The sequence below is a fragment of the Acetobacteraceae bacterium genome (genome assembly GCA_004843165.1).
Taxonomy (GTDB): domain Bacteria; phylum Pseudomonadota; class Alphaproteobacteria; order Acetobacterales; family Acetobacteraceae.
In genome coordinates this window covers 1-115343 of sequence record CP039459.1, presented here as the reverse complement: position 1 = coordinate 115343, position 115343 = coordinate 1, and the positions used below count along the sequence as shown (strand labels likewise).

Genomic DNA, 115343 nt, shown 5'->3' with positions numbered 1-115343 from the left:
ATCTCGTTTCCCAAAAGAACTTGAAGAAAAACGCCCTTCAGAAGAGGGGGATATTGTTCGTGTCGATTTCTTAGGCAAAAAGGATGGTACCCCTTTTGAGGGCGGAGCAGGTAAAGGCGTTGATGTTGAACTCGGCGGTGCAGGTTTTATCCCAGGGTTTGCTGAACAAATGGTCGGTATGTCTGCCGGAGAGAAGAAAGTTATTAATGTTACTTTCCCCAAAGATTATCAGGCAGAAGAGCTTGCAGGGAAAGAAGTTACTTTTGATATTGATCTTCTCGCAATCATGGTGCCAACGACTTATCCTGTCGGTGAGGAGCTTGCTAAGGCTGCCGGTTTTGAAAATCTAGATAAGCTCAAAGAAGATATTCGTACACGTCTAGAGGCAGAAGCTAAGGAGCTTTCTAATCTTTCTCTTAAGCGTGACATGCTTGATGCGCTTATTGGTAAAGTGGATTTCGAAATTTCAGATGAAATGGTTGAATCTGAATTCAATCAAATTTGGAGCCATTTGCAGCAAGAGAGATCTGCTGGACGCATTGATCCTTCTGAGGCACTAAAAGATGAAGATACTCTCAAGACAGAATATCGTGCCATTGCAAAGCGACGTGTCAGCTTAGGTCTATTGCTTTCTGAAATTGCTCAAAAAGAAAAGATGGAAGTCTCCCAAGAGGAATTGATGGGTGCACTTCAAGCAGAGATCGCACGTTTTCCGGGGCAAGAACAAAAAGTTCTACAGTATTTCTTAGGCAATGAAGGTTCTATGAATGCTTTGAAAGGCCCAATCCTTGAAGGAAAAGTCATGGACTTCCTTTTGGAGAAAGTGGAAATTTCTGAAGATGAAATTGAGATGGAAGCGCTTGCAAAGCTGGTTAGCGAAGGTGAAACCCAGCAATTTGGCATTAGAGCGGAGTAATTTTAAACGTTAATTAAGTCCAACTTTTGTCCGCTTGTTGGATTAAGAACTGTTTTCTTAACTTTTGGGAGAGAGATTTCCCAAAAGTTAAGTTTTTAAGTAAAGCGGGGGAGGTGTAGGGTGTTTTCTTCACAATTTGGAAAAGATATATCGGCAAGTTCTTTAATACCGATGGTTGTTGAGCAAACGCCACGTGGAGAGCGTGCGTTTGATATTTATTCACGTCTATTACAAGAGCGTATTATTTTTCTGACAGGGCCTGTTTACGATCAGGTTGCCTCTGTCTTGTGTGCGCAGCTTTTGTACCTAGAAAGTGTAAATCCTAAAAAAGAGATTTCTTTTTATATTAATAGCCCAGGTGGTGTTGTAAGCGCCGGCTTGGCAATTTATGATACAATGCAGTATATTCGTGCGCCTGTTAGTACCGTTTGCATAGGGCAGGCTGCCTCTATGGGGTCCTTGCTACTTGCCGCAGGTGAAGCGGGACGTCGTTTCTGCCTCCCTAATTCTCGTGTTATGGTGCATCAACCTTCTGGCGGCGCTCAGGGGCAGGCTTCTGATATTGAGATTCAGGCGCAAGAAATTTTAGAAATTAGACGCCGTCTCAATGATATTTATCACTTCCATACAGGGCGTTCTGTTGCTGAAATTGAAGAGGCGTTGGAGCGGGATCGTTATCTTTCTGCAGAAGAAGCGAAGTCCTTTGGTCTTGTAGATGAAGTGGTTAAGCGCCACATACAGGATGGGGAAGAGAAATAATTTGTAAATTTTTATAAAATTTACTGTTACAATTTTCTTCAAAGATTATTTGAAGAGATTGATAAGTTGGCGAAAGAATTTGAATGAACGAGAAATCATCTTCATCTGATAAGGTTTTGTATTGCTCTTTCTGTGGAAAGTCTCAGACAGCGGTTAAGAAACTTATTGCAGGACCTACGGTATTTATCTGTAATGAATGTGTGGAATTGTGTGGGGATATTATCCGTCAAGAACGCAAAGACGGGAAAATTGCGACCGACACAGATGAAATTCCAGTTCCACAGGAAATATTTAAAATCTTAAATGATTATGTGATTGACCAAAATCATGCAAAGAAGGCGCTTTCTGTTGCGGTTTATAATCATTATAAACGTTTAGAATCTCTTCAGATAGACGATGATGTTGAAATTTCGAAATCTAATATTCTTCTGGTGGGCCCAACAGGATCAGGTAAGACACTTTTAGCGCAAACACTCGCTAGAATTCTAAACGTTCCTTTTGCAATGGCGGATGCAACCACATTGACTGAGGCTGGTTATGTTGGCGAGGATGTCGAAACTATTGTCTTGAAGTTGTTGCAAGCGGCAGATTATGATGTCGAAAAAGCGCAACGTGGAATTATCTATATTGATGAGATTGATAAGATTACACGCAAATCTGATAATCCTTCGATCACCCGTGATGTTTCTGGAGAAGGCGTTCAGCAAGCGCTTCTAAAATTGATGGAGGGGACGGTTGCCTCTGTTCCTAAAAATGGCGGCAGAAAACATCCTCAACAAGAATTTGTACAAGTTGATACGACGAATGTTTTATTCATTTGCGGAGGGGCGTTCGCGGGGTTGAGTAAAATTATTGAAGCGCGAGGTCGTGGTACGGTTATGGGCTTTGGTGCAGATGTGCGATCTGCGGATGAGCAAAAGTTAGGGGATCTTCTGAGAGATCTTGAGCCTGAAGACTTGATGAAATATGGCTTAATTCCTGAATTTATTGGCCGCTTACCTGTCATTGCAACGTTAGATGATCTCGATAAAAAAGCGCTTGTACGTATCTTGGCAGAGCCTAAAAATGCTTTGGTGAAGCAATATGCACGTCTTTTTGAGATGGAGAATACAAAGCTTACTTTTAATTCTGAGGCTTTAGACGAAATTGCAGAACGTGCCATTAAAAGAAAAACAGGGGCAAGGGGTTTACGCTCTATTCTAGAGGAAGTTTTGCTTGATACGATGTTTGACTTGCCAAGTCGAAGAGACATCGCTGAAGTTAAAATTACAAAAGACGTTATTCAAGGATCTGCTTCTCCACAATATATTCAGGCAGAAAAGATTTCTTCAAATGAAGCTGCCTAGTTCCTTTTAGGAAAAAGCAGTGTGCAATAAAATATTGATTTGTTCTGTATGATAAATTTTAAAAATGATGCTGTGTCCGGTGGCTTTGCTGCCGGACATGATTTTTCTGATGAGCCTCAGGATTCCTTGAAAAGAAAACCTGAAAAATCAGTTCTGCCGGTTTTGCCGCTGAGAAATATTGTTGTATTTCCCCGTGTGGTTGTTCCGCTCTTTGTTGCACGAGAAAAATCTTTAAGATCTTTGAGGGCTCTTGAAAGTCATGAGCATCATATTCTTTTGGTTGCACAAAAAGATAAGGATCAAGATGATCCAAAAGTGAAAGATCTGTATAAGGTTGGCGTTCTTGCTAAGATTCTACAGATTTTGACTTTGCCAGATGGCACCGTAAAAATTTTAGTGGAAGGGCAGTCACGTGCGCGTCTTACAGCTCTTTCAGATAAAGAGGGATATTTTTCAGCGCGTCCGACAATTTTATCAGAAAAAAAATCGGATCAGGACTTCTCCTCCTTAGGAAAAACACTTTCCTTAAAGTTTGAGTTATTCTCTCAGCTCAATAAAAAGATTGCGCCAGAGGTTTTGAATAGTGTTTCTGAGCTTAAAAATTTCTCTCAGATGGCAGATACGATCGCAGGCTATATAAGTCTGAAAATTTCTGACAAGCAAGCTCTTTTAGAGCAGTTGGATCTTGCTGTGCGCATAAAGAAGGTTTCAGCTCATCTAGAGGCAGAGCTGGAAGTTTTAAAGATGGATGATCGACTCCAAGAGCGTGTAAAAAAGCAAATGGAGAAGTCGCAGAAAGAGTATTTTTTAAGCGAACAGATGAAGGCCATCCAAAAAGAATTGGAAGATGTTGAGAGCGATGAAGATGAGCTCGGTGAATTAGAGCGTAAAATCAAGCGTATGAAAATGCCTGAGGAGGCTAAAACAAAGTCACTTCAGGACTTAAAAAAACTTAGAAATATGAATCCGATGTCTCCGGAGAATACTATTCTTAGGAATTATTTGGATTGTGTTGTTTCTCTGCCTTGGAATAAATTTTCCACTTTGTCGACTTCCTTAGCAAAGGCAGAAAAAGTTTTAGACAAACGTCATTATGCTTTGGAGAAGGTTAAAGATCGCATTCTTGAATATTTGGCCGTGCAAAGCCGTTCTAAGAAATTAAAAGGGCCTATCCTATGCTTGGTAGGGCCGCCAGGCGTTGGAAAGACATCTTTGGCACGTTCAATTGCTGAGGCAACGGGGCGGCGCTTGTCACGGATTTCTTTAGGGGGCGTAAAAGATGAATCTGAAATAAGAGGGCATCGCCGCACTTATATTGGCGCAATGCCCGGAAGAATTATTCAAGGACTAAAAAAAGCAGAAAGCTCAAATCCGTTGATGCTTTTAGATGAAATTGATAAAATGGGCAACGACTGGCGGGGAGACCCTTCTTCAGCTCTTTTAGAGGTTTTAGATCCTGAGCAAAATAATGCGTTTTCAGATCATTATCTAGAAGTCGGATATGATCTTTCCAAGGTTATGTTTATTGCAACGGCAAATTCATTGGAAATGCCGGCGCCGCTCTTGGATCGGATGGAAATTATTCATCTTTCTGGTTATTCTGAAAAAGAGAAGTTAGAGATTGCGCGTCAGCATCTTGTTGAGAAGCAGACCAAAGAAAATAATCTTCAGAAAAAAGAATGGTTGCTTTCAGAAGCAACGATTTTAGAGATTATTCGACATTATACACGTGAATCGGGTGTTCGTTCTCTGGAGCGAGAGCTTGGAAAAATCGCACGTAAGATTGTAAAGGCGCATGTTCTTTCCGGTAAAAAAGAAACAGTTGAGGTGACGCCTGAAAACCTTTCTGATTATCTTGGCGTTCCCCATTATCATCATTCTGTGGCTTTTGAAGAAAATCGCATTGGCGTCGTCAATGGCCTTGCATGGACGCAAGTTGGCGGTGAGTTGCTAACAATTGAAGCGCTTCTTATGGCAGGAAAAGGAAAAATTCAAAGCACAGGGAAGCTAGGTGATGTGATGCAGGAAAGTCTTGCAACGGCTTTTTCTTGGGTAAAGTCACATGCACCGGAAATGGGTATCCAGAAGTTTCTTTTAGAGGAAAGAGATGTTCATGTACATTTACCAGAGGGAGCCGTGCCAAAAGATGGTCCCTCAGCAGGGATTGCTTTAGTACTTGCTTTAACCAGTATTTTTACAGGCTTGCAGGTTCGTCAGGATATTGCCATGACAGGTGAGGTTACGCTTCAGGGACGTGTTTTGGCGATTGGCGGTTTAAAGGAAAAACTTCTTGCAGCTTTAAGGGCCGGTATCAAAAAGGTTCTAATTCCCAAAGAAAATGAAAAAGATCTCAAGGATATGGCACAAGAAGTGCTTCAGACTCTTGAAATTATTCCGATTACAGATGTAAAGGAAGTGCTTCGTGAGGCGCTTGTCGGAGATCAAACTTCTTTAACTTTGTTGGAGTCTTCTTTTTCGACAGAGAAAGTGCAGAAAAGTGTGCTTTCTCAGTCTCTATCTCAGTAAGTCTTGTGGAGAAATAAAAGAATGGTTGACTTTAGTTGATGGCTCTTTCTATTTTTCCAGAAGGCACATAATGTCCGGACACTTTTTTGGTCACTTCCGGATTACAGCATTGAAAGGCCTAATAAAATGAAAAAACCGCTTAATAAGCAGGAATTAATTGCAGCTGTCGCTGATGCCGTGGATCTTCCAAAGGCAAAAGCTGGAGAAGCTGTTGATGCTCTGTTTAAGACAATCGCCGAAACATTGGCGGCGCAGGGGGAGGTTCGTCTAGTTGGTTTTGGAAGTTTTGTGAGAGTTCACAGAAAGGCTACCAAAGGACGCAATCCTCAAACAAAAGAAGAGATTGATATTCCAGCCTCTAACTCTGTGCGCTTTAAACCAGGAAAATCGTTAAAAGAAGCGGTTAACTGATTTAATCAGAAAAAAACGGCAAGGTATGGAAAATTTTTTAAATTTTCCCCTTGCCAAAACATTAAAAATTTTGCATTGTCATCAGCGGGCGATTAGCTTAGAGGTAGAGCATCTCGTTTACACCGAGAGGGTCGGCGGTTCGATCCCGTCATCGCCCACCATATAAAAAAATGACTTATGAAGAATGGATCTTTGAGATCCATAATACAATTCCATCCACTTCGGATAGATGTTTCGATTATATTTCTAGCGGAGCGGAAGGTGTTCTTGCCGTTGTTGCGTATTCGCAGACTGCGGGACGGGGAACACATCAACGTAAATGGCATACACCATCGGGCAATTTAGCCTTTTCATTTACGCTTAAGTCTAACTTTCCTTCTGAAAATTTAAATTTTTCTTTCTCAGAGTTTCAGTCTTTTATTCAAGCTGCGCCCTATCTGATAGGGATTTCTGTTTATGAAGTCCTAAAAAGAATTTTATTACCGGAAGCGGCATCGTTTCTTTCTTTAAAATGGCCGAATGATCTCTTGTGGAAAGGACGTAAAATATCAGGTATTCTGATAGAAAGCGTTTTTGAGGGGGAGGTTGCAAATATTATTGTTGGGATTGGTTTGAATATTGCGCAATCGCCGAATATACCAGGAAGGCTTTTAACGTCGATAAAAGAAACAGGATCGCCTGTGATACGCCCAGAAGAACTTGCAAAAGAGATTTTAATAGAATCTAAAAAATGGTTTTCCTGCTGGAAAATAGGGCGTTTTCCAGCTATTCGTAGAGAATGGCTTTTGAGAACATGTCCTAAAGGAACGATTCTTGAGGTAGGGGCAGGAGAAACAGCTATAAAAGGGCGTTTTGTTGGCATTACGGATTTAGGTCATTTAATGATTGAAGACCAGAATGGAAAAATGAAGTGTTTAGTGACAACGGAAATGCGTTAATGAAAAAAGAAATTTGATGCGCTCTTCAAAAATTCTTGCCATTGATATGGGAAATACAAACACTGTTTTTGCGCTTTATGATGGCGAAAAATGGTCGAAGAGATGGCGCTTAAGCACCGATAGTCATAGAATGGCTGATGAGTATGAAATATATCTTTCCATTTGGTTTTTAAATGAGGGAGTATCTTTCTCAGAAATAGAGAATATTGCTGTTTCTTCTGTTGTTCCTGATGCGCTTAGAGAATTATTACGCTTTATCAAAAAACGTTTTCCAGGGGAGCCTCTTGTTGCGAACCCTTCTTTGGTCTGGGGAAATAAAGTTTTACTACCGAATCCAGAAACATTAGGTGCGGATCGCCGCTTAAATGCAATTGCTGCTGTTCAATTTTTCACAGAGAGCAAAAAGAAGAAGCCTATTATTGTTGTTGATTTTGGAACGGCAACAACCTTTGATGTTATAGATGTAGATGGGAATTATATAGGTGGTGTGATTGCACCGGGCGTTAATCTTGCAAGTCGTGCACTCGAAGATGCAGCGGCTCTGTTGCCACGTGTTGAAATAAAAAAACCAGAAAAGGTTCTGGGCGTGGATACTATTGGGGCGATGCAATCAGGACTTTTTTACGGTTATGCTTCTTTGGTTCAGGGGATTTTAACTCGCTTAAGCGATGAATTAGAAATAGTGCCTTTTGTCATTTCAACAGGTGGACTTGGCAGGACATTTGGCTCTGAGGTTATTTTTGATGCACATGCTCCTGATTTGACACTCGATGGCTTAAGAATATTGGCGAGTAGAAATATCACATCATTTTATTTGTAAAAGACTTTTTGCCGAAAAAAAAGGCAATGCGCAGGGATTAAGGACACGCTTCTTCCAAGAGAAGAGGGCATAAGAATTATTTGTAGAAAAATTGTAGGAATGGAAAGGTTTGTTGATGACGGAAAAACAAGTAAAGCAAGGGCAGGACAGTACAGAGGGACTGGTATTCCTTCCTTTAGGTGGAACCGGGGAAATTGGAATGAATTTTAACCTTTACGGGTTAAAAACAGGGGGGAAGGAAAGTTGGCTCGCTGTCGATTGTGGTATCGGTTTCTCAGGAAATGATACGCCAGAAGCTGAGTTATTGGTAGCAGATCCGACTTTCATTTCAGATAGGTCTGAACTTTTAGAAGCAATTGTCTTAACACATGCTCACGAAGATCATTTAGGGGCGATTGTTCATCTTTGGCCATCTTTGAAATGTCCTATTTATGCCACACCGTTTGCAGCAACTGTTTTGCGCCGTAAGCTCGGTGAGGCTAATTTACAGTCTCAGGTTGAAATTAATGTCGTTGCACCTGCGAGCAAATTTAAAGTGGGTCCTTTTGATCTTCAATTTATTCCTGTAACCCATTCCATTCCTGAAGCTCAGGCCTTGGTACTAAGAACACCGCAAGGAATTGTTTTACATACAGGAGATTGGAAACTAGATCCCAATCCGTTAGTTGGGCCGGTGACGGATTTAGAAGCTTTTAAAAAGCTAGGGGATGAGGGTGTGCTTGCCATGATTGGCGATAGCACAAACGCTTTGAAAGAAGGGGGCTCAATCTCTGAATCTAAAGTTAGAGAAGGGCTGATAGAAGCCATTAAGAATCTGGAAGGCCGTGTTGCTGTTACGTGTTTTGCGAGTAACGTTGCACGTGTTGAAAGTATTGCAAAGGCGGCAGAGGCAGCTGGACGTGATGTTATGATTGTTGGCCGTTCATTAAAAAACTTGGACAATGCAGCGAGAGAGTGCGGCTACCTTCAGGATATTCCAGCATTTTTAACAGAAGATGATGCCGATAAAACAGACCTGAATAAAGTCGTTATGATGATTACAGGCTCTCAAGGTGAGGCAAGAGCTGCGCTTTCTCGTGTTGCAGCGGAAACGCATAATTCTGTCAGTCTTCATGAAAATGATACCGTAATTTATAGCTCTCGTATTATCCCGGGCAACGAGCGTGCAGTTGCTGCTGTTCAGGATCAATTCCGCCGAAGAGGTATTAATGTCATTACGGATCGTGACGCTGTTGTTCATACTTCAGGACATGCAACAAGTGAGGATATAAGGCATCTTTATTCTCTTGTGCGTCCGAAATATAGTGTGCCAACACATGGTGAGTGGCGTCATATGAATGCACATGCCGCTATTGCACATGCGCAGGGATCGGAAGTTCTCCTTTTGGAAGATGGAGATGTTTTAGGCTTAGGTCCTGGAAAAATTGAGGTTGTGGATACAGTTCCAACAGGCCGGATGGCACTTGATGCTGGGCGCTTGCTTCCGATGACTGGGAAGGTTCTCGCAGAACGCCGTCGTATGCTTTATAATGGCACGGTTCTTGCAAGTTTTGCGGTGGATGACGAAGGATATGTTATTGGCGATCCTAGAATTACAGCTCCAGGATTGTTAGAGGAGGAAGCTCCAGAAACTTCGCAAATACAGCAACAGTTTGCAGCAGCTTTGGATCAAATCCCTGATGAGTTAAGAAAAGATGATCAAACATTTCAAAATGCAGCACGGACAGCTTTAAGGCGTGCATTAGGACGTAAATTACGGAAACGTCCACATGTTGATGTGCATCTTTTAAGAGTTTGATTTTTAAAAAAGAATTTAAGGAATAAATTATATGCGGCTTAGTCAGGCATTCCAGCCGACTCTACGTGAGACACCTGTAGAGGCAAAAATTGTTTCTCACCAATTAATGTTGCGTGCTGGCTTGATCCGTCAGATTGCGTCTGGAATTTATGTTTGGTTGCCTGCAGGATTGCGGGTTTTGCGAAAAATTTCTACGATCATACAAGAAGAGCAAGACCGTATTGGTGGGCAAGAGCTTTTGATGCCGACCTTACAACCTGCAGAATTGTGGAAAAAATCAGGTCGTCATGATTCTTATGGGCCTGAGATGTTGCGTTTTAAGGATCGTCACGATCGTGAGTTGCTCTACGGGCCAACAAATGAAGAGATGATTACGGAAATTTTTGGGGCAACAGAAACCTCTTATAAAACGCTTCCTAAATATCTTTACCAAATCCAGTGGAAATTTCGTGATGAAATTCGACCACGTTTTGGGGTCATGCGTGGCCGTGAATTTCTTATGAAAGATGGTTATTCCTTTGATCTTTCTGCAGAAAATGCTGAGGAAATTTATTTCCAAATTATGCATTCTTATTTGCGCACATTTGAGCGTCTAGGTGTGACAGCTATTCCGATGGCAGCAGATACAGGGCCTATTGGTGGCGCATTGAGCCATGAATTTCTCGTGCTTGCCCCAACAGGTGAGAGTGAGGTATTTTATGATAAGCGCCGTGAAATCGGACAGGCAGAAAATGTTGACAATGCAGATCCCAAAAACTTCTTAAAAGCGCTTATGCAGGATACCTATGCTGCGACTTCGGAAAAGCATGATATTGAGGCATGGGATAAAATTCCTGAAGCGTTTCAAGTTAGTGGACGTGCAATCGAAGTGGGGCATATTTTCTCCTTCGGTACGAAATATACAGAGACAATGGGCATCTCTGTCGCAGGACCAAATGGCGATAAAATTTATCCACATATGGGCTCTTATGGTATTGGCGTTTCACGTCTTGTTGGCGCAATTATTGAGGCTTCACATGATGAAAAAGGCATTATTTGGCCGAAAGCAATTGCACCTTATCAAATTTCTTTAATTAATTTGCGTCCCGGTGATGAAAATTGCGATCGACTTTGTGAAGAAATTTATAAGATTCTTCCTGACGAAATTCTCTATGATGATCGTAAAGAACGTGCAGGTGTTAAGTTTAATGATGCCGATTTGATGGGGGCACCTTGGAAAATTGTTGTGGGGCCAAAAGGCGCTGCTAGAGGCGAAATTGAACTTTCATCTCGTGCAGGCACAGAGACATTTACCGTTAATACTGAAACACCAACAGAGAGGGATCATCAGCATATGAAATCCTGTGGGTTAGAGGCTCTTTTTGCATAATGTTTGGTAAATTCGAACGTATGGTGGCATGGCGCTATTTACGCGCACGGCGGGGGGATCGTTTTGTTTCTCTAATTGCCATTTTTTCCTTTCTCGGCATCATGCTTGGTGTTGCAACTTTGATTGTTGTGATGGGCGTGATGAATGGCTTTAAAGCTGACCTGATGGGACGAGTTCTTGGTCTTCATGGCGATCTTAATATTTATGCGGCAGGAGCAGCGCCGATTAAAGATTATGAAAATGTCGTTTCAAAGACAGAGATCGTGCCGAGCGTTGCTAGAACGACACCTTTAGTAGAGGGAACTGTTTTGTTTCAAAGTGGCTCTTACACAACGGGAGCTGCTTTGGAAGGTATTTCAACAAAGGATCTTAAAAACTGGAAAGCTCTTAGTGGTGGTCTTGTTGAAGGTTCATGGCAGGATTTAGAAAAACCGAATAGTGCTGCGATTGGCATTGGCATGGCAAGGCGTGCTGGTTTGGGGATCGGATCTGAGATTAACCTCCTCTCACCAACAGGACGTTCTACTCCTTTTGGAACGATGCCGCGTGCTATTAAGTTACAAGTCACAGCTATTTTTGATGCGGATTGGAATGATTATAATAGCGGTGTCGTGATGATGTCTCTCTCTCAGGCGCAAAATTTCCTTTTGTTGGAATCTAATGAGGTTTCCTTGATTCAGGTTGGGATAGATGACCCAATGCATGCACGACAAGTCGGTGCTAAAATTAAATCCTCTTTAGAGAATCCAACTTTGCATGTTTCGGATTGGACACAAAGTGCAAATGGCTTTTTAAATGCTGTGACAGTTGAGAGAAATGTCATGTTTCTCATTTTAAGCCTCATCATTTTGGTTGCTGCTTTCAATATTATTTCGTCTCTCATCATGATGGTAAAAGATAAGGGCAGTGATATTGCCATTATGAGAAGTTTTGGCGTTAGCCAAGGGGGTATTTTACGTATTTTTATTATGTGTGGTGCCGCGATAGGGACAATGGGAACAGCCGCAGGCGCATTGTTAGGGATTGGCTTCGCTTTAAATATTGAGCATATTCGTCATGTTTTAGAAATGGTTACCGGAACAAATTTATTTAATCCTGAGGTATATTTTCTTGCGCAGCTTCCCGTAAAAATTGATTGGGGACAAGTGACGGAAGTGGTTTTGCTGGCATTGAGCTTAGCGCTCTTAGCGACCTTGTATCCTTCTTGGCGTGCTGCACATACTGATCCTGTGGAGATGCTACGTCGTGAAGGGTAATCCTGTTTTAAGTTTAAAAAAAATAAATCGCTTTTTTTATTCTGGTGATGAAAAATTGGAAGTTTTGAAAGAAGCCGATTTAGAAATCCACCCTGGAAAATTGATTGGGCTTGTCGGTCCTAGCGGTATTGGGAAATCGACATTGCTTCATATTGCGGGGCTTTTGGAATATCCAAATAGTGGTGAAATCAGCATTGCCGGGAAAAAGGCAGATAAATCTGATTATGAACGCACGATCCTTAGGAGAGATTCGATCGGGTTCGTCTTCCAGTTTCATCATTTGCTACCTGAATTTACGGCGATTGAAAATGTTATGTTGCCGGCTTTAACAGCGGGAGCGAAATATAAAGAGGTAAAAGAACGGGCCGCCTATTTATTAGACATGCTTCATGTTTCTCACCGGATGGAAAGTTTTCCTGGAAAAATGTCTGGTGGAGAACGTCAGCGAGTGGCCATTGCACGAGCCTTGGTGAATAAGCCATCTCTCTTATTGGCAGATGAGCCAACAGGAAATTTGGATGTTCATACCGCAACGCAAGTTCTTGATTCGATTTCTGATATTGTGCGGAAAGAAAATGCAGGCGCATTAATCGTGACGCATAATTTAGAAATTGCACAGCGTATGGATAAGAATTTTTCTTTATGTCACGGAAAATTAGTTCTCGTTTAATCCAGAAAAAGGATCAGGGATAATTTTATCTAACGATTTTGAGATGATAAGATCATTATGAGCTATTCCGACTTTGTTCATTTACGGACACATTCTGCCTACTCTCTTAGTGAAGGGGCGATGAGTGTAAATGATTTGGCGGAAATGGCGCAGCGTTATCGGACACCCGCAGTTGCCTTGACAGATAGTGGGAATATGTTTGGAACGCTGGAATTTTCTTCGGCCTGTCGCCAAAGAGGCATTCAGCCGATTATCGGATGTCAGCTCGGATTGTCTGTCAGCGAAGAAGAATCTTTTCCTGTTGTGGCGTTGGCAAGAAATGAAAAGGGGCTTTTAAATTTAAGGAAGCTCTCAACAGAGGGATATTTGGTTGGAAGCCCTTCTAGGCCTTTTAGCTCTCTTGATTTTTTATGTGATCATGCAGAGGGGATTTTCCTTTTAACCGGTGGTGTACAAGGGCCTTTAGGGCATTTTTTACTCCATCAGGATGAATCCGGCGCAAAAAATCTTTTAGGACGTCTCTCAGAAAGTTTTCGAGATAATCTCGCTGTAGAGCTTACAAGAGTTGGTGTATTCGGTGAGAAAATCGTAGAGAGCGATCTTGTTGATTTGGCAGATCAATTTTCTCTCCCTCTTGTTGCAACAAATGATTGTTTCTTTTCCAGTCCACGCATGCGGATGGCACAAGATGTCCTTTTATGTATTGGAGAAGGACAAGTCGCCGCAGAAGAGGATAGAAAAAAAGCTTTCGAGGGTGGCTGGTTTAAATCACCTCAGGAAATGCGAGAGCTTTTTAAAGATATACCGGAAGCCTGTGACAATAGCTTAATGATTGCACGGCGCTGTCATGTGGAGGTTTCTTCTCGGAAACCTTTGCTGCCAATTTCTAAAAAAGTTGGTAATCATCAAGATTCTGGTGCTTTTCTCAGTAAAATGGCTAGGGACGGTTTAAAAAAGCGTCTTGAGGTTATGAAAATCGCAGAGGATCTGCGTAAGGTTTACGAAGAACGTTTAGAGCATGAAATTAATATTATTATTGGGATGGGATTCCCAGGATATTTTTTAATTGTTGCTGATTTTATTCAATGGGCAAAAGCGCATGATATTCCTGTTGGGCCTGGGCGTGGTTCAGGGGCAGGTTCTCTTGTGGCGTATGCCTTAACCATTACAGATATTGATCCTATTCGTTTCAGTCTTCTTTTTGAGCGTTTTTTGAATCCTGAACGTGTTTCAATGCCTGACTTTGATATTGATTTTTGCCAACATCGTCGAGATGAAGTTATTCGTTATGTTCGTGATGAATATGGCGCAAATCGTGTGGCGCAGATTATTACGTTTGGAAAGCTTCAAGCGAAAGCTGCGGTTCGAGATGTTGGACGTGTTCTGGGCCTTTCTTATGGCGCTGTGAATCGTATTGCGGAACTTATTCCCAACAATCCAGCAAAACCTATTCCTTTAAGACAGGCAATTGCGGAGGAGCCTGAGCTTCAAAAAATTGGTGAAAAGCAAGATGAGGACGAGGCGGTTTTACTTGAAACGGCTTTACAATTGGAAGGGCTATTTCGTCACGCATCCACCCATGCGGCGGGTGTGGTGATTGGTGACCGTGATTTGGTTGAACTTGTCCCACTTTATCGTGACCCACGGGATGAAAGTGGCATGCTTGTTACGCAGTTTTCAATGAAAAATGTTGAAAAAGCGGGACTTGTTAAATTTGACTTTCTGGGATTGGCCACACTTACACTCCTTAAACGAGGAATGGATTTCTTAAAAGAATTAGGCATTGATGTGGATTTGTCTCAAATTCCTTTAGATGATCCTAAAACTTTTGAGATGATGGCAAAAGGCGATACAGTTGGGATCTTTCAATTTGAAAGTCCTGGCATGCGTGACATGCTAAAACAAATGCAGTCAAATAGATTTGAGGATTTGATTGCAGGGGTGGCGTTGTATCGTCCGGGCCCGATGGAAAATATCCCTTCTTATTGTCGTCGCAAGCACGGTGAGGAATGGATTGCACCGCATGAATCTATTCGCCCAATCCTAGAAGAAACATATGGGATTATGGTGTACCAAGAGCAGGTCATGCAGATTGCCCAGGAAATGGCAGGATACAGCTTAGGAGAAGCTGATATTTTGCGCCGTGCGATGGGGAAAAAAATTGCGGCAGAAATGGAGCAACAGCGTCAGATTTTTATTAAAGGCGCAGTTGCAAAAGGAATTTCAGAATCAGATGCAAATTCTGTCTTTGATTTGATGGCTAAATTTGCAGATTATGGGTTTAATAAATCCCATGCTGCTGCTTATGCGCTTGTTTCTTATCAAACAGCTTGGATGAAAGCACATCATCCAGTTGCCTTTTTAGCGGCATGCATGTCTCTTTCCCGTGAAAAAACAGAAAAGCTTTCAATTTTTTGCCAAGAAGCGGAGCGGATGAATATTAAGGTCATGCCGCCGGATATTAATCATTCAAAAGCCGATTTTTCTGTCGAAAAGACAGAAGAGGGTGAATATATCATTCGATATGCGCTTGCCGCAGTTAAAAGAGTTGGTCTCACCGCAATGGAAGCCTTATGCGCGGCAAGAGGAAAAACGAAATTTTCAACCCTCACAGATTTTTCACAAAGATGCAGTGGAGGGTTTCTCAATAAAATACAATTGGAAAACTTAGCTAAAGCAGGAGCCTTTGATTGTTTTTCAATTGAACGAGAAGTCGTTTGCGAAAATATTGATCTTGTTCTTGCTCGTGCACAGGCACAGGCTGCAGATAAGGCCTCTGGTCAAACTGGACTTTTTGGCAGTTTTGAAGAGACGATAGAATTTAGTGAACTATCTCTAAAAACACCGCCTGTTATGTGGAAGAACTCCCAACGCTTACAAGAGGAGGCTCTTGCAATTGGATTTTATCTCACGGAACATCCTCTGGAGAGCTATGAAAATTTTCTAAAGAAAATGCATGTCACACCTATTTCAGAGATAGAAAATTTGGACATAGGTTCTGAAGAGCGCATTCTGTCGATTGCTGGGATTGTTGTTCAAAAAAAAGAGCGCCCCACAAGAAGTGGCAAAAAAATGGCTTGGTTAACTTTAAGCGATAGTCAAGGAATCTGCGAATTTGTGATGTTTTCGGAGACTTTGGAAGAGGCGAGGCCCTTTATCAAAGAAGGCGAAGAAGTTTTTGCAAGCATTTCTGTTCGAAAAGAGGAGGAAGCATTACGGCTGACAGCACGGCGTGTAACCTCACTGGAAATGGAGATGCAAAAGGGAAAAACAAAAATGCTTGTTTTTGTTTCAGGTGAGGCAGGGATTCAGGGCTTAAAAGAGAAGCTAGATATGTTTCAAGGTGGTGCAGGTCGAATCGCTCTTCTTTTTAAAAAGCAAAACGATCAATTTATTTTAGAGTTGCCGGGTTTTTATCGAACGACACCGAAACTTCTTGAGCAAATAAAAATTCTTCCTGAGATTGACGCTAAAATCAAAGAAGATTGATGTTTAGTGAACAAAATAGGGAATATTAATGCCGTTTACTTTACTAGCACCATTATCCAGTTCGATATCCCAGCTTATTTTTTCGTCATTCTCTCGATGAGACATGAGGCGAGCCACTAAAAGGGCTGCTGTCGCACGTGGGCCTAGGCTCGAAGAGGCTTGCTCGATAAGGCTTCCTATTTTCCCAATGGAAAGATGCGCTTTACTTTTTGAGTGGGCAATATCTTCTCCCGCCAAAACATATCCTTGCCCAGAGACTTGGCTTTCGCCAACAAGTCCTTCCATTTTACGTACAATAATTTTGTAGGGCGGACTGACATTCGGTGTAAAGGTGAAGTCCCCAGACGCCTTTTTGGGGGTTAGAGGGGCATTATCTCCAGTGATACCCTTTGCCTCAAAAATACCCCGAATACCCTCTTTAGGATCTTGTAGAGCATGGATATCCAAATGTTTAATGAAGATCTTTTGATGAAGTCCGTTTTTCGTCATGAGATCTATTGGACGATCCATTTTAATATTTTCCCATTCGGCAGCAGGAGACGTTCCTGAGATTGTCATAAGCTCCTTATAGGGAAGGCCTGGGCAGTTTGGACTAATACCGTGGTAATAGCCACTCAGCGCTAAATAAGCGGAAAGTGCATTTATTTGAGAAAGATCGTTTGTTGTCATCTTTTTTTCAGAATCGGAAAGATGAAGCTTCTCAACGGTTAAAGAGAGACCTGTTCCCACAAGAGTGGCGGAAAATTGAGATTCCTCTAAATGATAGTCTTCAGGTATCTGTTTCGATTTTGATTCAAAAATAAAACATTTACGGCCAAGAGAAGGAATAATTTCAGAAGCAGCATGTGCCGAAAATGAAGCCGTAAAAAGAAATAAAAAAGAAGTACCCAAAAGGCAGTAGGAAGAAAATTTCATTTTAGAGCCAGTATTTTCGATACAAAGAGAAGAGGAGGGTTTAGTATAGGGATAAGAGGGAAATATTTTAATTTTTTTCTAAAAAATTTTTTATTTTCTGATAAGCTTCATTGATTTCTTTAAAATATTTTTCTGCGATCTTATCGTTTGGATTAACGTCTGGATGATATTTTTTAGCCAAAAGACGATATTGTTTTTGCAATTCAGATTTGGTGAGTGGCCAATGGAGGTTTAGTTTTTTAAGGTCATTGGAAATAATTTGGGGTGGAGCTTCTTTTGGTGCCGTAAAGTCTGTTTTAAAGTTTAAAATATCCTCTTTAAAATGTGGATTAGAAAAAACTTTGGCATTAAGAGACGGTTTCCAAGTTGGTCGATTCCAATAAAAAGAAGCATGCTCTTCTTTTTGGATCTCTTCGGGGTCCATTCCCTTAAAGAAATTCCATTTTGAATTATATTGGCGGATGTGTTTTAGGCAGAACCAATAATAGCCTTCTTGAGAAGTTTGGCTTTTTGGTGCTTTATAGCCAGCAGGTTCCGTGCAATTGGACGCATCACACAAAGCATCGGGAGCCTGCGGATCTGGAGAGGACATTTTCCAATGTCTAGGGTGGTGTTTGGAGTGAGAAATGTCTAACCGTTCCGTGATAAAAAAGTAAATTTAGGAGCAAAAATGCCGGAAAGTGAACAATTAGTAGATTCTAAACCTAGATTTAAGAGGGTTTCAAGAATTTTAACAGAATTTTTTCCTGGAGATTCTATTAAGATCGTGGATGAAAGCCACCGACATGCAAAGCATGTTGGACGAATTGAAAAAAAAGGTACTGCGGAAGGGGCAGAGGAAACACATTTCGCGATTGAAATTGCGAGTGAAAAATTTAAGGATCTTTCTCGTATCGATCGTCAGCGAATGATACATGATCTTTTAAAAGAAGAGTTTGAAACTGGCCTTCATTCTTTAAAACTCTCTTTAAAAGAAATTTAAATTCTTCCTTTCATCTGTATGTGGAAAAATATCCTTGTTTAAATTCAAAATAAGAAAATTTTTTATTTCGCTCAGTCTTCCTATTTTGTTGTCAGGATGTTTTTCACATCAAAGAAATCTTTCAGAGCATCAATGGGATTTGGTGCATGAAGCAGAATCCTATTTTAATGAAAAGCCTTCAGAAAAAGGAAATTTTGTCCAAACTGGAAATTTCCGTCGTGGTTCTGGGAACTTTATTTTAGAGCCGGGGCATTTGTGCCTTTATTATCACTCCCCCAAAAGTGGTTCACTGTTTATTGATTCAAAACATCTGATTGAGGTGGATGACAATAGCGGCGCTAGGACTTCTTTTAAAATTGAAGACACGCCTTTTGTGAGATTTTTACAACCACCTATACATTTTACTTCTCAATCAACGCGTATCGAAGATGTTGTCGAAACATCTCAGGGATATGAGATTACGCTTTCAAAAACATATCGAATGAAGAAATGTGTTGTAACCCTTTTCTTCTCAAGAAACGAAGGACAAGCTAATTTTTCAGGGCTTAAAGCTTCGATTGCAGGATATTATTTGCAAGCGCTTTTTCAAAATATTCAGAAACAGAAAATTGGTTCGAATCCCTTATGTTTTCCGCCTTCGTAAATTCCCCAAAAAATTTATGACATTGTTCGAAGAGTCTTTGCCTCAATTCGGACATATGTAAATGAAAGCCTTGGGCCTCTAAACTTGTGACATCATCCTCTTTGATCCCACAAGGAACGATTGCATCATAATGAGAGAGAAGTGGATTTAGGTTGAGGCTAACGCCGTGCCAAGAAATCCATTTGGTTGCTCTGAGTCCTATGGCTGCAATTTTTGCAAAATTTCCTTCTCGTGTTCGAATCCAAACACCTGTTAGGCCTTCACGCCGAAAGGATTCTAAGCCAAGCTCTAGGAGAGTGGAAATAATCCAGGATTCAAGTAAAAAAACAAATTCCCTCAAATCATAAGGTTTTAAGCACCCCTGGTTCTCTCTTAAATCTAACATCGTATAAATGATTTGCTGTCCAGGCCCATGATAGGTCCACTGACCGCCTCTGTTTGTTTTGAAAATTGGTAGAGAATCAGGAGAAACAAGATCTTCTTCTTTTGCACGAACCCCTGCTGTAAGAAGGGCAGGATGCTCCAGCAACCAGAAAAGAGATCCTGTTTTTCCCTCCAAAATTTTCTGGACATAATCCTGCATCAGATTCATTGCGAGGGGGTAGGGAATGAGATTTTTTGTTTCAAACCAAATTTTTTTTTGAAAAATAGACATAAAGCTCTTGCCATAGACATAAGAAGAGGTTTACATAGCGTGACTTCTGACAAGTTCCAAGTAAATAACTTGTTTGAATGATAAGATTATGGTGTTAAGCGGCCGTGGCGGAATGGTAGACGCGCAACCTTGAGGTGGTTGTGGGGGCAACCCCGTGGAAGTTCAAGTCTTCTCGGCCGCACCATTATTTTTTACTTCTAAGCCTAGATTAAAGGCCTATTAGCTGATAATAGAGAGAAGTAATTTTTATATTTCTATAAAGACTCTGGAATACGATATGACAAAGCCGCTACGCAAAGCTGTTCTTCCTGTGGCTGGACTTGGGACGCGTTTTCTTCCTGCAACAAAAGCAACGCCGAAAGAGATGTTGCCTGTCGTAGATAAGCCTTTAATACAATATGCTATTGATGAAGCTCGGGAAGCCGGAATCGAAGAGTTTTGTCTGATAACAGCACGTGGTAAAGATAATCTTATTGATTATTTTGATGTTGCTTATGAGCTGGAAAGCATGCTTAAGAAACGTCATAAAAAGGTTGCTTTGAAAGTCTTGGAAGAAAGTTCTGTAGCTGCTGGATCTCTTGTCGCTGTTCGTCAGCAAAATCCTCTTGGATTAGGACATGCCATTTGGTGTGCAAGAAGTTTTGTTGGATCAGATCCTTTTGCAGTTCTTTTGCCAGATGATATTGTTTTGGGAAAACCGGGCTGTTTGAAGCAGTTGGTTGATACGTATCATAAAACAGGTGGAAATATTGTTGCGGTTGAAGAAGTAGATCCTTCATTAACCAATAGATATGGTGTGCTTGATATTGAGAGTACCGAAGGAAAATTGGTGAAGGTAAAGGGTTTTGTTGAAAAACCAGCGCCAGAAAACGCACCCTCAAACCTTGCTATTATTGGCCGTTATATTTTTGAAGCAAATATTATGGATGAGCTGGCGGGTGCTTCCCCAGGAGAAGGGGGAGAAATACAGTTGACAGATGCAATGGATCGGCTTTTAAAGTCTCAACCATTTTATGGCCTAAAATATGAAGGACAGCGTTTTGACTGCGGCAATAAGCTTGGTTTCTTAGAAGCGCAACTCGCATGTTCTTTAATGAGAGAAGATCTTGCGTCAGGTGTTAGAGAGTTTCTTAAAAAATATATTTAAGATGCTCCTTCTGTTTTCCCGATTTTTATAAAAGGATAGGCAATGTCCGGCAATACTATTTTCTCACATCATTTTAATCCTAATATTTTACGCGCCTATGATATTCGTGGAGTTATTGGCGAGGAATTGAATCCTGTTGATGCTTATGCAGTTGGCTGTGCCTTTGCTGAAAAAGTACATCTTTCAGGTGGGAAAAAGATTGTTGTCGGCTATGATGGGCGCCTCTCAAGCACAGAATTAGAAAAAAATCTTGTTTCCGGTATTGTTGATGCCGGATTGGATGTGTTGCGTATTGGGCTAGGACCTACGCCAATGGTCTATTTCGCAGCTGCGGAAAGTGATGTTGATGCTTCTATCATGATTACGGGCAGTCATAATCCTGGTACATATAATGGTTTTAAGTTTACGTTGAATGGAAAGCCATTTTATGGGGATTCTATTCAGGATCTTGCAAAACTTGTAAAAGATGGCATTGACCTAACGGCAAAAAAGTCCGGTAATATTGAAAATAAAAGTTTCAATGCGCTTTATGTCAAAAGAATTGCAAAAGATTATCAAGGGAAGAAGCCTTTAAAAGTTGTTTGGGATAGCGGGAATTCTGTTGCGGGCCCCGTATTACAGGCATTGACCGAGATTTTGCCAGGAGAGCATACAATTTTGTTTCCTGAGGTAGATGGTCATTTTCCAAATCATCATCCTGATCCAACAGTTGAAAAAAATCTCGCTTTTTTAAAAGAGGCAGTCATTTCATCCGGTGCGGATATTGGGGTTGCTTTTGATGGAGATGCCGATCGTGTCGGTGTTATTGACAATCTTGGTAATGTCATGTGGGGCGACCAAATTTTAGCTTTTTTAGCGGCCGATATTCTTAAAACTTCCCCAGGTGCAACAATTATTGGTGAAGTGAAGTGTAGTCAAAACACTTATGATGCGATTGCAGCGGCTGGTGGTACGCCTTTAATGTGGAAATGCGGGCATTCCTTTATCAAAGCCAAAATGGCAGAAGTAAATGCTCTTTTAGCAGGGGAAATGTCAGGACATTTATTCTTTGCGGATAAATGGTATGGTTTTGATGACGGTATTTATAGTGCTGTTCGCATTATTGACCTGCTTTCCCGCCATGAAAAACCTTTGTCTGAGCTACGCTCAGAAATGCCGGAGACATTTTCGACGCCTGAAATTCGTCTGCATATTTCAGATGAAAGAAAATTCACGGTTATTAAAGAATTATCTCAAATTTTAGAGAAAGAGGGGCAAAAATTTTGTGATATTGATGGTATTAGGGCCTCTTTTCCAGAAGGATGGTGGCTACTGAGATGTTCCAATACGGAGCCTGCCATTATTGCAAGGGTTGAATCCTTTTCTCTAGAGGGAAAAGAGAAATTGAAAAAAGATATGGAAAATCAATTAAAAAAAGTACATTTTCCTGAAGAATCTTTAAAGATTCTTGAAACGGTCTAATCTTCTTATAAAATGGGGGGCGGCAGGATTAGATTTCCTATTTCCCCCTTTATGTGTTTCTTGTCGTCGACCAGTCGTGCAAAAAGACACGCTTTGTGTCGAATGTTTTAAAAAATTAGAACCTATAGCGCATCCGTTTTGTTCTCAATGCGGAGCGCCCTTTATTTCAAAAATTGAATCTTCAGTTTTATGTCTTTCGTGTATTTCTTTTCAGCCAAATTGGGAAGAGGGGCGTGCAGGATTGGTTTATAATCCATTTTCAAGAGATTTGGTTTTAGGGCTGAAATATTCGGGTAAAGAAAATATTGCGCCTCTCTTTGTAAAATTTATGCTTTTAAATACATTGGGAGATTTGAAAGAAACCGATTTTGTGGTGCCCGTTCCTTTGCATGTTAAAAAATTGAGAAAAAGAGGATATAACCAAGCCGTATTACTCGGTAGATTATTTGCAAAGCAGGCTGGTCTGGATTTTTTTCCAGATCTTTTAGAGCGGCATGTTCAAACTGAATTTTTAGGAAAATCCTCTCCTATGGAGCGGCGTCATATTTTGGAAGACGCTATTCGTTTAAGGAAGAAATATTCTAAAAAATCTTTTTTCGGCAGGCGTGCTATTCTCATTGATGATGTGATGACCAGCGGTGCAACTGCTGAGGCCTGTGTAAAAGCTTTGGCGCCACTAGAATGTTCATCTGTTATGACTGTGGTAGCTTTGAGGGGACGTTTTAAGAAAGATTCTTTGCTCTAAACCTTATAAATGATAAATATAGATAAATTTATAAGAGAGGATAGAAAATGTCTAAAGTGGAAATTTATACGCAACCAGGGTGTCCTTATTGCCAAAAAGCACTTATTTTGTTGCAGCGTAAAGATATTGCATTTGAACATATTAATGCACCTCGCGGTAGCGCTGAACGTGAAGAAGTTATTCAGCGTTCAGGGGGACAAACAACTGTTCCTGTAATTTTTATTAATGATAAGCTTATTGGCGGATGTTCTGAGCTTCTTGCGCTTGAAAAAGAAGGAAAATTGGATAGCATTTTAGAGGTAAAATAAAGTTTTTAGGAAAATAATCTTTATTTTTTTATTGGCTTTCCCAACGGTCGCCATCTGTGACGTCTCCTTTCCTGAGGAGGGGCTTTGGCGACCTCAAAAAGATAGAGATGCTATTTTTCGGATAGCTCCATGTGAAGGAGGCGCTCCTCAAGCAAAAGCTTTGTGCGGGTGGCTTGTTGGTCTTGATTATAATACGTCGGACGGACCTCCGAAGGATTTTTCTGGACGTTCTGAATGTGGATTAGAGATTCTTCGAAATTTTATAATGGATAAGAACTTAAATGCGCCTTTACAGGGAATGGTTTTAGACCCGAGAAGCGGTGCTTATTACCATGCATCTTTATGGATGGATCGTTTGGATACGCTTAAGCTTCGTGGATATTTAGGCATTCCACTCTTAGGAAGAACTGTTACGTGGTCTCGTTATAAGGGGCCACCTATAGGTCCTCATTGTCAGATGGCAAAAGGTATTTAAAAAATACGTTTATTTTCATCTGTGTTTTAAAGTTTTATTTTGGTGGCTTGATAAGCATGACTAAGCAAAAAGAAAATCATTTATCTTCTCTTCTTTCACGACGAAATTTTTCTCGTATTCTAGGTGGTGGTGTTGCCATTAGTGCCGTAGCACCTGTTTTTGCTAACGCAGAAAACACAGGAAATGCAGATAGCATTGTCAACTCCAAAATCAACACGGCTTTGCCTGCAAAAGCAGAGGAAAAAATCTTTTGTTATGTTGGCTGCTACACCAAGGAATGTCCAAAGGGGGTAGAGGGAAATGGTGCGGGTATTTATCTTTTCGAGATGAACCCTATTACAGGGAGTTTAAGCTTAAAAACAGTCTTCATGGGGATTGCAAGTCCTTCATTTTTGATCCTTTCACCTAAAAATGACTATTTATTTGCCATTAGCGAAATTGACAATTATGGCGTAGGTAAAACAGGATGTGTGACCAGCTATTCCGTTGATCAGAAAACAGGATTGCTTACAAAAATTAATACAGTCTCCTCTGGTGGTGCTGTGCCATGTCATTTAAGTATGCATCCTTCTGGTAAATATCTTTTGATTGCGAACTATGTCGGGGGATGCGTCTCCGTTGTTCCTGTTAATAATGGTTTTCTAAGTAAACCAACCCATGTTGTTCATCCAACAGGCCCAAGACGTCCTGAAAGAGCGATGGATAATCCTCCAGGTAATTATGCAATTTCTGACCATTCGGGTTCGCACCCACATATGATTTCAACCTCGCCATCAGGAAAATGGGTTGTTGTGGATGATGCCGGATTAGATCGAATTTACTTTTGGCGTCTTGATGAAAAAAGAGGAAAATTACTTCCTGCACCAGTACCTTTTTTAGACTTAGAGCCGGGGGCTGCGCCACGCCATTTTGTTTTTAATAACGAAGGGACGATGCTCTACAATCTTTGTGAGCAGGATTCAAAAGTAACGGTTTTCCAATTTGATGATAAAGAAGGTAGAGCCGTTGCAATACAGACAGTGAGTACCTTATCATCAGAGTTTCACGGTTCAACATTAGCCGCTGAAATTGTGATGGCACCTAGTGGCGGTTTTATTTATGTATCTAACCGTCTTGGTAATTCTATTGCCGTATTCTCTGTTGGGGCAGATGGGACACTCACATTGCAAGATGAGATTTGGTCTCATGCAGACTACGGTAGAGCAATGATGTTAGATCCGACGGCGACTTTCCTATTTAGTGCCAATCAGAGATCAGATTCGATTACGTCTTTTAGAACCAATCAAAAAAGTGGTGATATTGTTTTTACGCATAATTTCACACCTGTTGGCAGCCCAACGGTTCTCGCTTTCATGAAAGGGAAGTCCTAATGGACTTCCTCATACATAAATAATTTTATTTTTTAAGCTGGTTTTTGAAAAAGTAAAATGTAGTTTGATCCAGGATTTTTCTTTGTTGTCCAGTATGGGTAACTAAACTGCAGACCAGAGATATTTTCTGGATTTAATCCAGCCAAGCGCCCCATTCGTGCAAGATCGGAAGGGCGTAGAAATTTTTTCCAATCGTGCGTGCCAATAGGCAGGAGGTGGAGGAAATATTCTGCAAATAATTTTGATTCTAGAAAAGAACGATAGGTTTTATTAAGCGTAGAGACCGCAACAATACCTCCTGGGGATGTTAGATCCGATAAAGTTTTTAAAAAATCTTGAGGATCTCTGACATGTTCAATGATTTCAAAAGCACAAACAACGTCAAATAAATATTGTTTATTAACGAGCTCTTCACCGCTTGCATTTATGTAAGTAATATTCTTGCTTAGCGTATTGTTTGCTTGTAAGCGTGCGTTCGCCACTTTCAAGACTTCGGCACTGGCATCTGCGCCGATTACTGAAAATCCTAATTTTCCGAATGCCTCTGTTGCAATACCGGCTCCACACCCTAGATCCAGCAGCTTAATATTTGTATGAGGGATGCGGAAACGCGTATCTATCTGTTGTGTAACCCATTCTACTCTTGCGGGGTTCATTGCATGTAAAGGCGCCATAGGGCCTTTGGTATCCCACCATTTATCGGCAAGTGCGCTAAACTGGGAAATCTCATGAGGAAGGGTGGATGAAGAGGTCATATGCTTTTCTAAAGGCTATTAAAAAAATATTTCAATTCATTTAATACGAAATAAGAGTAGACGTTGTAAAATAAAATGGGAATATTAGGAACGAAATTGGTTCTTAGGTCTTTTGGGTAATTTTATGTCCGCTCGTTATCAGGCATCGCATTTGGAAAATTCTTCTGTTGAGAAGAGTTCCAAAACAATCGTTATGAAATTCGGAGGAACATCCGTTGGGAATATTGATAGATTACGTGCTTCTGCCGCACTGATAAAGCGAGAAGTTGCTTTGGGCAATAAAGTTGCGGTTGTTGTTTCTGCAATGGCAGGAAAGACAAATGAGCTTATTCGACATTGTTTAGAGCTTTCGGAAGAACCAGATACGCAAGAATATGATGCGGTTATTTCTGCTGGAGAGCAGATTTCAAGCGGTTTATTGGCTTTGGCGCTTCAAAATCAAGGCCTTAAAGCCCGCTCGTTTCAAGGTTGGCAGATACCTATTACCGTTCAGCATGCGCAAGATAATACGCATGGGATATCTTTTACGGTTGATCCCGTACCTTTAAAAAAAATCATGGCATCAGGTTATATTCCTGTGATTGCTGGCTTCCAAGGGGTTGATTCTAAAGGACGAATTACAACATTAGGGCGAGGGGGGTCTGATGCAACGGCTGTGGCAGTAGCCTCAGCCTTAGGGGCAGACCAATGTGATATTTATACGGATGTTGAGGGGGTTTATTCTGGAGATCCCAGACTTATTGAAAAAGCAAAATTACTCCCTCAAATTACTTTTGAAGAAATGCTTGAATTTTCGCTTAATGGTGCCAAAGTGCTTCAGCCTTTAAGTGTCAGTATGGCGATGCAGGAAAATGTTCCAGTACGTGTTCTTTCTGCCTTTGTTCCACCATCTCTTGAGGCTGGTACAAAAATCATTCAGAAAAAAGAGGTCTTAGCTAGAGTTGTGGGCGTTTCTTCTGCTATAGATAAGGCTGTGATTACTTTAAGTGGCTGTTCGCCTTCTCGCGAGGAAGAAAAGGCTGTTTTAATGGGGTTGAAGGCGCAGGGGATCGAAGTAGAAGCCTCTCTTGTAGAAGTTGTTGAAAAAGAAGACGAAAATGCGTGGAATCTTTTTGTAAAAAAAGAAGATGCTTTTACGGCTGGAGAGGTGATCTGCCACGCTTCAGAAGCATTATCTTATAGAACAATGGAAATATCGACGGGTCTTTCAAAAGTAGCGGTTATCGGCCATGGAATTTTGGAAGATAAAAATTTTTTAGATCCTTTTGTGGAAGCTTTGAAAGACAATCAGATTACTTCTTTTACGTTGTTGCGTGACGATTTAAAGATTTTTGCGTTTACGCCACAAGAAATCACGCGTGAGCTACTATGTTGCTTACATTATGCATATGGGCTGGATAAACAGGAATAGTTCGGCTGTTAGAACAGTAACATTCACTCGAAAGAGTATATAAAAAGGATAAAAAATGGTAGATAAGGTGACGTCAGAAGAGCGCTTACAGGCACTCTGCCAAAAAGGCTGTAATTTTTTAGGTACCCGTTACAGCATCTTAGGTGGTGCTATGTCGTGGGTGAGTGAACGTCAGTTGGTTTCTGCCATTTCTAATGCGGGGGGGTTCGGTGTTTTGGCATGTGGCGCCATGGAACCGGAACGGCTAGATGAAGAAATTAAGGCAACACGGGAATTAACAAAATTTCCTTTTGGTGTAAATCTCATTACGATGCACCCTAAGTTGGATGAGTTAATTGATATTTGTCTTGACAATAAGGTCTCTCATATTGTTCTTGCAGGTGGACTTCCAAGAGAAAAAGTCATTAAACGGATTAAAGATTCTAATGTAAAAGTGATGGTTTTTGCGCCAACGCTCGCTTTAGCAAAACGTCTTGTCCGTTCAGGGGCGCAGGCTGTCGTCATCGAAGGCTCTGAAGCCGGCGGTCATGTCGGTCCCGTTTCTTTAAATGTTTTGGTACAGGAAATTTTACCGCATTTGAAAGATGTGCCTGTTTTTGTTGCCGGCGGCATAGGCCGGGGCGAAGCGATGCTTTCTTATTTGGAACAGGGTGCGGCCGGTGTGCAGCTGGGAACACTTTTTGCGGCAAGTAAGGAAAGCATTGCCCATGAGAATTTTAAAAAGTCCTTTTTACATGCCAATGCAAGAGATGCGGCTGTTACAACGCAGTTAGATGAGCGTTTCCCAGTTATTCCGGTGAGAGCCATTGAGAATGATGCCTCTAAGAAGTTTATGAAGCATCAAGCTAAGGTCATCGAATCTTATCAGGCAGGCAATGTCTCTCTTAAAGAAGCTCAACTTGAAATTGAACATTTCTGGGCAGGTGCTTTGAAAAAAGCCGTTATTGATGGGGATGTTGAAAATGGCTCTTTGATGGCAGGGCAATCTGTTGGACTTGTTAAAGAAATTTTTCCTGTTCAAGACATTATTAACACATTATGGGGACAGGCTTTGGAAGCCATCCAAAAGAAGAAATATTAAGTAATTCTACCTTGCGTTTTAGGGTAAGGTGATCTGAATAGATGTGGGGTGTGGAGTAGTATGGTCAAAACAGAGACTAGCGACGATATAGATTTAGAAGTGATGACAAGTGTTGGTCATGCGCTTTCTAAACGTCGTCAGGATCTTGGGTATGATATTAGTTTTGTTGCTTCAAAGTTAAAGTTGAGAGTATCGCAACTTGAAGCATTGGAGACGGATAATCGTAATTTTTTTCCCGGAAGGCCTTACTATTTAGGATTTTTAAAATCTTATGCCGAGTTTTTGGGAATGGATTTTAAGACTTTACCTCTTCTTGAGCCTGTTGAAAAAAAAGAATCTGTTCTGCGCTCTGCCTCTCCTGGAGAGAGCAGGGCACATTTGCCAGAACTTCGCCCGCTTCCAGGAAATTCGAAAAGATCTATCCCTTTTGGCATTTTTCTTATGGTCGGTGTTGGGTTGACTGTTATGGCTTATCTTGGCTGGTATCAAGTGACACGCCCTCCGCATCAGATTCCGATTTCTGATCAGGCAACGGAAGAAAGTTTGGAGACCACCATTCCGCCGATTGCCGTTGAAAAAAAAGATGAGAGAGAAAAAGAGTCTTTATCTACAGATCTTGCTCCTCCTGTTCTTCCTCCTGATAAGGGGATGAAAATTTTATCGGAAAAAAAGACTTCGGAGTCTCAAAACATATCAGAGGCTACCTTACAAAATGAACGGCAAATAACACTTATTGCCTTGAAGGAAGAAACGCCCGTTGAAATTATAGATAAGCAGGGAAAGTCCGTTTTTTCAGATAGTTTAGAAAAAAATAGGGAATGGGTTTCTCCCCATAAAGATGGAAAATACTTTATTTCTGTTAATGATGCCTCTGCTATTGGTATAAAAACCAAGAGTGGTAAATATCATGCCTTAGGGAAAAGGGGAGAAATGTTGAGGAATTTTGATCTTTCACGATTGAATGGAAATTAAAAAGATATTTGATTTCCTTGTTTGGTTTTTTAGAGAATAAGTGGGTTAATCGTATGCATTTGAGTGGCACCTTTCCAAGACGAAAATCAAGAATGATTCGTGTGGGGAACGTTGAGGTTGGTGGAAATGCCCCAATTTCAGTTCAGACAATGACAAATAGTCTGACTTCAGACCGGCAAGCAACGATTGCCCAGATTCATGAGGCCGAAAAGGCCGGCGTTGATATTGTTCGTGTTTCTTGTCCAGATAAGGAAAGTACAGAAGCATTAAAAGATATTGTCAAAGCAGCAAATGTTCCTCTTGTTGCTGATATTCACTTCCATTATCAGCGGGCAATTGAGGCAGCAAAAGCAGGTGCTGCATGTTTACGCCTTAATCCGGGGAATATCGGAAATGTTTCCCGTGTAAAAGAAGTTGTTCAAGCGGCTAAAGATTACGGCTGTTCGATGCGTATTGGGGTTAATGCAGGTTCATTGGAACGTCATTTATTGGAAAAATATGGCGAGCCAAATGCTGAGGCATTGGTTGAGAGCGCTTTGGAACATGCAAAAATTTTCGAAGATTTAGATTTTCGTGACTTTAAAATTAGCGTGAAGGCTTCCGATATTTTTATGGCTGTTGAAGCCTACAAAGATCTCGCAAATAAATGTGATTATCCCTTGCATATTGGGATTACAGAGGCAGGTTCACGTAGAGCAGGGACTGTAAAATCTTCTATCGGTTTAGGGCATTTATTGTGGGCCGGTATTGGTGATACAATGAGGGTTTCTCTTTCAGCACCGCCATCAGAAGAAGTACGTGTCGGATGGGATATTTTGAAATCTATGGGATTGCGCCATAGAGGTGTAAAAATTATTTCATGCCCTTCATGCGCAAGGCAGGGATTTAATGTTGTTGAAACGGTTCAAACCTTAGAGCAGAGACTTGAACATATCATAACGCCAATGACTTTATCCATTATTGGATGTGTCGTGAATGGCCCTGGAGAAGCGCTAATGACAGACCTCGGCGTGACAGGGGGAGGCTCAGGAAAACATATGCTTTACCGTGCGGGTAAGCAGGATCATACCCTTGAGGGTAAGAATATGATAGATGAGATTGTCTCGTTGGTGGAAGAGCGTGCAGCCCTTTTAGAAAAAGAGAAATCTTCTAAAAAATCTTAAATTTTTATAATTGGCTTAAAATATTTTATGAGTAAGAAACTTATCAGAACCCCTAGAGGAACCCATGATCTTGCAGGCATGGATCAGCTCTTGCATCAAGAGGTGCTAAATAAGGGGAGAAAAACGCTTCAAAATTATGGGTTTGAAGAATGGCAAACACCTATTTTCGAAGATAGTGCTCTTTTTTTAAGAACCCTCGGAGATAGTTCTGATATTGTTTCTAAGGAAATGTATCTTTTCGAAGATAAGGGTGGTGATACATTAACACTACGGCCAGAAGGGACGGCACCTATTTGCCGCTCTTTTTTGGAGCAGGGGCTAACGCAGGCTTTGCCGCAACGTGTTTTCTATCATGGTTCAATGTTTCGCTATGAACGTCCACAAAAAGGACGTTTTCGTGAATTTCGGCAGTTTGGGGCTGAGTTTATTGGGGTTGAAGGGCCTTGGCGTGATGCTGAGATCATTAAAATGGCCTCTGATTTCTTAAAATCTCTCGGTTTACTTGATATTGTTTCTTTAGAAATTAATACTTTGGGTGATCTGGAAAGTCGTCAAAACTGGCGAAAGGCACTTGTAGAATATTTTACGGAATTTAAGGATGCGCTTTCTGAGGATAGTCAAAATAGACTTTTGGTTAATCCTTTAAGAATTTTAGATAGTAAATCTGAGAAAGATAAACTGCTTTTGGCAGATGCGCCTTCAGCACACGAATATTTAAATGAAGATTCAAAAAAGTTCTGGTCTGAACTTTGTGAGGCTTTAGATTATTTTGGGGTTGAATATCGTGTAAATCCTTCAATTGTAAGAGGTCTAGACTATTATTCTCATACAGCATTTGAGTTTGTAACGGACGCATTAGGGGCACAGAATACTGTTTTGGGCGGTGGACGCTATGAAGGGCTTATTGAAGAATTAGGCGGCCCTTCTATTCCGGCCATTGGTTGGGCTGCAGGTGTTGAGCGTTTGGTTGAAATTTTAAAAGAGCGTCAGGCTGTCAAACCCAAACCTTATATTGCCGTTTTACCAACAACGGAAAAAGAATTGCCAGAGAGTGCAAGGGTTGCTTCTCTTTTAAGAGATTCTGGTTGGGCTGTAAAAATTGACGCAAAAGGTCGCATTAAAAAGCGGCTTTCTCGGGTTCTTAGTGATCATTGTCGCTTTGTTATTTTCTTAGGTGAGGAAGAAATTTCAGAACAAAAAATTAGATTGCGAGATCTAAAAACAAGAGAAGAAATTTTACTTTCACAAGAGATGCTGCCAGAGCATTTAGAAAAGTTATCCTCGAAAGATTGAGAGAGCCTCGATAATGAAAATGGATGAAAAGCTAGAGAAAATTCTAGCAAGATTTGATGAGGTTCAGCATCTTCTTTTATCTGTGCAAGGCGATGAATATGTGGAGCTTGCACGTGAATATGCAACTCTAGAAGAGCCTGTTGTTGCGATTAAGGCTTGGAAAAATCTATTAAAACGGAAAGAAGAGGCATTGGAGCTTCTTTCTGATCCTGATTTTAAGGAGCTTGCACAGAACGATTTAGATGAGGTTGAGGCACAGCTTCCAAACTTGGAGAAAGAAGCAAAATTAGCTTTGCTTCCCAAGGATGAAATGGATGAACGAAGTGCCATTTTAGAAATACGTCCCGCAGCAGGTGGAGATGAAGCAGCCCTTTTTGCTGGCGAAATGTTTGATCTTTATAAAAGATTTTCTGAAAAGAAAGGTTGGAAATTTGAAATTGTTTCCATCAGTCAGACAGAGCTTTCCGGATTTAGGGAGGGGGTTGCAGAGATAACAGGAAAATCTGTCTTTTCCTTTTTAAAGTATGAATCAGGTGTTCATCGTGTGCAACGTGTTCCTGCTACGGAAAGTCAGGGACGTATTCACACTTCAACGATTACAGTGGCTGTCCTTCCAAAAGCGGAAGAAGTAGATGTTAATATCAAGGATGAAGATCTACGTATTGATGTCTTTAGAGCTTCTGGTGCCGGCGGTCAGCACGTCAATAAAACGGAAAGTGCTGTACGAATTACCCATTTACCGACCAATATTGTTGTTTCTATTCAAGAGGAAAAGAGTCAGCATCGGAATCGTTTAAGGGCAATGCAAATTTTACGTGCACGTCTTTATGAACAGCAGCGTTTAGAGCTTCATAACGCTCGCGCTGCAGATAGAAAATCTCAGCTAGGAACAGGTGACCGTTCAGAGCGTATTCGGACATATAATTTTCCGCAAGGACGTGTGACAGATCACAGAATTAATTTAACTCTTTATAAACTTCCTCAAATTATGTCGGGTGAGCTGGATGAAATCGTTGATGGCTTAGCCCAACAGGCACAGGTAGAAGCGCTTGGAAGTTTAGGGTAATTGTGATGCTGGATTTTGGCCATACCAAGCTAGAGGATCTTTTAAAGGAAGCTGAAAAATTATTTTCAAAAATTGGAATGGAATCCCCTAAAGTAGAGGCATGGTGGCTATTTAGGGAAATTTTGACAGATTGGAATGGGATTTCAGGGAACGATAAAATTCTTTCGTTGAAGGATCAGGAAAAACTTCAATCCGCTTTAGGCAGACGTTTAAAAAGAGAGCCTTTGGCCTATATTTTAGGAGAAAAAGGCTTTTGGTTAGATGATTTTAAAGTAAATGCTTCTACATTAATTCCAAGAGCAGATAGCGAAGCGCTTATTGAATTATTTTTAGATCTTGTGCCGGAAAAAAAGATGTCCGCACGCCTCCTTGATTTAGGAACCGGTACAGGGTGCTTGCTTTTAACACTTCTGAGAGAATATCCGAATTTTTTTGGTGTGGGTACGGATATCGTGCCGGAAGCGGTATTTCTTGCAAAAGAAAATGCAACAGATTTAAAGCTTTTAGATAGAAGTCATTTTGTTGTTTCAAGCTGGGGAGAGGGAATAGAAGAAACATTTGATTTTATTATTTCTAATCCGCCTTACATCAAATCAGATGAGATTGGTGATTTAATGCCAGAAGTTTCTATATTCGAACCCCGTTCAGCATTAGATGGTGGCCAAGACGGTTTGGACTGTTATAAAGTCATCTTGAATAAAGCAAAAGAAAAGCTTTCTTTAGGTGGAAAAATTTTCTTTGAAATTGGAGAAGGGCAAGGGCAGGACGTTCGCAGGATTGCGGAGACACTTGGTTTTTTGTTCTTAGGTTACAAATGTGACCTTGCAGGAAAAGAAAGAGCAGTTGCCTTTTCACGATAAGAGGACTTTAAGATGTCTCTTCTTATCGAAACTGTCGTTTATTTAGGTGTATGATATTAAATCAGCCTAAAGTTTTTAATAAATCATCATAGGATTTTTGGACCATTTTATGAAATCACAAACACGTCATCGCCGTCCTCGTGGCGGAAATATACGCACTTCCAATGGACAAGTTCCCCTACATCGGAATTATGTTTTTGATAGTAATGGCCCTAATGGTCGCCTGAGAGGGACAGCGCAGCAGTTAAGTGAGAAATATCAGCAATTAGCACGGGATTCAAAAGCGAATGGTGATCGTGTTCATGCGCAGGCTTTATATCAATATGCCGAACATTATTCACGTACACTCTCTTTAATCAATCAGAATATGCAAGCGGTGCAACAAGAACGTGCAGAGCAACGTCAACAACGTACTGGCAGCTATGAGCAACGTTCTTCAAATACTGGCGAGAGACGTCCTCGGAGAGAAAGAGGAGAGCGCACGCCTCATCATGGCAATGTGAATTCTTCTAATGAGAATACAGATGAGAATCCTCAAGAGGAGAACCGTCAATGGCGTCCAAGTGAAGATCATAGCAATAATGAAGAGGGGAAGGGTGAGGAATAATATTCCTCACTTCTAAATATTGGTAGCGGCGGACGGATTTGAACCGCCGACCAAGGGATTATGATTCCCCTGCTCTACCACTGAGCTACGCCGCCAACTTTCCGAAAGATACGGAATACAGAGACTTTTATGGTTTTTCGCTCTGGCTGTCAACAGAAAATTCTTTAAAATTTCTTACAAAAAATATTTTATTGAAAATAAAACCATAAAGCGCTTCCAGAACCAAAAGTAAGGCAGTAAATACCGAATAATTTTAGAAGAATAGCATTATTTTTCTTGAAAAGTTTAAGAAGAAGCATTGCAGCAATATAGGCAGTGACACCGGCAACAAGCGCCCCTGCGCCTACTTGTAAAAGAAGATTTGTTTTGTGGGGAACATGCCTCATTTCCAGTAATTCTTTACAGGTAGCTGCCAAAATAATAGGTTCTGCTAAAAGCAGAGAAATGCGTGCTGCTGTATAATAAGAAAGTTTTCGTGTGAGTCCCCCGATCATTGCAGCGCCAGATCTTGAGAATCCAGGTAGAAGGGCAAGACATTGCCAGAGACCAATAATAAGAACATTTTTATAATTTAGATGTGTGAGATCTTCTTCTAAGATATTTTTTTTCTCTAATCCCGTAATAGGATCAGAGGCGTTTTTACAAAATTTATATGCGCTCAAGAGTAACAAGCCGTTTAAGAGAAGAAAAATAGAAACGGGCAGCGGAGAGGCAAAAATTGCACGGATTTTATGCTCAAAAATGCCACCAATGATGACAGCAGGTAGCGTGGCCAGAGCAAGAAGGAAAAGAATACGCCAAGCTTTTGCACGGGTTTCGATATTTTTAGAATTGAAAATTCCAAAAAAGATGGCTTTCCAATCTCTCCAAAAGACACTGCTGAAAGCAAATAATGTTCCTAAGTGAAGAAAAGTGATAAAAGGAAGAAATTCAGGAGCTTTGAGATTTACATCCCATCCTATCAGAGCAGGAACAATGACAGCATGGCCTAGGCTACTCATTGGAAAAGGTTCTGTTAGTCCCTGAAGGAATGCAAGAAAAATACTTTGGGCCCAAGTCATCGTGATTTTCCGCCTAAATGTTTTTGTTTTGGAAGATGCTTTTGAGAAAGACTTAAAAGCAGTAATGAGGGGGGTAGCATAAAATATTCGCCATGATTAGTAAAAATAATGGGCAAATTGTTTTAAGCATCGGTATTTTGTTGGCGACCATATTCTTTTTTGTATGGTGTTTTAAAGTAAATCATTCCGTCTCATCCGTGAATTTTACTGCTTATCGTGCTGTCCTGACCTCTGTAGATGGCCTTAAGGGAGGTTCGCCAATTTTTTCCAAAGGGGTCGAAATTGGCAAGGTAGAGAGTGTAAATCTTAATATAGATCAAGATAATGCAGAAATTACCTTTGATTTAAAATCACAGCTAATGCTGCCAGATGATAGTTCTCTTACCCTCGTAAAATCAATGACGGGGGAAAGTCATTTAGAGATTGAACCAGGGAGGAGTACGTATTTTCTTCGACCAGGATCTGTGATGAAAAATACATTTTCTCAACCTTCTTTAGAACAGAAAATTAGTAATTACGCATTTGGCGGGAGTGTTCAAAATTAATCATTTTTAGGGTATAAAGCTGTCAGTTTTTTATGCTTTTGCCAAGATTTTAAAAAATGTATGATAGAGCAGTGCGTCCAAGATTGATTTTTAAGATAATTCCCAATTTTAAAAGCCATACCATAATGGTAAAATTGATCTCGATAAGCATCAATGAGTTTTGTTTTTCGATCCCATATGTGCGTTGCTTCGGAACCAACGCCATTTATTTCAATAATTTTAAAATGTTGTCCTCTTAAAAGATCATTTTTAGATTTTACTTTGAGATCAATGCGCCCAAAGAAAAAATGTGGAATATCAAGAAGAATTTTGTTGATGGCTTTTTCAAGTTCTGATGTTAAATCCGCAGTGCCATTCCAAAAAATAGAGCCACGTCGATGATTCCCTGCAAAAACAAGAGGATATTTTTCATTTTTGGCTAAAATCTTACCGGCATTTTTGCGTAAATAAGGCAGGTAAAGCGGAAAAAGTTTCCGTATTCTTTTATTCTGCAGGGCCAGGCTTAAGAGAGATGAGTGGCCATCCCCAATAAGAACCGGAACCTCTTTATACGTAATGGAGGTTATTTTTCCGTGTTTTTCATTTGGATGACGAATAAAAAAAATGCCTGCCTCTAGCGGAAAATCAATAAGTTCCTGTGCAATAAGCATGTTTCCGTAAGGAAAAAGAGAAAGCGTTTTTTTTAAGTCAGATTCAGAGTTAATTTTTCGAACCCCTGTACCGTTAGAGCCGATATCAGGTTTTATAACGAGAGGAAATGAAAAATTTTGTTCTGACAAGCGCCTCTTGAGATGTGTTAGCGCATGAGGGCTATTTCGGAAAGTGATATAGGGCGCAATTGCCGTTTTTGCCGTATCTCCTGCCATGTTTAAGATGGCACTCTTGCTCTCTCCGCAAAGGCCGCCAGTTTCGATACGGGGGTTGGCGAGAAGGGAGGTTGCAATCCCTCGATGCTCAAAGGCTTTTAAAAACCAGAAGAAAAAAACCGGGATATAAAAAATTGAATTTGGCCAAAATTCAAAGAGAGAGAGAGGGCTGTCTTTCGTTAGGGGAAATTTCATGAGGGGGCGCTGAAGCATTGATAAAAAGTTTCCAAACAAGAAAGAGAAAGAATGTTAAAGTACTCTCAGGCGATTCATAAGTTTCTTTAGAAGATAGAGGCCTAAGAAAAAACCACAAATACCGATCCAACGCCATTTTTCTGCATGTTCAAGGATCCAGCCACCAGCCTTAAAAGAAATAAAAAATAAAAAAATTGTCCAAATAAAAGTGGAAAGGGCAACAATTTGAATGAAAGGTTTAAAAGGTGTCCGGAAAAAACCGCAGGCGGTATAAAAGGGAAGGCGTAGCCCAGGAACAAAGCGGGAGATAATGACAATTTTTATAATATTTTGAGAAAACCATTTTTGACCTCTATTTACTTCAGAAAGTTTTAAAAAACGGTGTAGTTTTTCTCGTTTTGTTCCTGCCATTCCAAGTGTATAGAGAAGTATGTCTCCAATCATTATCCCAATCCAAAGAGATATAATGGCTAAAAGGATTGAAATTTTATTTTGTTGTGCGGCTAAGGCCGTTAAAACAGTCGTTAAATCTTCAAGAACAAAGGTGCCAACAATCACCGCCAAGGCTTTCATGATGGATGAAGATTCTAATAAATGAATAAAATATAATTTTTGAGATAAAAGAAATTGGAAAATGGGCAAAATAACCGTTATTGATTGAGTATAGAAAATGGTGGGGGATGGTTTGTGTTAAGCATAATTTTTAAAAAGAGAAAATTTCCTTTTTGTGCTTTATTCTTGCTTTTTGAGGTTGTTTATTTTCCTATTGCCTCTGCAGATGAGGTAAAATCCTCTCTATCTCCCATAGAAATATCTGAGAAAGAGGCAGTTCATAAAAGTTATGCACATTTCTTAGAAGAGATTCGCAAGGAGGCTCTGGCTAAGCATCTCGCTTCATCATCGACAGTAGATTATGCTTTGAGTTTTTCAAAAAAACAGCCTTATCCTAATAAAACCATTATCAGTCACGACCGAAATCAGCCAGAATTTCATTGGAGCTGGAAAACATATAGAGACAATGTTATTTCGCCAATGCGTTTAAAGCAAGGTTGTGAGGAATGGTCTAAAAATAAAAAAACGCTACAGAAAATTTCAGAGCTATATGGTGGTGTTGATCCTCATATTATTTTAGGCATTTGGGGGATTGAATCTCATTTTGGAGATGTCGAGGGAAAACATAATGTCTTTGCGGCCTTATCAACATTAGCTTTTGACGGCAGGCGATCTGAATTTTTTAGAAGAGAGCTTTTAGCGGCTTTGGAAATTGCAGGGAAAGGAGATATTAGTCCTTCAAAAATGACCAGTAGCTATGCTGGCGCAATGGGACAGGCTCAGTTTATGCCAACAGCCTATATGCATTTCGCAACAACCGGGCATGTAAGAGGTTTTTTTCATCCACGTTATCCAAATATTTGGAGAAACAAACAAGATGTCCTCAATTCGATTGCAAATTATATGCAAAAGTCAGGATGGGATCACAAAACCCGTTGGGGAGAGCCTGTTAAGATTAGTTCTTATGTTGGAGAAGTAAAAACATTTCCAGGGACAGAGAATTATAGTACCGCACCGAGACATAAATTGTCAGAATGGGAAAATTTAGGTGTTTATCCTGTGAGTGGAAATCATTTTTTATCTCCAGATTTGATAGGTATATTATTTCAGCCTGAAGGTTCAAAAGGAGAGAGTTTTATGCTTTATCCGAATTTTAGAGTAATAATGCGTTATAATCCGTCAGAATTTTATGCTTTGGCGGCAGCTCTTTTAGGGGACTTAAGCGATCCGTAAAATGGATATTTTTTTCGCTTATTCAAAAACAAACACTGCTTGAGGATTTTGGTTTTATGGTGAAACGTCGCAGATTTTTAACGGGTGCCGCAACAACATTAGGGTTGGGAAGTCTGTGCATGTCTTCTCGGATGAGCTTTGGAGAGGAAGCTTCTCTTTCCTTGCCAAAGAATGTTCGTCCTTCGAATGAAATGCTTTCATCACAGCCGTTTACACCTGCTCGTTGGGCTTTTGTTTCAGATCCTATCACAGGAACAGAGCTTTTAAGTAAAAATGCCGATGAACATATGCCGCCATCTTCGTTAACAAAAATGATGACGGCCTATATTGTTTTCCTATTTTTATCTGCTGATAGAATTAGTTTATCTCAAACCTTCACTGTCAGTGAAGCCGCGTGGCATATGGGTGGCTCACGTATGTTTGTCCCCGTTGGAAAACAAATTACAGTTTCTGACCTTTTGCAAGGCGCTTTGGTGCAATCAGGCAATGATGCTTGCGTGGTTCTTGCAGAGGGAATTGCCGGGAGTGAGGCACGCTTTGCTGAACTGATGAATGAAGAGGCTGCCCGCTTAGGGATGACAGGATCTCATTTTGTTAATGCGACAGGATGGCCCATGACAGGTCATTATATGACGGCACGGGATATTGCGACATTAGCAACGGCATTGTTAAGAGATTTTCCACAATATTATCATTTCTTTGGCGAAAAAGTTTTTACCTATAATCATATTCGTCAGGAAAATAGAAACTCTCTGGTCCTCAAAGGGATCGCAGATGGTTTGAAAACTGGCCATACAGATGCTGGAGGATATGGACTTTGTGCTAGTGCGCAACGAGGCGGACAGAGAATTTTAGTTGTTGCAAATGGTCTGCCTAGCATGAGCAGTCGAGCCTCGGAAGGGGAGCGCCTTATGGAGTGGGGATTTGTTAATTTTGAGCAACGTAGAATTTTAACAAAAGGTCAAGTCGTTGTTCCTGCCGTTCCTGTTTGGATGGGAAAAAAAGATACGGTTTCCCTTGTGGCTTCTCGAGATGTTGTGGCGACGGTTTCCCGTAATACACATCATATTTCGGAAAATGTAGTGTATAGCTCTCCATTAAAAGCCCCGCTTAGAGCCGGCACGGAAATTGGAACATTAGAGTTGAAAGTCCCCGGAAAGCCAATGGAAAAAATCCCATTGCTTGTTTCCCAGGATGTAGAGCCACTCGGTGCGGCCTCTAAAATTTGGCGTCGTGTGAGTAACTATGGAAAATAAAGGGCTTTTTTTAACTTTTGAAGGGGGAGAGGGTGCTGGCAAAAGCACCCAAACGCACTTGTTAAACTCTTGGCTAACTGCAAAAGGTTACGAAGTTTGTTTAACGAGAGAACCCGGCGGAACAAAAGGGGCGGAATTATTAAGAAAGCTTCTTCTTTTCTCTCAGCCAAATTTTTCTGTACGTGCAGAAATTGCCGTTCATTTTGCAGCAAGACTGGATCATATTGAACAGATTATTTTGCCAGCCTTGGCTGCTGGAAAAATTGTTCTATGTGATCGGTTTTACGATTCAACTTGGGCTTATCAAGGCTATGGTATGAAGAAAGGCGATGCTGAGATTTTAGATTTTATTGAAAATCTTCATAGATTGGCACCGATAAAACCGCAGGCAACTTTTCTGTTAGATATTCCGGTGCCGCGGGGAATGGAAAGAGCAAGAAGGCGTCAAAATCAGCAAGATCGCTACGAGCAGGAAAAAGAAGCGTTTCATCAAAATGTTAGAGAAGGGTATTTAGTCCAGGCCGATAAGTATCCGGAAAGAATTTCGGTGATAGATGCTCTTTTGCCGCCAGAGCATATACAAGCTGATTTACAAGAAAAAATAGAGGTTTTTTTACAAAATCTTCATTATAAATTTGTGAATAAAAAGATCATTGCATGACACTTCCTTTACCTTCTCACGCTTCAAATCTTATTGGGCATGAGCCGGCATTAACGCTTTTTGAAAAAGCCTTTCAAAAAGGAACTTTATCGCATGCATGGTTAATTTCAGGACCTTCAGGGATTGGCAAAGAGACATTTGTTTTTCATTGTATCAAGCTTCTTTTGAAAATTTCGCCTAACTCTTTAGATGAAAAACGTCTTTTAGCAGGAACACATGAAGGGATTGTCATACTTCGGCGAGAAATAGATGACCATGGACTTCCTAAAAAAAGAGATATTCCTGTCGAGGAAGTTAGGCATTTAAATCATTTTTTTCAGCGGACATCCACGCATAATACTTGGCGTGTCGCTGTGATTGATGGTGCAGAAAATCTTAGTATTTCGGCGGCAAATGCTTTGCTAAAGCTTATTGAAGAACCACCGCCTCGGACTGTTTTTTTTCTTATCACTTCACGTTTAGGATCTATTCAGGATACTATTCGCAGCCGTTGTCGTCTTTTAAAGCTCTTTCCGTTATCGGATAGGGATATGCGTAAACTTATTCCAGAAATTTCAGAATCTGTTTTAAAATATGCTAAGGGCTCTCCTCGTATTGCTCTTTTGCTTTCGGAGGAAAAATATGCGCATTTGCCGAACTTAATTGATGCTCTGATAGAGGGAGGGGCCTTAGATACGATAAAAGAGAAAATTTCTCATCTTCAGCAAGGGGAAGGAACTTCGCTCTTTTACCTGCTTTTGAAAGAAGGGATTGCTTGTAAATCTCGACAAGCCGTCCAAAATGAGAATTATATACAAGCCCAAGAGTTAGCCAAAAGATATTTTAAACTGCAAGAGCTTCTTTTGGATAGTGAACGATTTTCTTTAGAAAAAGATCAAGTTCTGACGGAATCTTTAGCTTTATTGCAGTAGAAAGAAGAAAGTAAAAATTATGACTAAAAATACTTATATGGTAACGACCCCTATTTTTTATGTGAATGGCAATCCACATATCGGCCATGCTTATACCTCTATTGCCGCAGACATTCTCGCACGTTTTAAAAGGTTAGATGGTAAAGACGTTCTTTTTGAAACAGGTACAGACGAGTATGGTCAAAAAGTGGAACGAAGTGCACAAAGCAAAAATATAACGCCGAAATTATTTACGGATCAGGTGTCTGCAGAATTTAAAAAAATGCAGGATTCCTTGAATGTGCAATCTGATTTTTTTGTGAGAACAACTTCAGAAATTCATAAGCATGTTGCGCAATCTTTATGGAAAAAAATTGCAGAAAAAGGATATATTTACCTAGGTTTTTATGAGGGTTGGTATTCTGCCAGAGATGAAGCTTTTATTGGTGAAGATGAGCTAAAAACACTTGAGAATGGAGAAAAAACAACATTAGAAGGAGCCCCTGTCGAATATATTAAGGAGCCTTCTTACTTTTTTAAACTCTCTGCCTTTACAGAAAAATTGTTAGATTTTTATAAGGAAAATCCAGATTTTATTGCCCCTTATGGCGCACGCAATGAAATCGAAAGCTTTGTAAAACAAGGCCTTCGTGATTTATCCGTAAGCCGTACAAGCTTTAAATGGGGGATTCCTGTCCCCGGAGATGAAGCGCATGTCATGTATGTTTGGTTTGATGCGCTTTCAAATTATCTCACGGCAGTTGGCTATCCAGATACGGAAAGTGAAAAATTTAAGAAATTTTGGCCGCCGGAAGTGCATCTTGTTGGGAAAGAAATTACAAGATTCCATTGTATTTACTGGCCAGCCTTTCTTATGGCCGCAGATCTTGAACTTCCTAAAAAAGTTTTTGCCCATGGTTGGTGGACTGTGGAAGGCCAGAAAATGAGTAAATCTATTGGCAACGTTCTGGATCCGTTGGAATTATCAAAGGAGTTTGGTGTGGATGCTCTGAGATATTTTCTAATGCGGGAGGTTCCTTTTGGCGGAGATGCTAATTTTAGCCGCTCCTCTCTTATCACAAGAATTAATACAGAGCTTGCAAATGATCTTGGTAATCTCGCCCAGCGTGTTTTGAGCTTTATTGCGAAAAATAAAGAAGGAAAACTTCCGGGAAGGGTGGAGCTTTCTCAAGAAGATTTAGCGCTTTTAAATCAAGCCCGCATTCTGCCAGAGCTTTTAAGTGAATATATGGACCGGGTTGCCTTATCTCAGGGAATTGAAAAAATCTGGGAAGTTATTCGTGCGGCAAATGCTTATATTGATCATCAAGCGCCTTGGAAGCTTCGTAAGGTAGATACAGAGAGAATGATTGTGGTTTTATGGGTGTTGGTAGAGGCTTTGCGTTATATTGCGACACTTTTACAGCCTTATATGCCTGAAAAAATGTCTACGCTTTTGGATATTTTAGCGGTTCCTCCTGAAAAGAGAACATTTGAGTTTTTAAAAGAACCATTGAATCGTGAAGAGATTCTTTTCCCGCAGCCCGTTCCTTTATTTCCACGTATAGAGATTTTGGAAAAAATATGAAGATTATTGATTCCCATTGCCACCTAGATTTATGTGAAGATGCCAGTATTGCTCTGGCCTCTTCACAAGAGCACCATCTTCATGGGGCGAATACCATTGGTACAAAATGGTCAGAAAGAGCGATACAGAAAAAACTGGTTGAATCTTTTCGTGGTTCAGACATTCAGGTTTGGGGCAGTCTCGGTATCCATCCTAATAATGTTGAGAGTGAATCTCTGCCAAGTCTCCAAGAGATGCTTCGTGAGCTTGAGAGTGATGGAATTATTGGGATTGGTGAAACGGGCTTGGATTATTTCCGAAGTAGTGAATCAACAAAAGAAATACAATTTAGCTATTTTAGACGTCATATTGAGGCCTCTAGAGAGACAGGAATGCCTGTCATCATCCATTGCCGTCAGGCGGGGAAGGATGTTCTTTCAATTTTGGATGATGAGACAAGAAAGGGGAAATTTCCTTTTCTGATTCATTGTTTTGCAGAAGATATAGCGTTTGCAAAAAGAATAGAAATCTTGGGGGGCTATATTAGCTTTTCAGGGCTTTTGACTTTTCCAAAATGTGAAGCAATTCAAGAAGTTGCGAAAAGTTTTCCTGTAGATCGCATTTTAGTTGAGACGGATAGTCCTTTTTTAGCCCCTGTCCCAAAGCGTGGGAAACCTAATATCCCAGGCTGGACTTATTTTGTTGCAGAATATTTAGCAAAACTCCGTCATTGTTCTGTGGAAGACATAGCCTCTCAAACAACAGAAAATTTTTATCGTTTATTTACGAGAGCTATTTCTATATGACGATGAAAATAACAATATTGGGTTCTGGAGGATCCGCAGGCGTTCCTATGGTTGGCGGTGATGAGGGGGAAAATACGGGTATTTGGGGGAAATGTGATCCTCATAATCCTCGCAATCGACGGACAAGAGCCTCAATCGTCATAGAATATCAGGGTTTTAGGTTGCTTGTGGATGCGAGCCCCGATTTTCGTACGCAAATGCTTAATGCAGGTTTTTCAAAAGTAGATGCTATTTTTTGTACGCATCCGCATAGCGATCACATTGGTGGTTTAGATGAGCTTCGTGCAGTTAACCGGCAAATAAAAAAATATCTTCCACTTTATGGGACGGAAACGACTTTAGAGGAAATTAAAAAACGTTGTGCCTATGCTTTTCGTCCGCATGCTCCGGATCGTTTTCCATGGCCCTCTTTCGATCTCATGCCGGTAAAGGAGGGGCAGACATTAAAAATAGGTCCCCTGAAACTTTCTGTGCTTCGGCAGGAACATGGGGGGTATTTTAGTAATGGTTTGCGAATTGGGAATTTTGCATATTCAACAGATGTAACCGCCTTTCCGGAGGAATCTGAAAAGATGCTGTTTGGATTAAAATGCTGGCTTATTGGGTGTTTTCAGGAAAAAGATCATCCTTCACATGCTTCTTTAGAAGATGTTTTTAGATGGAAAGAAGCCTTTCATCCTGAAAAAATTATTTTAACCCATATGGGACATAAATTAGACTACGAAACGCTTAAGAATTCTTTGCCAAAAGACATTATTCCTGGGTGGGATGGCATGTCTTTTGACGTCCCATATGATCTTTAAAAGCGTTTTTATTCAGCAGGATAGGCCTGTGGATAGGCTACTTGATCTGCAGGTCCTGGGGCAACAGGTGCGCCGGCACGACCGCATGCAGTGAGCATCAGGCCCAAGAGAGAGATAAGGATGGTTGATTTTTTCATTTGGATCTCAATTTAAAATGACAGGTTGATGATTTTTTAGAATCCTAGAGAAGAAAAAAATCTTTCTCAAGAGGAGAAGCCTCCGCTATCATTTAATAGGAAATACAGTCTAAAAATACAGAAAATTGGGAATTATGAGAAGAGCATCTGCCTTTAATATACGTCTTGGTGAATCTCCCTTTTTTTTCGTAAGCGATCACGCAGGAAAACTCTTTCCAGAGTCCCTTGGGAATTTGGGGCTGGCTCAAAAAGACCAAGAGCGTCATATTGCTTATGATCTTGGTATCCGAGAAGTTGGAAGCGTATTAGCTGACCGCTTAAAGGCAACATTGGTTGAACAGAATTTTTCTCGTTTGGTGATTGATTGTAATCGTCAGCCAGAGAGAAAGGATATTATTCCCGAAATAAGCGATGGAACCATCATTCCTGCTAATCTGAATCTTTCAAAAAAGGAGAGGGCTTGGCGCCACAAAAAGATTTTTCAACCTTATCATCAGAAAATTTCTGAACTTTTAGAGGAAAGAATCTCTCAAAAAAAGCCAACATTCTTTGTTTCTTTACATAGTTTTACGCCAAAACTTAAAACAGATGCTTTTAAACGCCCTTGGGAAATTGGATTATTATTTAACCATGATGCAGAATCTGCTTCTATTTTTAAGGAAATACTTTTTAGAAAAAATGATTCTTTGTGTATTGGCGAAAATAAACCTTACAGCCTGGATTTAGAAAAGGAATATACAGTCCCGACACATGCAGGTAACAGAAAAATTTCTGCATTAGAAATAGAGATCAGGCAGGATTTTTTACAAAGTGAAAAATCGTTTATTTTCATAACAGAATTACTCTATCAATCTTTTATAATGATGCAAAAGATGTTGTGGAGATAGTTTTTAGGAAATGATGTGACCAGAGAGGAGATAGGATGATTGTCGTCGGCATTACAGGAAAAATTGCCGCAGGAAAAAGTACGATTGCACATTTTTTTAAAGAAAAGAATTTTCCTGTCTTTGATGCGGATTTCGAAGCTAGAAAATTGCAAGAGACGGCGGCACAGATTCAAAGAAAGATCCAAAAAAAATTCCCAAATGTCTTTGATAAAAAAGGGAAGCTTGATCGTCAAAAATTACGTTTTGAAGTTTTAAAAAATGATTCTTCGTTAAGGGATATGGAGGAAATTATTTTTCCAGAGGTCAAAAAGAAGGCCATAAATTTTATTTCACAAAATAAATACTCTCCGTTTATTGTTTTGGATGTCCCTTTAATGTGGGGAAGCGGCATAGATATTCTGTGTGATGAAATTTTTTATATCGAAACTTCTGAAACTTGCCGACATAAAAGAATTTCTGAAAGAGGGTTTTTGTCTTTAGAGGAGCTCAGGCGTATTGAAAAACGCCAAAAACAAGAGGAAAATAATTTAACGGATAAGGTCTTGGTACTTAGGGGAGATATTTCCCTTTTAGAAACAAAGTTACTTTTAGATTCTTATCTTAGAAAAAAAGGATTGATACGATGAACCGTGTAATTGTTTTTGATACAGAAACCACAGGTTTGGATCCAGATACAGGAGATCGTATTATTGAAATTGCAGGGATCGAACTGATTAATGCACTTCCAACAGAGCAGCAATTTCGTACCCTCATTAATCCTCAAAGAGAAATCCCCGAAGAAGCGACAAAGGTTCACGGTTTTACAGATGCGGATGTGGAGGGCCAGCCGCTTTTTGGCGAAATTATAGATGAATTTTTAGAATTTGTTGGGGATTCAAAGCTGGTTGCGCATAATGCAGCCTTTGACTTTAAGTTTCTAAATGCTGAGCTTCAAAAAAGCGGACGTCCACCCCTTGATTATAAGACACGTGCTGTAGACACGTTGGCGATGGCCAAAAAAAAATTTCCAGGCCAGCCAAATTCTCTTAATATTTTATGTAGCCGCTTTAAAATTGATCGTTCTGAACGTATCACCCATAATGCGCTTTTAGACTGTAAGTTACTGGGGCAAGTGTACCTTGAACTCATAGGTGGACGGCAAGGGGGGCTTAGTCTTGAGAGTGATTCGGCTTCTCAAAAAAAACAGAATTTTTCTTTTAAGAGAATTAGAGAAGATAGAATACCCCGCATAATGTCTCTTCCTTCAGAAGAAATCATGAAGGCACATAAAGATTTTATTGGGGACAATGCCGGGATGATGTGGAATCAAGAATGATAAAGATTTTATTTATTACCTCATCACGTTTGGGTGATGCTGTAATTTCTTTATCTGTTCTGGAGGCTCTAACACAGCAATTTCCAACAGCACGCTTTACAATCGCTTGTGGTGCTGAGGTTGTTTCTCTTTTTAAAACCGTATCAAATATTGATCGGATTATTCCGATTCATAAAAAGTCATATAATCGCCACTGGTATTTCTTATGGTGTAAATGTTTCCCTACAAAATGGTTTTTAACTGTCGATTTAAGGGGATCTATCCTTTCGTTTTTTTTAAGAGCTTCTCAAAGAAAAATTTTGATCGGTAAAAAATTTCAAAAACAGCGCGCCATCGCACAATTAAAAAAAATGTCTCTTCCGCTGGAAACTATGCCGAGAATTAATCCTTCTTTTAAGATGCAGGAAAAAGCAAAAAAAAGAATGTTTTCACCTCCGTATGTTGCTTTGGCACCAACGGCAGGAAGTCCACAAAAATGCTGGCCGATTGAAAATTTTATTCAGCTAGGAAATTTTCTGAAAAGAAAAGGATTTAATCTCGTTATTTTTTATGGCGCACGTGAGGAAGAAAAGAGAGCTGTCTCATCTTTTTTTAAGATGCATCCGGATACATTAGATTTCGGGGGGGGCGAGGATTTGGAATTTGTTTCCGCATGCCTTCAAAATTGTGCGTTGTTTGTCGGGAATGATTCTGGCTTAATGCATTTAAGCGCTGCGATAGGAATACCAACTTTAGGGATATTTGGACCTAGCCTTTCGATAAAATACGCCCCTAGAGGTGAAAAAGCCTATTTTATGGAGGCTCCAGGATTTTCAGGTAAAGGCGTGATGTCTTTATTATCAGTTGAACGGGTTCAGGAATTTATTTTAATAATGCTTGAAAATTTAAAAAACGATAAGGGAATATAAGTTATGCATTTTGATCTCATTTTACGTAATGCGAAACGAATTTTCCCATGGGGGGGAAGCGTTGGGGATGTTGCCGTTCATGGTGGAAAAATTGTTTCTTTTTCGCCTGTAGCACAAGATACCGCAGAAGAGGAGGTTGATCTTTCCGGTCTTCATCTTCTGCCGGGACTGATGGATTCCCATGTTCACTTAAGAGAGCCTGGAAAAGAGCATGCGGAAACGATTGCAACGGGCGCAAAAGGTGCGGCTTTAGGTGGTCTGACAACAATTTTGGACATGCCCAATAATACCCCGCCAACCATTGATAATGATTCCCTTTCTTATAAAGTCGAGCGTGCAAGGCAAGAGGCGCTTGTAAATATTGGATTTTATATGGGCGCCTCTCAACAGAATATAGCGCATTTGGCCGCTTTAGAATGTCTTGAAGGTGTCTGTGCCATTAAAGTTTTTGCCGGCTCAAGTACAGGAGATTTACTCATTGGTGATGAGGCAGGCATTAGAAAAGTCTTACAGACAGGCCATCGTAGAGTGGCTTTTCATGCTGAGGATGAAGACCGCTTACAGGAAAGAGCAAAAACCTATCGCCATTCTGGAGCCTCTTATAGCACGCATGAAGTTTGGAGAGATGTTGATTGTGCCTTATTCGCTACAAAAAAAATTCTTAAATTAGCGCATGAAGAAAAAAGACCAATCCATATTTTACATGTGACGACAGCAGAGGAAATGGCTTTACTTGGTCAGCATAGAGCTTTTGCAACTTGCGAAGTGCTTGCAAACCATTTAACCCTTCATTCGCCGGAATGCTATGAAAAGCTTGGCGGCATGGCGGTATTAAATCCACCATTGCGAGGAAAAGCGCATCAAGATGCTTTATGGCAAGGATTAAGAGACGGGCGTGTTGATGTGCTTTCTTCTGATCATGCGCCGCATGCACTGGAAGAAAAAGAAAGAGAATGGTCTGCCTGTTCATCAGGTTTGACGGGAATTCAAACGTTACTTCCAATTATGCTCGATCATGTAAACGCAGGTCGTCTGACTTTAGAAAGATTAGTCGATTTAATGGCAGCAGGGCCTGCTCGTGTTTATGGAATGCCGACAAAAGGACGGCTTGCTGTTGGATATGATGCTGATTTTACAATCGTAGACATGAAAAAAGAGGCGAAAATTTCAAAAGAAAAACTTGTTTCTCCCTGTGGCTGGTCACCTTTTGATGGTAAATCAATCAGAGGCTGGCCTGTGATGACTATTGTTAATGGCCAGATCGTTATGAGAGAGCATGAAATTACGGCATCAAAGGCAGTCGGAAAACTTCCCTTATTTTTTTCTTGAAAAGAAAATCTTCTCATAAGATAAAATAGTAAGCCGTATTATATACCCTGAGGAAAGAAGCAAATGCAGGTAAATAATTTAAGAAATTCTGGTTCTTGGGCACGGTTAATGCTCTTGGGTGGCGCTTCTTTATTAGGTTTAGGGGCTCTTATCGGCGGCGGGGTAGGATGGCACTATCATCAGAAAACGCTTTTAAGAACGCAGCTTTCCGATCAGTATTTTTTGGCACTGCAAGGGCATGATGCGCAAAAAAAAATGACAGATCTTTCAAAAACGGATGTGAAGCAAATTCCTGAATATTCTGCCATTCGTCTAAGTGATCTCTCAAGAAAAGATAATTTAGATGCTCAGGCAAAGAATGCTTTATCGCCAGAAAACTTTAAAAGTAATTCCTTAAAAGGACTTGCTTTATTGATGTCTCTTAACTTAAAGGCCTCCCATTTAGAGGAGGCTCAATCTGACCGTGAGTTACGAGAATTGAAGGAAGGTTATAAAAATCTTGCAAGAACCTATCCTTTATGGGGAGATTTCGCACGCGAGGGACTAGTTGCCTTAGCTTTGCGCCCAGGTGCTTCTGAAGAAGATAAAGCAGAGGCCCTACGTTTATTAAAAGAAGTTATTTCCTCTTCAACTCCTTTGTCGGGTATGCACCAGAGAGCAACTTTATTGCTACAAGCTCTAGAAAGATAGGGTATGGGTTTTTCAGAAAAAGAAAATGCTCAAGCCGATCTTGAAAAAAAATATTCCCGCCGGAATCTTCTTCGTTCTTTATCTGGAAGTGCTGTTGTAGCTTCTTTACCTGGATGTTCTGTTATTGAGCATCTTTTGGGAGAGAAAGAAAAACCGCATTTAGCAGGACAACGAATAGATGTTTTATCTTTTGGTGCAGGGCTTCATCCCTTATCAGGGCCAAAGGCTGAAGTGATATTGCCTGCGCCTCAAAATATAAAAGCTTGGCCGCAGCAAAATATTTCTCCCGAACATCTTTCAACGAATGCCGCCGGTCGGGGAGTTCATCCGCTTTGGAGCATGTCTATTGGTGCGGGGGATTCAACTTACAATATTCTAAAAACAGCCTTGTCTATTGTCACAACTTTTCCCAATAGCCGAGGGGCCATTGCATCTCCACCTGTTGTTGCTGGAGGTAGAATTTTTACCTCGGATGCCCAAGGAAATGTCAGAGCGTGGACATGGCCGAAAAGACATTTTTTATGGAGCTTTCAGCCGGCTATTAACACCAATTCCAGTAATATTGGGGGAGGGATTGCTGTTGATGGAGATATTTTATATGTCGTTGACGGTGTTACGAAAGTTTGGGCTTTATATGCGGCAACCGGAAAAATAAAATGGAGTTCTGAAGCAGGAACACCAGGTCGTTCAGCGCCTGTCGTTGCAAAAGGACTTCTTGCTTTTACAACAATTGATGAGCGTCTCTTTGTCCTAGATACAGAAACGGGCAAACTCCTTTGGACATATCGTGGTTCTCCGGCAGCGACGGTTATTTTTGGGGCTTCGACACCTGCGATTAGTGGGGATACACTTATTGCTGGATTTAATAGCGGAGATTTGGTTGCGTTACGGGTAGGGTCTGGTGAAATTATTTGGAGTGATAGTTTAGGTGGTGGGAATGGCCGTGGTGCTGCTCTAGATTTTGCGTGTATTCGTGGTTGTCCCGTGATTGTTGGTAATACGGTTTATGCCGCCTCGATGTCCCAAGTTTTAGTCGCAATGGATGTGCGCTCTGGGCGGCGCCTGTGGGAAAGAGAGGCAAGTAGTCAAAATCCACTATGTGTTTGTGGAAATTGGCTTTATGTTCTTTCTTTAGATCAGCAATTGGCATGTTTAGACCGCTTTAATGGAAGAGTGCAGTGGGTTACGCAATTACGACGCTTTTCCAATGAAAAACATCAAAAAGGGGCGATTGAATGGGTAGGTCCTTTGATGGTTGATGGTAGATTGATTTGTTTTTCAACACTTGCCCATGCTGGTTTAGCTGTTATTCATGCAGATACGGGAAGAGTAGAAAAAATTAGGCGTATGCCTGGCGGCTCTTCTGTTCAGCCGATTATTTGTGATGGACAAATTTTAGTTATAACGCATAATGGGGACTTGCATTCTTATGGCTAATATTACCTTAAAATTAGTTTTTAAATAATTCTTCTTATGATGACCCCCTAGAAAGTAACGCTGTGTCAGATTTATCTCAAAATAAAAAATTACCGCTCGTCGTCCTTGTTGGACGTCCAAATGTTGGCAAATCAACCTTATTCAACCGTTTGACAGGAAAAAGGAAAGCGATTGTTTCCGATCAGCCCGGTGTCACAAGAGACCGTCAGGCCTGTGAAACAACATTCAGAGGACGTGATATTTTCCTTATGGATACAGCGGGTCTCGAAGAAAATGATTCCGGAAGCCTTGGCGCGAGAATGACAGATTCGACGAAACAGGCTGTTTCAGAGGCGGATTTAGTTCTGTTCTGCATTGATTCCCGTGCCGGCATTACGGCCGCAGATATTTTCTTTGCGCGCTGGCTTCGTCAGCAAGGCCGTCCGGTGATGTTGATTGCGAACAAAGCAGAAGGAAAGGCCGGAGATGCCGGCGTTTTAGATGCATACGAGCTTGGTTTGGGAGATTGTATCGCTGTTTCCGCTGAGCATGCCGAGGGTATCAGTTACTTAATTGGTGAAGTCGCTGAAAATCTTCCGTCAGAAGATGAATCGGAAATTGAAGTCCCTGAAATTGAAGAAGAGAATTCAGAGGAAGGGCAGGAAGAGGTCGATACACGACCTGTAAGAGTCGCCATCGTCGGACGTCCAAATGCGGGGAAATCGACGCTAATTAATGCTTTTTTAGGAGAAGAGAGAATGATCACAGGGCCTGAGGCAGGCCTGACACGTGATTCTGTTCTTTGTTCTTTCTATTATAAAGGCCGTCAGATTGAGATTACGGATACGGCGGGTATGCGTAAACGTGCTAGAATAGAAAAAGCCTCTTTGGAGAAAAGTTCCGTTCAAGCGTCTATTGCCGCAATTAAATCTTCAGAGGCCGTCATGCTCGTGATTGATGCCGAGCGAGGTCTTGATGAGCAAGATTTACAGCTAGCACGTTTGATCGAAGAGGAGGGGCGTGCCTGTATCTTAGTGATGAATAAATGGGATCTTGTTAAAGATCATAAAGAAACCCGTAAAAAAATAATGGATCGATTGGAAATTTCTTTAGCTCAGCTTAAGGGGATACCAACGATTACTTCTTCCGCTCTCAAAGGACGTGGTTTAGATCAGCTCTTAGAGGCCGTTTTAAAGAATATTGCCATATGGCGACAACGTGTCGGTACAGGCGCCTTAAATCGCTGGTTTGCTGAAATGCTCGAGAGGCATCCACCTTCAATGGTAAACGGACGCCGTTTAAAATTACGCTATATCACGCAGGTAAAAGCTTCTCCGCCAACCTTTGTTATCTTTGGAACAAGGGTGGAAAGCATTCCTGAAAGCTATAAACGCTATCTTGTTAATGGTTTAAGAGAAACTTTTGGACTTTCAGGGGTTCCTGTCCGCTTGCAATTACGATCGAGCAAGAACCCATATGAGGAAGAGAAGCGCTAAGTTTCTAGGAAAGAAGTCTTTCGATCCCCCAGCCTACAACAAAAAGCCAGCCAATCAGAACATTTTGTTTGAATTGAGACAGGCAAGTAGCTGGGGCATTCGGATTTAAAAAAACAATCTGAGAAAAAAGCAAAAACATTCCTGGAAGCAGTGCAATAGCCCCTAAAGGAAGAAAGTCTCCGAGCCAAATAGCCAAACTAAATCCTAAAAATGTTCCAAAATAACAAGCTGAGATAAATATTTTTGCGTGATGGCGCATTAAGAGAGAGGCAGATTTTACACCAATTTTTTGATCATCTTTCATATCTTGGAAGCCATAGATTGTATCATAGCCCATTTGCCAAAAGACAACACCGAGATAGAGAGAAATCACAGCAGGAGAGAGTGTTTCTGTCATCGCCGCATAGGCAATAAGTGTTCCAAACCCAAAGGTTAGCCCCAAAATAAGTTGCGGGCAGGCAAAGAAACGTTTTGCCGTTGGGTAAAGACTGGTCAAAAGAAGCGCAAAAACACCTAATATCCAGCAAAAAGAGGGCAATACTAAAAGTAACCCAAAGGAAATGAGGAGTAAAATCCCTAAAAGAAAAACAGCTTGGGAAACAGAAACAGCACCAGAAGCCAATGGACGTGTTTTTGTGCGTTCAACGAGGGCATCAAATTTACGATCCCATAAATCATTGATGATGCAGCCGGCGGAGCGCATTGTAAAAGATCCCAAGAGAAAAAAGAGTAGCCATGTGAGACACTGCCAAGGTGAACGAGATTGAGGGGCTAAAAAAACACCAAAAGCACAAGGCTGGAATAAAAGCCATATGGCGACAGGGCGATCAAGGCGCATTAATAAAGCGTAAGAACGCCAAGGATAGGGAAGACGACCTATATATCCTTTGAGAAAAATGTCAGAATGTGCAGATGGTGAAGGCATGTTATATTCGCTTTTATCAGAAAATATGATTATTCGTTCATAGCTTATAAATACGCATTTTAGGAAAAAAAGTTGAAAGAAATCTCTTCTCCCCATCTTTTACAGCGTTTATTCTTAGATTCTGAAGAAAACGGCTCTTTTCCTTCTTTAAAAGCAGGAATTTCTCTTCTTTTATCTAAGGAACATACACATTATCTTGGAAATGTTCTTAGACGGCGTATTGGCGATTATATTCGTCTTTTTAATGGGAAAGATGGCGAATGGCTTGCCAAAATATCTTCGTTGACACGTCGGGAAACAAGTGTTGAGGTTGTAAAATGTTTGAGATCGCAACAGCCTTTAAAAAAACAAAAACAGCTTTTATTTTCACCTTTAAAAAGAGATGCAACAGAACTTGTTATTCGTATGGGAACAGAATTAGGGGTTTCTCGTTTTCGCCCATTGGTTATGGCAAGAACTAATCTCAGGCAATTAAATGAAAAACGCTTAAAAATGATTGCGATTGAGGCCTCTGAACAGTCTGAAAGACTGGATATTCCAGAAATTTTACCAATTACGCCGATGTGTACGACACTTGCACAGTGGCATGAAAATATGCCGATTGCTGTGGCGATGGAAAGAGAGAGTGCTCTTCCGAGAAAGCTGGAAAAAAAGATAGATACGGTTTTGGTTGGGCCGGAGGGCGGTTTTTCAGAAGAAGAAAAAGAACAGATCCTAAAATGCCATTTTTGCCATCCTTTTTCTCTAGGAGAGCAAATTTTACGTGCAGACACAGCGATTGTTGCGGCATTAACCTCTCTTGAGATAAATTTTTAATTTCGAGCATATCTTTTTATGAAATCTGCCATCTAGGTAGTTGGTTTAAATTCCTGCTATAAGTTTATCAAATGATTAACGTCTTTCAGCGCATCTTTTAGAAAGGCGTTAATCTTTTCCTTTCTTGCTCTTTTGTCGAAAAAAAATTGTATGTCTAATCCATCTCCCGTCAATTCCGTCCCTTTGGAAAATCGTTATCAGCTTGTTGAAATCTTAGAAAAAGGTTCTAAACCCACTTCTGAATGGCGGATTGGTACGGAACTGGAAATGTTTGGTTTCGCTTTGCCAGGTACAGATGAGACACCTTTTTCCCCACCACCTTATCAAAATGGCATTGGCAGTCTGTTAGAAAAATTTGAATCCGCACAATGGGGGAGTCCCATTTATGATGAAGAAGGGGATAAACCTACGATCATAGGTTTGTCAGGTTTAGGAAAAGAAAAAGGGAAAGCCATTTCTTTAGAACCTGCTGGGCAATTTGAGCTTTCTGGAGCACCGCTTAAAGATCTTCTTGAAACGGAAAAAGAACTTACAACCCATTTTCAAAATGTACATAAATTCGGTGAGGAAATTGGTTATGGATTTTCGCCAATCGGTTTTCAGCCTTTGTGGAAACGAGAAGAGATGCCATGGATGCCAAAAGCGCGTTATAAAATCATGCGCCAATATATGCCGAAAGTTGGTTCACTTGGTCTCGACATGATGACGCGTACCTGTACAGTACAAGTGAATTTAGATTTTTCGTCAGAACAGGATATGTGTAAAAAAATGCGTGTTGCGCTGGCATTGCAACCTGTAGCTACGGCGATTTTTGCTAACTCTCCTTTTAAAGAAGGAAAATTAGCAGATTGTCAAACAATGCGTGGAAAAATTTGGCTTGATACGGATAGGGCACGCTCTGGCCAGCCTGAGAGTTTTTTCCATGAATCTTTCTCGTTTGAAAGTTATATCGATTGGGCTTTAAAAACCCCGATGTATTTTATTCGGCGAGATGGTAAATCCTTGGACGTCACAGGGGCCTCTTTTCTGAGTTGGATGGAAGGCAAGGCAACAGGTGTTCTTGCAGATTATACCCCAACAATTGGAGATTTTGAGGATCATTTAACGACTTTATTTCCAGATGTTCGTCTTAAAACTTTTTTAGAAATGCGTGGTGCTGATGCAGGGTCGCCGGAAATGACATTGGGTCTTTCTGCTTTCTGGGTTGGGTTGCTTTATCATCAAGATGTTTTGGATGAAGTGGATGAGTTGGTCCGTTCCTACCCGATAGAAACATTTAAAAAATTGCATAAAATTGTTCCAGAAAAGGGTATTCATTCTCCTTTTCAGGGAGGGTTTCAGCCTTTTTTAAAGACTTTATGCCGTCTTTCTGAAAAAGGATTAAAATTAAGAAATCTCGGTGAGGAAAAGCTTTTGCAGCCTGTTATCAACATTGTTGAAACAAATATATCTCAAGCAGATCATTGGATTTCACGTTTCAATGGCGAGTGGGCTGGTGATGTAAAAAATCTTTTTCTTGAATCCCGTATCTAAGCACATATTTTTTCTGGAGAGGATGCATGTATTTTTATTTATCTACAAAAAATTGTCTAAGATTATTGATTTCTTGTGCTGTTGTAGGATTTTTTTCTAGAGGGATAGAGGTTAAAGCACAGAATGTTTGTGCGGATATAAAATTAGACTCATCACAAAGTTTAAAATTTTCAAAAATGCAACTTTGGTTAGACCATTTGGAAGCTGAAAAAGGAAATTTTTCTCAAATTGATCAGAAAGGAAAAAGCGCAACCGGAAAATTTGCGTTGCAGCGTCCTAATGACATGCGTTTTGATTATGATGGGAAAAACGGCATTCATATTATTGGGAGTGAGGGAAAAATTGCTTATACAGACCCTTCTGTTGGGCAAGTCACCTTTCTGCCGATGGACAAAACGCCTCTTGGACTTCTTTTCGGAAAAAGCTATGGCTGGGAAAGTATTTGTCTGCAAAAATTCAATGAAGATTCTCAATTTCTTTCAGCAACATTGACACAAAAAAATAATCCCTCCCAAGGAAATATCACCCTTAAATTTATGAAAGATCCCTTGCATCTTTCCGGATGGAGAATTGAAGATATGCAAGGGAATATCACAGAGATTGTTCTAGATCAGATAAAGGAAGTTAAGGGATTTTCTTCGCATTATTTTAAACTTCCGAAAGAATCATAAGGCGCTTATTCAGAATGTTTATTCTTTATATCAAGAGCTTTGGTATAAATTATCTTTTTTGGCAGGTTTAAGGTACCGGAAACAAGCATGACGGCATCTTTAAAAGAATGATTCTCTAGAGCCTTCTCAAGATTTTCCTTAATCAATTTTTCGAGATCTTCTTTTGGAGGCGTTTGCTGTTCACTGGGTGCTATTAAAAGAACAAATTCGCCCCGGGGTGTATGTTCTTCAAAATGCTGTTTAATTTCTGCTAAAGAGCCTGTTTGAACTTCTTCGAAATATTTTGTCAGTTCTCTCGTTGCTGCGCCCTGACGGTCGGCACCAAAAACATGAATAAGATCGTCTAAGGTTGCTAAAAGACGGTTAGGGGATTCATACCACGCAATTGTTGCGGCTAGCCCATTTTGCTCTGCGGCAACAATCGTGCTGAAGGAATGTTGTCTTTCCCCCTGCTTCCGAGGTGTAAATCCCATAAATGTAAAGGGGGCAGGGGGCAATCCAGACAAAACAAGGGCAGTTATTGCGGCATTGCATCCTGGAAGTGCTGTTATTGGAATACCAGCTTCACGGGCTGCGCGAACAAGAACATATCCTGGATCAGAAAAAACAGGTGTTCCTGCATCAGAAACAAGAGAGAATTTTTTCCCTTCTTGCATTTGATGAATTAAAGAAGCTACTAATTGCTTTTCATTATGATCATGAAACGCAATTAAATGGGTATGAAGATTATATCTTGATAAAAGACGTTTTGTTATGCGCGTATCCTCGCATAATATTGCATCAGAATTTTTTAGCTGATTTAGTGCCCGAAAGGTAATATCCTCTAAATTTCCGATAGGCGTTGCGACAAGGAAAAGACCGCCACCAAGATCTGATTGGGATTTAGAGTGCACCATGTTTGGAGAATCCATGAATAAAAATAAGCCTTTTAAAAAATATTCAGTTTCACAGCTAAATAAAAATTTATTTATTGCAGGAAGCTGCCTGTTGCTCAGCGGTTGTTTTTCTCCAAAATCTCACTCCTCTTTCCATGAAGCAACATCTGAGAATGGAGAAATTGCTTTATTCTTACCACTTTCTGGTAGTAGGTCTCCAGTCGCATCTCAATTAAGAAATGCGGCAATGCTTGCTTTTGAAGATGAAAATGGAAAAAATATCAGAAATGTAAAAATTTTTGATACAGGATTAATCTCACCTCAAAAAGCGGCAGAACAGGCAATCGCTGATAAAGCCTCGATCGTTCTTGGACCGATTACGGCAGATGAAACGCAAGAGGCTTCCTCAAAACTTTTAGCTTCTGGTATTCCTGAAGTCAGTTTTACAAGCGATTCACGGCAATCTAAAGAAGGGCTTTGGGTTGCGGGTCTTACGGCAAGGCAACAAGTTTCACGTCTTTTAGAGGCTTTAAAAGCGGAGAATAAATTTAAAGTAGCGGCTTTTCTACCTTCAAATGATTTTGGGAAATCTTTTGGTGAGGCTTTGCTAATCTCCTGCCAAGAAAATAATTTTCCAACCCCTCAAATTGTTTATCATGATGAGAGTGCAGAACAGATCGCGCAAAATTTACAATTTTTAGCAAAAACAGAAGACAGACAAAAAGCTTTTGAAGTGGCAAAAGCGGCTTCATCGACAGCAACTTTAGAAGCGCCGCCTTTCCAAGCACTTTTACTCGTAGATACCGGTATAAATCTCCGAAACATTATTAATTATCTTCCAGATAGTGACATTCGCCCTTCAGAGGTTCAAATTATGGGGCCGGCATTATGGCGTGCTTTTGATGCAAAATTATCTGCGATTTCCGGTGCATGGTATGCCGCACCAAGTGATGAAAATCGTGAAGCATATGTTCAAAAATATGAGCAGAAATATCACCAAAAGCCCCTAATGATTACGGATATTGCCTATGATTTGGCAACGGTAACAAAAGAATTGCAAAACACACATAAGCTTTCTGCAAAAAAAATGGTCAAAGCAGATGCGTTTAAAGGCATTGATGGAAGTTTTTCTTTTAAAGAAAATGGTAGAATGGAGCGGGATTTAGCGCTGTACCAAATTCTTCCAAGTGGCGGTGCGAAGATTATGACTCAAAAAGATTTAATACCGGCTACGCCAGTATCGCCGGCCGTAGAAACAGTGAAGACAGCTGTTTCAGAAGTACAAAATTCTTTAGCCCCCTCAGAAACACCTGCAAAAATCGAAACGCCGCAAGAGGCGCATTGATCTCTCTTCATTATTGATGCTGAGGGCTTTGATACAAAGATTTGTCCCATCTTCGATGCATCCATAACCAAATGGAAGGTGTGTTTTTAATCCATTCTTCTATGCGGTTATTTAGAAACTGACTATATTTTTGGATTTCTTCATGCTGTTTTTCTGTATGGATAGATTGGGGCAGATCAATTGGCGGATCTACGATTAAAGTTAGATCTCCTTTTGAGTTTCTTTCCATATGTCCGCTGACAATAAGCGCTTTTGCTCTCATCGCAAGGCTTATTGTGGCATTGGAACTCATGGCTTTTCGCTGAAAAAATTGCAATGCAATGCCGTCGTTCATCTTTTGATCAATGAGCATGCCTAAATGTTTTCCTGATTTTAAATGGGCTAAAATTTTTCGAACATCTTTTGCGCCCTTTGTAAAAATAGGTGTATTTTTTTGTAGAAGGTTTTGACGTATTTTTATTAAAAATTGATTGAGATAGGGATTATTTGGTGCACGAAAAACAGGTGCAAAAGATAAGCCTTCACGTGCTAATAAAGAGGGCATAATCTCCCAGTTCCCAAAATGTGCAGAAACAAAAATCACAGGTCTGTGAGTGGCTTTGGCGGCTTGTAGGTGAGAGCTACCAATAATTTTTATTTTAGGTTTTATGGCTTTTAAATGCGGTAACTCTCCGAAATTCCTACCTAAATTTTCCCAAATCCTTTTTTCCAAGGAGAAGGTATTTATTTTTTGGCATTCTGGAAATGCAATTTCCAAATTTCTCCGGACAATTTTGTTTAAAGGCAGAAAAGGCCCTATAAAAGAAAAAATTTTTCCTATGAGAAAAGAAGACTGCTTAGGCTCTAGATAGGAAAGAATATAAAATAAAATTTGAAGAAGATCATTTTGGATTTTATAGAGAATTTTTTTTTTCATTGAGACATGCGCGCCTTATATTTTTTCAATAGAATTTGAAAAATTTCATCTCTTTTTTGCGCCGAATGCCAAATAACTTTAACCTTCACAATCATAAAATATTTTCTAATTTCTTCAGGGAATCTCATAGCGTCTTTTTCAGTTGTGAGAAGTGGAAATCTTTTGGCAATCTTTAATAATTTTTCTACTTCACTTTTTGTATAAATATGATGATCTGAAAAAACATAAGTTTTTACGAGTTTAAGCCCATATTGAGAAAGCATTTTAAAAAAATCTTCAGGAAAAGCGATTCCTGCAAAAGCACAGACGGGTTCTGATAGAAATTGGTTTAAAAATGTACTCGAAGGGGCAAGAGAAACATGTGTTGTAGGAAGACCGCTTTTTTTGAGTCTATCGGAAAGTTTAAAACGATCCTCCCCAACAATGATAGCATAATCTGCCCGCTTAATTGCGTCTAAAAGCGGCTCTCTTAAAGGTCCTGCTGGTAAAATATGCGTATTGCCAATGGCATGCTGCCCGTTAAAGAGTAATAAATTAAGGTCTTTATATAAGAGGGGAGATTGGAAGCCATCATCAAGTATAAGGCAGTCAGCACCCATTTGAGAGGCAAGTAAGGCTGTCTTTCTTCGGTCAGAATCAATCCAACAGGGAGCCACTCTTCCCAATAAAAGTGCCTCGTCTCCAAAGAATTTTAAATCTATAGATGGTGGATTAGTAGGTGAAATATAGAGATTTTTAAAATGAGATTGTTTTTTTTTGCGCCCATATCCACGGGTTAAAAAATGTGGTGAGAAATGATTTCGCTTTAAAATCTGGGCGATTTCCAAAGCAATCGGTGTTTTTCCAGATCCACCAACGGTAATATTTCCACAGCAAATAATTGGAATAGGAAAATATTTCGGTTGAGATATTTTCTGACGAAAGCGATTGGCCAGAATAACAATCTTAGAAAAAGGATTTAAATATTTGGCAAAAGGATGTGATGCCGACTGATACCAAAAACGAGGTGTTTTCATCTGGGTTTAAGAACAGTTTGATGAATGAGTTCTGCCATTTGAGCAATTTCACTTTTATTAGAATCTTTTTCTATTGTTTTTGATTGGGGGGTATCGCTTTCAATCCAACGAATGAAATCCTTTATTGTCGAAATATTTGTCACTTTATCTTTTAAAGAAGAATAAGTTTCTATCCAATTTGCGTGATACAGACCTGTAGATGTTTTTAAGTTGAAGTGTAGAGCCTCATAGGGGTTGTGACCCCTTCCATGAGGAAATAGAGAGCCGCCAATAAAACTACAATCGGCAATCGAAAAAAAAAGTCCCAAATCCCCAATCGTATCAATGATCCAAAAATCATCAGAATCTGTTGGATATTCTCCATAGCTGAAAAGTGGTGCTTTTCCTAAGACGTTTGAAAGTGTTTTAGCTCTTTCTGGATGTCGTGGTGCAAAAATAAAAAGCCACTCCTGATGGTTTTTGATATGTACTTTTGCGTCTGCAAAAAAAGCCTCTTCTCCTTGATGCGTGGAGACTGCAAAAAAGATTTTTTTATTTCGAAATGTTTTTTTAAAAAAAGTTTCTTTTTCTCTATCAACCGCGAGAGGGGGGGTAAAAAACTTTAAATCTAATGGAAATACATATCGAATCTTTTGATTAAAAAGCTGAAATTTTTGAGCATTTGCTTGATCTTTAGGAGATATCCAAGAAAAGCAATTAAGGATTATTTCAAAAAGAAATGGAAAATATTTCCAATATTTTAGGCTGGAAGGAGATAAACGTGCACCAATCAGCATGACTGGGATGGTCTTGTTTTGACATATTTTCAACCGTACAGGCCAAAGCTCACTTTCTACAAAAATAGCCCCGCAGGGACGCCAATTATTTAGAAAATTCTGAATCCATGATGGAATATCTAAAGGAGCGTACTGATGAAATAAGGCAATATTGGGATTTCTTAAAAGATGTTTAGAAATCAGTTCTTTTGCGGATAAAGTTGCCGTTGTTAGGAGAATATTATAGTTTTTTTGTTGGGAAAGATATGTTGCCAGAGCTAGAATTGAGGCCGTTTCACCCACGCTTGCTGTATGAAACCATAAAAGAGGACGATGGGGGTATTGAAAAACTTTCCGTGTGTTTTGAGATTTTCCCCATCGTTCAGAAAGTCTATTTTTTTCCTCTTTTTGCTTTAGAATACGGTAAAATAACCAAAGTTTTAAAGGTTCTTTAAGTAATGTTTGCAAAAGGAACCAACTTTGAAAAATAAATTTTTCAAGTCGAAAATATTTTTGAATTAAGGGTATAGAAGTTCTTTTTCCCATAAAGAGGCGACAATATCCATTTTGCGATGAAATTGAACACGATGATGAAGACGAAAAGGTTTCGCTTCCCAAAATTCAAAAACACTTGGGTTGACCCGATAGCCATTCCAATAATTTGGACGCGGCACATTTTCTGAAACTTTATACAATTTTTTTTGCGCTTCAAGCTGTGCTTCAAGTGTTTCCCATGATTTAAGGGGGCTTGATTGGCTGGAAATATGCGCACCTACCTTTGAAAGATGTGGGCGTGTTTTGAAATATGCATCGGCTTCATCAGGTGAAATAAGTGAAACAGATCCCTCGATGCGTACTTGACGGTCCAATGTTTTCCAAAAAAACAACAAAGTTGCGAGTGGATTTTCGTTAAGTTCAATCCCTTTCCGGCTATTTGAATTTGTATAGAAAACAAATCCCTTTTCATCAAAATGCTTCAAAAGAAGAATTCTAGCGGAGGGGAAGCCTTTTTTATTAGCCGTTGCAACGGTCATCGCCTCAGGCGCTTTTTCACCCGCTAATGCTGCTGTATTAAGCCAATTTTCAAAGATAGCAAAAGGATTTTTATTTGCATTTGGGTCTATAGGGTTAGAGGGCATAAGATTTTTCACTCTAAAAAGGTAAAATAGATTGTCACTTTGGCGTAATAAAAAAAAAATTAAAAGAAAAGTCTAAAAATTATCCTATATTTTTTGCTAGAAAAAATATAATTTCAGGTATAGTCATTTTAACGAAATCAAATTTTTTTGTTTCTCTGATTTGCAAAAATATATTATGAGCCTGTTTAGAAAACTCTAAATTGTCTCATCTCACTTTTCGGTATTTATTGATCGAGAGCGATTAAAAAGGAAATAAGGAAAAACTCCATGTCCGAAACGGATAGTAAAAACAATTTCTTCCCTGCAGGCCCGCTAATGGCAGGTAAACGGGGGGTGATTATGGGGGTTGCTAACAACCACTCCATCGCTTGGGCGATCGCCAAATCTTGTGCCGAGCAAGGGGCTGAATTAGCTTTCACATATCAAGGGGAAGCTCTTGAAAAACGGGTGCGTCCACTTGCAGCAAGTGTCGGTTCGGAATTGGTTATTCCTTGTGACGTCAGTAGCGACGAAGATATTAAAAAAGCTTTCGAAACAGTTGCAGAAAAATGGGAAAAAATTGACTTTGTTGTTCATGCCATTGGCTGGGCAGATAAAAAATATTTGCGTGGTAAGTATTTAGATACGCCAAGAGATGCATTTTCTCAGGCTTTAGATATTTCCTGTTATTCTTTCGTTGCTGTGGCACGTGAGGCAGAGCCTCTTATGAAAGATGGCGGCTCCCTTCTTACCTTGACCTATCTCGGCTCTGAACGCGTTATGCCGCATTATAATGTGATGGGTGTTGCAAAAGCGGCCTTAGAAGCCTCTGTGCGCTACTTAGCCGCAGATGTCGGTGGTAAAAATATTCGTGTTAATGGTCTTTCTGCAGGGCCGATTAAGACATTGGCAGCAAGTGGTATTGGCGATTTTAGATATATCCTACGGTGGAACCAGACAAATGCGCCAATGGAAAGAAATGTGACTTTGAAGGATGTCGGCGGAGCTGGTCTGTATTTCCTTTCAGATCTTTCTTCTGGTGTTACTGGAGAAACGCATCACGTTGATTGTGGCTACCATATTGTTGGTATGAAAAATCCCAATGCTAAGGATATTAGCCTAGATAGCGGAAATTGATCGCTTTTTTAGGTTTAGGATCGTTTTTTTGAGGTAGAGTTTGGTAAATTAAGGCCTATTAAGGCCTTAGAATTGGGGGCGTTTCTGGTATATTTTCTTAAAAGTGGGGTCAGGCAGTAATGAACCCAGTAGACAAAAGTGAATCCTTTCACTCATCTGCTATGGGGGAAGATGCTGATTTATTTGATGTAACCGTTCAGTTACCTGGACGACCTGCTGTAAAGATTGATCCCTCTAAAGATGCGCTTTTAACGACTTTTGGTAAAGCAACCTTAGATGATCGCTATCTTTTAGCTGGCGAAACATATCAAGGGCTTTTTGCGAGAGTTGCATCAAGATACGGCGACGATGCGGCACATGCGCAACGTTTATATGATTATATGTCATCGCATTGGTTTATGCCGGCAACGCCTATCTTATCCAATGGGGGTACGAAAAGAGGGTTGCCTATCTCCTGTTTCTTAAATGAAACAGAAGATAGTCTTCATGGTATTGTCGATTTATGGAATGAAAATGTCTGGTTAGCAGCTAAGGGCGGCGGTATCGGATCTTATTGGGGAAATGTGCGCTCTATTGGGGAGGCCATTGGACGAAACGGTAAGACGTCAGGGGTTATCCCTTTTATACGCGTCATGGAGAGCCTAACACTTGCGATCAGTCAGGGAAGTTTGCGCCGGGGATCTGCCGCTGTGTATCTTCCTGTTTGGCATCCTGAAATTGAAGAATTTATGGAAATCCGCCGTCCGACAGGGGGAGATCCACATCGGAAAGCCTTGAATTTACATCATGGTGTTCTTGTAACAGATGATTTTATGCGGGCAGTTCAGGCAGATGAACAATGGCCGTTATTGTCTCCAAAAGACAAAACGGTTGTTCGGAAAATTTCAGCTAGAGCGCTCTGGATACGTCTTTTAAGTGCACGTATGGAACAGGGTGAGCCTTATATTATTTTTTCTGATACTGTTAGTCGAGCCCAGCCAGAACATCATCGTTTAGCCGGATTAGAGGTGAAAACATCTAATCTTTGCGCAGAGATTACGTTGCCGACAGGAATCGATCATCACGGTAATAAACGGACAGCAGTTTGTTGTCTTTCTTCGTTAAATCTCGAATATTGGGATCAGTGGAAAGATAATAAGCTCTTTATTGAAGATATTTTCCGTTTCCTTGATAATGTTTTGCAAGATTTTATCGACAATGCACCGCCTGAGATGAAAAATGCCGCCTATGCTGCTGCACGTGAGAGATCCGTTGGTATGGGAACAATGGGATTTCACTCTTTTTTACAGGCTAAAAATGTTCCTTTTGGGAGCGTTATGGCCAAAGTATGGAATAAGAAAATTTTTTCCTACATTAAAGAGCAGGCAGACCTTACCTCTAAAAAATTGGCAAGGGAAAAAGGTGCCTGTCCGGATGCGGCAGATTATGGTGTTGAAGAGCGTTTTTCACATAAAATGGCGATTGCACCTACAGCCTCTATTTCTATTATTACAGGTGGCGCAAGTCCGGGAATTGATCCGATCAGTGCGAATGTCTTTTTGCAAAAAACACTTTCGGGATCTTTTACGGTTAAAAATCGTCATTTGCGGAAATTGTTGCAAGAGAAGGGAATGGATACTGATGCCATCTGGTCATCTATTACCTTGAATCGTGGCTCCGTTCAGAATCTGGATTTTCTAACAGAAGAAGAGAAGGATGTTTTTAAAACAGCTTTCGAATTAGATCAGCGTTGGATTATTGAGCATGCAGCAGATAGAGCGCCCTTTGTCTGTCAAGCCCAATCTGTGAACCTGTTCCTTCCCGCAGATATTCACAAACGTGACTTAAATCGACTTCATTATGAGGCATGGAATAAAGGGGTTAAGTCCTTATATTATTGTCGATCTCTTTCCATACAACGTGCTGATGCGGTGTCCAATGCAGCAACAAAGTATGACATTATGAAAGATGAGGGCGAAGAGCTTGATGCAGCAAAAACTGGATCAACTTCAGAGACACCACGTTATGAAGAATGTTTGTCGTGTCAGTAAGGAAAAGGGATAAATAATGGTAGAGCATATTCTGCAAAATTCAGAGGCAGATGCCGCTGAAGGTAAGCTTTCTGGTCTTATGGTTGGAAATCCAATTTATAAACCTTTTCGTTATCCTTGGGCCTATGAGGCTTGGCTAACGCAGCAGCGGGTTCATTGGTTGCCCGAAGAGGTTTCTTTGGCAGAAGATGTCAAAGATTGGCACCGAACTTTAACAGACCAAGAACGCAATCTTTTAACGCAGATTCTACGTTTCTTTACGCAAAGTGACGTAGAGGTGAACTCTGCTTATATGAAATATTATCCTCAAGTTTTTAAACCGACAGAAGTTCTTATGATGCTGTCTGCTTTTTCAAATATTGAGACGATTCATATCGCAGCATATTCACATCTCTTAGATACAATCGGTATCCCTGAAGCAGAATATGCCGCCTTTTTGAAGTATAAGCAGATGAAAGACAAGTATGACTACATGCAGTCTTTCAATATCAAAACCAAAGAAGACGTTGCTAAGACAATGGTCGCTTTTGGTGCCTTTATGGAGGGGTTACAGCTTTTTGCCTCTTTTGCTATTTTGTTGAATTTTCCTCGATTTAATAAAATGAAGGGCATGGGGCAGATTATTACCTGGTCTGTTCGAGACGAAACCTTACATTGTCTTTCTATGATTCGTTTGTTCCGGACATTCATTCGAGAAAATCCAGCGCTTTGGACAGAAGAGCTTCAAGAGGGTATTCTTGATATTTGTCGCACAACAGTTTCTCACGAAGATGCCTTTATTGATTTGGCTTTTGAAATGGGAGCTGTTGAAGGTCTTGATGCCGAGCAGGTTAAAACTTATATTCGTTTTATTGCGGATAGGCGTTTAACGCAGTTAGGTTTGGATCCTCATTTTGGTATTGAAGAAAATCCACTACCGTGGATTGATGATATGCTAAATGCGGTGGAACATGCCAATTTCTTTGAAAATAGAGCAACTGAATATTCAAGAGCTTCTACGCAGGGAAGTTGGGAAGAGGCATTTGAACTTGATATTTTTTCTTAATAAGGTTTGAAACAACGTTTTAAACCTATCAATACGCTTACGACTATATAATAACTTTTAATAAAGACGATCTTCAGTGACACATTCTTCTATTGACCCAAACGGGCTTTCTTTATCGAACCATGAATCTGAAGATCATCCTTTAAAGGAGTTGCTCCATTTCTTTTCTGAAGAAATGGAGGCTTGTAACCTCGAAATTCAAACGAAATTAAAAAGTAGCGTAGATCTTGTAGATCAGTTGGGACTTTACCTCATTGCGGCCGGTGGTAAACGTTTTCGTCCTTTGTTACTTTTAGCCGCTGCACGTCTTTGTGGTTATATTCCTCAAAATGAGACCGTGCGCAGAGATGTTCGTTTGGCAACCTGTGTTGAATTTATTCATACAGCAACCTTGTTGCATGATGATGTTGTCGATGACAGTAAGTTAAGACGTGGTGCGGCCTCGGCAAATGCGCTTTTTGGGAATCAGGCTTCTGTTTTGGTTGGTGATTTCCTTTTTGCACGTTCTTTTCAGTTAATGACTTTGGATGGCTCTAATAAAGTTTTATCTATCTTATCAAGTGCTTCAGCAACACTTGCAGAGGGTGAAGTTTTACAAATGAGTGTTCAGAATGAACTTTCTACACCGGTAGATGTTTATTTAGAAATTATTCATGCCAAAACGGCTGCTTTATTTTCTGCATCTTGCCAGGTTGGTGCGGTTGTTGCAGATGCTTCTGAGGTACAGGAAAAAGCTTTACATTCTTATGGTGCGCATTTAGGCATGGCTTTCCAACTAGCAGATGACGCCCTTGATTATTCAGCAGATCAGATGAAGCTTGGAAAAACGGTTGGGGATGATTTAAGAGAAGGTAAAATTACACTTCCTTTATTATATGCGTTTCACGCAGGAAATGCAGAAGAGAAAAGATTCTGGGAAAGAGTTATTGAAGAAAAAGATATTAAAGAAGATGATTTACAGAAAGCTGTAAAAATTATTGCAGAAAGACATGGGATTGAAGAAACTTTTAAAAAAGCACAAGAATATGCCGTAAAAGCAAATATGGCTCTTTCTATTTTCCCTGAAAGTAAATTAAGAACTTTATTAGAAAATGTTGCATATTATGCTGGAAAACGGAACCATTAAGTCTTTAAGAAAGCTGCTGAATATTTTTAAATCCTAAATCATGCAATCTTCTAAAAAGAGAGGAAGATTTTATAATTTCCTCTCCTGTATAGAAAAAGGAAGATTGTTGGTTTAAGAGAGGCATTTCTTTCGTAGAAAAATAATTTTTCAAAAGATTATCTGCATGTTTAGCCACCGCAGGCTGTGGATCAAGCCATTTTACATTTTGTGGGCTATATTTTTCTAGCCAAGGCAGTAGAAATGTATAATGCGTACAGCCCAAGGCAACACAATCAATCTTTCTTTCATTTTTAGAAGAGGAGAGGAAGAGTGATTCTATTTCTTTTAAAATAATTTCTATTGAAGGCAGTTCATCTCGAAAGATTTTTTCGGCTTCTTTTGCAAGCGTAGAACTGCCATGACGGTATATTCTACAATCTGGTGCAAATTCTTTTTGTAGATAATCTACATAAGAACGGCGGGCCGTGGCAGAGGTAGAAAGTAATCCGAGGCAACGTGTTTTTGAAAGACTAGCCGCCCAACGAATTGGCGGAACACAACCTAAAATAAAAAGATTCTGGAAATTTTCTCTTAAGATCGGTAAGGCAAGTGTACTTGCTGTATTGCAGGCAATAATTACCATATCCGGTGACAAAGCTTTAACAGCTTTGGAAATGATCGATAAAATACGTTCTTTTAATTCTTCGTCTGTTTTTTCGCCGTAAGGGAAAAATCCTGTATCAGCAAGATAATGAATGTCATAATTTTTCTCCATTTCTTTTAGAGCTGAAAAAGTACCAATCCCACCAATCCCAGAATCAAAAATAAGAATTCTGGGAAAGGAGGCAAGCGCTGTAAGAGATGAAGAAAAATTATGGAGCACAACAGGGCTTCTTTTTACGAAACAGTAGGGCCTGAAGACTTTGTAATACCGCCATGCTTTTCAGACCATTCACATGGATTATCTAAGAATTTTTGAACTTCATTCCGATCTTCTTCTGAAAAATAAGAATCTTGCTTACAAATTTCTAAAATCTCATGCCAAGTCGTCAAAGAAATAAGATTTAAGCCAGCATCCTTTAAAGTTTCTAAAGCACCAGGGAAGACACCATAATAAAAAATGACAAAAGTGTGTGCAAGTTCTGCACCGGCTTTTCGAAGCGCATTGGCAAAATGAATTTTAGAAGCACCATCTGTGGTTAGATCTTCAACCAGCAAGGTTTTCATATTTTCTTTTAGATCGCCTTCGATTTGAGCATTGCGTCCAAAGCCTTTAGGTTTTTTTCGAACATAAGCCATTGGAAGGTTTAAATAATCAGCAATCCAAGCGGCAAAAGGAATGCCGGCTGTTTCACCGCCGACAATCAGGTCAAGGCTTTCATATCCAATATGACGGCAAATTTTTTCAACAGCTAACTTCATCAATTCAGCACGGGCACGTGGATAAAAAATGATTTTCCGACAATCAATGTAAACAGGTGATTTCCATCCCGATGTCAGGGTGTATGGTTCACTTGCTCTAAAATTAACGGCTTTAATTTCAAGCAAAATACGAGCAGCCGTTAGCGCCGCTTCTTTATCAAGGGAGGAGATCATATCTGATGCCATTTTTTAAATCCTTTTTGTATTATTTAGCGTTTTTTACAAGTTCTTCAAATTTTGTATAGGTTTTTGGATCTTCTTTAAAAGAAGTATTATTAAAGCGGAAGAAAGGTGTACCACCAATATTATATTTTGCGGTGTCTTTTTCAGCCTGCTCTAAAAAGAATTTCTGCGTTTTTTCATCATTGGCAATCGCATTGAATTCTTCTTTGCTGATCCCTGCAAAAGCAGCTTCTTGTTGCAAGCGTTCCATTGGGGTTTTTGAATGATCTACAATTTTCTCGCCATTTTGATCACCCGATGGGGCATAGCCAAAGAATAATGTCATCTGCCGTGAAAAAATAGCATTGATAAAAGGAAGATAGCGATTTTTAGGCAAGGCATGCGAAATCATTGCGGCTGTTAAGCCAAGTTTGTCCATTGGAAAATCATGGAATTCATAACGTACTTTTCCAGAATCAATGAGCTTTTTTTCAATCTCAGGGAATTCATTAAGTGCGAAATGCGCGCAGTGCGTGCAGGTTAAGGAAAACCATTCCTGAACAACAACAGGTGCTTTTGGATTACCAAGAGAAAAAGGTTCTAGGGAATAATGAATTTCCACAGGTTTTGCCTGTGAAAGAGTTGGCAAGCACAAAAAAGCCGCAGAAAAAACTGTAAATGATAAAAATTTACGATAAAGTCGACGCATTTATAATTAATCCTTCGTAGAAATGAGGGAAGAGAGGGATTCATGCTCTAAGTCTAAGCCAGATTCCTCAGAAATGATTTGGCGGTTTTCCCATTCTGTTGGGACAAACATTCGCAGATTACGAATATGATGCGTGTCTGCATTCAATACCTGAAATTTTAAACCGCTTGGATGAATAATAATTTCATTTTTATGGGGGACATGTTCGGCTAAACGGAAGACGAGGCCACCAACAGTTTCAATTTCAGCTTCTCTTTCTTCATTGGTTAAGATTTCTCCTAAGCGGCTTTCAAGATAGAGAATAGGGAGTCTTGCATCTAGATCAATTTGATTCTCAGCACTTTCTATCCACATGGGCGGTGCCTTCTCATCATGTTCATCAGCAATATCTCCAACGATCGTTTCTAACAAATCCTCAATAGTAACTAAACCGTCAATTCCGCCATATTCTTCAATAACAAGTGCCATATGTGTTTGTTTTTGACGCATTAATAACAATAAGTCGAGAACAGGGATTGTTGGAGAGATAAAAAGCGGCTGCCGTAAAATATCTTTAATTTTAAATTTTTTTTCACTGTTAACATATTGGATGAAATCTTTAACATGCACCATACCGACAATATTATCCAAATCATTGTGATAAACAGGCATGCGAGAATGATGCTCCTCCCCAATAATAGCCAATGCTTCCGAAAGAGAGAGCGTATCTGGAAGGGCACAGATATCAGCCCTTGGTACCATAACATCATCTGCAATACGTTCTTTTTGACCTAGAACATTCTTAATCAAAGCGCGCTCATGACGATCTAAATTTCCTTCAGAAGAAGGTATATTTTCATCTTGTATGAGGTTTGAAATCGTTTGGCGAACATTGAAATTCTTAGAATTTAAATGGAAAAAAGCTTTTATTTTTGAGGCAAAACTTTCCATTTAAACTCCGTGAGATGATTTTGTGTTAGCTTTTCGCCATGGATCAGGAATATTAGAGAAACTTAAAATGAAAGTTTCTAAATTTTCCATCTCACGTGCCGCAGCAGGGTGGTCATGTGTGTAATCAAGTAAATGCAGAGAACCATGTACCAGTAAATGTGCTGTGTGCGCATTTATTTTTTTCTGTTGCATCTGAGTTTCTTTTAAAACATCTTCAAAAGAAAGAATAATATCTCCACCAGAACCTATCGGTGCCGGGAAACTAAGCACATTGGTGGATTTGTTTTTGTGCCGAAACTGATAATTAAGCTTTTTCACGTTTCGTGCGTTCGAAAAAAGGACATTAATTTCTCCCAGAGCTTTAGAGGAAGGTAAAACAGCCTGAAGATGACGACAGATCCGAGCAGCGAATGGTAATAAGTCTGGAATATAGCGATGCCATCTTTTGTCTTCGACATCGAATATAAATGATATTTTAGTGTCTTTCATATGTCTCGTAAGCATTTATAATTTTTCTAACTAACGGATGACGGACAACATCTTCCTCTAAGAAGCGGCAGAGACCAATTTCTGGAACAGTGTCTAAAATGGACACAGCTTCACGGAGACCACAAACTTGATTGGATGGTAAGTCAACCTGACTAAGATCTCCTGTAACAACCATTTTTGTCCCTTCTCCCATTCGTGTCAAAAACATTTTCATTTGTGAAGATGTCGTGTTTTGTGCTTCATCCAGAATAACAAAAGATTTTGCGAGTGTTCGACCTCTCATATAAGCGAGGGGGGCAATTTCAATTTCTCCAAACTCGATACGTCGTTGAAGTTCTGCCGCCGGCAAAAGATCTTGTAGAGAATCATATAAGGGACGGAGGTAAGGGGCTATTTTTTCTTGTAAATCACCTGGTAAAAAACCAAGTTTTTCACCAGCCTCAACAGCAGGACGAGAGAGAATAATACGCTCAACCTCACCTGTTAAGAGGGCATGGACGGCGCCTGCGACTGCAAGATATGTTTTACCTGTTCCCGCAGGACCAATGCCAAAAACAAGATTTTTATCATAAATCTCATTTAAATATTTTTTTTGTCGAGATGTTTTAAAAAAGAGTTTCTTTCCATTGATTTCTAAAAAATCTCTTTTCAATTTTTGATTGTCTTTTAGCGTTTCTTTTTTAGGAGGTGAGGAAGCTTCGTTCAAAAAGGCTGTTTCAGTCAAATCCGTCATAAGAAAGTAGCTTTGAATATCCTCTTGTTTGAGATAGCCTGTTTGTGGAAGATGCGCATAAATCTTTTTGAATGCTTTTTCACTTTTTTCAATATCTTTTAAACTGCCAGATATTGCAATTTGACGGCCTTTCCAAGATATTTGAGCATTAGAAAGTTTTTCAAACTCAGGAATATTACGTCCCATTTCTCCAAACATTTTGACCAATTGACCATTTTCTGAAAATTCAAGAATTTTATGAGTTTTCAGATGAGATTTCATGCGACATCCTCGGAAATTAAAGTAGCGCCTAAAGAGTTTGTACCTTGGTGAATAATTTGTACAGAGACTTCTTGTCCAATGAGTTCTTTTTTTCCTAAAAAATGAACAGGTTGAAGATATTGAGAGCGTCCCTGTAACTGCCCATCCTTTCTTCCAATCCCCGTTACAAGAACTTTCTGATGTGTATTTAAAAGGGAAGCATTGAAAGCATCCTGCTGTTCTCTTAACAATTTTTGCAGAATCATAAGTCTTTCTGCTTTTTCTGTTTCTTGAGCCGGCGTAAGCTTTGGGAGAGAATGTGCCATTTCAGCGGCAGGTGTTCCCGGCCTTGGAGAGTAATTAAAACTAAAGGCTCCAGCAAAATTAACAGCTTCAACAAGCTCTAGCGTTTTTTGGAAATCTTTTTCCGTTTCGCCGGGGAAGCTAACGATAAAGTCCGAAGAAAAAGCCATTTTAGGCTGCGCAGCTCTAAGCTGTGCAATGATTTCTCTATATTCTTCGGCTGTGTGTCCTCTGTTCATAGCTTGCAAAATACGATCTGAACCACTCTGAACAGGAAGATGTAAAAAAGGCATGACTTTTTCAATGTCACGATGAGCTTGAATAAGACTTGGCGCAAAATCTTTAGGATGAGAAGTGGCGTATCGTAAACGCTTTAAACCCGGTATTTGTGCTAATTCATTTAACAGTTCAGCAAGATCAGCCTGCGTACCATTCTGAAAATCCCCAAGATAATTATTCACATTCTGTCCAAGGAGTGTGATCTCTTTCACGCCATTTTCAACGAGACCTTTCGCCTCTTCGATTACTTGTGAAACAGGACGGCTCTGCTCTAGACCTCTTGTATAAGGAACAACGCAATAGGTGCAAAATTTATCACATCCTTCTTGAATCGTTAAAAAAGCTGTAACTTCACTTTTATCTTGCGGCAGATTTTCTGGCAAATGATCAAATTTACTTTCGGATGGAAAATCAATATTAAGAGACTTTCCGCCAGCACGGCTGATCTTTGCCACAGATTCTGGTAAGCGATGGTAGGCTTGAGGTCCCATAACAATATCAACATAGGGAGCACGTTCTAAAATATGCTTTCCTTCAGCTTGTGCGACACAGCCCGCAACAGCTAGTAATGTGCTTTTTCCATCAAGGGCACGTCTATCCTTTAACTGCTTTAAACGGCCCAATTTAGAAAATAGTTTCTCTGTCGCCTTTTCACGGATATGGCAGGTATTCAAGAGAATCATATCTGCCTCCTCAATATCATCCGTATCTGTATATCCCAAGGGATGCAAAGCCCTCTTCATACGTGTGCTATCATAGACATTCATCTGACAACCCCAAGTGATGACATGAAGTTTCAGAAGAGAAGAGGATTTTTTTTCAGATAGGGATGACATAATCTATTTTTATCTTACACATTCTTTACAGCGCTTGAAGCCGTGCAAATTTATTTCTCAGAGCTATTAGCGTTAATGTTTCTATTGTTATTGACATCCTCTTCTAAGAAAGGACGATTTTGTCTCAGAGCCTCAGCACCATGACGAATAATTTCATGCGCAGTTGCTGACATTGCTTTACGGCTTGGAAACTCATTAGGATCTAATGGGGGATGGAAAAGAACCGTTGCTCTAAGAGACCGCCATTGTGCAATTTTCCAAAGATGCGGTACAAAATCCATATCGCCAAACCAAGAAAAAACACCAGCTCTTCGACTGCGGCCAATAGGCAAGCCTTCTAACTGATCGTAAACAACAGAAACCGGTTGGATAAGAGGTGTAGGCATTTCTTTTGCAAATTCTTTTCCGTAGAGTTTAGGTTTTGCTAAAGAAAAAAGTGTTGAAAGAAAAGGCCGCAAGAAAGTTCCCGAAGAGGTCGTCCCTTCTGGGAAAAGGGTAATATTATAACCGTCTTTTAGCTTCCCGAGCATTTCTTTAACTTCTTGCTGCGTTCCTTGCTTATCACGACTGATATAAATTGTTCCGCCAAGATAGGTTAGAATACCAACAAGCGGCCAGCGTCTAACTTCTTTTTTTGCAACAAAAATCGTGTTAATGGCTTGCCCCATTACCGCAATGTCTAACCAAGAAGTATGATTGGCAACGAAAAGGACAGGGGATTTTGAAGCGTCTCTAAAGCGTCCAACATTAGCTTTTCCAATCGGGCGGCCAATTTGGCGGATTTCAACCCCCATGATTTTGCAAACACCTCCCCAGAAAACACGAGGGAAACGCATGCAGACAGAGCCTGGTAAGCGCCATAAAAGTGCTTGAAAAAGACAGGCGACTGTTCCCCAAACGAGGATGCACAAAAGTCTAAAAACAGCACGAATAGGATTTAAAGGAGATTTCACTCTAAATCCCGGGGAAGAGCGAAAAAATTGCTCAGGATCTACAACAGGGCGGACAAATTTCCCACCGCTTCGAGAGTGAATAGTAGAATTATCATTACCACTATTTTTCTCGGATTTTAAGATTTTCTTTAGAATACCCATATTTCCCCGAAATTAGATATTTCCCCTCCTCATTTTTTAATAAAGAAGGGAAATTTTTACAACTTACGATGACCAGTTTTGAGCAAAATCATTATATAATGTCAGACCGCCATCGACATAAAGGGTTTGACCTGTGATATAGGTGCTTTCTTCACCAGAAAGAAATCCAATAGCGTCTGCAATTTCTTTGCTGACACCTGGACGCCCAAGAGGAATATGTGCAGAAATTTCTGCAACTTTCTTCTCGTCGTGAATCCACGCATCATTAATAGGTGTAACAATTGCCCCCGGTGCAACCGCATTAATACGAATGCCACGTGATGCATATTCCAGACCCAATGTCTTGATCATATTACCAACGGCACCTTTTGAAGCAGAGTAGGCAACAAAAGAAGGTTTTGCGATATGCTGGTGAACAGAAGAGTTTACAACGATAACGCCTTTCTGATCTTTACCAAGCCAATATTTAATTGTTTCACGGCAGGCAACCATTACGCCATAGACGTTTAACTTCATAACAGCTTCAAAATCGCTGAGAGGATATTCTTCAGACGGATGTGAAGCGCCGTTAAATCCAGCATTGCAGATGAGGATATCTAGGCCACCGAGCCCCTCAATGCTTTCTTTTACAACTTTAAGGACGTGAGATTCATCAGATAAATCCCCCTCAGCGATGACATGCGCACCACCTGAAACTTTTGGCATTTTTTCAAGAACAGCCTGAAGCTTTTCAGCTTTACGGCCATTGAGCGCCACACGGGCACCGTGCTCTGCGAAATAGAGTGCTGTTGCCTCGCCGATACCTTGAGAAGCTCCTGTAACAAGAACCTTCTTTCCTTCAAATCTTTTTAAAGAAGACGTCATAGAATCTATCTTTCATATTATAAAGAAACCTGTGGGATAGACTATAGGTTTTTCATCTTTTCGATAAGCTCTTTTCGCACTTTCTCCGGTTTCTTTTTTTCAAGAATAGCAACTTCTGCAACAAAACGTTCTTGAGCTGCTTCGAAAAGTTTTCTTTCAGAGAAGCTTCCATCTAAACTATCCACATTTCGACGAAGATCACGTAAAACTTCAGCAATTTGAATCAAGTCACCTGAATTAATTTTATCTTGATAAGCGATTGCACGGCGTGCCCACATACCACGGCTAACCTGTGGTTTCCCAGAAATGGCTTCAATAGCTTGGTCAACAATTTCACGAGAAGCAATTTTGCGTAGATCACCACCGACAGCTTTCGAAAATGGAATTCTTAAAATCATATGATTTCCAGGAAAAGAAATCTGAATCATTTTGATTGTGATGCCTGCAACGTCTTCATCGCCAATATTATCAACATGACCAACACCATGAACAGAATGAACAATCGCCTCTCCGACACGAAAGAGTTCTTTCCCTTTCCCCTTTGTTTCGGATTGTTTTAGGGTATTTTCCGCTGCCGTACGGGCGAGGGATTCTGTTTCTATGCCTTTGGAAGGTATTTTAAAATTGGTATTCATAAGGTCTTTCTTATCATATTTTTCCATGATCAGCATCTAAAAAAGAGATGATCAGAACGCAGAAGAATAGCCTTCTTTTTAAATGAAACGCAAAAAGAATTTCAAATTTTAAGAGCGTATTCCTCCAATAATAGGGGTAGGTTCAGGGGGTTTCCAACCTGTCATCTCATAAATATTTGTTTTAATCGTATTGCAGATTGTTTGTAGAGGAAGGGCATGAGGCCCTTTGCTAAAAGGGTTCTGTAAGGAAATTCCACTCTGATTGAGCATTTCAAAGAATACACCGATAAAGCTTGATCCTAATGGGGTCCACCATCCAAGCGCCTGCACACCAGTGAGGGGTAAGATAATACAAAAAACACGTGTAATGACAGCTGGTAAAAACGTGTACTGAACAGGAAGAGGGGTCTTACTAATTCTCTCCAGTCCGCCTTGCGCATTTGCCAAAGCAAAAAGTGAACGATCCAATGTTGGTAAAATACCAATTACATTTTGTTTTGTTGACGCTAGCTCCGAAGAGAGGATACCAATTTTGCAAAGGAGCATATCTGTTGGATTGGCGGCACTAAGAACAGAATCACTTTCTAACGGAATAAGTTCTTTCAACTCAGATTGAATGGGTTCTGAAATCAAAGATTCTTGCAATCCACATTTAAGAAATTCAGGATAGAGCGCAATCATTTTCATCAATCGGATGTCGCCATCAAGCAAAGACATGACATCTCGGCCAAAATTCCGACAGTTATTTGTCACGCTTCCCCATAAGCTTCGAGCCTCCCACCAGCGGTCATAGGCTGCATTATTGCGAATCCCAACAATAATGGCCAAAACAGACCCTAAAAGGGCAATAGGAATATCTGATTGATTAAGCCAGTCGAAATTAAAAACAAGGAATCCAATAACCACTAAAAGATCCCAGACTGTTAAGAGAAGCAAAATGGGAAGAGCTTCTTTAAAAAGGATTGCAGCACCAGAAAAGGGACGAACGATCAAAGTGGAATATTTCCTTAAATAGAGCTTTGTAAGAGAGATTTTAAAGATTTACTCATAAAGACTGTCTGTCTTTTTATCAAAAAATCTTTACGCGCAATGAAAAAAATTTGGCTTTTGAATTTTAAGAGAAGTCTCTTTTAAGAAAATAACAGGTTCATCCCAATATTTTTTTTCAATAAGCGCCAAGAGCGTGCCGGATGGGTCTGCATAAATAATTTCCCCTGCTTTTGCGCCATCTTTATCATTTAAATAAGATCTTTCAAGGGAATCTATTTTTATAGAAGAAGTGTTTTCTAAAGGCATGAGGCGGCGTTTTGTTAGGGAACGATGATAAAAGCGTGCGGTTACTTCTTGTCCTGTATAGCAGCCTTTTGTCCATGAAATGGCATTTAAAAAATCTAAATTTAATTCGGAAGGGTAGTTTTCTTCTTCACGTGAAAGAATGAGATCATCTTCTAAAATGCCATTCTTTGATAAATATTGTTTATAAATCGCATCACTCTTGCCGTTGATGATATTATCTTGCTCAGAAGTTTTGTATAAGCCACGCCAACCTAAAGCTGGGAATCGAGGATCTAAAGCTATTTTTTGAACGGTTTTGTTTAGATTCTCTCTAGACGAACAGGCAAAAGCTTTTAAAGGGCTGAAGGCTAGGTCTATTTGATTTCGTAATTTCATACGTAAAAGATATTTTTGAATTTCTTCGATTTTTGTGGAAGGCAAATCCATAAGAAAATAATTATCTTTTTCAAAAAGAAAAAAAGGTGTCTTAATACGGCCCTTTGGGGTTAGAAAAAGTCCATATAAGCAAGAATCTTCTGAAAGCTGATTTATATCACAGGTCACAAGTCCCTGGAGAAAATTCTTACGGTCAGCGCCTGAAATTTGCAGTATTTTTCGAGAAAGAAGGGGGGAGAAGTCCATTTTAGTATTTTTTCCATCAAGATTAATGATAAAAAACTTTTTTCCCGATAAAAATATCGTTATGTCTGTTATTATCTGTTAACGAGGTCGAGAAACAACGTGCCGACACCTGAAATTATTGATCCTTATTCTGACTTGCAAGCCCATAGACGGCAAATTCTTGCGATATGTCTTCCAATCGTTAGCGTTGCTATCGTTATTGGGACCATTGTTTGGGCCTCATGGAAAAACTATGAGGTGGCACATACAGGGACGGTTGCGCTTTCTAAAAAACTCATGGAGAGCCAACAGCGTTATGTTGCTCAGAAAGTAACAGACTATTTAGCACCTGCACATGCAAGTGGCCGCCTTGCGCATGATATGCTGGACAGCACCTCCAAAGAGGACAATGTCACTTATTTTAAGCTATTTACACGTTCTATTCTAAGGCTTTCCCATCAAGTTGATAGTTTTTATCTTGCAAATCAGGATGGGGAGCTCTGGATTGTCGCCAAAGATGGCAAGAATTTTAAAGAAATTTCCATTTCACCACACTCCGATGAAGCCGCCGCAGACTATACACAGCATATTGTCACACCTGACGGCGAGAAAGTTTCTGAAACCTCGAATAAAAATATTCCATATACAGATCCTAGAAAAGATAATTGGTACAGCAATGCTGTCAGTGGTCTTTTAAAAGAGGCGTCTGAAGGAGATGCGGCTAATCCCGTCCACTGGACATCGCCATATTGGGATTCTTATACGCATCATTTTTTAATTACAGCCTCAACAGCCTATTCCGATGCGCATGGAAACAGAAAAGTTTTTGCGATTAATATTTCTCTGAATGAGTTAAGTGATTTTATTAATAGTTTAACGATCGGAAAAACAGGACAGGCCGTCATTGTTGATCGTAACGGGAAGGTGATTGCTGGGCATAATATGATCGGACTGAATAGTCCTGATTTTGATGCTACAGATGTTTTTCTTAATCCTGTAACGCAGCCTGTTTTTACGAGAGCTTTAAATATTTTTCGTGTGAATGGTCCTGGTGCGCATATGATTGTTGCGCGAAAGCAGAATTATATTGCGATTACAGCTGACCTTCCGGAGACGCAACGAAATTGGGTGCTTATTTTAAATGCCCCAGAAAAAGAGTTCGCTAATTTCATTCAAATGACAAAAAAGCAGAGCTTCTTCTCTTCGTCTGTTATTATTTTACTGGCCTTATTTTTATCTGTGGCACTCATGTATCAGGGGAGCCGGATACGTCGCTATAAAAAAGAAGAAATTGAAAGTAATCAAAAAGAAGAAAGAGAACGTGCAACACTTCTTAAAATTGCGACTACTCCCGGTATTTTAAGTCCGGATCGTGATATTCCTATCTTAACAGAAACGCTTGCCAGTATGACAGGCTCTTCAAGAGTGGCGATTTGGCGTTTATTGCCTGATGGAAATTCTTTGGTCTGTGAAGATTTATATGATGTTAAAAGAAGCGTTCATGCTGTCGGCATGGAGCTTGAGCGTGGTGTCAATCAAAATCTTTTTCAAGCATTGGCAGATGGGCATTCTTTATCTATTGAAATTGGTTCTGCGACAACGAGCAATTATCAGGGGGTAGAGGGGCTCTCACGTTTGGTTTCTCAAGCAGGTCTAGAGGGAAATGTTACTTTTTACCCTATTTTAAATATGCATCAAGCTATAGGCGCTTTAACACTGGCAACACCTAAATATTTAGAGCAAGGTGATCTGGTAATTTCTCTTGTTTCGGCCATCATGGGATTACGTTTTTCGACAAGTAATTATCCGAAAAAAGACGATAAGATTAATGGGAGCATAACTTTCCCTGCGACTGAAGGGCATTTTAAGCATTTACCAGGCTTTCTTATTGATCCTAAAGAAAATGCAAGTGACGCTCCCAGCTCAGGACTCTATCCAGATGTTCCTGTAATGGTCTTAAAGCTAAATCGCTCCTATTCCAATCAACATGATGCCAATGAAAATAATATTGCGTTGGTTGAGCTGTTGGCGGAAACAATCCAGACGATTTGCAAAGGACTTTCTATTTTTGCCCTGCAAGTTTTAGGAAATCGTGTTGTTTTTCTTGGAAATTGTTCTTTGGAAGCAGATCCCAGTGCACTTATGAAGCTTGCTGAAGCGGCTTTACAAATCAGAGAAAAATGCCTCTCTATTTTAGCGCAAAAGAACACACGTATTTCTTTTAGTATTGGAATTGATACAGGTGTTGCTTTGGTTTCTCATCTTGGAGATGATCCCAAAGTCTTTAATCTCTGGGGGAAATCTCTTTCAACGGCCGAGCTACTTGCAGAAAGTGCGCCTGCTGAGGGTGTTATTCAAGTTTCTGAGGCAGCACATCAAAAATTAAAAGACAGATATTTATTCCGTCCAAGAGGCAATTTTTATCTTCCGGATACCGGTGTCTCAACCTCTTATATTTTGGCAGGTCACTGGTGAAAGTTCCTGTTCACTTTTATTGGATTCAAGAATCATTGGCCGCATTGGGAAGGTTTGTCCTTTTCCAGCCTCGCTTTCTTTTGAAATTTATCGGGGTCAGTTGGGGGGTGCTGCTGGTTTCCTGTGTGCGGACTTCATGGCGCAGAAGTGTCAAAATTGATTTTTGGCGAACGATTAATCAGGCAACGTTGGGCGGTATCCCCAGTACTTTGGTAACGGCTATTTTGAGCGGTATCGGCATTGTTACGCAGGCTGTTTACTGGCTGGGTTTTGCCGGAATGTCTCAAATTACAGGTTCTGTGCTTTCAGGTATTCTTGTTAAAGAGATCGGTCCGCTTTTCGTCGGTATCATTCTTCTTGGTCGATCTGGTTCTTTAATTGTTGCTGATTTAAGTTCGTTAAGTCTGTCTGGACAAATTAGAGCCTTAGAGGCAATGGGGATAGATTCCTTTTTGCAATTTATCATGCCGAGAACGATTGCACTTACTGCCGGGTCTTTTACCCTAGGTATGCTTTTTAGCATTATCTCACTTGTTACAGGATATATTGCATGTTGGGCAGAGGGAATGGCCAGTATGCCGATTTGGTCTTTTCTATACGGGGTGACGTCGAGTATTGACCCCGCAAATTATATTGCTATTCCTCTTAAATTCTTATTAACAGGTTTTGCTGTTGGTATCAGCTCCACGTTAACAGGCTTAGATGTTTCACTGGCAGAAAATATGACACGTGTTGTTCCAAAGGGATTCACAAGAGGAATTGTTGCTATTCTTATTTTAAATGTTGCTGTGGATGTTCTCGTGAAATGAGTCGTACTGGAAACCAAATAAATAAAGAAGCACGTGTTATTTTAGGGGAATTTGCCTTAGAGATCGTGGATGCGGTGCCGACACCTGCATCTTTTGAACTCGGATTTAGTCGTTATAATATGACACTTAGTCCAGGTGAATGCGCTTTAATAGAGTGCCAGAGCGCCCCCCTTATTTCAGCTTTTTTCGATTTTTGTATGGGGCTTATTCCCGTATCCCAAGGGAATATTCGTTGCCTTGGATTGGAGTGGTCTCAATTAAGCTCTATTCAGGCAAATGCGCTACGTGGAAAACTTGGAAGAACTTTTCAGGTCGGAGGATGGCTGGATCTTTTAGAGACAGAAACAAATATTCTCTGGCCGAATCTTCATCATACTTCTTTGCCTGAAAAGCTTTTAATTGAAACGGCAACAGATTTGGCTGTAAAATTCGGAATGCCGGGATTACCGCTTCTGCCACCCAAACAATTATCTCCCTTAGATTCTAAACGTTCTCAATGTATTCGTGCGTTTTTGGGATATCCAGAAGTACTTTTTTTCGAAAATCCTGTTTCCTTGGAACACCCAGATTTTTATAATGCTTTTATGAATATTTTAGGTCAAGCGAGGGAAAGAGGGGCCGCAATCTTATGGGCCTCTAATAATCCCTCAATTTGGGAAAATACAGGATTAGAATTTTGTCAAAGATTTCGTTTAGATGACGATGGTTTATTTCCCAAAAAGGAGATGTTTTAGTGGCTCGCTTTAGGCGCTTAAATACTGCCAAAAATACATTATTTCGTAGTCAATATGCAAACGAATGGACAGGTTTACTTGTCCTTATTGGCATTGTTGTCTTTATTGCTTCTCTTGTTGAGGCTGGTTTTGTCCGGCAATGGCTATCCCCCTCAGGAACGCTTTATTTTATTTTGCCACCGAATGGGATTGCGGGTATTGGCGTCGGAAGCGACATTGAAGTGATGGGAGCACATGCAGGTGAAATTCGTCAGCTTCGCTTAAATGAATCAGGACGGATGTACGCTGTTGGAAGCATTGAGCCACAATTTGAACCTTTTATCCGAACAGATAGTCCTGTTATGATTAGTCGCCGTTTTATTGTGGCAGGGGCGAGTTATATGGATGTTGGACGTGGAAGAGGGCAACCTTTAGATTGGGGATTTGCCGTATTGAATGCCTCCGTCGCACCAAATCCACAAAATCTCATTATGGATACGCTAAAAGATATTCACGCACGTGCTGTTCCTGCAATGGATAACGTAGAGGCGATTACAAGAAACGTTGAGGTTATCACAAAAGAAACACGTCTTATCATTACAGGGATTGAAAAAGGTAAGGGGACTGTTGGGGCGCTCTTAGCAAGGGATGAGACAATTAAGAAAGTAAATACACTTCTTGATAGTGTTGAAAAATCAATTGCGCAGCTCCGTCCTTTGGAAAAGCAGCTTAATGATCTTACGATTAATGTGAATCATACGATGCCGCATGTGGATAATGTTCTAAAGAATACAGATGCGACAACATCTCAGCTTCCTGCCGTTTTGGCTGAAGCAGAGATGACAGCTGCAAGCTTAAGAAAGCTTTCAAATCAGTTGAGAACTATGTGGATTCTTGGCGGCGATGGAAAACAAACAACAGCGCATCAGCTTGCTCTTCCGCCATCAAAGGCAACACCATGATTGAGAAAAAATATTATAAAAAAGCCGTATTGATAGGCTTACTGGTATTGGGAGCGTGCTCTCATGCAACAACGCCGAGTCAAAACTGGACAGACGATACATATATTAGTCTGATGGAAACTGGCTCTGATATGGTCGATGAAAATCGTATTCAAGCTGCGATCCCCTTTTATCAGCAGTCCCTTACACGTGCATTTCAAGCAGGGGATACGGAATCAATCACAATTTCTTCTTATAATTTAGCGCTTTCACAACTTAGGAATGGTGATGCTCCTTCTGCTTTAAAAACAGTTAAAAAGGCACAATTATCCCTTCAGCAACATGGTATCGAAAAGATTTCAGTGCATTTGGCGTTGATAAAAGGGGTTATCTTAAATGCACAAAATAAATGGGAAGAATCACAAAAAGCGCTTGAGCCATGTTTCTTAGCAAAAAATATCGAAATAAAAACACATGCTTTTTATATTAAAGGTTTAAATGATTTTTCTCTGAAAAACTCTGAAGCGCTTCAAAAGGATATTCATGATATTTCTGTGATTTCCGAGAAAAATAATGTCGAAAATGAGAATGAAGATGAGCTTAAAATAAGAGAGCAAATTCTTCAGGGAAATTATAATAACGCTGAAAAAGCGGCTGAAATATTAGTTTCCAAACGTCGCCTTCATCATGAATATGCGCCTATGAGAGATGCGTTGTCTTTAGAGGCAGAGGCGTTGGAACGTGCCGGGAACAGCAAAAAGGCTCAGAATTTTCGATTGCAAGTGATTGAAAGTAAAAAGGCTTCTGTTCTGTAAGAAGCTTATAGGGAAAAAAGGGAGGGGGCAGCCCCCCTCCATTCTATTTAACAGCATGCAGATTTTTGAAACGCTTTGATCCCTAGACGTTTCAAGAGATCTTCATCACGTGAAGCTGTTGGATTTTCTGCCGTTAAAAGCTGCTCTCCGAGAAAAATAGAATTGGCACCGGCAAAAAAGCACAAAGCATGTGCTTCATCTGACATATCTTTACGGCCAGCTGCTAAACGCACGTGGCTTTTAGGCATTAAAATACGTGTTACGGCAACTGTTCGGATAAAATCTAAAATATCCAAATCAGGAAGTTTTTCTAAAGGCGTTCCTTCAATTCGTATCAAAAGGTTTAAAGGAACACTTTCTGGATGAACAGGTAGGTTGGCGAGTGTACGGATGAGTTCCACACGATCTAGAATGGTTTCTCCCATACCGATAATGCCGCCACAGCAAACATGAATATCATTGTCTCTTACGTGTCCAAGCGTTTCAAGGCGGTCTTGATAGGTTCTTGTTGTAATGACTGTTCCGTAGAACTCTTCCGAAGTATCAAGATTATGGTTATAATAATCTAATCCTGCTTCTTTAAGTTGCTTTGCCTGCTCTGAGGTTAGCATCCCCATTGTAAGACATGTTTCGATGTCTAAAGCTTTGACAGCAGAAACCATTTCACAAATAGCATCCATATCTCTTTCTTTTGGAGAACGCCATGCAGCCCCCATACAAAAGCGATCAGCGCCCTGATCTTTTGCAGCTTTTGCGCGTGCAACAATCTTCTCTAAAGGCATTAATTTGTCTGCTTTGACAGGCGTATTATATTTAGAGCTCTGTGGACAATAAGCGCAATCTTCAGGGCATCCGCCACTTTTAACAGATAAAAGGGAGGAAATCTGGACATGGTTAGGGTCATGATTTTCCCGATGAACTTGCTGTGCTTTGAATAAAAGATCTGCAAACGGTAAATCGAATAAGGCTTTAACTTCTTCTTTCTTCCAATCGTGACGACATTTAGAAAGCGTGGAGAGGGCGTTAGGCATAACTAGACAAAAACTCCTAAATAAATAAGGATGTATCTTACAAAATACTTGCGTAAGCAGAAAAGCCGAAAAAATATTTTCCCAGCATGAACTTATAAGGCGTAATAGCACAATGTCCCATTCTTCCTACTTCTCTTCTTTTTTTCGTTGTCGCTTGCTCGTTACACTTTTAGGAACTTTTACGGTTTCAACGGCATGTATGGCATCCACAGCAGAGTGGGGGTGGGATGCGCAAGGGATGAATGATTCTGTTTTTCCTGGAGATAATTTTTTTGAATATACGAATGGAGCCTATCTAAAATCTTTAATGATTCCTTCGGATAGAAGTGCCTACGGGCCTTTTAATATTTTACAAGAACTTACGCTGAGTCGTCAGAAAAAAATATTAGAAAACTTGTCTCACAAATCATTAAAGAATGATTCTGATGCGCAGAAACTTCGTATCTTCTACGAATCCTTTTTGGATGAGGCAGCGATTGAAAAACTAGGCGTAAAACCTTTTCTTTTGAAAAAAAAGGAAATTCAAAAACTTTCTCAACCTCACGAATTTGCAACTTTTTTCGGAAAGGGAAATGAAGGATTTAATTATGCACCTTTTGTTTTAGGGATTGAGCAAAATCAAGAAGATCCAAGCAAATATATGCTTGTTTTAGATCAAGGGATGTCAGTCGGTATTTCTGGCGGATTAGGACTTCCCGATGCGAGTTATTATACAGACCCCGCATTAGAAGCAAAAAAAAGAGCTTATCAGCAATATGCGACACAGATGCTTTCTTTTTTGCAATGGAAAAATCCACAAGATTACGCAAAAAAAATTGTTGCGTTAGAAACAGAAATTGCACAGGTACAGCTTCCGAGGGAGCAGACCAGAGATGCTGTAAAAACTTTTAATCCTATGACGATGCATCAGTTAGAGGAAATTGCACCTTCTTTTGACTGGAAAGCTTATTTTAAAGCTGCAAATATCGACGACCCTGAAGGAAATAAAGCACTTATTAACGTACGCGAGCCTGCTGCAATTGCCTCTATGGCTAAAATTTTAGCCAAAACACCGGCAGATCTTTTACAGGCTTGGGTAGCTTTCAGAAGTTTTGATAGGGCAAGTCCTTATTTATCCAGTGCATATGCAAATGCTGAATTTAAATTTAATCAACAGGTTTTGGCAGGCGTCAAAAAAAGACCAGATCGCTGGAAATTAGGTATTCATGCTTCAAATGACGCTATGGGATGGGTTTTGGGGCGTCTCTATGTCAAAGCATATTTTCCTGCGGATTCTAAAGAAAAAATTACAGATATTATTCAAGCATTGAAAAAAACATTTCAGACACGTTTAGAGCAGAATCTTTGGATGGATAAGACAACAAAAGAAGCTGCACTTAAAAAATTAGAACATTTTGAAGTTCAGGTTGGTTATCCGAATAAATGGCGAGCTTATGACCATTTACAAATTCAGAAAGGTGACCTCTACGGAAATGCTGAGCGTGCTATCGCTTTCGAATGGGCATACCAGCTTGCGAAACTTGATAAAAATGTTGATCGTGATGAATGGGATATGTTTCCCCAGATGGTGAATGCTTATAACAATCCCACAATGAATGAGATTGTTTTTCCTGCGGCAATCCTGCAACCACCTTTTTTCAATGCCAAAGCAGATATAGCTATTAATTATGGCGCTATAGGCGGCGTGATCGGGCATGAAATGACGCACGGTTTTGACGATCAGGGACGTCATTACGACTTTTCTGGAAGGCTTTCTGACTGGTGGACAGAAAAATCTGCCTCAGCCTTCCAAAAACAAGCAGATAGATTAGCCTCTCAATATTCACAGATAGAGGTCTTACCTGGATTGCATATTAATGGAAAAATGACATTAGGCGAAAATATTGCGGATTTAGGTGGCTTAACCTTAGCATTAGAAGCCTATAAAAAGGATGCTCAACTTAAGGGAATTTCATTAGATAAAAGGTTAGATGGCTGGTCTGGGACACAGCGTGTTTTCCTTGGTTGGTCGCAGGTTTGGCGTGAAAAAATACGTCCTGATGCTCTGCGGGCATTAACGCTTAGTAATGAACATTCCGCGCCATTGGCGAGAGTTAATGTTCCATGTCACAATATTTCACAATGGTACTCAGATTTTCATGTGACACCAGAACAAGAACTTTTCATTCCAGAAAAAGATCGTGTTGTGATCTGGTAAGGTTGGGGAAAATAAGAGGTTAGAAATTTTTAGGAATCTTGAAGATTTTCATCCTATCATGCAAAATAATATAAATTTTATTTTGTGGGATAGGGGCTAAAGTAATATATACGAAATGTCCCCTTTTTTTACACGGCATTTGCTCTTATCAATGCTATAAGATTTTATGAAATAGTGTTTTATTTAAGGGGAAGACAAACAATCATAATATTTGTGATTTTTGTTTGATTTATTTTTTAAAAAGGATCCTCAATGGAATTTAAGCATGCTTTTGTTTTTCCTGGACAGGGGAGTCAGTTCACAGGGATGGGGAAAGAGCTATTTGAAGAAAGTTCAGTAGCTCGTGAAGTTTTTGAAGAAGTGAATGATGCGCTCAAAGAAAGATTAAGTGATCTTATTTTTGAAGGCAGTCAGGAAGATTTAACAAAAACAAGCAATACGCAACCGGCACTTTTTGCTGTTTCTATGGCTGTTTTACGCGTTTTGGAGAAGGAAGGGGGATTTTCCATCTCTGAAAAAGCAAGTGCGCTTGCGGGTCATTCTTTAGGAGAATACGCCGCATTAGCCGCTGCAGGTGCTTTAAGCATTTCAGAGGGAGCGCATCTTTTACGCTTGCGCGGAGAGGCTATGCAGTCTGCTGTTCCTTCGGGAAAAGGGGGGATGGCTGCGATATTAGGCATTTCTCATGAGCAGGCATTAGAAATGTGTGATACGCTAAAGACATTCGGCAGGATTGAAATTGCGAATGATAATGGCGGTGGGCAGATTGTCTTGTCTGGTGATCTTCTTCCAATTGAGAAATCCTTAATTTTGGGGAAAGAAAAAGGAGCCAAAAAAACAGTTTTATTGGCTGTCTCTGCACCTTTTCATTCTTCTTTAATGCACCCTGCTGCTGAGAAAATGTCAGAAGCCTTCTCTCAGCTTACTTGGGAAGGGCATATGTCACCCGTGTGGGCCAATATTACGGCTCAGCCTGAACATGATATCGCAAAAGTTCCTGATTTATTGACGCGTCAAATTACAGGCTCTGTTAGATGGCGTGAAACCATTGAATCTTTTGTGAAAGATGGCATTACACATCATCATGAACTAGGGGCAGGAAAAACGTTAACAGGCCTTGCAAAAAGAATTGATTCCAGTCTGCAAAATGATAAAGCCTGCACTATGCAGGAAATTGAAGCAATGCTGGAACGTATTTTCAACCCAACAGAAAAAGTTTAAAAAATATGGATTTTTGTTCTCTTTCAGGAAAAAAAGCCCTTGTTACAGGTGCCTCTGGTGGCATTGGGGCTGAAATTGCTCGTGCACTTCATCAACAAGGTGCATGGGTTACGGTGAGTGGCCGTAAAAAAGATGCCTTAGAGGAATTAGCAGCTTCGTTGGGGAATGACAGGGTTTTTGTTGCCCCAGCTGACCTTTCAAATTCAGATGAAATTGAAAAATTAGTTGCTAAGTCCGAAGAACTCATGGGGGGCGGTATTGATATTTTGGTTAACAATGCCGGTCTAACAAGAGATAATCTTGCGATTCGGATGAAGGATCAAGAGTGGGATGATGTTCTAAAGGTTGACTTAGAAAGTCCTTTCCGTCTATCTCGTACTGTTCTGAAGGGGATGGTAAAGCGCCGTAGTGGAAGAATTATTTCTATATCATCTATTGTTGGTGCTACGGGAAATCCGGGCCAAGCTAATTATGCTGCCGCTAAGGCTGGGATGATTGGTATGAGTAAAGCACTTGCGCTTGAGGTCGCTTCTCGCGGCATTACAGTGAATGTGGTTGCTCCCGGCTTTATTGATACTTCCATGACGGAAAACCTTCCAGAAGCCGTTAAAAAACGTTTAATAGATTCAATTCCGCTTAAACGTTTAGGAACCCCTAAGGATGTTGCGTCTTCTGTTGTCTTTTTAGCGTCAGAGGAAGCAAGTTGGATCACCGGTGTAACATTTCATGTTAACGGTGGGATGGCCATGATATAATATTTTGAGTAAGTAAGAAATTCGTGTTAGAGCATTCTATTATGTCCTAACTGTTGAATTAATCAGATTTTCTTCGTCTAGAAGATCTCTTTAATTGGAATTTTTTGATATTAGGATAAAGAAGGAAAAAAAGATGAGTGATGCAATCGCTGATAAAGTGAAAAAAATCGTTGTTGAGCATTTGGGTGTTGATGAAAGCAAAGTAACACCAGACGCTTCTTTTATCGATGATCTAGGTGCAGATAGCTTGGATACAGTTGAATTGGTTATGGCTTTCGAAGAAGCTTTCTCTGTTGAGATTCCTGAAGATGCTGCTGAAAAAATTTCAACGGTTTCTGATGCTATTCATTATATCGAAAATCAGAAAGAAGACTGAACAGTTTAATTCTAGCGGCGCTATCAATAAAAAAGGCGCCGCATTTTTTACTTAAAATGGATGGACATGAGCTCTTCAAATCCACATAGAAAACGCGTTGTGATCACCGGTATTGGCATGGTGAGTCCTCTTGCGGTAGGCGCCCAGAAAACTTGGGATTATCTTGTTTCAGGAAAATCCGGGATTGGTCCTATTACTCACTTTGACCGAACGCTTTACCCAGCACAGGTGGCAGGAGAAGTTCCGGAAGGTGCAACATCCGAAGGTAAGCTGAACCTAGATGATTGGATTCCTCCAAAAGATCAAAAAAAGATGGATCGTTTTATTCATCTAGGTCTTGTTGCCGCAGTGCAGGCTGTGGAAGATTCAGGATGGAAGCCTACGGATGAAGAGGATCTCTGTTCTACCGGTGTTTTGATTGGTTCTGGTATCGGAGGACTTCAAAACATTTACAATGCTTCTCTCCTGATTAATTCCGGCAAAAAGCGTGTCTCTCCTTTCTTTATCCCATCAGCTTTAATTAACCTGATTGCAGGCCATCTTTCTATTAGATATGGATTTAAGGGCCCTAATCATGCTGTTGTCACCGCATGTGCGACAGGTTTGCATGCTATTGGAGACGCTTCTCGTCTTATTCAGCACGGTGATGCAGATGTTATGGTTGCAGGTGGTGCTGAGGCGGCTGTTTGCTCCATTGGTGTCGCTGGATTTAATGCATCGAGAGCGCTTTCGACGCATTTTAATGATACACCAACAAAAGCTTCTCGTCCGTGGGACAAAGACCGTGATGGTTTTGTCATGGGTGAGGGCGCAGGTATGGTTGTTCTTGAAGAATATGAACATGCCAAACGCCGTGGTGCAAAAATTTACGGTGAGCTTGTCGGATATGGTTTATCCGGAGATGCCTATCATATTACAGCGCCTTCTGAAGGGCACGACGGGGCATTTAGAGCCATGAAAGCGACTTTAAAAGATGCGCGTATGAACGCTGATGAAGTTGATTACGTCAATGCTCACGGAACTTCAACAATGGCTGATGACTTAGAACTTAGTGCTGTTGAAAGAATTTTTGGTGATCACGGACGCAATCTTGCAATGTCTTCAACAAAATCAGCGATTGGCCACCTTTTAGGTGCTGCTGGGGCTGTGGAAACCATTTTCTGTTTACAAGCAATGAACAATAATGTTGCACCGCCAACATTGAATCTTGATAATCCAAGTTCTGAAACACTCATTGATCGTGTTGCACATACTGCACAAGATAGAAAAATTAATGTTGCCTTGTCGAATAGCTTTGGGTTTGGGGGGACAAATGCCTCTCTTCTCCTAAAGAAAGTTTAAACATTGGGCTTATTTGAATAGGAAATAGGGGAAAAAGGCATGGAATTATTCGTTGCCTTTTTTCGTTATCTTGGCGGAATTTTTAAGAAAATTTTTTATTTTCTTTTTGATAAGATCTTTAGAGGAGTTATTTTCATATATAAATATCTTCAAAAGACATGTTTTTATCAAAAGATAAAAAATTATCATCGCCTTTCTCTTATTTTCTTTATTGCGGCAACTTCTTGGAGTTTTTTAACCACTAAGACGGTCAAGAATTTAATTCATTTTTACTCGGAACCTTTACCTTGTATTGGTGGAAATCAAAATATTCCTATTTCTAGTCGTCCACGATTAGGGTCTATTTTACAGAAGGGAAAAATTCTTCCACAGTCACCTGAATGGAGGGCTTTTTTTAATCTTTTTTCAAAAATTACTTATTGGCAGGGCCCGATAAGAAGTGGTGAATATTATTTTCCTCCTTCTAGCTCTTTCAAAGATATTCTACATATTTTGAGATTTTCTCCGCCTGTTGTTCATTTTTTATCTATTCCAGAAGGATTAACAGCCCTTCAAGTAAGAGATACCTTAAACCATGCTCCCGGGTTAGAAGGAAAAGAAGTTAATTTTGAAGAAGGGTATATTTTTCCAGATACGTATGCCTATAGTTTGAATTCAGATAGAAATGATATTTTATCCCGAATGCATACAATCAAGGAAAGAGCCCTAAGTAATGCATGGCAAGGACGTGATACAAAATCACTCAATGGGTTAATTGATAATCCATTTAGCCTTTTAATCCTTGCATCTCTGATTGAAAAGGAAACTTCTCTTGATTCAGAAAGATCCAAAATTGCAAGGGTCTTTTTGAATCGCCTAAGAAAAAACATGCCTCTTCAAACAGATCCCACAATCTTTTATGCTCTTACCCTAAAGGGAGAAGAGGTTCCTAACCGGCGCCTTACTTTCGAACATTTAAAAATAGAAAGTCCTTACAATACTTACCGCAATAAAGGATTACCGCCAGGACCTATTTGTTCTCCTGGTTTAGCCTCTTTGCAAGCGGCAGCACATCCAGATAGCGGTGAGGCATTATATTTTGTTGCAAATGGAAAAGGTGGGCATGTCTTTTCAATGACATTTGCGCAACATAGAAAACGTATTCAGCAATGGCATCGATCACAGCAAAAGCCTAGATATAAAACGAAAATTATGCCGAAAAAGAATACATAAGTTTTCTACGTAAATTATCCGCCTTTAGATTATTTACTTTCATTGAAATTAAAATATCTATGGGCTCTACAGATGCATGATAATATTGTTTATTTGCCAAATCGTCAGAAGAAAATTTAATATTTAAAGACATATTTTGAAATGATTGGCGAGAAAATTTCGCAGCATAAAGGTCTGGTACTCTTGGGGTAAAAATATTTTCTTTGAGAGATATAATAGAAAGTGTTTTATTTTTCTTTAGGGTAATATCCTTATCCACAAATGCCTCCAATGCTTTCTGCGTCATGATAAAGAAAACAAACTCATTTTCTTCTTCTTTCGAAAATTCCCAACCGTCTTCCTGCGATAAATTATAAAAAGCCGGTGCAGACCATCCCCCTTGAGAATCTCGACTGAGCAAAACACATTTTCCTTTTGAAAATTTATTAAACAGAGTAGAGGATTCGGATGTTTTGGGACAAAAAATAATTCCCCTAAGAGGAGATAATTCTTTGATAAAGGAAGGGAATTGATTATTTAAATTGAAAAGGAGAACATCAATTTCTTGTGTTGAATCATCAACAACTTTTTGCTCTGCATTTCTGGCTGAGGCATGTGCAGAAGAAAAGAAAAATACACATATGAAAAAAGCTAAAATTTTCTTTAACGAAAACATAAAAATTTTAATTTTCTTTAAGTTTAATTAAAGCCTCCACAAGTTCCCAGTCTGCAATTTTATCCACGTCAATTGCTGCATGCCCATCCTCTAAAATAACAAATTCTAAAGAGGCATTCGTTAATGCTTTAATTCGTCCTAAAAGGGCACTGCTACTGAGTCTTCTAAATAAAGCTCTCAACAAAAAAGTAAAACCTAAAATACGTACCATGCGCAATGGTGACTTTCGAAGATGGTAAATTTCTTTCCATAAGGTAACAATTTTCTTTGAGGATGGGTTCTTTAAAAGGAAAAGATTACATCCTGAAAACTGTATGTCTGATAGTGAAATATAGGTCCTAACACTTTTAAAAGGAATATTTTCTACACTTTCCTTTAAAACAATCGCACAGGTAAGGTCTGCTGAGAAATTTTTAGATTTGAAGAGAAACTCATGCAACCATTTAGCTTCTAAAAGAGCATGATCTGCGGTAACGACTAGGCAAGGATACCCCGTAATTTCTAAGGAAGTAAAAATGGTCTCGGGAAGATTGGGTCGAGAAGGAATAAAAGTAACATCTTTTAAGTTAGACTTTTTTATCCATTCCTCATCTTCAGACGCAACAAAAATCTTAGAGTCGATTTCGGCATTCTTTATTGCACGATAAACACGCTCAACCATAGGGATATTCCCAACAGGAAGTAAAGCCTTATGTGGCACCCCTCCTGCTTTTGCAAGAATATCTTCCTCTCCCAAACGAGACCCAGAAAGAATTAAAACAGGGATTCTTTCCATTTTTTTCTTCAAGCGGTTGCAGGACGAGGATGTGCAGGATCAGGGCGATCGCGCGGAGGAGATCCGGTCAAATCCATTACCCAAGGATATTTCTTAGCTTCCTCTAATGTATATCCCAAATTAAAGACTTTTGGACTTCGGGGACGATCTGTCGCAGATTCATAATAAGTAGAGAAAAAACGATCCCAGAGATAATTCGTAATGCCATAATTACCATCCTCATCATGAAAATGATGGAGAACATGTAATTTTTTAATATAATTAACCCATTTTGTTTTTGGCTTATAGCCAAGATGCTGAATACAATGAAAAAATTCATAAAAACAGGTTAAATATAAGCCTGTTGCAATAGCAGCAAAAGCCCCAGAAAGGCCGCCAATCAAAGCACCAACCGGCGTACAGATCAAAAAAATTGACGGTAGGGTGTGGATAGGGGAACCAAATAAAACTTCCATCAAGTGGGGATCTTGATGATGATCCCAATGAATTCTTTTCCACATTTTTGCTGTAAAATGGTGCTGATAAAACCATTTTCCATGCATAATCCAACGATGAATGACATACCATATAGTAGGAAAAAGAAAAGAAACTAACGCAATGGGCGCAAGAACAGAAATTAAATTCGTATAAAAATGAATCATCAGAATTGCAGATGCTGCAATTAATGAGAAATAAAGCAAAATCGTAGGATAAGTGAGGTAACCTGCCCAAAGTTGCTTTACATTCATTTTACCCAAGTCAAAACTTCTTCCTTTACGCTTAAAAGTTCTTTCTTGAATCTTTAACTTAAAATTTTGAAAGTGTGATGTCATAAGATATGAGAGCTCCTCTTGCTTCTTAGCTTTGGAAGAAAAGACATTACAAAACATTCAGAATAAAATAATGCTATTGCCTGTTAATGCCCTAATACCCTACAACTAGAAAGGAATTTTGCCTACAGAAATTTTCTAAATTTAGGAATATTTTCTGTTATAAAATGAATGACTGTGGGATATCTTATTGATGAAGAAAATCGCTTTTATTTATACGCCTGATGCTTTGAAAAATAAAAAAGATATGGGTTGTTTGGTGTTGCTTGCTGAAATTCTTTTTTCAAAAGAATTCTGTATCGCTTCAAAACAAGGCATAGATTTAAATCAGGTTATTCAAACTTTTAAGCAAAAAAAGATAAACCATATCATTATTAGCTCCGGGGATGGAACGATCTCCAGAGTAATGACGGCGATAGACAATATATATACCCAAAACAACTTTCCAAAACTAACGATTTTACCTTCTGGAAATACAAATCTTATTGCTTATGATATCCATGCTATGCGCCGAGATGTAAAATATCTACTTGATATTGCACATCAAAAAATAAAATTATCCTCGGTTTTTCGACGTACCCTCAAAATTTCATTTCCAGATGATGAGCGTTCAGCGCAACTAGGTATGTTCGGGGGGGCTGGATTTTTTGAAACAGCCGTTAATTGTAGTCGAAATGAAATTGAAAATTTAGCCCCACATCGCAGCGCTATCTTAGGAACAATTTTAAAAAAAACGATAGAAATTATTACTTCAAAAAAAGAACGTAATAAACATTATCAAGGTGTTGAAATGCCATGGAAAAATATAGAATTTCAGCATTTTTCGAAAGATATTTTCTTTACAGTTTTTACCCCACTTAAATCACTTCCTTATGGAATGTGGCCTTTTTGGTGTGAAGGTGAAAGCAGGCTGGAGGGATTCAATTATTTACGTGTTTCTTCCTTTCCCAATCGTTTTCCAAAAGCTATTTTGCCTCTCATGCGGGGTAAAATCCCATTCTGGATCAAGAAAAATAAAGATTATCAGAGCAGTAAAACTTCTTATATTTCCGCAGAATTAAAGGCAAACTTTATTCTAGATGGTGAATTTATTGCGCCTTCAAGAAACGGAAAAATAAAAATAGAGTTAGGCCCTGAAATAGAATTTTTAGTCTAAGGAAAATATGTCTCTATTATTTCGCTTAATTGCAGAAGAAACGCAGAAAATTTCTCATCCTGATATTCTTAACTTTGCAGAATATATTAAAAAACAGTGTAAAAACCCGCCATTAGGACTCATTTTTTACGGATCTCAAACAAAAAATTTAGATAAAGACGGATTAATTGATTTTTATCTGGTCCTTGATAGACTGGAAGATTTTTCACAAAAAATCTTTGCAAGTTTAGGCAATAAGATACTCCCACCTAATATCTATTTCCTAAAATATAAGGATAAACGTGCAAAAGTCGCCATTATCTCCTTATCTCAGCTAAAACAAAGAACCAATCTAAAAAGTCTAGATACAACTATTTGGGCACGCTTTTCTCAGCCTGTTTATCTTGCGTGGGCAAGGGATGAACAAGCGCGCTTTCTTTTAAATCAAGAAATCTACAGATCAGTTTGTACAGCGAGTCTTTGGAGTGCGCTTTTGGGGCCCAGTAGAGGCAGTACAAAAACATATTTAAAGACGATTTATTTTAATACTTTCAAAACTGAAATCAGAGTTGAAAAACCTGAGCGTATTACGATGCTTATAGAGCGAAATCTTGAACGCTACACAAAATATTTCCCGCTTTCTTGGAAAGAGATGGGGATATCTTTTTCAAAAGAAGAGAATTTCAGTCTAAATATAGAAGAAAATTTACGCCAATCTTTTCAACAAAGATGGAGAATTATAAGAGTTTGGGGAAAGATTCAAAATATTTTACGCTTATTAAAAGCTGGAATAACATTTAATGGCGGTGCTGATTATCTACGTTGGAAAGTAAGAAGGCACACCGGAATTATCGTCAAAGTCTCTCTCTATGAAAGAAAATATCCACGCATTGAGCTTCCAATGACAGCATTGAAAATAATATTTTCTTTCATATTAAAAGGAAAAGGAAGCGTTTGATATAAGTTATATATCAAACGCTTCCATCTCTTCTTTAACCTCTTTAATACTTTTTAGAGCTTGAGAAATCTCTTCCGACGTATGGGATGACGTTACGGACATCCTTAGCAAACCATTATTATCTGGTGTTGCTGGGGGAAGGGACAGATTGACATAAACTCCTTTTTTGAGAAGTTTTTCCCAAAAAAGCATTGCTCTTGGAGTTTCTCCAACAGGGACACCAATAATTGCAGCAATATCTTTATTAGGAGAAAATCCCATTTCTCTTAAACCAATATTTAACTGCTTTGCATTTCTTTGAATATTCTCTCGCCATTCAGGATGGCTCTGAATTTCTTTCAAATTTGCAAGTGTTGCACCAATAATCTCTGGAGAAGGTGAAACTGTGAACATATAGGGACGAGAAGTGACACGTACCAATTCAAGCTCTTCACGATCGCTAATACAGAAACCGCCCATTGTCCCAATTGCTTTAGAGAAAGTCCCTACAACGAAATCAACATCATCTAAAACACCTTGGAGTTCTGCAATTCCAAGACCATTATCGCCATAAACACCAAAAGAATGTGCTTCATCAACCAGAAGTGCCGCACCATATTCCTTTTTGATTCTTACGAACTCTTTTAGAGGTGCCATATTTCCTGTCATCGAATAAATACCTTCGACAACAATAAGAACACTTCCTTGATGATCTTTAAGAAGTTTTAAACGGCGCTCCAAATCCTCCGGCTTATTATGACGAAAACGTAAAACTTGTGCTCCAGATAGACGTGCACCATCATAAATACTGGCATGACTATCTGCATCTAAAAGAATAATATCATTCTTATCCGCAATTCCTGAGATAACACCCAAGTTCGCAAGATATCCACCAGAAAAAACAATTGCATGTTTTTTACCAAAAGCTTCTGCAAAGGTAGTTTCTAGCTCTTGGTGAATTGATAATGTTCCATTTGCAATACGAGAACCTGTCGTACCAACACCGTGCTTTTTGATAACTTCAATTGCTGCTTTTTTAGCTGCATCTGAATGGCTTAAACCAAGATAATTATTGGTGCCAAATAGGAGTGTTTCTTTCCCTTTAATAAAAGCACGTGTAGGGGAGATAGCTTCTTCAATAACGACATTAAAAGGATTTTGCCGATTATTGCTCAAAAGCAAACGCGCTTCTGCTACCAGCGGGGCGTATTTGGCAAAAATATCCTTCATTCTTCATCTGCCTGTAGTTTAACAAGGCACTCGGCTAAATCATTAATTGTTCTCACATCAGCCAAGTAGTCAAGAGGAACAGAAACATTCAGTTCATCCTCAACTTCCATAACAAAATTCATCACAGCCAAGCTATCAAAGGCTAAATCCTCAACAATACGACTGTCACCAGTAATGTCACGTGGAACTTTAGGGTTTTTGAGGAGCTTTGAGATAATGAGTTCTGAAATTTGACTCACATTTTCAGCCATAATATTTAATGCCTCTATTCTTGCCACCTCTCTTTACGAAGAAAGGTGATTTGTAAAAATTAACTAAAATTACTCTGCCTCAGACAAATCAGAAACAGCTTTTGTTACCAAAAGTGCTTTTGCCTTAGCGCGACTTAACTTCCCTGATGATGTTTGAGGTAGTGTTCTTGGTGGAACAAGGACAACTTTAACATCCACACCATGCAGGCGACGGAAGAGTGCAACAATCTCGCCACGTAGCTTTTCTTGAGCCTCTCGATCTTGCAATCTGCAGTGAACCATCGCCGTAACAATGTCTTCACCTGAATCAGTCGCAATTGAGAAAACTGCAACATCCCGAGAACGAACGCCAGAAATTTCGTGTTCAACACTCCATTCTAAATCTTGAGGCCAAACATTTCGACCATTCGTAATGATAAGATCTTTTGCCCTTCCTGTGATAACAATTTGTCCACGCAGGAAATAGCCCAAATCGCCAGTATCTAGCCATCCATTGGAATCAAAAACAGCTTTTGTTTCTTCTGGCCGCTTAAAATAACCACGCATAACACTTGGGCCACGAGCAAAGATACGACCGACAGAACGCTCTGGCACAATTTGACCTTTTGCATCACGAACTTGAAGTTCATGTGCAGGAAGAGGGTAGCCACACAAAACAAATTCACGGCTGCGAGAACATTCCTCAGGATTTACAGGCTTTGCAATATTATTGTTTTCAAGTTCATCGAGATCAATAACATCTGTCTGCATGCCAAGTTCTAGCGGAGCAAAGGTAAGGGCTAGTGTTGTTTCTGCCATACCATAGCTAGGAACAAAAGCCTTCTTCGTATAGCCACATTCCGCAAAAGTTTCAGCAAAAAGCTTTAAAACTTCAGGACGAACCATATCGCCACCAATACCAGCAATTCTCCAACTGGAAAGATCTAATTCCTCGCGAACACCGCGGCGTGCACAGAGATCAAAACCAAAAGATGGGCTATAGGAAATTGTAGATCTATTTTGAGAAATCAATTTCAGCCAAATATAAGGCCGACGTGCAAACTCTCTTGTTGGTAGAAAATCAACTGAAATCTGGGAGACCATCGGCGTTAAGAAAAAGCCAACAAGACCCATATCATGGTAAAGCGGCAACCAAGAAATTCCACGATCTCCCGGACGTCCTTCCAAACCGTAATTTCCAATAGCGTATGTATTTGCTAATGCAGAACGTTGCGTAATGGATGCTCCCATTGGGAAACGTGTGCTCCCAGAAGAGAACTGAATATAAGATAAGTCTTCGGGGGAAGCTACTGGAAGCTCAACATTTTCAGAAGAAGGCTTTTCAAAAAGTGCTTTTGGCGATCCCCCAAATTTAAGATCCAACCCTTCTAAAATCTCGCTTTCCCAACTGCCGATAATATCAGGAATAACAATAGCGGATGCACCACAGCTTGAAACCATTCCACGGATTGTTGTGATATATCCTTCACGTCCTCCAAAAGCTACAGGTAATGGAAGGGGAACAGGGACAATGCCAGCATATTGGCAAGCATAGAAGATACGGGCAAAATCACCATCATTCTCAGCAACAAGCGCCAAACGATCTTCACGTTTCAAGCCTAGTGCAATGAGTATCTTGGCAATTTTTAAGGCTTCTTCGCGCAGTCGTTTATATGATAACGATTCAATTAACTCCCCACGTCCAGAATAGAAATTATACCCCGTTTTTCCCTTAGCGGCATAATCGAGAGCTTCTGGAAGGGTGGAAAACTCTCCATAACAAGGAGGAAGACCTGAATCAGTAGGTGTTAATGTAATAGAATTCATATGGGGGCTGTTTTCTTCAGGCAAGCGTTGACGAGGCTCCAAGAAGCCCCCTTAAAAAATAATTAAAGGGGGTAGGTGAAAAATATTCGCAAAAGCGTGACAAATTGTTGAAATGCGTCTGCAAGATAGAAAAGTTAGAATAACAAGTAATGTATTACTACACTATCTTCCAGTGCACGTGCAAAATAATTTCAAAATTATTCCTTGTGTCTACTCTCTAACCCCGAAAAAAAAACCCTGCAAGTCATTATTGAAAAAACATGCCTAAAGAATAAAGAATATTGTATAAATATAAGAGATTTTTGGATGAGGCAGGTATGGAAAATATTTATACAAAGTCAAAAGAAGCAGGAAATGCTGTCACAATTATTTCTCTTAAGAGAATCAAAGAAAATTTTAAATATCTTAAACAAATAACGTTTCCTGCTGTTTGTATGCCAGTTTTAAAAGCAAATGCTTATGGCCTAGGCATGGAAGAAATTGCCGAGAATCTCTTAGATGAAATGCAGGGGTGTTTTGTTGCAACGCCATCTGAAGGGTATCTACTAAATGATTTGCGCATAAAAAACAGAAAAGAAATAGATATTTTTATTCTACATGGTTTTTTACCAAATGAATCCGAAAAAATTGCAAAAGCGGGCCTTATCCCTGTACTTAATACTTTAAATCAGGCTTTCGAATGGCATCGAAATCATCGGAATAAGCCTTGTGCTATCCAAATTGATTCTGGAATGAGTCGTTTTGGTTTATCTGTATCGGAAGCCAAAAAGTCCTTTTTGAAGGATTTAAATATTAAGCTTGTCCTAACGCATTTAGCCTGCGCCAGTGAAGAAGATCATCCTAGCAATAGGGAACAGCTTGAAAGTTTCTTACACATAACAAATCAATCCTTTTCTGGCATTCCAAGATCAATCTCTGCATCAGAAGGCATTTTTCTGGGGAAGGAATTTCATTTGGATGTCGTTCGTCCTGGGGTTGGGCTTTACAGTCCATTAAGAGAAAACAAAATATCTCCGCTTATGAATGCAGTTTCAATAAAAGCCCCCATATTCCAAATCTCTGAATATAATGCGGGTCAATCTTTTGGATATGGCCATACCTGGAAAGCAAAACGCAAAACCGTAAGTGCAACAATCGGTATAGGATATGCAGATAGCTGTCTAACGTCTCGAAAAAGGAACGAAGATATTTTTCTATGGAAAGATGGCATTGCTTTTCCGATTATTGGGAGAATATCTATGGACTCTCTCATGATAGATATTACAGATCATGCCGATAAGGTTAAGGTTGGCGATTTTGTTGAGCTCTTAGGAGAGTTTCAGCCGCTTATAGCCTTAGCGCAAAAATGTGAAATAACATCCCACGAGGTTTTAACTTCTATTGGAAAACGTCTTAACAAGGAATATATCTCCTTCGAGTTGGCATAATATATATTATAACATCTATATACTTATCTTGATATTCTGTTAGCCTTTCCCCCTTCCTTATAATCATTCTTATTTTGTTAGAACTGTGCATGACCGAACTTATACCAGAATCACCACCATCTTCTGATACAGATTTGCATCTTTTGCATCTTAAGTCTCTTTTCGGCCAACCAATTGGTCTTTGGATTGCGGCTTTAACAGAATTTTGGGTTGCGGCAGCAACTTACGGTATGCAAGCTATTTTACTTTTTTATATGCAAAGGATTGTTCTACATCCAGAAACAATTCCTCATATTTTTGGCGCAACAGCACTCATTAAACTAAGTAATTTTCTCTACCATCCGCCAAGTTTTACAGGTATGGCCGCCGCAATTATGGGAATGTATCTGGCAGCTCTTTTTGCAATGCCTTTGCTTGGTGCTTTCTTCTCCGATTATTTTCTCGGTCGCAATCGTGCCATCATTCTTGGTTTTCTTCTGGCCACAGCAGGACTTATTACCTTAGCGTCGCCTTCCTTATTTGTTGTTTCTATTCTTCTTTTTCTGATTGGAACCGGTTTCGTTGGCTGTTTAAAAGCGCAAGTTGGTTCACTCTATTCCGAAACGGATCGTCGCCGTTCCGATGCTTACCAAATCTATTCTCTCAGTATTCAAATTGCAGTAATGTTTTCACCCCTTCTAACCTCTTGGGTCTCGGAAACAAGCTGGAAATACGCCTTTCTTTTATGCGCTGTTGGCATGAGCTTTGCAGGGCTTACTTACATTTTAGGCTTAAAATATCTTCCTGCGGCACCTGCCATCACACATAAAAAGAAAGGTGCTTTATCTTCCCCTAAATTTACGCGCTTAGAAAAGAAAAATATTGCTCTCATCTGTGTCATAATGTTGCTTTTCGCCATTAGCGCTATTCCGAATATGGAGCTTAATGACGGCTATTTAATCTGGGCCGAGCAAGCGTACAACCTCCAAATTCTAAACTATAACTTCCCTGTAAGTGATCTTTATTCCTTAGATGGGATGATTTCTACGATTACGGCGGTTCTTGTTCTATGGTTTTGGCAGAGCTACGATAAACATCAAAAACCAATGGGAGATATGGGGAAAATTCTTATAGGAACTTTTATTGGCTCTATAGGACCGCTTGTCCTTGCCTATGTCAGTTTTATCTATCCTCAGCCACATCAAATAAGCCTTTGGTGGGGAATCTTATTTCATACAATCAATGACTTTGGTTTTGCAATGAGTACAATGATTGGCCTTTCTCTGGTATCAAGATTAACACCAAAAAGCATTGCGACAATTATGATTTCCTTCTTTTGGCTTCATATTTGTTTGTGCAATATCATCGTTGGAAAACTTGCAAGTTTGATTGAAACAATGAGCGCCGTAACTTTCTGGCTTCTCCACAGCGGCCTTTCTTTTATTGGATTTATTGGATTACTTTGTATTGCAATCTTCTGTAAGAACTTGCTACCGAAAGAGAAAACTGCATAAATTTATAAATATGATGAAATAAAAAAGGCACTCAAAAATGAGTGCCTTTTTTATTGTTTTAAGAGAGTGTCATTCATTCTCGTGCGTCCCCTCTTCTTTCTCCTCTTCTTCTTTCCATGTCTGAGAAGTTCGTTCCATACGAATTCTAACTTGAGGATTTTCCAGAAGAAATTTTTTAAATTTTCCAGAAGGAATAACAAGAAGATGAGAATATTTGATAATTCTAACAGCCGCAGAACATTTACGCTTACTGAGAAAGGCATCAGAACCAATAATATCTCCAGGCCCTAATTGACGATCTTGTCCATTCTGATGATATTCAGCTATGCCCGATAAAATAGGATAGACACTTCTTATTCTTTGATCCCTCGTTAATAAAACTGTTCCTGGTGAAACAAACTGAACATAAGCTTCATTTCCTAAAGTGGCTAATGCCTTGGCGGACACTCCTGCAAAAATTGGAAATTGTGCCAAACGCTCAGCAATACCATCACGTAGGTCAAAGCCGCCAACGGATTGCTGCTCTAAACGTTGATGATTTGCATTAATAGAACGATTTAACTCACGATGAAGTTCCGGAGAAATCAAATTTTCATTCGCTAATGCGGTATATTCTTCGCTTTCAAAATACAAGGCAATTTGCCGTAAAATTCGCCCTTCTACAGCCTCTGCATATCCCGGATAATGCCGCCGTAAAGTTCCCAAAGCATCATCAATAGATTTTGCTTGGCCGAGAAGAATCTCCATAACAATATCTGTAATATGTATACCGAGCGCCGTTTTCATGCGCTCCTCAACAAATTTCAACAAAGAAGTTGAAACCAGATGTGCGATCAAAAGCATTTCAAAAAGATCGCGCATACAATTCATTAAGGGGCGATCAATTCGGAAATATCGATGTAAAAACTGCGCAAATCGAATACGAAAGGTTGGCTTGAGTCTTTTTCGTCTTGCAATAATATAGCCTAAATGTCCTTCCAACTTGGCACCGTCAATCATTGCTTCGGCAGATCGAAGAAGCTCTTGAATAACCGGCCCTCTCGTAAGGCCTGGAATTTTAAAGAAATCTAATAAAATTGTTTTTTCTTGATTCGCAACAGTCATCAAGGCAACCGTAACTTGATCTCGGCTATCTAGTGCTGTTTTGAAATCATTATTTTCACTGATTTTTTTCTGACGTCTTTCTAACTGTGTCACAATATTTCGGCGCACATTTTCATAGAAACCATGTTCTAGAGCTGTTTGGTCAACACGTTTAACAACGATCCCCAATCCAATTGAAATAGCCTGTTTTCGCATTGCAGCATCAATTGGAGAGAGTTGATTTAATCCAAGCTTCACAACAAAAAATCGCAAAGTTGTACCATTAAGTAAAAGTGTTACAAGCACAAAACCGGTTGCAACAATCCCAACAAAACGCGCAACATGCTCCGATAGATCTCTGTTTTCAGCAACAGCAAGGGCCAAGGCTAATGTAATTGCTCCACGCAATCCTCCCCAAGCCATTGTAAGTTGAAAACGAAATGGAACAGGTGGTGCCAGACGAGAAACGGCTAAAAGTGGAAAAAGACCAAAAATCACAGCTCCACGAGCAACTAAGCCCGCAATACTTGCTAAAGCAATGAGAATCCAATCCCAACGTGTCATGCCCATCATCAGGCGTGGCACAAACATTGAAGCGAGTAGAAAGATAAGAGAGCCAGCCCAGAATGCAAGCTGTTCCCACAATCCTTCTAAAAATTTCCAAACCTGCGGTCGAAAAGTTGAAGGACCATAAGCAGAAATAATCAAACCTGAAGCAACACTGCCGACAACCCCTGAAAAGCCCAGCATATTTTCACAAACAATATATGAAATATAAGGAAGAGCGAGAGTCAAACTTGCTTCAGCGGCAGGAAAAGTTCCTAATTTTCCAATAAATCCTAAAATCGCCAATCCAAGAGCCGCACCAACAATGGTAGCGCCTAAAAATTCTTTTAGAAAATCAAAAATAGCTTCATTGAAATGAATTTCTTGATGCGCAACAAGCGCTCCAATAAGAATAGAAAAAATTGCAATCGCTGCTGCATCATTAAAAAGCGCCTCCCCCTCGACCAAACGTCCCAATCGAGAGGCTGCACCAACTTCCCTAAAAATACCAGCAACGGCAGAAGGATCTGTTGTCGCAACGATACTTCCAAGAAGAAAGCAAACGACTAAACTTTCCCCAGCAAAGGGATAAATCGCCAAACCGATTGTTAAGGTAGAAGCGGCAACAGCAACAACAGCTAAAAGTAAAACAGTAGCTGTTTCATGCGCTAAACTTCTCACATCAATCGCCATTGCCCCTTGAAAAACAAGGACAGGCAAAAAGATGAGTAGAAAGCCTTCGCTATTAATTGGAAAATTAATGAGAACTTCTGAGGGGGCCTCAAAGAGTTCAAAACTAAGAGAGTTTGTTACCGCTAAAGAAAGCGTCCCTAGCGTAATACCGGCAATTGCTAAAAGAACCGTCTCTGAGATCTCCAGTTTTTTGGCAACTGGCTGTATAAAAGAGATCAATATCAGCAACAAGGCAATCGTTAAAAGAATTGGAGCCAGTTCTATGCCCATCACCACTCCTTTATTGCTAATATGTCACTCTGATAAGAGATGATAACAAGTAAATAAAATAAAATCTATCTTTTTTACCAAAGGCAATTGTCTAAAAAAATATTTTCTATTCAACTGTCACAGATTTAGCAAGATTTCGTGGCTGATCTACATCCGTTCCTTTAAGTAAAGCTGTTTTATAACTCAGCATATGTAGAGGAACAGTATATAAAAAAGGAACCACAAAAGGATCTGAAGAAGGTATAATGCCTACGACATCACTGATTTCAGAAACTTTTTTAGCACCTACTTCATCTGTAAAAACAAGCAATCTTCCACCTCGAGCTTTAACTTCCTGCAGATTTGAAAGGGTTTTTTCAAATAAAATCCCAGAAGGTGCAAGTGCAACAATAGGCATTTTAGGATCAATAAGACTAATAGGCCCATGCTTGAGTTCACCAGCAGGATAGGCTTCGGCATGGATATAAGTGATTTCTTTGAGTTTGAGTGCACCTTCTTCTGCAATTGGCATGCAAATATTACGGCCTAAGAACAACACATCTTGCGCACGAGAAATGATCTCAGCCATTTTATCAACACTCGAAGCCAATTGTGATAAAATCTGTGTTACTTGCGCAGGAACTTGTGACAAAGCCTCTTGTAAACGATAGGAATCTGATTTTGTAATTGTTTTTCGTTCTCTACCAAGTGCAATCGCTAAATTAGCTAATACGGTCAGCTGTGCTGTAAAGGCTTTTGTTGATGCAACAGAGATTTCTGGTCCTCCTTGCGTCAAAAAAACTGTATCGCTTTCTCTTTCCATCGTTGAATAACGAGAATTTAAAACACCGAGGATAGGATAATTCAATGCCTTTAAATGCCTCAAAGCGGCAAGTGTATCTGCCGTTTCACCGGACTGTGAAATTAAAATAGCCATGGCATCATCATGCGCTTCACAAATTTTTCGATATCTCAATTCGGAGGCAACATCAATTTCAACAGAAAGATGTACTAAATTTTCCAACCAGTATTTTCCAACAAGTCCCGCATAATAAGCAGAACCACACGCAGAAATAACCAGACGTTTTAATTTTTCAGACCTTAGAGGTATTTCTGAAAGAAGATCATTTTTATGTAAAAATTCATCTGTGCGCGCTATGGAAGTAGCATGCTCATAGATTTCTTTTTCCATGTAGTGCTTATAGCCAGCTTTTCCTGTCTGGTGACTGCTCTGCTCATTTTTAACAATTGGTCTTTGAACCTCTTTGTTATTCTTATCAAAGATTTTGATATTTGCTGTTTCTAGCAAAACAATATCGCCATCCTCAAGGTAAGAAAGTTTTTCAGCAATACCGACAAGAGCAAGACTATCTGATCCCAAAGAAACGACACCCGAATCTGCATAACCAACAGCTAAAGGTGCCCCATGCCGTGCACCAATCATCATATTTGGGAAATTATCGAAAATAATAGATAAAGCGTAGGCACCTTCAAGTTGTTTCAGAGCTTTTTGAACAGCTTGAAAAGGCTGGAAATCTTTTTGAATAAAAGAATCAATGAGATGCGCAACAACCTCTGTATCTGTTTCCGTATTAAAGATTCTCCCATCCGCTTCCAGCATTTCTTTAAGTTGCTGATAATTCTCAATAATACCATTATGCACAACAGCAACAGCGCCAACACAGTGAGGATGTGCATTTTGAGAAACAGGCGCACCATGTGTTGCCCATCTTGTATGGCCAATACCCGTCATACCGGAAATATTTGTTTCCAGCAGTTTTTCTTCAAGATATTTTAGTTTTCCGGCAGCCTTACAGTTTTGAATCCTGCCTTGTGAATTGATTACAGCAATACCGGCAGAGTCATATCCCCGATATTCTAAGCGCCTGAGCCCCTCGACAAGTTCTGGAACAACGTTATTTTTTGCAATAATGGCACATATTCCGCACATGTTCTCACTCCCCTTTGATTTTCTCATCGCTACGAGATGTCGGAATAAATTTTTGCCACCACCTCTCTGCAGCTTTTTTATGATTTACCTGCCTAGAACGTCCAAAGGCTAATGTTAGATCAGGAACATCTTCTGTAATTGTTGAACCTGCGGCGACAATCACTTTATTGCCAATTTTGACAGGTGCAACTAAAGCAGAATTTGACCCAATAAAAGCCTGATCACCAATCAAGGTTTGAAACTTATTTTTCCCATCAAAATTACAAGTGATCGTTCCTGCCCCTATATTGGTTTCTTTTCCAATTTCAGCATCGCCTAAATAGGAAAGATGGCCAGCCTTAACGCCCTGCTTTAAAACCGTATTCTTTAACTCAACAAAATTTCCAACATGTGACTTCTCTCCACATTTTACACCGCCTCTCAGACGGGAAAAGGGGCCAATAGAAGCCTCGCAAGCGATATCTGCGTCTTCAAGATAACTAAATGCCCGGATACGTACACCATCGCCTAAACGTACAGAAGGGCCAATATAAACATTTGGTTCTATAACAACATCTCTCCCGAATTCAGTGTCAGGGCTAAGCCAAACGCTTTCAGGATCTTGCAAAGTCACCCCATGTTTTAAGGCAGAAACTCTCAGTTTTTTTTGAAGATTTTTCTCTGCTTGTGCTAAATCTTGACGGTCATTAATCCCCATTAATTCCTCTTCATTGCCGCACACATGCACGACTTTACCACTCTCTGCAGCCAAAGCGATAAGATCCGTCAAATAGAATTCTTGGGATTTTTCATGAAAAGGTAAAATACTTAGCCAAGTCCGAAGATCTTTGCCTAAAGCACAAATGACCCCAGCATTGCATAATTTTATTTGGCGCTCTTCCTCTGAGGCATCCGTATATTCCACAATTTTGACAACATTGTTACAACTATTCAGAAGAACTCTTCCGTAGGCTTTTGGCTCTTCCAAATCCATCGTTAAAAGCGATAGAGAGGCACCGGTTAATCGGCGCCTTTCAATAAGCTTAGTCATTGTCTCTGAAGTTAAGAGAGGATTATCCGCATATAAAAAGGCGACTTCATCTTCATCTGTCCAGCAGGAAGAGGAGATTTTTGCGGCATCTCCTGTTCCTTTTGGAAGCGATTGAATAGCAATATCAGCCTCTGGGCAAAGAGCACTAACATCTTCCATTCCTGGTGCGACAACAAGAACTAAGCGATCAAACACTTGAGATGCCTGTTGCAATAAAAGCGAAATCATTGGCTGTCCACCCAAAGGCTGTAATGCTTTTGGAAGTCTAGACTTCATTCGGGAGCCGCGTCCAGCAGCAAGAATTACACCAATTTTAGCCATATAGAAGACAGACCCTGAAAGAGAAAAAGTTAAATGTCTAAATTTGCAACTTTGAGCGCATTATCCATGATAAATTCACGGCGAGGATCAACAATATCCCCCATAAGTGTAGAGAATACCTGAGAAGCCTCCTCAATATCTCCAATTTTAACACGCAAAAGCGTTCTTGTTTCCGGATTAAGGGTCGTATCCCAAAGCTGCTCATCATTCATTTCACCGAGCCCTTTGAAGCGATTAATTGTAACGCCCTTTTTTCCATATCCTAAAAGCGTGATCAGTAAAGAAGCAGGGCCAAAAACGACATCTTCTGACTTTTCCTGTTTTAAGGTCAAAGGATTTTGGAAAAGATGAGAAATTTTTTCCTGCGCAGCAGAAATACGTCTCGCTTCAGAAGACGAGAAGACATTCTGTTCTAAAACCCATTTCTCGCTAGTACCTCTATGGGAATAAATACAAGAAAAACCGAATTCTGTTACAACAGCATCCCAGCCCTCTCCCAACAAAGAAAGTCTCTTTTTCAAAGTTTCCAGAGCATTATCACGAGCTTCTTTATCAAGAACAAGCATTCCTGAAACAGCAGCTGCTTCTAAAAGATTTAAGGGGATATTCGTTGTAAGATTTAAGGATTTAAAATCCTCTGACAAGCGTAACATTTGCTCCGCTAAAACAAGCAAATCATTACCTTCCCATGTTTTTCCGTCTGGAGAAACCAGTGCCACACCCCGAACAGCACGATCTAAAAGATATTTATTCAAAGCAGATTCGTCTTTTAAATAATTTTCTTCCTGACCACGTTTAGCTCTATAAAGAGGAGGTTGCGCAACATACAGGAACCCTTCCTCAATCAATTCTGGCATTTGCCTAAAGAAAAAGGTCAATAACAAAGTTCGAATATGTGAACCGTCAACATCAGCATCTGTCATAATAACGACTTTATGATAACGTAACTTCTCCATATTTAGACCATTTGTATCAATCTGAGACTGACCAATCCCAGCCCCTAATGCCGTAATAAGTGTCCCGATTTCGGCAGAGCCCAACATCCGATCAAAACGCGCACGCTCAACATTAAGAATTTTACCCCTCAAAGGCAAAATCGCCTGCGTTCGTCTATCTCTTCCCTGCTTTGCTGTTCCACCTGCGGAATCCCCTTCCACAAGAAAAATCTCTGCTTGTGCAGGATCTCTCTCCTGACAATCTGCCAACTTTCCTGGAAGAGAGGAAATATCCAAAACGCCTTTACGTCTTGTTAGCTCACGTGCTTTTTTTGCCGCTTCACGCCCTCTTGCCGCTGCTGTCGCTTTTTCAACAATAATTTTAGCTTCTTTAGGGTGTGTTTCGAGCCAATGAGAGAGATGGTCCGCAACAACGGAATGAACAGGCTGCTGCACTTCTGAAGAAACAAGTTTTTCTTTTGTTTGTGAAGAGAATTTAGGATCAGGAACTTTAACAGACAACACACCTGTTAATCCTTCACGCATATCTTCCGCTGTCAGACCTAAAGAATCTTTTTTCGCAACAGATTCCGCATACTTGCCTAGAGATCTCGTTAGCGCTTGCCTAAAGCCTGCCAAATGTGTTCCGCCATCACGCTGCGGAATATTATTTGTAAAGCAAAGCATTGTCTCATGATATGTTTCATTCCAACTCAGAGCGAACTCTACACGAATTCCACTCTCATCATGATTTAACTCACCGGAAATCGCAGGTGAAATAATTTGCTTACGCGCACTGTTCAGCCAGTCAACAAAAGCACTGAGTCCTCCTTCATAGAAAAAGTCCCATTTATTTTCTTGACCTGAACGCCTGTCTTCCAAAAGAATTTCCAGACCTGAATTCAAAAAGGCAAGCTCTCTTAAACGCTTTTCAAGAATCTTAATGTCAAACTCAACAAAGGAAAAAATTTCAGCACTTGGCCAAAAAGTAATCTCTGTGCCCGTTTCCTCTTCTGAAGCTCCAATCTCTTTTAGGACATCTTGACGTACACTATCTCTAAAAGAAATCTCAAAGACCTTTCCATTACGCCAGACACGCACATCCATTCTTTCTGAAAGTGCATTAACAACTGCAGCGCCAACACCGTGAAGGCCGCCAGAGACTTTATATGAATTGTGATTAAATTTTCCGCCGGCATGAAGTTTGGTCAAGACTAGCTCTACCGCACTGATTCCCTCTTCAGGATGAATATCTGTAGGAATGCCACGACCATTATCCCGAACGGTTACCGAACCGTCCTCATTGACCCTTACATGACATCGTGTTGCAAAGCCGGCTTGCGCCTCATCGATTGCATTATCAATGATCTCAAAAGCCATATGGTGCAACCCTGAGCCATCATCTGTATCCCCAATATACATGCCAGGGCGTTTTCTTACGGCATCTAAGCCTTTTAAAACGGAAATAGATGCTGCGTCATAGTCGGTCTCTCCAGAAACTGGAGCATGAGACGTTTCATTCATAAAGCTGGATAGCCTCAAAAGTAGTAATCAAGAAAAAACGAATATTATTCGTATTATGTGACTATTATAAAGAAAGCTTTAATTGTGAGCCAGTAAAAAGCATCAATTCAGAGAGATTTCTCCTGAAATTACTTTAAAAAAATCAGCTTTTCCCTGAAGATAAGAAAAATCCTTATCGTCTGTTCCCGTTAAAAATGCCGGAACATTTAAATATTCTAAATTTTTTAAGAAAATATTCCGATTTTGAAAATCCAAATGAACGAGAGGCTCATCTAGCAAAAGCGTTGGAACCCTTCCAGATTTTTGTTTTAAATTCTCAGCTTGCGCAAGGATCAATGTTAATAAAATCATTTTTTGCTCACCGCTACTTGAAAGATCTGCCCTTTGTTTCTTTGCGCCATAAAAAACAAGAAAATCTGTTTTATGCGCTCCCCAAGAAGTTTTCTTTGATAACCTATCTTCTTTTCGTGAAGACTGAAGTTTTAAACGTAGAAAATCTTCAACCTCCAAGGCAGAGGAAGTCTCTAGTTTTTTATCTATTGGGCAGTCAAGGCGTAATAGAAGATGCGGCATATCGGGAAAAATATTCAAATAATGACGGATACGCACAACAAATCCCTTACGGATGGCGGCAATGGCAATACTATGTCGAGCAATTGAATCTTCAACACCATCTAACCAAACGTCTTCGTTGGGATGATCCGATAAAATTTTATTTCTAGAAGCAACCATTCTTTCTAGAGCAAGTAGCTCTTTGGTATATTCACGATATTCTGCCGAGATGAGAGAATCTAGGAATTTACGCCGTGCTGACCCGCCTGATGAGAACAACCGCTCCATATGTGGCGTTGTCCAAATACAAGAAAAAAACAAACTGGCTTTATAATTTGAGTGAATTGGCTCACCATCAAGGTAAAACATACGGTGAGCATTTTTCCCACTCACACCTGTTGAGAGCATATAGGTATCATCAGAAAGAGAAAGACCGGCAACGACCGCCCATCCTTCATCATTTCTGGTATTTACCCCTGAACCGGAAAGAGATCTCAACCCCCGGCCAGGAGATAAAAAACTTAAAGCCTCTAAAAAGTTTGTTTTTCCCGAACCATTAGATCCAAAAAGCACAACAATTGAGGCCTTAATCTCTACCTCCATACGGAGGTAGTTTCTAAAATTTACAAATCGTACAAAATGAAAGCGCAATAAAAATATTTATACTCGCAATGGCATTAAAACAAACAAAGAATTTTCAATATCAGGATCTCTAATCAAGGCAGGAGAAGCATTATCCGCTAAAGAAAACTCTAAAGAGCCCTCGATTTGCTCAGCCACATCCGTTAGATAACGTGCCTGAAAACCGATTTCCATTTCTTCACCCCTGTAAGAAACACCTTCTCCTTTAAGCTCCTCACGAGAATCTCCACGATCAGGACTTAAGGCGGACAAGATAACGCCATCTTCTGAAAGGACAAACTTAACAGGACGAGATCTCTCTTGACTTAAAGCAGAAACAAGACCAACTGCCGTTGTTAATTTTACCTTATCAACAGAAAGAAAACGTGTATTACCTTTTGGAATAACACGTTCATACGGTGGAAAAGAGCCATCAATAAGTTTAGAGCCAAGAATAGCGTTATCAATAACAAACTCAATCCGACTTTCAGAAACACCAACCTTTACAATTTCATCAGAGTTTCCAAGAATTTTTCTAAGTTCATTAACTGTTTTACGAGGAATAATCACACCAGGCATTCCCGCTGCGCCATTTGGCATGGGAATATCCGTAAGCGCTAAACGGTGACCATCTGTCGCAACAGCCCTTAACTTCCCCTCTATCGGATGGAGGTAAATACCATTTAGATAATAGCGTGTTTCTTCCGTAGACATTGCAAAACGCGTTCTATCCAAAAGAAGTCGCAAATCTTTTCCGGAAATTTCAAAATAATGCGGGAAATTCTCTGAGTGAATTGTTGGAAAATCCTCAGCCGAGAGAGAATTTAATGTCGCCTCATAATTTCCAGCAACAATTTTCAGCGGACCATCTTCTTGTGTTTGAATAAATTCAACAGTATCCGCAGGAAGTTTTCTAATAATTTCAAAGAGTGTCGTAGCCGGAACTGTAACTTTTCCTTCACCACTCCCAGATGCAGAAACAGATTCCTGCATCTCAATTTCCATATCTGTAGCAGCTAAAGAAAGCTTATTCTCTCTATAGTCAAGCAACACATTCGCTAAGATAGGAATAGTGTTCCGTTTTTCTGCAACGCCTTGCACATGCGACAAGGCCTTCTGTAACGGATCACACTGAACGGAAAACTTCATAAGAAAATCCCTGACAAAATAATAACTACCTAAATTAACAAATAACGACGCAATATTAAAGAGAGAAATATTTAAATATCAGATGGCCCTGTCTTTAACATCCGTTGAACCTGCTCTACTTTTTCAGCAAAATCAGGATCTTCTGCCATTTCCTGCTCAACGCGACGGATTGCATGCATAACAGTTGTATGATCCCGCTCAAATTTTTTACCAATTTCAGGAAGAGAGTGCCTTGTCAAAACCTTTGACAAATACATCGCAACCTGTCGTGGACGAGCAATTTTTTTAGAGCGTTGCTTACCATTCATTTGTGCTAGGCGAACATTCCACTCATCTCCGACTAATCTTTTAATTTCGTCAATCCCAATTACCCTTTCATGTAGACGCAGCATATCTTTCAAAATATCTTGCGCTGCCTCCAGCGTAATCGGACGATCCATCAAAGTTGCGTGTGCCATCAATCGGTTAAATGCACCCTCAAGCTCTCTCACATTTGTCGTAATCTTATGCGCTAAAAATTCTAATACTTTTTCTGAAAAAACAACATTCGCATCTTCAGCTTTCGCTTGAAGGATCGACAATCTCAACTCAAAGGTCGTGTCATAGAGTGCCGCGATCATACCTGAAGCAAGACGACTCCGAACACGATCATCAAAGTCCGCTTGATTATGAGGACTTCTATCCGTTGTAAGGACAATTTGCTTACCAGCAGATTTCAACTCATTAAAAATATTAAAGAACTCTTCTTGCGTCCTTGTCTTACCAATAAGAAACTGAACATCATCAATCATCAAAAGATCGACGGAAATCAATTCTTCTTTGAAATCATTTTGTCTTTGAGCACGTAAACTGTTTGTATAGCGATACATAAAAGTATCTGCCGTCATATACTCGACTGTTTTTGTTTTGTCTTTTGAAACTTCGTTTCCAATAGCCTGCATCAAATGCGTTTTACCTAAACCGACACCACCATGCAAAACTAAAGGGTTGAAACCCTGAGAATTTGGGTGTTCAGCAACACGTTTAGCGCAAACATGTGCAACTTCATTAGGCTTATCAACAATAAAATTCTCAAATGAATAGTGAGGATTTAAGGAGTTAACAGGTGAACGCTTCTCCTCAATTTTCACAGAAGAAATCGCTGCCGCCTCTTTAGGCTTTTCATCTAAATGTTCTGGTGAAGTAACTTCCAGAACATTTACCTTCTCGCTCGAAGGCGAGTAAAACTCAACACCACTGACGCTTCCTAACCCTTCTTCCAACCAAAGGGCGTGTAACAAATCACCGAAATGATCCCTTACATAAGCACACATAAAAGGCGTCGGAAGACTTAAAAAAACCTCACCATCCTTTAAAGCAGACAGAGAAATTGGATGAATCCAACTGTAAAATTGCACCTTACCAGCAGCGCCTCCCTTCTCCATCTGTTTCTGCAGACGAAGTTTGACACGCTCCCAAGCATGGAGAACAGCTTCCGGAATAGACACTTTGCCATCAATCAAAGAAAGCTCATCCACTCCCACCTATCTCCCAAAACTGACTTAAAATAGAAAAATTACAGAATCTTAATTCATTGACGAGGTTTT

General features: G+C 39.9%; 106 protein-coding genes and 3 tRNA genes (1 of these 109 running past the window's edge). 69 read left to right on the top strand and 40 right to left on the bottom strand.

The genetic code is table 11. The annotated features are described in order from the left end of the window. The 13 genes from FAI41_00545 to dnaE all read left to right on the top strand — a co-directional run. Positions 1–916, top strand: the 3' portion of a protein-coding gene (locus FAI41_00545; GenBank protein ID QCE32197.1) for a trigger factor. 470 nt of this gene lie to the left of the window's left edge; the window shows 916 of its 1386 coding nt (coding positions 471–1386); its start codon lies off the left edge, out of view; its stop codon occupies positions 914–916. Between the two features lie 147 nt (positions 917–1063). Next, positions 1064–1675, top strand: a complete 612-nt coding sequence (locus FAI41_00540) for an ATP-dependent Clp protease proteolytic subunit (protein QCE33741.1) — start codon at positions 1064–1066, stop codon at positions 1673–1675. Positions 1676–1758: 83 nt separating this feature from the next. Beyond that, positions 1759–3021, top strand: a complete 1263-nt coding sequence (clpX, locus tag FAI41_00535; GenBank protein QCE32196.1) for an ATP-dependent Clp protease ATP-binding subunit ClpX — start codon at positions 1759–1761, stop codon at positions 3019–3021. Between the two features lie 48 nt (positions 3022–3069). Next, positions 3070–5547: an endopeptidase La gene (locus FAI41_00530; GenBank protein ID QCE32195.1), complete on the top strand. Its 2478-nt coding sequence runs from the start codon at positions 3070–3072 to the stop codon at positions 5545–5547. A 126-nt stretch (positions 5548–5673) separates the two neighbouring features. Then, positions 5674–5958 (top strand): HU family DNA-binding protein, encoded by a 285-nt coding sequence (locus FAI41_00525; protein QCE32194.1) that lies wholly within the window; start codon positions 5674–5676, stop codon positions 5956–5958. Positions 5959–6044: 86 nt separating this feature from the next. Further along, positions 6045–6119: transfer RNA gene (locus FAI41_00520), tRNA-Val, on the top strand. A gap of 9 nt (positions 6120–6128) precedes the next feature. Continuing rightward, entirely contained in the window at positions 6129–6896 is a 768-nt protein-coding gene (locus FAI41_00515; GenBank protein QCE32193.1) for a biotin--[acetyl-CoA-carboxylase] ligase, read from the top strand. Positions 6897–6912: 16 nt separating this feature from the next. Then, positions 6913–7716, top strand: a complete 804-nt coding sequence (locus FAI41_00510) for a type III pantothenate kinase (GenBank protein QCE32192.1) — start codon at positions 6913–6915, stop codon at positions 7714–7716. Positions 7717–7831: 115 nt separating this feature from the next. Next, positions 7832–9514 (top strand): ribonuclease J, encoded by a 1683-nt coding sequence (locus FAI41_00505; protein QCE32191.1) that lies wholly within the window; start codon positions 7832–7834, stop codon positions 9512–9514. A 31-nt stretch (positions 9515–9545) separates the two neighbouring features. Then, complete coding sequence (locus FAI41_00500) at positions 9546–10883, top strand: proline--tRNA ligase (protein ID QCE32190.1); 1338 nt, start codon at positions 9546–9548, stop codon at positions 10881–10883. Beyond that, the gene (locus FAI41_00495) at positions 10883–12139 is read left to right on the top strand and encodes a lipoprotein-releasing ABC transporter permease subunit (GenBank protein QCE32189.1); all 1257 of its coding nucleotides are present in this window, start codon (positions 10883–10885) and stop codon (positions 12137–12139) included. Before FAI41_00500 ends, FAI41_00495 begins: the two co-directional genes overlap by 1 nt. Then, positions 12129–12809, top strand: a complete 681-nt coding sequence (locus tag FAI41_00490) for an ABC transporter ATP-binding protein (GenBank protein ID QCE32188.1) — start codon at positions 12129–12131, stop codon at positions 12807–12809. The genes FAI41_00495 and FAI41_00490 overlap by 11 nt, the downstream gene beginning before the upstream one ends. Positions 12810–12866: 57 nt before the next feature. After that, complete coding sequence (gene dnaE, locus FAI41_00485) at positions 12867–16298, top strand: DNA polymerase III subunit alpha (GenBank protein QCE32187.1); 3432 nt, start codon at positions 12867–12869, stop codon at positions 16296–16298. Positions 16299–16301: 3 nt separating this feature from the next. Here the strand turns inward: dnaE and FAI41_00480 are convergent, their stop codons facing one another. Beyond that, positions 16302–17213: a hypothetical protein gene (locus FAI41_00480; GenBank protein QCE32186.1), complete on the bottom strand. Its 912-nt coding sequence runs from the start codon at positions 17211–17213 to the stop codon at positions 16302–16304. A 67-nt stretch (positions 17214–17280) separates the two neighbouring features. Further along, positions 17281–17805, bottom strand: a complete 525-nt coding sequence (locus FAI41_00475; protein ID QCE32185.1) for a J domain-containing protein — start codon at positions 17803–17805, stop codon at positions 17281–17283. A gap of 78 nt (positions 17806–17883) precedes the next feature. On the opposite strand from FAI41_00475, the gene FAI41_00470 reads away from it, so the two are divergent. Together FAI41_00470 and FAI41_00465 are read left to right on the top strand one after the other, a co-directional pair. Next, a complete protein-coding gene (locus FAI41_00470) occupies positions 17884–18195 on the top strand; it encodes a BolA family transcriptional regulator (protein ID QCE32184.1) in 312 nt (103 codons plus the stop codon). A 34-nt stretch (positions 18196–18229) separates the two neighbouring features. Continuing rightward, positions 18230–18838 carry a hypothetical protein gene (locus tag FAI41_00465; GenBank protein QCE32183.1) on the top strand — a complete coding sequence of 203 codons (609 nt, stop codon included), beginning with the start codon at positions 18230–18232 and terminating at the stop codon, positions 18836–18838. Here the strand turns inward: FAI41_00465 and lipB are convergent. After that, positions 18741–19493 (bottom strand): lipoyl(octanoyl) transferase LipB, encoded by a 753-nt coding sequence (gene lipB, locus FAI41_00460; protein ID QCE32182.1) that lies wholly within the window; start codon positions 19491–19493, stop codon positions 18741–18743. The genes FAI41_00465 and lipB overlap by 98 nt on opposite strands. Before the next feature lie 98 nt (positions 19494–19591). Between lipB and FAI41_00455 the strand changes: the two genes are divergently transcribed. The 7 genes from FAI41_00455 (at position 19592) to FAI41_00425 (ending at position 24999) form a co-directional block, all read left to right on the top strand. Next, a tRNA-Leu gene (locus tag FAI41_00455) sits at positions 19592–19677 on the top strand. Positions 19678–19770: 93 nt separating this feature from the next. Next, positions 19771–20640 carry a UTP--glucose-1-phosphate uridylyltransferase GalU gene (gene galU, locus FAI41_00450; GenBank protein QCE32181.1) on the top strand — a complete coding sequence of 290 codons (870 nt, stop codon included), beginning with the start codon at positions 19771–19773 and terminating at the stop codon, positions 20638–20640. Positions 20641–20682: 42 nt separating this feature from the next. Then, positions 20683–22101 carry a phosphomannomutase/phosphoglucomutase gene (locus FAI41_00445; protein QCE32180.1) on the top strand — a complete coding sequence of 473 codons (1419 nt, stop codon included), beginning with the start codon at positions 20683–20685 and terminating at the stop codon, positions 22099–22101. Continuing rightward, the gene (locus tag FAI41_00440) at positions 22088–22846 is read left to right on the top strand and encodes a ComF family protein (GenBank protein ID QCE32179.1); all 759 of its coding nucleotides are present in this window, start codon (positions 22088–22090) and stop codon (positions 22844–22846) included. The genes FAI41_00445 and FAI41_00440 overlap by 14 nt, the downstream gene beginning before the upstream one ends. 47 nt (positions 22847–22893) lie before the next feature. After that, positions 22894–23154 (top strand): glutaredoxin 3, encoded by a 261-nt coding sequence (gene grxC, locus FAI41_00435; protein ID QCE32178.1) that lies wholly within the window; start codon positions 22894–22896, stop codon positions 23152–23154. Positions 23155–23167: 13 nt separating this feature from the next. Beyond that, positions 23168–23629 carry a DUF2147 domain-containing protein gene (locus FAI41_00430; GenBank protein ID QCE32177.1) on the top strand — a complete coding sequence of 154 codons (462 nt, stop codon included), beginning with the start codon at positions 23168–23170 and terminating at the stop codon, positions 23627–23629. 56 nt (positions 23630–23685) lie between these two features. After that, a complete protein-coding gene (locus tag FAI41_00425) occupies positions 23686–24999 on the top strand; it encodes a lactonase family protein (protein ID QCE32176.1) in 1314 nt (437 codons plus the stop codon). A gap of 32 nt (positions 25000–25031) precedes the next feature. On the opposite strand, the gene ubiG is transcribed toward FAI41_00425, so the two are convergent. After that, complete coding sequence (ubiG, locus tag FAI41_00420; protein QCE32175.1) at positions 25032–25754, bottom strand: bifunctional 2-polyprenyl-6-hydroxyphenol methylase/3-demethylubiquinol 3-O-methyltransferase UbiG; 723 nt, start codon at positions 25752–25754, stop codon at positions 25032–25034. A 124-nt stretch (positions 25755–25878) separates the two neighbouring features. On the opposite strand from ubiG, the gene FAI41_00415 reads away from it, so the two are divergent. The 8 genes from FAI41_00415 to FAI41_00380 all read left to right on the top strand — a co-directional run bounded on the left by FAI41_00415 (position 25879) and on the right by FAI41_00380 (position 34207). Continuing rightward, a complete protein-coding gene (locus FAI41_00415; GenBank protein ID QCE32174.1) occupies positions 25879–27165 on the top strand; it encodes an aspartate kinase in 1287 nt (428 codons plus the stop codon). Between the two features lie 55 nt (positions 27166–27220). Then, positions 27221–28246 (top strand): 2-nitropropane dioxygenase, encoded by a 1026-nt coding sequence (locus FAI41_00410; GenBank protein ID QCE32173.1) that lies wholly within the window; start codon positions 27221–27223, stop codon positions 28244–28246. 60 nt (positions 28247–28306) lie between these two features. After that, complete coding sequence (locus FAI41_00405; protein ID QCE32172.1) at positions 28307–29218, top strand: hypothetical protein; 912 nt, start codon at positions 28307–28309, stop codon at positions 29216–29218. A gap of 53 nt (positions 29219–29271) precedes the next feature. After that, entirely contained in the window at positions 29272–30381 is a 1110-nt protein-coding gene (gene ispG / locus FAI41_00400) for a flavodoxin-dependent (E)-4-hydroxy-3-methylbut-2-enyl-diphosphate synthase (GenBank protein QCE32171.1), read from the top strand. Between the two features lie 27 nt (positions 30382–30408). Next, positions 30409–31674, top strand: a complete 1266-nt coding sequence (locus FAI41_00395) for a histidine--tRNA ligase (protein ID QCE32170.1) — start codon at positions 30409–30411, stop codon at positions 31672–31674. Positions 31675–31687: 13 nt separating this feature from the next. Beyond that, positions 31688–32740, top strand: coding sequence for a peptide chain release factor 1 (locus FAI41_00390; GenBank protein QCE32169.1), 1053 nt, complete (start codon positions 31688–31690; stop codon positions 32738–32740). Between the two features lie 5 nt (positions 32741–32745). Next, positions 32746–33600, top strand: coding sequence for a peptide chain release factor N(5)-glutamine methyltransferase (gene prmC / locus FAI41_00385; protein ID QCE32168.1), 855 nt, complete (start codon positions 32746–32748; stop codon positions 33598–33600). 109 nt (positions 33601–33709) lie between these two features. Beyond that, the gene (locus tag FAI41_00380; protein ID QCE32167.1) at positions 33710–34207 is read left to right on the top strand and encodes a DUF4167 domain-containing protein; all 498 of its coding nucleotides are present in this window, start codon (positions 33710–33712) and stop codon (positions 34205–34207) included. A gap of 20 nt (positions 34208–34227) precedes the next feature. Here the strand turns inward: FAI41_00380 and FAI41_00375 are convergent. After that, positions 34228–34302: transfer RNA gene (locus FAI41_00375), tRNA-Met, on the bottom strand. A gap of 93 nt (positions 34303–34395) precedes the next feature. Next, complete coding sequence (locus tag FAI41_00370; protein QCE32166.1) at positions 34396–35268, bottom strand: undecaprenyl-diphosphate phosphatase; 873 nt, start codon at positions 35266–35268, stop codon at positions 34396–34398. A gap of 92 nt (positions 35269–35360) precedes the next feature. Between FAI41_00370 and FAI41_00365 the strand changes: the two genes are divergently transcribed. Then, positions 35361–35813, top strand: coding sequence for an MCE family protein (locus FAI41_00365; GenBank protein ID QCE32165.1), 453 nt, complete (start codon positions 35361–35363; stop codon positions 35811–35813). On the opposite strand, the gene FAI41_00360 is transcribed toward FAI41_00365, so the two are convergent. After that, the gene (locus FAI41_00360; protein ID QCE33740.1) at positions 35810–36874 is read right to left on the bottom strand and encodes an ATP-grasp domain-containing protein; all 1065 of its coding nucleotides are present in this window, start codon (positions 36872–36874) and stop codon (positions 35810–35812) included. The genes FAI41_00365 and FAI41_00360 overlap by 4 nt on opposite strands. 54 nt (positions 36875–36928) lie before the next feature. Then, on the bottom strand, positions 36929–37447 hold the full coding sequence (locus FAI41_00355; protein ID QCE32164.1) for a hypothetical protein: 519 nt from the start codon (positions 37445–37447) through the stop codon (positions 36929–36931). 84 nt (positions 37448–37531) lie between these two features. Here FAI41_00355 and FAI41_00350 point away from each other — a divergent pair, with 84 nt between their 5' ends. The 15 genes from FAI41_00350 (at position 37532) to FAI41_00280 (ending at position 52820) form a co-directional block, all read left to right on the top strand. Next, positions 37532–38659: a lytic murein transglycosylase gene (locus tag FAI41_00350; protein ID QCE32163.1), complete on the top strand. Its 1128-nt coding sequence runs from the start codon at positions 37532–37534 to the stop codon at positions 38657–38659. Between the two features lie 56 nt (positions 38660–38715). Beyond that, on the top strand, positions 38716–39915 hold the full coding sequence (locus tag FAI41_00345) for a D-alanyl-D-alanine carboxypeptidase (GenBank protein QCE32162.1): 1200 nt from the start codon (positions 38716–38718) through the stop codon (positions 39913–39915). Continuing rightward, positions 39905–40576 carry a dTMP kinase gene (tmk, locus tag FAI41_00340; GenBank protein ID QCE32161.1) on the top strand — a complete coding sequence of 224 codons (672 nt, stop codon included), beginning with the start codon at positions 39905–39907 and terminating at the stop codon, positions 40574–40576. The genes FAI41_00345 and tmk overlap by 11 nt, the downstream gene beginning before the upstream one ends. Next, on the top strand, positions 40573–41487 hold the full coding sequence (locus FAI41_00335) for a hypothetical protein (protein ID QCE32160.1): 915 nt from the start codon (positions 40573–40575) through the stop codon (positions 41485–41487). The genes tmk and FAI41_00335 overlap by 4 nt, the downstream gene beginning before the upstream one ends. Before the next feature lie 19 nt (positions 41488–41506). Further along, on the top strand, positions 41507–43054 hold the full coding sequence (locus FAI41_00330; GenBank protein ID QCE32159.1) for a methionine--tRNA ligase: 1548 nt from the start codon (positions 41507–41509) through the stop codon (positions 43052–43054). After that, a complete protein-coding gene (locus tag FAI41_00325; GenBank protein ID QCE32158.1) occupies positions 43051–43839 on the top strand; it encodes a TatD family deoxyribonuclease in 789 nt (262 codons plus the stop codon). The genes FAI41_00330 and FAI41_00325 overlap by 4 nt, the downstream gene beginning before the upstream one ends. Positions 43840–43841: 2 nt before the next feature. Continuing rightward, a complete protein-coding gene (locus tag FAI41_00320; GenBank protein QCE33739.1) occupies positions 43842–44642 on the top strand; it encodes an MBL fold metallo-hydrolase in 801 nt (266 codons plus the stop codon). Between the two features lie 271 nt (positions 44643–44913). Beyond that, positions 44914–45666, top strand: a complete 753-nt coding sequence (locus FAI41_00315; protein ID QCE32157.1) for an N-formylglutamate amidohydrolase — start codon at positions 44914–44916, stop codon at positions 45664–45666. A 35-nt stretch (positions 45667–45701) separates the two neighbouring features. Continuing rightward, positions 45702–46292 carry a dephospho-CoA kinase gene (gene coaE, locus FAI41_00310; protein ID QCE32156.1) on the top strand — a complete coding sequence of 197 codons (591 nt, stop codon included), beginning with the start codon at positions 45702–45704 and terminating at the stop codon, positions 46290–46292. Then, a complete protein-coding gene (dnaQ, locus tag FAI41_00305) occupies positions 46289–46981 on the top strand; it encodes a DNA polymerase III subunit epsilon (protein ID QCE32155.1) in 693 nt (230 codons plus the stop codon). Before coaE ends, dnaQ begins: the two co-directional genes overlap by 4 nt. Beyond that, positions 46978–47889 (top strand): glycosyltransferase family 9 protein, encoded by a 912-nt coding sequence (locus FAI41_00300; GenBank protein QCE32154.1) that lies wholly within the window; start codon positions 46978–46980, stop codon positions 47887–47889. The genes dnaQ and FAI41_00300 overlap by 4 nt, the downstream gene beginning before the upstream one ends. Before the next feature lie 3 nt (positions 47890–47892). Beyond that, positions 47893–49218, top strand: coding sequence for a dihydroorotase (locus FAI41_00295; protein QCE32153.1), 1326 nt, complete (start codon positions 47893–47895; stop codon positions 49216–49218). Between the two features lie 63 nt (positions 49219–49281). Further along, a complete protein-coding gene (locus FAI41_00290) occupies positions 49282–49908 on the top strand; it encodes a hypothetical protein (GenBank protein ID QCE32152.1) in 627 nt (208 codons plus the stop codon). A 3-nt stretch (positions 49909–49911) separates the two neighbouring features. Further along, entirely contained in the window at positions 49912–51345 is a 1434-nt protein-coding gene (locus tag FAI41_00285; GenBank protein QCE32151.1) for a dehydrogenase, read from the top strand. Between the two features lie 62 nt (positions 51346–51407). Next, positions 51408–52820, top strand: a complete 1413-nt coding sequence (locus FAI41_00280) for a ribosome biogenesis GTPase Der (GenBank protein ID QCE32150.1) — start codon at positions 51408–51410, stop codon at positions 52818–52820. A gap of 4 nt (positions 52821–52824) precedes the next feature. Here the strand turns inward: FAI41_00280 and ubiA are convergent, their stop codons facing one another. Continuing rightward, a complete protein-coding gene (gene ubiA, locus FAI41_00275; protein QCE32149.1) occupies positions 52825–53745 on the bottom strand; it encodes a 4-hydroxybenzoate polyprenyltransferase in 921 nt (306 codons plus the stop codon). 72 nt (positions 53746–53817) lie between these two features. On the opposite strand from ubiA, the gene FAI41_00270 reads away from it, so the two are divergent. From FAI41_00270 to FAI41_00260, 3 genes are all read left to right on the top strand, one after another. After that, the gene (locus FAI41_00270; protein ID QCE32148.1) at positions 53818–54561 is read left to right on the top strand and encodes a 16S rRNA (uracil(1498)-N(3))-methyltransferase; all 744 of its coding nucleotides are present in this window, start codon (positions 53818–53820) and stop codon (positions 54559–54561) included. Positions 54562–54711: 150 nt separating this feature from the next. Then, a complete protein-coding gene (locus FAI41_00265; protein QCE32147.1) occupies positions 54712–56094 on the top strand; it encodes a glutamate--cysteine ligase in 1383 nt (460 codons plus the stop codon). Positions 56095–56120: 26 nt separating this feature from the next. Continuing rightward, positions 56121–56765: an outer membrane lipoprotein carrier protein LolA gene (locus FAI41_00260; protein ID QCE32146.1), complete on the top strand. Its 645-nt coding sequence runs from the start codon at positions 56121–56123 to the stop codon at positions 56763–56765. Positions 56766–56770: 5 nt separating this feature from the next. Here the strand turns inward: FAI41_00260 and rsmI are convergent, their stop codons facing one another. Beyond that, positions 56771–57661, bottom strand: a complete 891-nt coding sequence (gene rsmI / locus FAI41_00255; GenBank protein ID QCE33738.1) for a 16S rRNA (cytidine(1402)-2'-O)-methyltransferase — start codon at positions 57659–57661, stop codon at positions 56771–56773. Here rsmI and FAI41_00250 point away from each other — a divergent pair. Next, entirely contained in the window at positions 57660–58985 is a 1326-nt protein-coding gene (locus FAI41_00250; GenBank protein QCE32145.1) for a penicillin-binding protein activator, read from the top strand. The two genes, rsmI and FAI41_00250, sit on opposite strands and share 2 nt — an antisense overlap. Positions 58986–58995: 10 nt before the next feature. Here the strand turns inward: FAI41_00250 and FAI41_00245 are convergent, their stop codons facing one another. From FAI41_00245 to pdxH, 4 genes are read right to left on the bottom strand one after another with little or no spacing between them, the layout of a single operon-like run. Next, positions 58996–59901: a lauroyl acyltransferase gene (locus FAI41_00245; protein ID QCE32144.1), complete on the bottom strand. Its 906-nt coding sequence runs from the start codon at positions 59899–59901 to the stop codon at positions 58996–58998. Next, on the bottom strand, positions 59898–60917 hold the full coding sequence (lpxK, locus tag FAI41_00240) for a tetraacyldisaccharide 4'-kinase (protein ID QCE32143.1): 1020 nt from the start codon (positions 60915–60917) through the stop codon (positions 59898–59900). Before lpxK ends, FAI41_00245 begins: the two co-directional genes overlap by 4 nt. After that, a complete protein-coding gene (locus tag FAI41_00235; protein ID QCE32142.1) occupies positions 60914–62218 on the bottom strand; it encodes a hypothetical protein in 1305 nt (434 codons plus the stop codon). Before FAI41_00235 ends, lpxK begins: the two co-directional genes overlap by 4 nt. Further along, the gene (pdxH, locus tag FAI41_00230) at positions 62191–62811 is read right to left on the bottom strand and encodes a pyridoxamine 5'-phosphate oxidase (protein ID QCE32141.1); all 621 of its coding nucleotides are present in this window, start codon (positions 62809–62811) and stop codon (positions 62191–62193) included. Before pdxH ends, FAI41_00235 begins: the two co-directional genes overlap by 28 nt. A gap of 267 nt (positions 62812–63078) precedes the next feature. Between pdxH and fabI the strand changes: the two genes are divergently transcribed. The 4 genes from fabI to FAI41_00210 all read left to right on the top strand — a co-directional run bounded on the left by fabI (position 63079) and on the right by FAI41_00210 (position 68128). Then, entirely contained in the window at positions 63079–63927 is an 849-nt protein-coding gene (gene fabI / locus FAI41_00225; protein ID QCE32140.1) for an enoyl-ACP reductase FabI, read from the top strand. Positions 63928–64046: 119 nt separating this feature from the next. Next, positions 64047–65957 (top strand): ribonucleoside-diphosphate reductase subunit alpha, encoded by a 1911-nt coding sequence (locus FAI41_00220; protein QCE32139.1) that lies wholly within the window; start codon positions 64047–64049, stop codon positions 65955–65957. A 79-nt stretch (positions 65958–66036) separates the two neighbouring features. Beyond that, positions 66037–67002 (top strand): ribonucleotide-diphosphate reductase subunit beta, encoded by a 966-nt coding sequence (locus FAI41_00215; GenBank protein ID QCE33737.1) that lies wholly within the window; start codon positions 66037–66039, stop codon positions 67000–67002. Positions 67003–67177: 175 nt separating this feature from the next. Further along, a complete protein-coding gene (locus FAI41_00210) occupies positions 67178–68128 on the top strand; it encodes a polyprenyl synthetase family protein (GenBank protein QCE33736.1) in 951 nt (316 codons plus the stop codon). A 4-nt stretch (positions 68129–68132) separates the two neighbouring features. On the opposite strand, the gene murI is transcribed toward FAI41_00210, so the two are convergent. The 12 genes from murI to FAI41_00150 all read right to left on the bottom strand — a co-directional run bounded on the left by murI (position 68133) and on the right by FAI41_00150 (position 78720). Then, the gene (gene murI, locus FAI41_00205) at positions 68133–68990 is read right to left on the bottom strand and encodes a glutamate racemase (GenBank protein ID QCE32138.1); all 858 of its coding nucleotides are present in this window, start codon (positions 68988–68990) and stop codon (positions 68133–68135) included. 14 nt (positions 68991–69004) lie between these two features. Next, complete coding sequence (locus FAI41_00200; protein ID QCE32137.1) at positions 69005–69715, bottom strand: orotate phosphoribosyltransferase; 711 nt, start codon at positions 69713–69715, stop codon at positions 69005–69007. A 19-nt stretch (positions 69716–69734) separates the two neighbouring features. After that, positions 69735–70400, bottom strand: coding sequence for a thiol:disulfide interchange protein (locus FAI41_00195; GenBank protein ID QCE32136.1), 666 nt, complete (start codon positions 70398–70400; stop codon positions 69735–69737). A 6-nt stretch (positions 70401–70406) separates the two neighbouring features. Next, entirely contained in the window at positions 70407–71330 is a 924-nt protein-coding gene (locus FAI41_00190) for an HlyC/CorC family transporter (protein ID QCE32135.1), read from the bottom strand. Further along, positions 71331–71834 carry an rRNA maturation RNase YbeY gene (gene ybeY / locus FAI41_00185; GenBank protein QCE32134.1) on the bottom strand — a complete coding sequence of 168 codons (504 nt, stop codon included), beginning with the start codon at positions 71832–71834 and terminating at the stop codon, positions 71331–71333. It abuts the gene before it with no gap. Next, positions 71806–72750, bottom strand: a complete 945-nt coding sequence (phoH, locus tag FAI41_00180; GenBank protein QCE33735.1) for a phosphate starvation-inducible protein PhoH — start codon at positions 72748–72750, stop codon at positions 71806–71808. Before phoH ends, ybeY begins: the two co-directional genes overlap by 29 nt. 59 nt (positions 72751–72809) lie before the next feature. Continuing rightward, on the bottom strand, positions 72810–74210 hold the full coding sequence (gene miaB, locus FAI41_00175; GenBank protein ID QCE32133.1) for a tRNA (N6-isopentenyl adenosine(37)-C2)-methylthiotransferase MiaB: 1401 nt from the start codon (positions 74208–74210) through the stop codon (positions 72810–72812). 50 nt (positions 74211–74260) lie between these two features. After that, a complete protein-coding gene (locus FAI41_00170) occupies positions 74261–75304 on the bottom strand; it encodes a 1-acyl-sn-glycerol-3-phosphate acyltransferase (GenBank protein QCE32132.1) in 1044 nt (347 codons plus the stop codon). Positions 75305–75367: 63 nt separating this feature from the next. Further along, positions 75368–76168, bottom strand: coding sequence for a glucose 1-dehydrogenase (locus FAI41_00165; GenBank protein ID QCE32131.1), 801 nt, complete (start codon positions 76166–76168; stop codon positions 75368–75370). Positions 76169–76209: 41 nt separating this feature from the next. Further along, a complete protein-coding gene (locus tag FAI41_00160) occupies positions 76210–76803 on the bottom strand; it encodes a CarD family transcriptional regulator (GenBank protein QCE32130.1) in 594 nt (197 codons plus the stop codon). Positions 76804–76911: 108 nt separating this feature from the next. Beyond that, the gene (locus FAI41_00155; protein ID QCE32129.1) at positions 76912–77844 is read right to left on the bottom strand and encodes a hypothetical protein; all 933 of its coding nucleotides are present in this window, start codon (positions 77842–77844) and stop codon (positions 76912–76914) included. A 39-nt stretch (positions 77845–77883) separates the two neighbouring features. Next, a complete protein-coding gene (locus FAI41_00150; protein ID QCE32128.1) occupies positions 77884–78720 on the bottom strand; it encodes a hypothetical protein in 837 nt (278 codons plus the stop codon). Between the two features lie 99 nt (positions 78721–78819). On the opposite strand from FAI41_00150, the gene FAI41_00145 reads away from it, so the two are divergent. The 5 genes from FAI41_00145 to FAI41_00125 are packed head-to-tail and all read left to right on the top strand — an operon-like array spanning position 78820 to position 84452. Further along, positions 78820–81174: an adenylate/guanylate cyclase domain-containing protein gene (locus tag FAI41_00145; protein ID QCE32127.1), complete on the top strand. Its 2355-nt coding sequence runs from the start codon at positions 78820–78822 to the stop codon at positions 81172–81174. Beyond that, positions 81168–81983 carry an ABC transporter permease gene (locus FAI41_00140; protein ID QCE32126.1) on the top strand — a complete coding sequence of 272 codons (816 nt, stop codon included), beginning with the start codon at positions 81168–81170 and terminating at the stop codon, positions 81981–81983. The genes FAI41_00145 and FAI41_00140 overlap by 7 nt, the downstream gene beginning before the upstream one ends. After that, positions 81980–82717: an ABC transporter ATP-binding protein gene (locus tag FAI41_00135; protein ID QCE32125.1), complete on the top strand. Its 738-nt coding sequence runs from the start codon at positions 81980–81982 to the stop codon at positions 82715–82717. Before FAI41_00140 ends, FAI41_00135 begins: the two co-directional genes overlap by 4 nt. Further along, complete coding sequence (locus tag FAI41_00130) at positions 82717–83658, top strand: MCE family protein (protein ID QCE32124.1); 942 nt, start codon at positions 82717–82719, stop codon at positions 83656–83658. Before FAI41_00135 ends, FAI41_00130 begins: the two co-directional genes overlap by 1 nt. After that, positions 83655–84452 (top strand): hypothetical protein, encoded by a 798-nt coding sequence (locus FAI41_00125; protein ID QCE32123.1) that lies wholly within the window; start codon positions 83655–83657, stop codon positions 84450–84452. Before FAI41_00130 ends, FAI41_00125 begins: the two co-directional genes overlap by 4 nt. A 47-nt stretch (positions 84453–84499) precedes the next feature. Here the strand turns inward: FAI41_00125 and bioB are convergent, their stop codons facing one another. Continuing rightward, on the bottom strand, positions 84500–85483 hold the full coding sequence (bioB, locus tag FAI41_00120; GenBank protein ID QCE32122.1) for a biotin synthase BioB: 984 nt from the start codon (positions 85481–85483) through the stop codon (positions 84500–84502). A 238-nt stretch (positions 85484–85721) separates the two neighbouring features. On the opposite strand from bioB, the gene FAI41_00115 reads away from it, so the two are divergent. The 6 genes from FAI41_00115 (at position 85722) to mltG (ending at position 92585) form a co-directional block, all read left to right on the top strand. Then, positions 85722–87680 carry a M13 family metallopeptidase gene (locus tag FAI41_00115; protein QCE33734.1) on the top strand — a complete coding sequence of 653 codons (1959 nt, stop codon included), beginning with the start codon at positions 85722–85724 and terminating at the stop codon, positions 87678–87680. Between the two features lie 252 nt (positions 87681–87932). After that, positions 87933–88901 carry an ACP S-malonyltransferase gene (gene fabD, locus FAI41_00110; GenBank protein ID QCE32121.1) on the top strand — a complete coding sequence of 323 codons (969 nt, stop codon included), beginning with the start codon at positions 87933–87935 and terminating at the stop codon, positions 88899–88901. A 5-nt stretch (positions 88902–88906) separates the two neighbouring features. After that, on the top strand, positions 88907–89656 hold the full coding sequence (gene fabG, locus FAI41_00105) for a 3-oxoacyl-[acyl-carrier-protein] reductase (protein ID QCE32120.1): 750 nt from the start codon (positions 88907–88909) through the stop codon (positions 89654–89656). 133 nt (positions 89657–89789) lie between these two features. Further along, entirely contained in the window at positions 89790–90032 is a 243-nt protein-coding gene (locus FAI41_00100; protein ID QCE32119.1) for an acyl carrier protein, read from the top strand. A 66-nt stretch (positions 90033–90098) separates the two neighbouring features. After that, positions 90099–91373, top strand: a complete 1275-nt coding sequence (gene fabF, locus FAI41_00095; protein ID QCE32118.1) for a beta-ketoacyl-[acyl-carrier-protein] synthase II — start codon at positions 90099–90101, stop codon at positions 91371–91373. A 39-nt stretch (positions 91374–91412) separates the two neighbouring features. After that, positions 91413–92585: an endolytic transglycosylase MltG gene (gene mltG, locus FAI41_00090; protein QCE32117.1), complete on the top strand. Its 1173-nt coding sequence runs from the start codon at positions 91413–91415 to the stop codon at positions 92583–92585. On the opposite strand, the gene FAI41_00085 is transcribed toward mltG, so the two are convergent. From FAI41_00085 to FAI41_00075, 3 genes are read right to left on the bottom strand one after another with little or no spacing between them, the layout of a single operon-like run. Next, positions 92563–93240, bottom strand: a complete 678-nt coding sequence (locus FAI41_00085; protein ID QCE32116.1) for a hypothetical protein — start codon at positions 93238–93240, stop codon at positions 92563–92565. The genes mltG and FAI41_00085 overlap by 23 nt on opposite strands. A 7-nt stretch (positions 93241–93247) precedes the next feature. Beyond that, positions 93248–94015 carry a hypothetical protein gene (locus FAI41_00080; protein ID QCE32115.1) on the bottom strand — a complete coding sequence of 256 codons (768 nt, stop codon included), beginning with the start codon at positions 94013–94015 and terminating at the stop codon, positions 93248–93250. A gap of 8 nt (positions 94016–94023) precedes the next feature. Continuing rightward, positions 94024–94827 (bottom strand): sterol desaturase family protein, encoded by an 804-nt coding sequence (locus tag FAI41_00075; GenBank protein ID QCE32114.1) that lies wholly within the window; start codon positions 94825–94827, stop codon positions 94024–94026. A gap of 190 nt (positions 94828–95017) precedes the next feature. Here FAI41_00075 and FAI41_00070 point away from each other — a divergent pair, with 190 nt between their 5' ends. Both FAI41_00070 and FAI41_00065 read left to right on the top strand, forming a co-directional pair. Beyond that, entirely contained in the window at positions 95018–95980 is a 963-nt protein-coding gene (locus FAI41_00070; protein QCE32113.1) for a hypothetical protein, read from the top strand. Between the two features lie 7 nt (positions 95981–95987). Continuing rightward, positions 95988–96917 (top strand): hypothetical protein, encoded by a 930-nt coding sequence (locus FAI41_00065; GenBank protein ID QCE32112.1) that lies wholly within the window; start codon positions 95988–95990, stop codon positions 96915–96917. 6 nt (positions 96918–96923) lie between these two features. On the opposite strand, the gene FAI41_00060 is transcribed toward FAI41_00065, so the two are convergent. The 3 genes from FAI41_00060 to FAI41_00050 all read right to left on the bottom strand — a co-directional run bounded on the left by FAI41_00060 (position 96924) and on the right by FAI41_00050 (position 100183). Beyond that, on the bottom strand, positions 96924–98126 hold the full coding sequence (locus tag FAI41_00060) for an aminotransferase class I/II-fold pyridoxal phosphate-dependent enzyme (GenBank protein ID QCE32111.1): 1203 nt from the start codon (positions 98124–98126) through the stop codon (positions 96924–96926). Beyond that, a complete protein-coding gene (locus tag FAI41_00055; GenBank protein QCE32110.1) occupies positions 98123–98377 on the bottom strand; it encodes an acyl carrier protein in 255 nt (84 codons plus the stop codon). The genes FAI41_00060 and FAI41_00055 overlap by 4 nt, the downstream gene beginning before the upstream one ends. A gap of 69 nt (positions 98378–98446) precedes the next feature. Beyond that, positions 98447–100183, bottom strand: a complete 1737-nt coding sequence (locus FAI41_00050) for a fatty acyl-AMP ligase (protein ID QCE32109.1) — start codon at positions 100181–100183, stop codon at positions 98447–98449. A 281-nt stretch (positions 100184–100464) separates the two neighbouring features. On the opposite strand from FAI41_00050, the gene alr reads away from it, so the two are divergent. Both alr and FAI41_00040 read left to right on the top strand, forming a co-directional pair. Then, the gene (gene alr, locus FAI41_00045) at positions 100465–101610 is read left to right on the top strand and encodes an alanine racemase (protein QCE32108.1); all 1146 of its coding nucleotides are present in this window, start codon (positions 100465–100467) and stop codon (positions 101608–101610) included. Positions 101611–101699: 89 nt separating this feature from the next. Continuing rightward, positions 101700–103103: a peptide MFS transporter gene (locus FAI41_00040; protein QCE32107.1), complete on the top strand. Its 1404-nt coding sequence runs from the start codon at positions 101700–101702 to the stop codon at positions 103101–103103. Between the two features lie 69 nt (positions 103104–103172). Here FAI41_00040 and FAI41_00035 read toward each other — a convergent pair whose 3' ends face one another. The 7 genes from FAI41_00035 to dnaA all read right to left on the bottom strand — a co-directional run bounded on the left by FAI41_00035 (position 103173) and on the right by dnaA (position 115280). Next, positions 103173–105695, bottom strand: coding sequence for a cyclic nucleotide-binding domain-containing protein (locus FAI41_00035; protein QCE32106.1), 2523 nt, complete (start codon positions 105693–105695; stop codon positions 103173–103175). A 106-nt stretch (positions 105696–105801) separates the two neighbouring features. Further along, on the bottom strand, positions 105802–107625 hold the full coding sequence (gene glmS, locus FAI41_00030) for a glutamine--fructose-6-phosphate transaminase (isomerizing) (GenBank protein QCE32105.1): 1824 nt from the start codon (positions 107623–107625) through the stop codon (positions 105802–105804). A gap of 4 nt (positions 107626–107629) precedes the next feature. Then, positions 107630–108976, bottom strand: a complete 1347-nt coding sequence (gene glmU / locus FAI41_00025) for a bifunctional UDP-N-acetylglucosamine diphosphorylase/glucosamine-1-phosphate N-acetyltransferase GlmU (protein QCE32104.1) — start codon at positions 108974–108976, stop codon at positions 107630–107632. Positions 108977–109005: 29 nt separating this feature from the next. After that, positions 109006–111435, bottom strand: coding sequence for a DNA topoisomerase (ATP-hydrolyzing) subunit B (gene gyrB / locus FAI41_00020; GenBank protein QCE32103.1), 2430 nt, complete (start codon positions 111433–111435; stop codon positions 109006–109008). 102 nt (positions 111436–111537) lie between these two features. Then, on the bottom strand, positions 111538–112590 hold the full coding sequence (locus FAI41_00015) for a DNA replication and repair protein RecF (protein ID QCE32102.1): 1053 nt from the start codon (positions 112588–112590) through the stop codon (positions 111538–111540). Positions 112591–112647: 57 nt separating this feature from the next. Beyond that, positions 112648–113757: a DNA polymerase III subunit beta gene (gene dnaN, locus FAI41_00010; protein ID QCE32101.1), complete on the bottom strand. Its 1110-nt coding sequence runs from the start codon at positions 113755–113757 to the stop codon at positions 112648–112650. A gap of 71 nt (positions 113758–113828) precedes the next feature. Beyond that, the gene (gene dnaA / locus FAI41_00005; GenBank protein ID QCE32100.1) at positions 113829–115280 is read right to left on the bottom strand and encodes a chromosomal replication initiator protein DnaA; all 1452 of its coding nucleotides are present in this window, start codon (positions 115278–115280) and stop codon (positions 113829–113831) included. Positions 115281–115343 lie beyond the last annotated feature (63 nt).

Excerpts from the sequence above, each read along its gene's own strand:
- FAI41_00505 (QCE32191.1), top strand. The coding sequence starts at position 7,832 with ATGACGGAAAAACAAGTAAAGCAAGGGCAGGACAGTACAGAGGGACTG.
- FAI41_00500 (QCE32190.1), top strand. The coding sequence starts at position 9,546 with ATGCGGCTTAGTCAGGCATTCCAGCCGACTCTACGTGAGACACCTGTA.
- FAI41_00390 (QCE32169.1), top strand. The coding sequence starts at position 31,688 with ATGAAAATGGATGAAAAGCTAGAGAAAATTCTAGCAAGATTTGATGAG.
- ubiA (QCE32149.1), bottom strand. The coding sequence starts at position 53,745 with ATGCCTTCACCATCTGCACATTCTGACATTTTTCTCAAAGGATATATA.
- FAI41_00080 (QCE32115.1), bottom strand. The coding sequence starts at position 94,015 with ATGGAAAGAATCCCTGTTTTAATTCTTTCTGGGTCTCGTTTGGGAGAG.
- FAI41_00165 (QCE32131.1), bottom strand. The coding sequence starts at position 76,168 with ATGACGTCTTCTTTAAAAAGATTTGAAGGAAAGAAGGTTCTTGTTACA.
- FAI41_00040 (QCE32107.1), top strand. The coding sequence starts at position 101,700 with ATGACCGAACTTATACCAGAATCACCACCATCTTCTGATACAGATTTG.
- FAI41_00195 (QCE32136.1), bottom strand. The coding sequence starts at position 70,400 with ATGCGTCGACTTTATCGTAAATTTTTATCATTTACAGTTTTTTCTGCG.
- fabF (QCE32118.1), top strand. The coding sequence starts at position 90,099 with ATGAGCTCTTCAAATCCACATAGAAAACGCGTTGTGATCACCGGTATT.
- FAI41_00115 (QCE33734.1), top strand. The coding sequence starts at position 85,722 with ATGAATGATTCTGTTTTTCCTGGAGATAATTTTTTTGAATATACGAAT.
- rsmI (QCE33738.1), bottom strand. The coding sequence starts at position 57,661 with ATGGTGCACTCTAAATCCCAATCAGATCTTGGTGGCGGTCTTTTCCTT.
- FAI41_00525 (QCE32194.1), top strand. The coding sequence starts at position 5,674 with ATGAAAAAACCGCTTAATAAGCAGGAATTAATTGCAGCTGTCGCTGAT.
- FAI41_00265 (QCE32147.1), top strand. The coding sequence starts at position 54,712 with ATGTCTAATCCATCTCCCGTCAATTCCGTCCCTTTGGAAAATCGTTAT.
- FAI41_00085 (QCE32116.1), bottom strand. The coding sequence starts at position 93,240 with ATGTTTTCGTTAAAGAAAATTTTAGCTTTTTTCATATGTGTATTTTTC.
- galU (QCE32181.1), top strand. The coding sequence starts at position 19,771 with ATGACAAAGCCGCTACGCAAAGCTGTTCTTCCTGTGGCTGGACTTGGG.
- FAI41_00475 (QCE32185.1), bottom strand. The coding sequence starts at position 17,805 with ATGTCCTCTCCAGATCCGCAGGCTCCCGATGCTTTGTGTGATGCGTCC.
- FAI41_00290 (QCE32152.1), top strand. The coding sequence starts at position 49,282 with ATGCAGGTAAATAATTTAAGAAATTCTGGTTCTTGGGCACGGTTAATG.
- mltG (QCE32117.1), top strand. The coding sequence starts at position 91,413 with ATGGAATTATTCGTTGCCTTTTTTCGTTATCTTGGCGGAATTTTTAAG.
- FAI41_00215 (QCE33737.1), top strand. The coding sequence starts at position 66,037 with ATGGTTGGAAATCCAATTTATAAACCTTTTCGTTATCCTTGGGCCTAT.
- prmC (QCE32168.1), top strand. The coding sequence starts at position 32,746 with ATGCTGGATTTTGGCCATACCAAGCTAGAGGATCTTTTAAAGGAAGCT.
- FAI41_00260 (QCE32146.1), top strand. The coding sequence starts at position 56,121 with ATGTATTTTTATTTATCTACAAAAAATTGTCTAAGATTATTGATTTCT.
- FAI41_00220 (QCE32139.1), top strand. The coding sequence starts at position 64,047 with ATGAACCCAGTAGACAAAAGTGAATCCTTTCACTCATCTGCTATGGGG.
- gyrB (QCE32103.1), bottom strand. The coding sequence starts at position 111,435 with ATGAATGAAACGTCTCATGCTCCAGTTTCTGGAGAGACCGACTATGAC.
- FAI41_00445 (QCE32180.1), top strand. The coding sequence starts at position 20,683 with ATGTCCGGCAATACTATTTTCTCACATCATTTTAATCCTAATATTTTA.
- FAI41_00015 (QCE32102.1), bottom strand. The coding sequence starts at position 112,590 with ATGGAGGTAGAGATTAAGGCCTCAATTGTTGTGCTTTTTGGATCTAAT.
- FAI41_00365 (QCE32165.1), top strand. The coding sequence starts at position 35,361 with ATGATTAGTAAAAATAATGGGCAAATTGTTTTAAGCATCGGTATTTTG.
- FAI41_00210 (QCE33736.1), top strand. The coding sequence starts at position 67,178 with ATGGAGGCTTGTAACCTCGAAATTCAAACGAAATTAAAAAGTAGCGTA.
- FAI41_00295 (QCE32153.1), top strand. The coding sequence starts at position 47,893 with ATGCATTTTGATCTCATTTTACGTAATGCGAAACGAATTTTCCCATGG.
- clpX (QCE32196.1), top strand. The coding sequence starts at position 1,759 with ATGAACGAGAAATCATCTTCATCTGATAAGGTTTTGTATTGCTCTTTC.
- FAI41_00315 (QCE32157.1), top strand. The coding sequence starts at position 44,914 with ATGAGAAGAGCATCTGCCTTTAATATACGTCTTGGTGAATCTCCCTTT.
- ispG (QCE32171.1), top strand. The coding sequence starts at position 29,272 with ATGCATTTGAGTGGCACCTTTCCAAGACGAAAATCAAGAATGATTCGT.
- FAI41_00160 (QCE32130.1), bottom strand. The coding sequence starts at position 76,803 with ATGAATACCAATTTTAAAATACCTTCCAAAGGCATAGAAACAGAATCC.
- FAI41_00070 (QCE32113.1), top strand. The coding sequence starts at position 95,018 with ATGAAGAAAATCGCTTTTATTTATACGCCTGATGCTTTGAAAAATAAA.
- FAI41_00495 (QCE32189.1), top strand. The coding sequence starts at position 10,883 with ATGTTTGGTAAATTCGAACGTATGGTGGCATGGCGCTATTTACGCGCA.
- dnaN (QCE32101.1), bottom strand. The coding sequence starts at position 113,757 with ATGAAGTTTTCCGTTCAGTGTGATCCGTTACAGAAGGCCTTGTCGCAT.
- FAI41_00515 (QCE32193.1), top strand. The coding sequence starts at position 6,129 with ATGACTTATGAAGAATGGATCTTTGAGATCCATAATACAATTCCATCC.
- FAI41_00355 (QCE32164.1), bottom strand. The coding sequence starts at position 37,447 with ATGAAAGCCTTGGCGGTGATTGTTGGCACCTTTGTTCTTGAAGATTTA.
- glmS (QCE32105.1), bottom strand. The coding sequence starts at position 107,625 with ATGTGCGGAATATGTGCCATTATTGCAAAAAATAACGTTGTTCCAGAA.
- phoH (QCE33735.1), bottom strand. The coding sequence starts at position 72,750 with ATGTTTGGAGAAATGGGACGTAATATTCCTGAGTTTGAAAAACTTTCT.
- FAI41_00470 (QCE32184.1), top strand. The coding sequence starts at position 17,884 with ATGCCGGAAAGTGAACAATTAGTAGATTCTAAACCTAGATTTAAGAGG.
- fabG (QCE32120.1), top strand. The coding sequence starts at position 88,907 with ATGGATTTTTGTTCTCTTTCAGGAAAAAAAGCCCTTGTTACAGGTGCC.
- fabI (QCE32140.1), top strand. The coding sequence starts at position 63,079 with ATGTCCGAAACGGATAGTAAAAACAATTTCTTCCCTGCAGGCCCGCTA.
- FAI41_00075 (QCE32114.1), bottom strand. The coding sequence starts at position 94,827 with ATGACATCACACTTTCAAAATTTTAAGTTAAAGATTCAAGAAAGAACT.
- FAI41_00395 (QCE32170.1), top strand. The coding sequence starts at position 30,409 with ATGAGTAAGAAACTTATCAGAACCCCTAGAGGAACCCATGATCTTGCA.
- FAI41_00415 (QCE32174.1), top strand. The coding sequence starts at position 25,879 with ATGTCCGCTCGTTATCAGGCATCGCATTTGGAAAATTCTTCTGTTGAG.
- FAI41_00125 (QCE32123.1), top strand. The coding sequence starts at position 83,655 with ATGATTGAGAAAAAATATTATAAAAAAGCCGTATTGATAGGCTTACTG.
- lpxK (QCE32143.1), bottom strand. The coding sequence starts at position 60,917 with ATGAAAACACCTCGTTTTTGGTATCAGTCGGCATCACATCCTTTTGCC.
- FAI41_00405 (QCE32172.1), top strand. The coding sequence starts at position 28,307 with ATGGTCAAAACAGAGACTAGCGACGATATAGATTTAGAAGTGATGACA.
- FAI41_00200 (QCE32137.1), bottom strand. The coding sequence starts at position 69,715 with ATGGCATCAGATATGATCTCCTCCCTTGATAAAGAAGCGGCGCTAACG.
- dnaE (QCE32187.1), top strand. The coding sequence starts at position 12,867 with ATGAGCTATTCCGACTTTGTTCATTTACGGACACATTCTGCCTACTCT.
- FAI41_00320 (QCE33739.1), top strand. The coding sequence starts at position 43,842 with ATGAAAATAACAATATTGGGTTCTGGAGGATCCGCAGGCGTTCCTATG.
- FAI41_00300 (QCE32154.1), top strand. The coding sequence starts at position 46,978 with ATGATAAAGATTTTATTTATTACCTCATCACGTTTGGGTGATGCTGTA.
- FAI41_00370 (QCE32166.1), bottom strand. The coding sequence starts at position 35,268 with ATGACTTGGGCCCAAAGTATTTTTCTTGCATTCCTTCAGGGACTAACA.
- FAI41_00190 (QCE32135.1), bottom strand. The coding sequence starts at position 71,330 with ATGGAAAGTTTTGCCTCAAAAATAAAAGCTTTTTTCCATTTAAATTCT.
- FAI41_00360 (QCE33740.1), bottom strand. The coding sequence starts at position 36,874 with ATGAAATTTCCCCTAACGAAAGACAGCCCTCTCTCTCTCTTTGAATTT.
- coaE (QCE32156.1), top strand. The coding sequence starts at position 45,702 with ATGATTGTCGTCGGCATTACAGGAAAAATTGCCGCAGGAAAAAGTACG.
- FAI41_00410 (QCE32173.1), top strand. The coding sequence starts at position 27,221 with ATGGTAGATAAGGTGACGTCAGAAGAGCGCTTACAGGCACTCTGCCAA.
- FAI41_00530 (QCE32195.1), top strand. The coding sequence starts at position 3,070 with ATGATAAATTTTAAAAATGATGCTGTGTCCGGTGGCTTTGCTGCCGGA.
- FAI41_00065 (QCE32112.1), top strand. The coding sequence starts at position 95,988 with ATGTCTCTATTATTTCGCTTAATTGCAGAAGAAACGCAGAAAATTTCT.
- FAI41_00330 (QCE32159.1), top strand. The coding sequence starts at position 41,507 with ATGACTAAAAATACTTATATGGTAACGACCCCTATTTTTTATGTGAAT.
- FAI41_00345 (QCE32162.1), top strand. The coding sequence starts at position 38,716 with ATGGTGAAACGTCGCAGATTTTTAACGGGTGCCGCAACAACATTAGGG.
- ybeY (QCE32134.1), bottom strand. The coding sequence starts at position 71,834 with ATGCTTACGAGACATATGAAAGACACTAAAATATCATTTATATTCGAT.
- FAI41_00235 (QCE32142.1), bottom strand. The coding sequence starts at position 62,218 with ATGGGAAAAAGAACTTCTATACCCTTAATTCAAAAATATTTTCGACTT.
- FAI41_00285 (QCE32151.1), top strand. The coding sequence starts at position 49,912 with ATGGGTTTTTCAGAAAAAGAAAATGCTCAAGCCGATCTTGAAAAAAAA.
- FAI41_00055 (QCE32110.1), bottom strand. The coding sequence starts at position 98,377 with ATGGCTGAAAATGTGAGTCAAATTTCAGAACTCATTATCTCAAAGCTC.
- dnaQ (QCE32155.1), top strand. The coding sequence starts at position 46,289 with ATGAACCGTGTAATTGTTTTTGATACAGAAACCACAGGTTTGGATCCA.
- FAI41_00425 (QCE32176.1), top strand. The coding sequence starts at position 23,686 with ATGACTAAGCAAAAAGAAAATCATTTATCTTCTCTTCTTTCACGACGA.
- miaB (QCE32133.1), bottom strand. The coding sequence starts at position 74,210 with ATGTCATCCCTATCTGAAAAAAAATCCTCTTCTCTTCTGAAACTTCAT.
- bioB (QCE32122.1), bottom strand. The coding sequence starts at position 85,483 with ATGCCTAACGCCCTCTCCACGCTTTCTAAATGTCGTCACGATTGGAAG.
- FAI41_00325 (QCE32158.1), top strand. The coding sequence starts at position 43,051 with ATGAAGATTATTGATTCCCATTGCCACCTAGATTTATGTGAAGATGCC.
- fabD (QCE32121.1), top strand. The coding sequence starts at position 87,933 with ATGGAATTTAAGCATGCTTTTGTTTTTCCTGGACAGGGGAGTCAGTTC.
- grxC (QCE32178.1), top strand. The coding sequence starts at position 22,894 with ATGTCTAAAGTGGAAATTTATACGCAACCAGGGTGTCCTTATTGCCAA.
- pdxH (QCE32141.1), bottom strand. The coding sequence starts at position 62,811 with ATGCCCTCTAACCCTATAGACCCAAATGCAAATAAAAATCCTTTTGCT.
- FAI41_00060 (QCE32111.1), bottom strand. The coding sequence starts at position 98,126 with ATGAAGGATATTTTTGCCAAATACGCCCCGCTGGTAGCAGAAGCGCGT.
- lipB (QCE32182.1), bottom strand. The coding sequence starts at position 19,493 with ATGTCTATTTTTCAAAAAAAAATTTGGTTTGAAACAAAAAATCTCATT.
- FAI41_00245 (QCE32144.1), bottom strand. The coding sequence starts at position 59,901 with ATGAAAAAAAAAATTCTCTATAAAATCCAAAATGATCTTCTTCAAATT.
- FAI41_00035 (QCE32106.1), bottom strand. The coding sequence starts at position 105,695 with ATGGGCATAGAACTGGCTCCAATTCTTTTAACGATTGCCTTGTTGCTG.
- FAI41_00050 (QCE32109.1), bottom strand. The coding sequence starts at position 100,183 with ATGAATTCTATTACATTAACACCTACTGATTCAGGTCTTCCTCCTTGT.
- tmk (QCE32161.1), top strand. The coding sequence starts at position 39,905 with ATGGAAAATAAAGGGCTTTTTTTAACTTTTGAAGGGGGAGAGGGTGCT.
- FAI41_00150 (QCE32128.1), bottom strand. The coding sequence starts at position 78,720 with ATGGACTTCTCCCCCCTTCTTTCTCGAAAAATACTGCAAATTTCAGGC.
- FAI41_00250 (QCE32145.1), top strand. The coding sequence starts at position 57,660 with ATGTTTGGAGAATCCATGAATAAAAATAAGCCTTTTAAAAAATATTCA.
- FAI41_00335 (QCE32160.1), top strand. The coding sequence starts at position 40,573 with ATGACACTTCCTTTACCTTCTCACGCTTCAAATCTTATTGGGCATGAG.
- FAI41_00380 (QCE32167.1), top strand. The coding sequence starts at position 33,710 with ATGAAATCACAAACACGTCATCGCCGTCCTCGTGGCGGAAATATACGC.
- FAI41_00100 (QCE32119.1), top strand. The coding sequence starts at position 89,790 with ATGAGTGATGCAATCGCTGATAAAGTGAAAAAAATCGTTGTTGAGCAT.
- FAI41_00135 (QCE32125.1), top strand. The coding sequence starts at position 81,980 with ATGAGTCGTACTGGAAACCAAATAAATAAAGAAGCACGTGTTATTTTA.
- FAI41_00170 (QCE32132.1), bottom strand. The coding sequence starts at position 75,304 with ATGGGTATTCTAAAGAAAATCTTAAAATCCGAGAAAAATAGTGGTAAT.
- FAI41_00510 (QCE32192.1), top strand. The coding sequence starts at position 6,913 with ATGCGCTCTTCAAAAATTCTTGCCATTGATATGGGAAATACAAACACT.
- FAI41_00480 (QCE32186.1), bottom strand. The coding sequence starts at position 17,213 with ATGAAATTTTCTTCCTACTGCCTTTTGGGTACTTCTTTTTTATTTCTT.
- ubiG (QCE32175.1), bottom strand. The coding sequence starts at position 25,754 with ATGACCTCTTCATCCACCCTTCCTCATGAGATTTCCCAGTTTAGCGCA.
- glmU (QCE32104.1), bottom strand. The coding sequence starts at position 108,976 with ATGGCTAAAATTGGTGTAATTCTTGCTGCTGGACGCGGCTCCCGAATG.